The 115,343-nt window shown below is 35.4% G+C and carries 106 protein-coding genes and 1 other RNA gene (2 of these 107 cut by a window edge); 50 read left to right on the top strand and 57 right to left on the bottom strand.

Going from position 1 to position 115,343, the window contains the following annotated elements:
- The 5 genes from pnp to DU508_RS02215 all read left to right on the top strand — a co-directional run.
- Nucleotides 1-504: the 3' end of a polyribonucleotide nucleotidyltransferase gene (pnp, locus tag DU508_RS02235; protein ID WP_115401219.1), read on the top strand. 1,632 nt of this gene lie to the left of the window's left edge; 504 of the gene's 2,136 nt are visible here — the last part of the coding sequence; its start codon lies beyond the left edge, outside the window; it ends in the stop codon at nucleotides 502-504.
- 273 nt (nucleotides 505-777) lie between these two features.
- Entirely contained in the window at nucleotides 778-1,449 is a 672-nt protein-coding gene (gene rpe / locus DU508_RS02230) for a ribulose-phosphate 3-epimerase (RefSeq protein ID WP_115401218.1), read from the top strand.
- Nucleotides 1,450-1,507: 58 nt separating this feature from the next.
- Nucleotides 1,508-3,934 (top strand): TonB-dependent receptor, encoded by a 2,427-nt coding sequence (locus tag DU508_RS02225; protein ID WP_115401217.1) that lies wholly within the window; start codon nucleotides 1,508-1,510, stop codon nucleotides 3,932-3,934.
- 264 nt (nucleotides 3,935-4,198) lie between these two features.
- Nucleotides 4,199-5,272 carry a 3-phosphoserine/phosphohydroxythreonine transaminase gene (serC, locus tag DU508_RS02220; RefSeq protein ID WP_115401216.1) on the top strand — a complete coding sequence of 358 codons (1,074 nt, stop codon included), beginning with the start codon at nucleotides 4,199-4,201 and terminating at the stop codon, nucleotides 5,270-5,272.
- Nucleotides 5,273-5,344: 72 nt separating this feature from the next.
- Nucleotides 5,345-6,295, top strand: a complete 951-nt coding sequence (locus DU508_RS02215) for a D-2-hydroxyacid dehydrogenase (RefSeq protein ID WP_199562630.1) — start codon at nucleotides 5,345-5,347, stop codon at nucleotides 6,293-6,295.
- A gap of 47 nt (nucleotides 6,296-6,342) precedes the next feature.
- On the opposite strand, the gene DU508_RS23965 is transcribed toward DU508_RS02215, so the two are convergent.
- From DU508_RS23965 to DU508_RS02205, 3 genes are all read right to left on the bottom strand, one after another.
- Nucleotides 6,343-6,489: a hypothetical protein gene (locus DU508_RS23965; RefSeq protein ID WP_199562629.1), complete on the bottom strand. Its 147-nt coding sequence runs from the start codon at nucleotides 6,487-6,489 to the stop codon at nucleotides 6,343-6,345.
- Nucleotides 6,470-6,991: a hypothetical protein gene (locus tag DU508_RS02210; protein ID WP_115401215.1), complete on the bottom strand. Its 522-nt coding sequence runs from the start codon at nucleotides 6,989-6,991 to the stop codon at nucleotides 6,470-6,472. Before DU508_RS02210 ends, DU508_RS23965 begins: the two co-directional genes overlap by 20 nt.
- Nucleotides 6,992-7,673: 682 nt before the next feature.
- The gene (locus tag DU508_RS02205) at nucleotides 7,674-8,453 is read right to left on the bottom strand and encodes an SAM hydrolase/SAM-dependent halogenase family protein (RefSeq protein WP_115401214.1); all 780 of its coding nucleotides are present in this window, start codon (nucleotides 8,451-8,453) and stop codon (nucleotides 7,674-7,676) included.
- A 103-nt stretch (nucleotides 8,454-8,556) separates the two neighbouring features.
- Between DU508_RS02205 and DU508_RS02200 the strand changes: the two genes are divergently transcribed.
- The 5 genes from DU508_RS02200 (at nucleotide 8,557) to DU508_RS02180 (ending at nucleotide 12,517) form a co-directional block, all read left to right on the top strand.
- Nucleotides 8,557-9,516 (top strand): PhoH family protein, encoded by a 960-nt coding sequence (locus DU508_RS02200; RefSeq protein WP_115401213.1) that lies wholly within the window; start codon nucleotides 8,557-8,559, stop codon nucleotides 9,514-9,516.
- Nucleotides 9,517-9,560: 44 nt separating this feature from the next.
- A complete protein-coding gene (locus DU508_RS02195; protein ID WP_115401212.1) occupies nucleotides 9,561-9,833 on the top strand; it encodes a hypothetical protein in 273 nt (90 codons plus the stop codon).
- A gap of 342 nt (nucleotides 9,834-10,175) precedes the next feature.
- Nucleotides 10,176-11,120, top strand: a complete 945-nt coding sequence (locus DU508_RS02190) for a phosphoribosylaminoimidazolesuccinocarboxamide synthase (protein ID WP_115401211.1) — start codon at nucleotides 10,176-10,178, stop codon at nucleotides 11,118-11,120.
- A gap of 45 nt (nucleotides 11,121-11,165) precedes the next feature.
- Complete coding sequence (locus DU508_RS02185) at nucleotides 11,166-11,543, top strand: STAS domain-containing protein (protein WP_115401210.1); 378 nt, start codon at nucleotides 11,166-11,168, stop codon at nucleotides 11,541-11,543.
- A gap of 68 nt (nucleotides 11,544-11,611) precedes the next feature.
- Complete coding sequence (locus tag DU508_RS02180) at nucleotides 11,612-12,517, top strand: ribonuclease Z (RefSeq protein WP_115401209.1); 906 nt, start codon at nucleotides 11,612-11,614, stop codon at nucleotides 12,515-12,517.
- A 208-nt stretch (nucleotides 12,518-12,725) separates the two neighbouring features.
- Here the strand turns inward: DU508_RS02180 and DU508_RS02175 are convergent, their stop codons facing one another.
- The 3 genes from DU508_RS02175 to DU508_RS02165 form a co-directional block, all read right to left on the bottom strand.
- Nucleotides 12,726-13,679 carry an MlaD family protein gene (locus DU508_RS02175; protein WP_115401208.1) on the bottom strand — a complete coding sequence of 318 codons (954 nt, stop codon included), beginning with the start codon at nucleotides 13,677-13,679 and terminating at the stop codon, nucleotides 12,726-12,728.
- A 177-nt stretch (nucleotides 13,680-13,856) separates the two neighbouring features.
- Complete coding sequence (locus DU508_RS02170) at nucleotides 13,857-14,633, bottom strand: N-acetylmuramoyl-L-alanine amidase family protein (protein WP_115401207.1); 777 nt, start codon at nucleotides 14,631-14,633, stop codon at nucleotides 13,857-13,859.
- A gap of 14 nt (nucleotides 14,634-14,647) precedes the next feature.
- Nucleotides 14,648-15,511 carry an N-acetylmuramoyl-L-alanine amidase family protein gene (locus DU508_RS02165; protein WP_115401788.1) on the bottom strand — a complete coding sequence of 288 codons (864 nt, stop codon included), beginning with the start codon at nucleotides 15,509-15,511 and terminating at the stop codon, nucleotides 14,648-14,650.
- 74 nt (nucleotides 15,512-15,585) lie between these two features.
- Between DU508_RS02165 and DU508_RS02160 the strand changes: the two genes are divergently transcribed.
- The 5 genes from DU508_RS02160 to trxA all read left to right on the top strand — a co-directional run bounded on the left by DU508_RS02160 (nucleotide 15,586) and on the right by trxA (nucleotide 21,984).
- Nucleotides 15,586-18,243 (top strand): putative LPS assembly protein LptD, encoded by a 2,658-nt coding sequence (locus tag DU508_RS02160; protein WP_115401206.1) that lies wholly within the window; start codon nucleotides 15,586-15,588, stop codon nucleotides 18,241-18,243.
- 2 nt (nucleotides 18,244-18,245) lie between these two features.
- Nucleotides 18,246-19,499, top strand: coding sequence for a competence/damage-inducible protein A (locus tag DU508_RS02155; protein WP_115401205.1), 1,254 nt, complete (start codon nucleotides 18,246-18,248; stop codon nucleotides 19,497-19,499).
- Between the two features lie 47 nt (nucleotides 19,500-19,546).
- Nucleotides 19,547-20,881 carry a dihydrolipoamide acetyltransferase family protein gene (locus DU508_RS02150; protein WP_115401204.1) on the top strand — a complete coding sequence of 445 codons (1,335 nt, stop codon included), beginning with the start codon at nucleotides 19,547-19,549 and terminating at the stop codon, nucleotides 20,879-20,881.
- 77 nt (nucleotides 20,882-20,958) lie between these two features.
- Nucleotides 20,959-21,585 carry a hypothetical protein gene (locus DU508_RS02145; protein ID WP_115401203.1) on the top strand — a complete coding sequence of 209 codons (627 nt, stop codon included), beginning with the start codon at nucleotides 20,959-20,961 and terminating at the stop codon, nucleotides 21,583-21,585.
- 102 nt (nucleotides 21,586-21,687) lie between these two features.
- Nucleotides 21,688-21,984 carry a thioredoxin gene (trxA, locus tag DU508_RS02140; protein WP_115401202.1) on the top strand — a complete coding sequence of 99 codons (297 nt, stop codon included), beginning with the start codon at nucleotides 21,688-21,690 and terminating at the stop codon, nucleotides 21,982-21,984.
- Here trxA and pdeM read toward each other — a convergent pair whose 3' ends face one another.
- The 4 genes from pdeM to DU508_RS02120 form a co-directional block, all read right to left on the bottom strand.
- Nucleotides 21,985-22,623, bottom strand: coding sequence for a ligase-associated DNA damage response endonuclease PdeM (pdeM, locus tag DU508_RS02135; RefSeq protein ID WP_115401201.1), 639 nt, complete (start codon nucleotides 22,621-22,623; stop codon nucleotides 21,985-21,987). It abuts the gene before it with no gap.
- Between the two features lie 75 nt (nucleotides 22,624-22,698).
- Entirely contained in the window at nucleotides 22,699-25,176 is a 2,478-nt protein-coding gene (locus tag DU508_RS02130) for a ligase-associated DNA damage response DEXH box helicase (protein WP_115401200.1), read from the bottom strand.
- Between the two features lie 74 nt (nucleotides 25,177-25,250).
- Nucleotides 25,251-26,840 (bottom strand): ATP-dependent DNA ligase, encoded by a 1,590-nt coding sequence (locus tag DU508_RS02125; protein WP_115401199.1) that lies wholly within the window; start codon nucleotides 26,838-26,840, stop codon nucleotides 25,251-25,253.
- 3 nt (nucleotides 26,841-26,843) lie between these two features.
- Nucleotides 26,844-27,872 carry a ligase-associated DNA damage response exonuclease gene (locus tag DU508_RS02120; RefSeq protein ID WP_115401198.1) on the bottom strand — a complete coding sequence of 343 codons (1,029 nt, stop codon included), beginning with the start codon at nucleotides 27,870-27,872 and terminating at the stop codon, nucleotides 26,844-26,846.
- Nucleotides 27,873-28,028: 156 nt separating this feature from the next.
- Here DU508_RS02120 and DU508_RS02115 point away from each other — a divergent pair, with 156 nt between their 5' ends.
- Both DU508_RS02115 and DU508_RS02110 read left to right on the top strand, forming a co-directional pair.
- Entirely contained in the window at nucleotides 28,029-28,640 is a 612-nt protein-coding gene (locus DU508_RS02115; protein ID WP_115401197.1) for a SatD family protein, read from the top strand.
- Complete coding sequence (locus tag DU508_RS02110; protein ID WP_115401196.1) at nucleotides 28,640-29,350, top strand: DUF3307 domain-containing protein; 711 nt, start codon at nucleotides 28,640-28,642, stop codon at nucleotides 29,348-29,350. The genes DU508_RS02115 and DU508_RS02110 overlap by 1 nt, the downstream gene beginning before the upstream one ends.
- A gap of 31 nt (nucleotides 29,351-29,381) precedes the next feature.
- Here the strand turns inward: DU508_RS02110 and DU508_RS02105 are convergent, their stop codons facing one another.
- From DU508_RS02105 to DU508_RS02075, 7 genes are all read right to left on the bottom strand, one after another.
- Nucleotides 29,382-31,550, bottom strand: a complete 2,169-nt coding sequence (locus tag DU508_RS02105; RefSeq protein ID WP_115401195.1) for a S9 family peptidase — start codon at nucleotides 31,548-31,550, stop codon at nucleotides 29,382-29,384.
- A 94-nt stretch (nucleotides 31,551-31,644) separates the two neighbouring features.
- Nucleotides 31,645-32,325, bottom strand: coding sequence for a hypothetical protein (locus tag DU508_RS02100; protein ID WP_115401194.1), 681 nt, complete (start codon nucleotides 32,323-32,325; stop codon nucleotides 31,645-31,647).
- Between the two features lie 22 nt (nucleotides 32,326-32,347).
- Nucleotides 32,348-33,124: an enoyl-CoA hydratase/isomerase family protein gene (locus DU508_RS02095; protein ID WP_115401193.1), complete on the bottom strand. Its 777-nt coding sequence runs from the start codon at nucleotides 33,122-33,124 to the stop codon at nucleotides 32,348-32,350.
- Nucleotides 33,125-33,212: 88 nt separating this feature from the next.
- The gene (locus DU508_RS02090; protein ID WP_115401192.1) at nucleotides 33,213-35,300 is read right to left on the bottom strand and encodes a ComEC/Rec2 family competence protein; all 2,088 of its coding nucleotides are present in this window, start codon (nucleotides 35,298-35,300) and stop codon (nucleotides 33,213-33,215) included.
- Between the two features lies 1 nt (nucleotide 35,301).
- Complete coding sequence (locus DU508_RS02085) at nucleotides 35,302-37,332, bottom strand: helix-hairpin-helix domain-containing protein (RefSeq protein ID WP_115401191.1); 2,031 nt, start codon at nucleotides 37,330-37,332, stop codon at nucleotides 35,302-35,304.
- Complete coding sequence (locus DU508_RS02080) at nucleotides 37,322-38,122, bottom strand: PorV/PorQ family protein (RefSeq protein ID WP_115401190.1); 801 nt, start codon at nucleotides 38,120-38,122, stop codon at nucleotides 37,322-37,324. The genes DU508_RS02085 and DU508_RS02080 overlap by 11 nt, the downstream gene beginning before the upstream one ends.
- Before the next feature lie 203 nt (nucleotides 38,123-38,325).
- Entirely contained in the window at nucleotides 38,326-38,661 is a 336-nt protein-coding gene (locus DU508_RS02075) for a MerR family transcriptional regulator (protein WP_115401189.1), read from the bottom strand.
- Between the two features lie 115 nt (nucleotides 38,662-38,776).
- On the opposite strand from DU508_RS02075, the gene alaS reads away from it, so the two are divergent.
- A complete protein-coding gene (alaS, locus tag DU508_RS02070) occupies nucleotides 38,777-41,392 on the top strand; it encodes an alanine--tRNA ligase (protein WP_115401188.1) in 2,616 nt (871 codons plus the stop codon).
- A 258-nt stretch (nucleotides 41,393-41,650) separates the two neighbouring features.
- On the opposite strand, the gene DU508_RS02065 is transcribed toward alaS, so the two are convergent.
- Nucleotides 41,651-42,154 carry a hypothetical protein gene (locus DU508_RS02065; protein ID WP_115401187.1) on the bottom strand — a complete coding sequence of 168 codons (504 nt, stop codon included), beginning with the start codon at nucleotides 42,152-42,154 and terminating at the stop codon, nucleotides 41,651-41,653.
- 124 nt (nucleotides 42,155-42,278) lie between these two features.
- On the bottom strand, nucleotides 42,279-42,878 hold the full coding sequence (locus DU508_RS02060; protein ID WP_115401186.1) for a hypothetical protein: 600 nt from the start codon (nucleotides 42,876-42,878) through the stop codon (nucleotides 42,279-42,281).
- 167 nt (nucleotides 42,879-43,045) lie between these two features.
- Between DU508_RS02060 and DU508_RS02055 the strand changes: the two genes are divergently transcribed.
- The 5 genes from DU508_RS02055 (at nucleotide 43,046) to DU508_RS02035 (ending at nucleotide 48,657) form a co-directional block, all read left to right on the top strand.
- On the top strand, nucleotides 43,046-44,233 hold the full coding sequence (locus tag DU508_RS02055; protein ID WP_115401185.1) for an ATP-binding protein: 1,188 nt from the start codon (nucleotides 43,046-43,048) through the stop codon (nucleotides 44,231-44,233).
- Nucleotides 44,234-44,361: 128 nt separating this feature from the next.
- Nucleotides 44,362-45,831 carry an Asp-tRNA(Asn)/Glu-tRNA(Gln) amidotransferase subunit GatB gene (gatB, locus tag DU508_RS02050; RefSeq protein WP_115401184.1) on the top strand — a complete coding sequence of 490 codons (1,470 nt, stop codon included), beginning with the start codon at nucleotides 44,362-44,364 and terminating at the stop codon, nucleotides 45,829-45,831.
- On the top strand, nucleotides 45,828-46,940 hold the full coding sequence (locus DU508_RS02045; protein ID WP_115401183.1) for a TlpA disulfide reductase family protein: 1,113 nt from the start codon (nucleotides 45,828-45,830) through the stop codon (nucleotides 46,938-46,940). The genes gatB and DU508_RS02045 overlap by 4 nt, the downstream gene beginning before the upstream one ends.
- A gap of 103 nt (nucleotides 46,941-47,043) precedes the next feature.
- Entirely contained in the window at nucleotides 47,044-47,733 is a 690-nt protein-coding gene (locus tag DU508_RS02040) for a response regulator transcription factor (protein ID WP_056870373.1), read from the top strand.
- 201 nt (nucleotides 47,734-47,934) lie between these two features.
- The gene (locus tag DU508_RS02035) at nucleotides 47,935-48,657 is read left to right on the top strand and encodes an RluA family pseudouridine synthase (RefSeq protein ID WP_115401182.1); all 723 of its coding nucleotides are present in this window, start codon (nucleotides 47,935-47,937) and stop codon (nucleotides 48,655-48,657) included.
- 159 nt (nucleotides 48,658-48,816) lie between these two features.
- Here DU508_RS02035 and DU508_RS02030 read toward each other — a convergent pair whose 3' ends face one another.
- The 12 genes from DU508_RS02030 to DU508_RS01975 form a co-directional block, all read right to left on the bottom strand.
- The gene (locus tag DU508_RS02030) at nucleotides 48,817-50,220 is read right to left on the bottom strand and encodes a sigma-54-dependent transcriptional regulator (protein ID WP_115401181.1); all 1,404 of its coding nucleotides are present in this window, start codon (nucleotides 50,218-50,220) and stop codon (nucleotides 48,817-48,819) included.
- Nucleotides 50,221-50,430: 210 nt separating this feature from the next.
- An RNA gene (gene rnpB / locus DU508_RS02025) (RNase P RNA component class A) lies at nucleotides 50,431-50,808 on the bottom strand.
- A 57-nt stretch (nucleotides 50,809-50,865) separates the two neighbouring features.
- Nucleotides 50,866-51,288: a c-type cytochrome gene (locus tag DU508_RS02020; RefSeq protein WP_115401180.1), complete on the bottom strand. Its 423-nt coding sequence runs from the start codon at nucleotides 51,286-51,288 to the stop codon at nucleotides 50,866-50,868.
- 879 nt (nucleotides 51,289-52,167) lie between these two features.
- Nucleotides 52,168-52,818: an SCO family protein gene (locus tag DU508_RS02015; RefSeq protein WP_115401179.1), complete on the bottom strand. Its 651-nt coding sequence runs from the start codon at nucleotides 52,816-52,818 to the stop codon at nucleotides 52,168-52,170.
- Between the two features lie 199 nt (nucleotides 52,819-53,017).
- Entirely contained in the window at nucleotides 53,018-53,473 is a 456-nt protein-coding gene (locus DU508_RS02010; protein ID WP_115401178.1) for a hypothetical protein, read from the bottom strand.
- Nucleotides 53,474-53,483: 10 nt separating this feature from the next.
- Nucleotides 53,484-54,461: a transporter gene (locus tag DU508_RS02005; protein ID WP_115401177.1), complete on the bottom strand. Its 978-nt coding sequence runs from the start codon at nucleotides 54,459-54,461 to the stop codon at nucleotides 53,484-53,486.
- Complete coding sequence (locus DU508_RS02000) at nucleotides 54,424-55,461, bottom strand: cytochrome-c peroxidase (RefSeq protein WP_233509379.1); 1,038 nt, start codon at nucleotides 55,459-55,461, stop codon at nucleotides 54,424-54,426. The genes DU508_RS02005 and DU508_RS02000 overlap by 38 nt, the downstream gene beginning before the upstream one ends.
- Nucleotide 55,462: 1 nt before the next feature.
- The gene (locus tag DU508_RS01995) at nucleotides 55,463-56,233 is read right to left on the bottom strand and encodes an MbnP family protein (protein ID WP_115401787.1); all 771 of its coding nucleotides are present in this window, start codon (nucleotides 56,231-56,233) and stop codon (nucleotides 55,463-55,465) included.
- 242 nt (nucleotides 56,234-56,475) lie between these two features.
- On the bottom strand, nucleotides 56,476-56,760 hold the full coding sequence (locus DU508_RS01990; RefSeq protein WP_147273579.1) for a hypothetical protein: 285 nt from the start codon (nucleotides 56,758-56,760) through the stop codon (nucleotides 56,476-56,478).
- Between the two features lie 159 nt (nucleotides 56,761-56,919).
- On the bottom strand, nucleotides 56,920-57,288 hold the full coding sequence (locus DU508_RS01985; RefSeq protein ID WP_115401174.1) for a type II toxin-antitoxin system VapC family toxin: 369 nt from the start codon (nucleotides 57,286-57,288) through the stop codon (nucleotides 56,920-56,922).
- On the bottom strand, nucleotides 57,289-57,498 hold the full coding sequence (locus tag DU508_RS23700; protein ID WP_147273578.1) for a hypothetical protein: 210 nt from the start codon (nucleotides 57,496-57,498) through the stop codon (nucleotides 57,289-57,291).
- A gap of 363 nt (nucleotides 57,499-57,861) precedes the next feature.
- Nucleotides 57,862-59,598: a phospho-sugar mutase gene (locus DU508_RS01975; protein ID WP_115401172.1), complete on the bottom strand. Its 1,737-nt coding sequence runs from the start codon at nucleotides 59,596-59,598 to the stop codon at nucleotides 57,862-57,864.
- A gap of 257 nt (nucleotides 59,599-59,855) precedes the next feature.
- On the opposite strand from DU508_RS01975, the gene DU508_RS01970 reads away from it, so the two are divergent.
- The 3 genes from DU508_RS01970 (at nucleotide 59,856) to lysA (ending at nucleotide 63,141) form a co-directional block, all read left to right on the top strand.
- Entirely contained in the window at nucleotides 59,856-61,169 is a 1,314-nt protein-coding gene (locus tag DU508_RS01970; RefSeq protein WP_115401171.1) for an aspartate kinase, read from the top strand.
- A 19-nt stretch (nucleotides 61,170-61,188) separates the two neighbouring features.
- Nucleotides 61,189-61,395 carry a 2-oxoisovalerate dehydrogenase gene (locus DU508_RS01965; protein WP_115401170.1) on the top strand — a complete coding sequence of 69 codons (207 nt, stop codon included), beginning with the start codon at nucleotides 61,189-61,191 and terminating at the stop codon, nucleotides 61,393-61,395.
- Between the two features lie 573 nt (nucleotides 61,396-61,968).
- Nucleotides 61,969-63,141 carry a diaminopimelate decarboxylase gene (lysA, locus tag DU508_RS01955; protein ID WP_115401169.1) on the top strand — a complete coding sequence of 391 codons (1,173 nt, stop codon included), beginning with the start codon at nucleotides 61,969-61,971 and terminating at the stop codon, nucleotides 63,139-63,141.
- Between the two features lie 77 nt (nucleotides 63,142-63,218).
- On the opposite strand, the gene DU508_RS01950 is transcribed toward lysA, so the two are convergent.
- The 5 genes from DU508_RS01950 to DU508_RS01930 form a co-directional block, all read right to left on the bottom strand.
- The gene (locus DU508_RS01950) at nucleotides 63,219-63,437 is read right to left on the bottom strand and encodes a hypothetical protein (protein ID WP_115401168.1); all 219 of its coding nucleotides are present in this window, start codon (nucleotides 63,435-63,437) and stop codon (nucleotides 63,219-63,221) included.
- Between the two features lie 49 nt (nucleotides 63,438-63,486).
- Nucleotides 63,487-64,290 carry a hypothetical protein gene (locus DU508_RS01945; RefSeq protein WP_115401167.1) on the bottom strand — a complete coding sequence of 268 codons (804 nt, stop codon included), beginning with the start codon at nucleotides 64,288-64,290 and terminating at the stop codon, nucleotides 63,487-63,489.
- A 78-nt stretch (nucleotides 64,291-64,368) separates the two neighbouring features.
- The gene (locus DU508_RS01940) at nucleotides 64,369-64,746 is read right to left on the bottom strand and encodes an SRPBCC domain-containing protein (protein ID WP_115401166.1); all 378 of its coding nucleotides are present in this window, start codon (nucleotides 64,744-64,746) and stop codon (nucleotides 64,369-64,371) included.
- A 341-nt stretch (nucleotides 64,747-65,087) separates the two neighbouring features.
- Entirely contained in the window at nucleotides 65,088-65,474 is a 387-nt protein-coding gene (locus DU508_RS01935; RefSeq protein WP_115401165.1) for a GxxExxY protein, read from the bottom strand.
- Nucleotides 65,475-65,602: 128 nt separating this feature from the next.
- Entirely contained in the window at nucleotides 65,603-66,793 is a 1,191-nt protein-coding gene (locus tag DU508_RS01930; RefSeq protein ID WP_115401164.1) for an acyl-CoA dehydrogenase family protein, read from the bottom strand.
- Between the two features lie 113 nt (nucleotides 66,794-66,906).
- Between DU508_RS01930 and folB the strand changes: the two genes are divergently transcribed.
- Both folB and DU508_RS01920 read left to right on the top strand, forming a co-directional pair.
- Complete coding sequence (gene folB, locus DU508_RS01925; protein ID WP_115401163.1) at nucleotides 66,907-67,275, top strand: dihydroneopterin aldolase; 369 nt, start codon at nucleotides 66,907-66,909, stop codon at nucleotides 67,273-67,275.
- Between the two features lie 3 nt (nucleotides 67,276-67,278).
- The gene (locus DU508_RS01920) at nucleotides 67,279-68,694 is read left to right on the top strand and encodes an FAD-binding oxidoreductase (RefSeq protein ID WP_115401162.1); all 1,416 of its coding nucleotides are present in this window, start codon (nucleotides 67,279-67,281) and stop codon (nucleotides 68,692-68,694) included.
- A 119-nt stretch (nucleotides 68,695-68,813) separates the two neighbouring features.
- On the opposite strand, the gene DU508_RS01915 is transcribed toward DU508_RS01920, so the two are convergent.
- Nucleotides 68,814-69,302 (bottom strand): acyl-CoA thioesterase, encoded by a 489-nt coding sequence (locus DU508_RS01915; RefSeq protein ID WP_115401161.1) that lies wholly within the window; start codon nucleotides 69,300-69,302, stop codon nucleotides 68,814-68,816.
- Nucleotides 69,303-69,378: 76 nt separating this feature from the next.
- Between DU508_RS01915 and DU508_RS01910 the strand changes: the two genes are divergently transcribed.
- Nucleotides 69,379-69,813 (top strand): Hsp20/alpha crystallin family protein, encoded by a 435-nt coding sequence (locus DU508_RS01910; RefSeq protein WP_115401160.1) that lies wholly within the window; start codon nucleotides 69,379-69,381, stop codon nucleotides 69,811-69,813.
- 199 nt (nucleotides 69,814-70,012) lie between these two features.
- On the top strand, nucleotides 70,013-71,329 hold the full coding sequence (locus DU508_RS01905; protein ID WP_115401159.1) for a nicotinamide mononucleotide adenylyltransferase: 1,317 nt from the start codon (nucleotides 70,013-70,015) through the stop codon (nucleotides 71,327-71,329).
- 98 nt (nucleotides 71,330-71,427) lie between these two features.
- Here DU508_RS01905 and DU508_RS01900 read toward each other — a convergent pair whose 3' ends face one another.
- The gene (locus DU508_RS01900; RefSeq protein ID WP_115401158.1) at nucleotides 71,428-72,450 is read right to left on the bottom strand and encodes a S66 peptidase family protein; all 1,023 of its coding nucleotides are present in this window, start codon (nucleotides 72,448-72,450) and stop codon (nucleotides 71,428-71,430) included.
- A 273-nt stretch (nucleotides 72,451-72,723) separates the two neighbouring features.
- On the opposite strand from DU508_RS01900, the gene DU508_RS01895 reads away from it, so the two are divergent.
- Together DU508_RS01895 and DU508_RS01890 are read left to right on the top strand one after the other, a co-directional pair.
- Nucleotides 72,724-73,191 carry a TlpA disulfide reductase family protein gene (locus tag DU508_RS01895; protein WP_115401157.1) on the top strand — a complete coding sequence of 156 codons (468 nt, stop codon included), beginning with the start codon at nucleotides 72,724-72,726 and terminating at the stop codon, nucleotides 73,189-73,191.
- Between the two features lie 7 nt (nucleotides 73,192-73,198).
- Nucleotides 73,199-73,804 (top strand): thioredoxin family protein, encoded by a 606-nt coding sequence (locus DU508_RS01890; RefSeq protein ID WP_115401786.1) that lies wholly within the window; start codon nucleotides 73,199-73,201, stop codon nucleotides 73,802-73,804.
- Nucleotides 73,805-73,936: 132 nt separating this feature from the next.
- On the opposite strand, the gene DU508_RS01885 is transcribed toward DU508_RS01890, so the two are convergent.
- Nucleotides 73,937-74,785: an SDR family NAD(P)-dependent oxidoreductase gene (locus tag DU508_RS01885; RefSeq protein ID WP_115401785.1), complete on the bottom strand. Its 849-nt coding sequence runs from the start codon at nucleotides 74,783-74,785 to the stop codon at nucleotides 73,937-73,939.
- Between the two features lie 83 nt (nucleotides 74,786-74,868).
- On the bottom strand, nucleotides 74,869-75,780 hold the full coding sequence (locus DU508_RS01880) for a helix-turn-helix domain-containing protein (RefSeq protein WP_115401156.1): 912 nt from the start codon (nucleotides 75,778-75,780) through the stop codon (nucleotides 74,869-74,871).
- 126 nt (nucleotides 75,781-75,906) lie between these two features.
- Here DU508_RS01880 and DU508_RS01875 point away from each other — a divergent pair, with 126 nt between their 5' ends.
- The 4 genes from DU508_RS01875 to fabF are packed head-to-tail and all read left to right on the top strand — an operon-like array spanning nucleotide 75,907 to nucleotide 78,837.
- Nucleotides 75,907-76,545, top strand: coding sequence for a TetR/AcrR family transcriptional regulator (locus DU508_RS01875; RefSeq protein WP_233509378.1), 639 nt, complete (start codon nucleotides 75,907-75,909; stop codon nucleotides 76,543-76,545).
- Nucleotides 76,546-76,595: 50 nt separating this feature from the next.
- Nucleotides 76,596-77,348, top strand: coding sequence for an SDR family oxidoreductase (locus tag DU508_RS01870; RefSeq protein WP_115401154.1), 753 nt, complete (start codon nucleotides 76,596-76,598; stop codon nucleotides 77,346-77,348).
- A 13-nt stretch (nucleotides 77,349-77,361) separates the two neighbouring features.
- Entirely contained in the window at nucleotides 77,362-77,571 is a 210-nt protein-coding gene (locus tag DU508_RS01865; protein ID WP_115401784.1) for a DUF2798 domain-containing protein, read from the top strand.
- 15 nt (nucleotides 77,572-77,586) lie between these two features.
- Nucleotides 77,587-78,837, top strand: coding sequence for a beta-ketoacyl-ACP synthase II (gene fabF, locus DU508_RS01860; protein ID WP_115401153.1), 1,251 nt, complete (start codon nucleotides 77,587-77,589; stop codon nucleotides 78,835-78,837).
- Between the two features lie 12 nt (nucleotides 78,838-78,849).
- Here the strand turns inward: fabF and DU508_RS01855 are convergent, their stop codons facing one another.
- The gene (locus DU508_RS01855) at nucleotides 78,850-79,497 is read right to left on the bottom strand and encodes a YceH family protein (protein ID WP_115401152.1); all 648 of its coding nucleotides are present in this window, start codon (nucleotides 79,495-79,497) and stop codon (nucleotides 78,850-78,852) included.
- A 173-nt stretch (nucleotides 79,498-79,670) separates the two neighbouring features.
- On the opposite strand from DU508_RS01855, the gene DU508_RS01850 reads away from it, so the two are divergent.
- Entirely contained in the window at nucleotides 79,671-80,717 is a 1,047-nt protein-coding gene (locus DU508_RS01850) for an NAD(P)-dependent alcohol dehydrogenase (RefSeq protein WP_115401151.1), read from the top strand.
- Between the two features lie 167 nt (nucleotides 80,718-80,884).
- Here DU508_RS01850 and DU508_RS01845 read toward each other — a convergent pair whose 3' ends face one another.
- From DU508_RS01845 to DU508_RS01830, 4 genes are all read right to left on the bottom strand, one after another.
- A complete protein-coding gene (locus tag DU508_RS01845) occupies nucleotides 80,885-82,498 on the bottom strand; it encodes a S8 family peptidase (protein ID WP_115401150.1) in 1,614 nt (537 codons plus the stop codon).
- 164 nt (nucleotides 82,499-82,662) lie between these two features.
- On the bottom strand, nucleotides 82,663-83,259 hold the full coding sequence (locus DU508_RS01840) for a DUF4142 domain-containing protein (RefSeq protein ID WP_158542114.1): 597 nt from the start codon (nucleotides 83,257-83,259) through the stop codon (nucleotides 82,663-82,665).
- A gap of 64 nt (nucleotides 83,260-83,323) precedes the next feature.
- Nucleotides 83,324-83,767, bottom strand: coding sequence for a GNAT family N-acetyltransferase (locus DU508_RS01835; RefSeq protein WP_115401148.1), 444 nt, complete (start codon nucleotides 83,765-83,767; stop codon nucleotides 83,324-83,326).
- Between the two features lie 386 nt (nucleotides 83,768-84,153).
- Nucleotides 84,154-84,645: a YajQ family cyclic di-GMP-binding protein gene (locus DU508_RS01830; RefSeq protein WP_115401147.1), complete on the bottom strand. Its 492-nt coding sequence runs from the start codon at nucleotides 84,643-84,645 to the stop codon at nucleotides 84,154-84,156.
- Nucleotides 84,646-84,721: 76 nt separating this feature from the next.
- Here DU508_RS01830 and DU508_RS01825 point away from each other — a divergent pair, with 76 nt between their 5' ends.
- From DU508_RS01825 to DU508_RS01815, 3 genes are all read left to right on the top strand, one after another.
- Nucleotides 84,722-85,366 (top strand): hypothetical protein, encoded by a 645-nt coding sequence (locus DU508_RS01825; protein ID WP_115401146.1) that lies wholly within the window; start codon nucleotides 84,722-84,724, stop codon nucleotides 85,364-85,366.
- A 98-nt stretch (nucleotides 85,367-85,464) separates the two neighbouring features.
- Nucleotides 85,465-87,525 (top strand): polyphosphate kinase 1, encoded by a 2,061-nt coding sequence (gene ppk1 / locus DU508_RS01820; RefSeq protein ID WP_115401145.1) that lies wholly within the window; start codon nucleotides 85,465-85,467, stop codon nucleotides 87,523-87,525.
- Nucleotides 87,525-88,406, top strand: a complete 882-nt coding sequence (locus DU508_RS01815) for a Ppx/GppA phosphatase family protein (protein ID WP_115401144.1) — start codon at nucleotides 87,525-87,527, stop codon at nucleotides 88,404-88,406. The genes ppk1 and DU508_RS01815 overlap by 1 nt, the downstream gene beginning before the upstream one ends.
- On the opposite strand, the gene DU508_RS01810 is transcribed toward DU508_RS01815, so the two are convergent.
- The 5 genes from DU508_RS01810 to DU508_RS01790 form a co-directional block, all read right to left on the bottom strand.
- Complete coding sequence (locus DU508_RS01810; RefSeq protein ID WP_115401143.1) at nucleotides 88,403-88,768, bottom strand: DUF5655 domain-containing protein; 366 nt, start codon at nucleotides 88,766-88,768, stop codon at nucleotides 88,403-88,405. The genes DU508_RS01815 and DU508_RS01810 overlap by 4 nt on opposite strands.
- Nucleotides 88,769-88,773: 5 nt before the next feature.
- On the bottom strand, nucleotides 88,774-89,499 hold the full coding sequence (gene pgl, locus DU508_RS01805; RefSeq protein ID WP_115401142.1) for a 6-phosphogluconolactonase: 726 nt from the start codon (nucleotides 89,497-89,499) through the stop codon (nucleotides 88,774-88,776).
- 108 nt (nucleotides 89,500-89,607) lie between these two features.
- Nucleotides 89,608-91,122 carry a glucose-6-phosphate dehydrogenase gene (gene zwf / locus DU508_RS01800; protein ID WP_115401141.1) on the bottom strand — a complete coding sequence of 505 codons (1,515 nt, stop codon included), beginning with the start codon at nucleotides 91,120-91,122 and terminating at the stop codon, nucleotides 89,608-89,610.
- Nucleotides 91,123-91,154: 32 nt separating this feature from the next.
- Nucleotides 91,155-92,570 (bottom strand): NADP-dependent phosphogluconate dehydrogenase, encoded by a 1,416-nt coding sequence (gndA, locus tag DU508_RS01795; RefSeq protein WP_115401140.1) that lies wholly within the window; start codon nucleotides 92,568-92,570, stop codon nucleotides 91,155-91,157.
- Nucleotides 92,571-92,783: 213 nt separating this feature from the next.
- Nucleotides 92,784-93,542 (bottom strand): ROK family protein, encoded by a 759-nt coding sequence (locus DU508_RS01790; protein WP_115401139.1) that lies wholly within the window; start codon nucleotides 93,540-93,542, stop codon nucleotides 92,784-92,786.
- A gap of 161 nt (nucleotides 93,543-93,703) precedes the next feature.
- On the opposite strand from DU508_RS01790, the gene DU508_RS01785 reads away from it, so the two are divergent.
- A complete protein-coding gene (locus DU508_RS01785; protein WP_115401138.1) occupies nucleotides 93,704-94,927 on the top strand; it encodes a sterol desaturase family protein in 1,224 nt (407 codons plus the stop codon).
- A 484-nt stretch (nucleotides 94,928-95,411) separates the two neighbouring features.
- Complete coding sequence (locus DU508_RS24030) at nucleotides 95,412-96,428, top strand: TonB-dependent receptor plug domain-containing protein (RefSeq protein WP_233509377.1); 1,017 nt, start codon at nucleotides 95,412-95,414, stop codon at nucleotides 96,426-96,428.
- Nucleotides 96,429-96,604: 176 nt separating this feature from the next.
- On the opposite strand, the gene DU508_RS24025 is transcribed toward DU508_RS24030, so the two are convergent.
- The gene (locus DU508_RS24025; protein WP_233509376.1) at nucleotides 96,605-96,805 is read right to left on the bottom strand and encodes a hypothetical protein; all 201 of its coding nucleotides are present in this window, start codon (nucleotides 96,803-96,805) and stop codon (nucleotides 96,605-96,607) included.
- A gap of 73 nt (nucleotides 96,806-96,878) precedes the next feature.
- Between DU508_RS24025 and DU508_RS24020 the strand changes: the two genes are divergently transcribed.
- The 7 genes from DU508_RS24020 (at nucleotide 96,879) to DU508_RS01750 (ending at nucleotide 106,042) form a co-directional block, all read left to right on the top strand.
- Nucleotides 96,879-98,762 carry a SusC/RagA family TonB-linked outer membrane protein gene (locus DU508_RS24020; protein WP_233509375.1) on the top strand — a complete coding sequence of 628 codons (1,884 nt, stop codon included), beginning with the start codon at nucleotides 96,879-96,881 and terminating at the stop codon, nucleotides 98,760-98,762.
- An 11-nt stretch (nucleotides 98,763-98,773) separates the two neighbouring features.
- Complete coding sequence (locus DU508_RS01775) at nucleotides 98,774-100,348, top strand: SusD/RagB family nutrient-binding outer membrane lipoprotein (protein ID WP_115401137.1); 1,575 nt, start codon at nucleotides 98,774-98,776, stop codon at nucleotides 100,346-100,348.
- A 37-nt stretch (nucleotides 100,349-100,385) separates the two neighbouring features.
- A complete protein-coding gene (locus tag DU508_RS01770) occupies nucleotides 100,386-101,954 on the top strand; it encodes a DUF5689 domain-containing protein (protein WP_115401783.1) in 1,569 nt (522 codons plus the stop codon).
- Between the two features lie 80 nt (nucleotides 101,955-102,034).
- Nucleotides 102,035-103,447 (top strand): calcineurin-like phosphoesterase C-terminal domain-containing protein, encoded by a 1,413-nt coding sequence (locus DU508_RS01765; protein WP_115401136.1) that lies wholly within the window; start codon nucleotides 102,035-102,037, stop codon nucleotides 103,445-103,447.
- Between the two features lie 3 nt (nucleotides 103,448-103,450).
- On the top strand, nucleotides 103,451-104,350 hold the full coding sequence (locus DU508_RS01760) for a glycerophosphodiester phosphodiesterase family protein (protein WP_115401135.1): 900 nt from the start codon (nucleotides 103,451-103,453) through the stop codon (nucleotides 104,348-104,350).
- A 19-nt stretch (nucleotides 104,351-104,369) separates the two neighbouring features.
- Complete coding sequence (locus DU508_RS01755) at nucleotides 104,370-105,272, top strand: glycerophosphodiester phosphodiesterase family protein (RefSeq protein WP_115401134.1); 903 nt, start codon at nucleotides 104,370-104,372, stop codon at nucleotides 105,270-105,272.
- 80 nt (nucleotides 105,273-105,352) lie between these two features.
- Nucleotides 105,353-106,042, top strand: a complete 690-nt coding sequence (locus DU508_RS01750; protein ID WP_115401133.1) for a GDSL-type esterase/lipase family protein — start codon at nucleotides 105,353-105,355, stop codon at nucleotides 106,040-106,042.
- Between the two features lie 146 nt (nucleotides 106,043-106,188).
- Here the strand turns inward: DU508_RS01750 and bioD are convergent, their stop codons facing one another.
- The 4 genes from bioD to DU508_RS01730 all read right to left on the bottom strand — a co-directional run bounded on the left by bioD (nucleotide 106,189) and on the right by DU508_RS01730 (nucleotide 109,304).
- Nucleotides 106,189-106,797, bottom strand: a complete 609-nt coding sequence (gene bioD, locus DU508_RS01745) for a dethiobiotin synthase (protein ID WP_115401132.1) — start codon at nucleotides 106,795-106,797, stop codon at nucleotides 106,189-106,191.
- A complete protein-coding gene (locus DU508_RS01740) occupies nucleotides 106,790-107,920 on the bottom strand; it encodes an aminotransferase class I/II-fold pyridoxal phosphate-dependent enzyme (protein ID WP_115401131.1) in 1,131 nt (376 codons plus the stop codon). The genes bioD and DU508_RS01740 overlap by 8 nt, the downstream gene beginning before the upstream one ends.
- Before the next feature lie 78 nt (nucleotides 107,921-107,998).
- Nucleotides 107,999-108,451, bottom strand: coding sequence for a hypothetical protein (locus DU508_RS01735; protein ID WP_115401130.1), 453 nt, complete (start codon nucleotides 108,449-108,451; stop codon nucleotides 107,999-108,001).
- Between the two features lie 76 nt (nucleotides 108,452-108,527).
- A complete protein-coding gene (locus DU508_RS01730; RefSeq protein WP_115401129.1) occupies nucleotides 108,528-109,304 on the bottom strand; it encodes an XRE family transcriptional regulator in 777 nt (258 codons plus the stop codon).
- Between the two features lie 133 nt (nucleotides 109,305-109,437).
- Here DU508_RS01730 and DU508_RS01725 point away from each other — a divergent pair, with 133 nt between their 5' ends.
- Nucleotides 109,438-109,788, top strand: coding sequence for a GIY-YIG nuclease family protein (locus DU508_RS01725; RefSeq protein WP_115401128.1), 351 nt, complete (start codon nucleotides 109,438-109,440; stop codon nucleotides 109,786-109,788).
- A 1,979-nt stretch (nucleotides 109,789-111,767) separates the two neighbouring features.
- On the opposite strand, the gene DU508_RS01715 is transcribed toward DU508_RS01725, so the two are convergent.
- Together DU508_RS01715 and DU508_RS01710 are read right to left on the bottom strand one after the other, a co-directional pair.
- Entirely contained in the window at nucleotides 111,768-114,941 is a 3,174-nt protein-coding gene (locus DU508_RS01715) for a peptidase MA family metallohydrolase (RefSeq protein WP_115401126.1), read from the bottom strand.
- Between the two features lie 163 nt (nucleotides 114,942-115,104).
- Nucleotides 115,105-115,343 carry the final stretch of a transglycosylase domain-containing protein gene (locus DU508_RS01710; protein ID WP_115401125.1) on the bottom strand. Its footprint extends 2,215 nt past the window's final position, so only the last 239 of its 2,454 coding nucleotides appear in the window; its start codon lies beyond the right edge, outside the window; its stop codon occupies nucleotides 115,105-115,107.

The following is a 115,343-nucleotide window of genomic DNA, read 5'->3' as shown; positions in this document are numbered from 1 at the left end:
ATCAGCCAGCCGAATGAAGATTACAAACCACATGCTCCACGTATTGTTTCTTTAACCATTGAGAAAGAATTCATTGGTGCAATTATCGGGCCTGGAGGTAAAATTATTCAAGAAATGCAACGCGAAACTGGCGCATCAATCTCTATCGAAGAAGTTGACGGCAAAGGTATCGTAGAAATTTTCGCTGATAATAAAGCTTCTATTGATGCTGCGCTTACCCGCATTCGCAATATAGTTGCCAAACCAGAAATTGGTGAGGTTTACCAGGGTAAGGTAAAATCAATTATGCCGTTTGGTGCATTTGTTGAGATTATGCCAGGTAAAGATGGTTTATTACATATTTCAGAAATTTCATGGCAACGTTTAGAAACCATGGATGGGGTATTGAAAGAAGGTGATAAAATCGAGGTTAAATTATTAGATATCGATAAACAAGGTAAAATGAAGCTTTCCCGTAAAGTTTTGTTGCCAAGACCAGAAAAACCAGCGGCGCCACAAGCGTAGTTAAAATCCGAGGTCGGAATTCCGGAGTCGGGAGATATTGTAAACCCTTTCAGTTTAACTGGAAGGGTTTTTTGTTTTAAATGTTTGAGCAATATAAAGTTCGGTCTTTCGGATCAAAATCTTTCGGTCATCTTTAAAATGATTTTGTAACTTGCATTGTTACTAATATTATATAACCAAATCGTTATTGCGAGGCACGAAGCAATCTCCTTTGTTCATTGCTAATGCATTTAGATTGCTTCATACTCCGCAATAACGAAAACATAATAAAAAATGAAATATATCATTGCCCCATCCATACTTTCTGCCGATTTTGGCAATTTACAACGCGATATCGAAATGATTAATCAAAGTGAGGCCGATTGGTTTCATGTTGATGTGATGGATGGTGTTTTTGTTCCGAATATTTCTTTTGGTTTTCCTGTATTGGCGGCGGTTAAAAGAAGTGCCACAAAACCTTTAGATGTTCATTTGATGATTGTAGAACCTGATAAATACATTCAGGAGTTTGCTAAAGGCGGAGCTGATAGAATTACAGTGCATTACGAAGCTTGTACACATTTACACAGAACCATCCAATTAATTAAAGCATCGGGCTGCAAAGCTGGTGTTGCTTTAAACCCACATACTCCTGTTAATTTATTGCAGGATGTAATTGCTGATTTGGATTTGGTACTGATTATGTCGGTTAATCCAGGTTTCGGAGGGCAGCAGTTTATTCACAATACCTATAAGAAAATCCAGGATTTAAAAGTCTTGATCCGGGGCGTAAATGAAGACTTGATTATTGAGGTTGACGGCGGCGTGGGCTTACAAAATATTGCTACATTAGCATCAGCTGGCGCCAATGCTTTTGTGGCTGGAAATGCAATTTTTGCATCCGGTAATCCGGCAGAAACCATTTCTAAAATGAAAAGCCTGACAACAGGCAGAATTAATATTTAACTGCTTTATTGCTATATTGTTTCAAGACAAAATTGCTTAACAGTCCCGATACTAAAAAATGCTCAAATTTCGGCTAATCGTTTTCTTTTTAGTTATTGGTTGCAGCCTTGCTGTAGCGCAACCTTTAGTTAGGATTTCGGGGATAGTTTACAATGAAGAAAAATTACCCTTATCTCATGTTACCGTTATTGTTTTAGGTCAGTTAGAATCTACCATTACTGATGAGTTTGGTGTTTATACCATTTATTCAAAATCACGAACTTTCAGCATTAAGTATTCACTGCTTGGCTATCAGCCACAAACGTTAAAATTTAATGAACGTTCGGGGGCAAGGATAATGCAACATGTAACTTTAGCGGCGAATATTAATGAGCTGGAACAAGTTAACATTACCAACAAACAAAATCAGCTCAGTAACACCACAACCATTAATATAGCTGATATCGCTTCAATGCCCTTAGTTTCGGGAAATTTTGAAACCATGCTTAAAACTTTGCCAGGTGTTTCAACAAATAACGAATTGAGTGCTCAATACAGTGTTAGGGGAGGTAATTTCGACGAAAATCTAATTTACATCAATGATGTAGAAATTAACAGACCTGTACTAATACGTAATGGACAACAGGAGGGACTGAGTTTTATCAATGCAGAATTAGTAACAAAGGCAAAGTTTTCCGCTGGTGGCTTTGAGGCAAAATATGGAGATAAACTTTCTTCCGTGTTGGATATAAGCTATGATAAACCAGACAGCAGTCAAACGATTTTAAGTACCAGTCTTTTAAATACTTCTTTAACCACGAAAAGAAATTTTAAGAAAAGTTTTTTACTTGCGGGGCTGCGATATAAAAATAACTCAAGCGTATTGATTAAACAGGATGAAAAGGGAAGTTATAATCCGAATTTTGCTGATGCACAAGTTATGTATCAATATAACCTGTCTCCTAAATTCAGTATCAGTTTTTTAGGGAATTTTAATTTGGGGCAATTTAAATTGGTGCCTACCAATAGAGAAACCCAATTTGGTACTTTAAGTACAACCTTGCGCTTAAATGTTGATTATACAGGACAAGAGATTGATGATTACCAAACTCTGGGAACCGCAATAACAGCAACGTATTCTCCCAAACCAAATCAGGTGATAAAATTCATCAACAGCTATTTTAATACAATAGAAAGAGAGCGTTTTGATATAAATGGAAGTTATGTTTTCGACGAAATTGACAATGCTTTTTCAGGAGAGAACTTTGGGGTAATAAGTAAAAACCGGGGAATTGGAAGTTATTATAACTACGCTCGCAATAATTTAAACACTCAGGTTTTTGCCTCTGAAATTAAAGTAGACCAAAATTTCGATAGCCATGTTTTTTCCTGGGGATTAAAATTTGATAAATATAGATATGATGACCGGTTAAGTGAATATAATTATACCGATTCTGCAGGTTTCATTTTACCAAATAACTCAAGAAACATTGTTTTACAAAATGTAATTAATGTAGAGAATAATATAGATATTAACAATTACAGTGCTTATATTCAAGATAGTTATTCACTTTCTGATTATGCCGAACTACAATTGGGTGCCCGTGCTACGTACAGTTCATTAAGCAAACAACTGCTCATTAGCCCCAGGATGTTGATTGCTTACAGACCGAATTCAAATAATAAAATTTTAAGATTTACAGCTGGTGTTTACAAACAACCACCATCATACAGAACAATTCGTGATTTTTCCGGCATATTAAATATTAACCAAAAAGCACAAAGTTCCTATAATGCTTCGGTAGGTTATGATTATGCTTTTGATGCTTTTGGAACACGCTTGAAGTTTACTTCTGAAGCTTATTTCAAATACTCTGATCGATTAATCCCTTATAAAATAGATAACCTGAGAATTAAATATTTGGCAAACGAAATTTCCAGAGGTTATGCTTATGGTGCCGATTTCAGTATCGGTGGTGAATTTGTTAAAGATCTGGTTTCGTATTTCCGGATGTCGGTCATGCGTGCCAATGAAGATATTATCGGCGATAGTTATATACAAAACGGGATAATCATTTATCCAGGTTATTTAAAACGTCCAACCGATCAACGTTTAAATTTTTCAATCTTTTTTCAGGATAAATTATTGAATAGTCCAACTTATAAAGTACACTTAAATGCATTGTATGGCTCTCGCTTACCAATTGGCCCTTCGCAAACACCAAGATATCTGGATAAGTTTTATATTCCATCTTATAAACGTGTAGATATCGGTTTCTCAAAAGATTTCTTGGATGATGCAGCCCTACACAAGCCTAAGTTTTTAGATAAAAATTTTAATTCAGTAATTCTGTTTTTTGAGGTTTTTAATATGTTAAATATCAATAATACGGTTTCTTACCTTTGGCTGAAAGATGTTGATAATGTACAATATGCGATTCCGAATTATTTAACAGGCAGACAGTTTAATTTAAAGCTGATTGTAAAATTGAAGAATAAGCCTTGATAACCTACGATTTCAATCGCGGATTATATAGCATGGTTCAGGGTAAAATGAACGGCATTTGGCCCATGATTCAATCATTGAGATTTTTTTAAAACAACTAAAAAATCCTCAATTTCAGATTAATCGTTTTAATTGCAAAAACCGCAATAAAATGATTAAAATTCAATGAATTTTTAACAAAATTTAATTTTTTATGATACGATTTTATAGGCATAACTGCTTTAAAAATTTTACATTTACGCCCATAAAACATTATATAATAAGATGAAGCATAATTTTGGCGCAGGCCCTTGTATTTTACCTCAGGAAGTGTTTAAACAAGCTGCACAGGCAGTTTTAGATTTTAACGATGGATTATCGATTTTAGAAATTTCACACAGAACAACCGAATTTGAAGCAGTTGTTGCTGAAGCCGAAAAATTGGTAAAAGAGTTACTAAATGTGCCATCGGGTTATTCCGTTTTATTTCTACAAGGTGGGGCAAGTTTACAGTTTGCAATGGTTCCCATGAATTTATTAGGCGATGGACAAACTGCAAGTTATTTAGATTCTGGTGTTTGGGCATCAAAAGCTTTAAAGGAAGCAAAATTTATCGGTAATGTGAATGTTGTTGCATCATCAAAAGATTCGAATTACACTTTTATTCCAAAAGATTTCGAGATTCCTGCCGATAGTGCTTATTTCCATTATACATCTAACAACACCATTTACGGAACAGAACTTTTCGAAGTTCCAAAAACTGATGTTCCTGTTGTTTGCGATATGTCATCTGATATCATGAGCCGGGTAATTGATGTTGCTCAGTTTGACTTGATTTATGCTGGCGCTCAAAAAAATATTGGACCTGCAGGGTTAACCGTTGTTATTGTTAAAGATGAGATTCTGGGCAAAACCGATCGCAAAATCCCATCAATGCTAAATTATCAATCGCATATTGATAATGGTTCAATGTACAATACTCCGCCTGTTTTCTCAATATACGTTGCATTATTAAATCTTCGCTGGTTAAAATCAAAAGGTGGGGTAGCGCAAATTGAAAGTGAGAACAAACAAAAAGCTGAGGCACTTTACAGAGAGATTGACCGTAATCCATTGTTTAAAGGTACTTGTGCAGTTGAAGATCGTTCGAGAATGAATGTTTGTTTTGTAATGGAAAATCCTGAATTGGAAAAACCATTCCTTAAATATGCAGAGGAGCAAGGCATTGTGGGCATTAAAGGACACAGAAGTGTAGGTGGTTTCCGCGCATCGATGTATAATGCTTTACCAATTACAAGTGTTCATGCACTTGTTGATGCCATGCAACTGTTTGAAGAAAAACAAGCAAAAGCAAAATAATTTAAATTTTAACAGATTGATTTGCACCTTAAGTTGATGCATTCAGTTCACTCAGTTAAATCATAAATAAACATGATTAAGATATTAGCAAACGATGGAATAGATCCTATCGGAAAAGAATTATTAGAAAAAGCGGGGTTTCAGGTTGATACTGAAACTATTCCTCAAGATCAGTTAGCTGAAGCTTTAAAAAACTATGATGCCATTACTGTTCGTAGTGCAACAAAAGTTAGAAAAGAATTAATTGATGCCGTTCCAAATATTAAATTGATTGGCAGAGGCGGTGTTGGCATGGATAATATTGACGTAGAATATGCCAGGAGCCAGGGCGTTGCCGTTGTAAATACGCCGGCTGCTTCATCACTATCCGTTGCAGAATTGGTGTTTTCTCATTTATTTACCGGCATCAGATTTTTGCAGGATGCCAATCGTAAAATGCCGGTTGAAGGCTCAACGCAGTTTAATAACCTTAAAAAAGCTTATGCAAAGGGGACCGAATTAAGTGGGAAAACAATAGGGATTATTGGTTTCGGACGTATCGGTCGTGCTACTGCTAAGGTAGCTTTAGGTTTAGGAATGAATGTTTTGGCTTATGACCTATCTCCTCTTGAAACTGAAATAACTTTAACATTTCAGGGTGGATTATCAGTAAACGTTCCAATTAAAACCGTTTCACTTGATGAGGTTATCGCAGGAAGTGATTTTATTTCGTTGCATACTCCATTTGCCGATAAACCCATTTTAGGTACTGAAGAATTTGCTAAAATGAAAAATGGAGTGGGTATTGTAAATTGTTCTCGTGGAGGAACTATTAATGAAACAGCTTTAATTGAAGCCTTAAATTCTGGTAAAGTTGCTTTTGCTGGTTTAGATGTTTTTGCAAATGAACCAACGCCTTTAGCAGAGATTTTAACACATCCTAAAATTTCTTTAACACCTCATATTGGTGCATCAACCAATGAAGCACAAGAACGTATCGGTACAGAGTTAGCGACTTTGATTATTGAGCATTTTAAGAAATAATTATTTTAGAGTTACTAATTTTTAAAGTTAGTAACTCTTTTTCTTTTTCAATCCAAAGCATTTGTTAGTACCCAATAACGATACCCCAATATCGCTTTTTGAAATGCTGTCAATTTATTAGGGTCTTTTTTATATAAACTTGGCAATACAATCTTATTAATCTTTACTAAAACCTTAAATAATTCTTTTTTCATAATTCTTTAATTTCTTACTGAAAAAGTAAAATCCACCTCCCATCACTAAAATTAAAAAAACAATAATATAGGTCGACAAACTCTTATTTTTATCTTTTTTATCAATCTGTTCTCTAAGTTCAGTATTTTGATCCTGCAACTTTTTAATTGTTCGCATGTAATTTTCAATTCTCTCCTGAGAATGATCAGCAACAGCTACTTTTTGTTGATTTTGCAAGTCTTTATAATCCATTAAAATCTTCAATTCTTTAAAAATATTGTTATCGGTTAAAACCACCTGCCGAAGAATTTCATTTGAATTTTTAATATCACGTTTAGTTTGCCAGCCAAATATTCCAGTACGCTGGTTTAAGCTTTCATCATATTGGCCAAATTTTGCACTTCGTTCTGCCAGTAAGGAATTTACCTTAACCCGTTGAGCAGCATAAGCAGTTGTATCTTGTTGAGCAAAAGCCTGAAAATTAAATAGGATAATGGAGAGCAGATAATAATATTTCTTCATGCGATATAAACGTGAAAAGTGTGAAAGTTGTTTTGAAACTGTTCATTCGTTCATTTGTCATTGGTTCATCAGTTTAACAGCGTAACTAAATGCTTTGCGATTAAGATAAATTATGGTGTTGCCATAGTTTCTTTCATTCCTCATTATGCACTTTGTCCAATGAAACCAATGAACTAATGAATTAAGTTGTTTTGAAACTGTTCATTCGTTCATTTGCCATTGGTTCATTAGTTTAACAGCATAACTAAATGCTTTGCGATTAAGATAAATTATGGTGTTGCCATAGTTTCTTTCAATCCTCATTATGCACTTTGTCCAATGAAACCAATGAACTAATGAATTAAGTTGTTTTGAAACTGTTCATTCGTTCATTTGCCATTGGTTCATTAGTTTAACAGCATAACTAAATGCTTTGCGATTAAGATAAATTATGGTGTTGCCATAGTTTCTTTCAATCCTCATTATGCACTTTGTCCAATGAAACCAATGAACTAATGAATTAAGTTGTTTTGAAACTGTTCATTCGTTCATTTGTCATTGGTTCATCAGTTTAACAGCGTAACTAAATGCTTTGCGATTAAAACCAAATTATGGTGTTGCTGTAAGTTTCTTTCATTCCTAATTATGCACTTTGTCCAATGAAACCAATGAACTAGTGAAACCAATGAACTATTCAGCTCCCTTAAGGATGAAACTCAACTCTCACGATATCTCCTAAATGAAGACCTAATAATCCACTGGCTTTACCTTTATTAATCGCAATTTCCAAATGATTACTAATTCCGAATAAGCAAAGTTTTTCGCCCTCCTGAACTTCATTATAGTGCCAGCTTAATTGAGTGATGGTTTCGCTTTTTCTAAAATATAAAGTGAAGTCACGGTTTTTCTGAATTTTGGTAAAAAGATCTTTTGTGATATTGGTAATTACATTGCAGAAAGTATCAATATACACTACACTTCCCCGAATGATATCTCGCTCAATTACAGGATGTAAAAGCATCTTTTGTTCAATCTCTGCTACAGGTAAACCAATATCCTTTAAACGGCCGCCCTTTGCCAAATGAGTAGCAGCTTTAACAAAAATATCTACCAACGGAAAGTGGAGATATTTTAAATCCTGCATAATATTCAATTCAACAACATCTTCGGGAAGATCATCAAAAAGTAAAGAAAAAATACCGTTATCTGCGCCAACAAAATAATGGTCGCGGTGTTTTACAGCAATGTATTTTGTATTTTCACTATAAACGGAATCAATACCAATTAAGTGAACGGTGTTTTTTGGAAAATAGGGATAAGCGTTTTTTAAAACAAATGCCGCATAAGAAATATTGAATGATGGAACTTCATGGGTAATATCAACTAAATTAACATTAGGCATAAGACTCAACAGACTACCTTTAAGAGCGCTCTGGTAAAAATCTTTTGAACCTAAATCTGTTGTTAAAGTAATTATCCCCATTAAAAATTCATTATTATTGCTTATTCTTGTGTACAGGCATAAGCGCCTACAAATATTCAAATTTTAATTAATATACCCCGATAACTTTTTAAAATACTACAGTTTGAACGAATTAAAATTAACTCTAGATACCGTAAATCCTGCTCACTTTTGGGGGGCGAATAACGAGAATTACGAAATGATTAAAGGTGCTTTCGCTAAACTGAAACTAGTAGCGAGAGGAAGTGATGTTAAGGTTCTCGGTGATGAACAGGAACTTAAGGCATTCGAAAATAAATTTAATCAACTCATTGCTCATCTTGAAAAATATAGCTCACTAACCAATAATGATGTTGAATCTATTTTGGGTGAAAAAGCTAGTGGTGTAGCAAAGAAAGATATTGAACAACCTACCGGCGGAGGCGGGGAGGTAATTGTTTTTGGTACAAATGGACTTTTGGTTAAAGCCAGAACTGCAAATCAACGCAAAATGGTAAGCAGCATTGCAAAAAACGATATTCTCTTTGCAATTGGCCCTGCCGGAACAGGAAAAACTTATACTGCAGTAGCTTTGGCAGTACGTGCATTAAAAAATAAAGAAATTAAACGCATCATTTTAACCCGTCCTGCTGTTGAGGCAGGAGAGAATCTTGGTTTCTTGCCTGGCGATTTAAAGGAAAAAATCGATCCGTATTTGCGTCCGCTTTACGATGCTTTGGATGATATGATTCCGGCAGAGAAGTTAAAATTTTATATCGAAAATCGGACTATTGAAATTGCTCCACTGGCTTTTATGCGTGGTCGTACCTTAGATAATTGCTTTGTAATTTTAGATGAAGCCCAAAATGCAACCGATATGCAGTTAAAAATGTTTTTAACACGTATGGGGCCAACGGCTAAATTCATTGTTACAGGTGATGTTACGCAGGTCGATTTGCCTAAAAAACAAATGTCGGGCTTGTTTAATGGTTTAAGAATTTTGGAAGACATTAAGGGAATTGATATCATTTATTTAAGCGGGGAAGATGTTGTGCGCCATAAACTGGTTAAAGACATCCTGAAAGCTTACGGAGATATTCAGTAAAGTCGGAGGTCTCGGGTCAGAGTCGGAAGATATAAAGATAAATTATGATAAATATTTCTCTTGATGATGGTTTAAAGCTTTCTTTTGAAAAATTGCCTCATACCATACGGTTAATTGTTTCAAAAAATGATGAAGAATGGGTTTGCCGCAAAGAAAAGCTCAAAAAGCTATTTTCTTTTCTGGAGCTTGATCAGGAACCTCTATTTAAGGGAAGACTTCAATTATTTAAATCTGATGGTAAAATTAAAATTAAAAATGAGTTTATCAGTACTATCTCAACGGAGACCTTTCAACAAGCCTTAAATAAATTGAAATAATTAAACCTAGTAGTTCTTTAAGTAGCGTTCCTTAGCCTAACATCAGGATGAATTATTTATAAAGATGAATTAGTGTTTTTATGGCTTTGTAGTTACTTCATGGTCAGTTCCTTAATAACAAAAAGACCTTGAAATAAATGGCGAAGCGCTTTTGAATGCCAATAAAAACTAAAAATAATTGAAATTCGGCGTGACGACCGCCCTGGCCCAAAGCATAAATTATGCGCCATTTATGGAGTTTAATTTTCAAACTCAGCTTACAAGGTTTTTTATTAAGACATTTTATCTTCCAACTTCCCGACTTCCCAACTTCCCAACTTTTTTACTTATTTTTATGCCCTCATGAAAGCACTAAAAGAAACTCATTTTAATTTTCCAAATCAAAGCAATTTCTATAAAGGTAAAGTACGTGATGTATATACAATTGCCGATAAATTGATGGTAATGGTGGTATCAGACCGCATTTCGGCATTTGATGTTGTTTTACCCGAAGCCATTCCTTTTAAAGGTCAGGTGTTAAATCAAATTGCTGCCAAATTTTTATCTGCTACGCAGGATATCGTTCCAAACTGGGTTTTAGATGTTCCCGATCCGATGGTTACCATAGGCCGAATTTGCGAACCATTTAAGGTTGAAATGGTAATAAGAGGTTATTTAGCGGGACACGCCTGGCGTGAATACAGTGCCGGCAAACGTTCAGTTTGTGGGGTTTCCTTACCAGATGGATTAAAAGAAAATGATAAATTACCTCAACCCATCATCACACCAACAACAAAAGCATCTGTTGGGCATGATGAGGATATTTCCAAAGAAGATATTTTAGCTAAAGGAATCGTTTCTATAACCGATTATGAGCAGTTAGAAAAATACACATACGCATTATACCAAAGAGGAACTGAAATCGCCGCTAAAAGTGGATTAATTCTGGTTGATACAAAATATGAATTTGGTTCGGCCGATGGCGTAATTTATTTAATTGATGAAATTCATACGCCAGATTCATCACGCTATTTCTATGCCGATGGATATGAAGAACGCCAAAACAATAACGAACCTCAAAAACAACTTTCTAAAGAATTTGTAAGAAAATGGCTAATTGAAAATGGATTTCAGGGCAAAGACGGGCAGGTTGTTCCTGAAATGACACCTGAAATAGTAAATTCAATTTCAGAACGCTACATAGAACTTTATGAACAGATTGTGGGTGATAAGTTTATTAAAGCCGATGTCGACGCGATTTCAAATCGTATCGAAAGTAATGTTCAAAAGGCATTGGAAACGCTTTAGAATTCGAAAGAATTTTATACATTAGTGAAATAAAGATTAGAAGAGATGAAATTTTCAGTAGATAAACACGACAAATATGTAACCTTAAAGTTAAAAGAACCTAAGTTTACAAACGATAATGCACCTGGTTTAAAATCTGAATTATATTTACTTAATGCAGAGGGTTTTAAAAATATCATTGTTGATTTAAGCCATGTAAAAGAATGTAATGATGCACAGGATTTAAGCTGTCTTTTAGTTGGAGACAGGCTTTGCAAAGCCGCAGGTGGTTTATTTATTGTAACCGGAATTAATGATGAAATCGCTCCAATCATTGAATTATCAAACATATTTCAATCTGTAACGTTTGTTAATACATTAGAGGAAGCGACTGATTTCATTTTTATGGATGAGTTAGAAAAAGAATTTAGAGGCGATAAATAATCTACATTTTATAAATCTTTAAGCCTCGTAGTTTCTAAAACCTACGAGGCTTTTTATATACTACCATTATGAAATTTGAAGTTACAATTTTAGGATGTAGTTCGGCAACTCCTGTTTTTAACAGGAATCCATCTGCACAGCTTTTAAATTGCAACGAAAAATATTATTTAATTGATTGTGGTGAGGGAACTCAGCAACAGCTTACCAAATACAATTTAAAAGCCGCGCGTATAGATTATATTTTTATTAGCCATTTACATGGCGATCATTATTTTGGCCTGATTGGTTTACTTTCCAGTTTGCATTTAAATGGACGAACCAAGCCAATGCAAATTTTTGGACCAACACCCTTGCTTGAAATTTTAGAGATTCAGTTTAAATATTCGGATACGGTTTTAAGATATCCAATTGAATTTTTCCCGATTGAGGCAAACGAATCTCAACAGATATTTGAGAATAGTGATTTAATCATAAAAACTATTGTGTTGAACCACCGAATTCCAACTACTGGTTTTATTTTTCAACAGAAACAAAGACAGAGGAAACTAATAAAGGACAAAACTGAAGAAATTCCGATGGCTTATTATTCAGCTTTGAAAAAAGGTATTGATGTGGAGCTGCCGAACGGTGACATTTTAAGAAGCGAAGAATATACTACACCAGCAGATCCACCAAGATGTTATGCATATTGCTCTGATACATTATATGACGAAAGCTATTTTCCGGTAATAAAAGGTTGTGATACACTTTATCATGAAGCAACCTTTATGCACGATCTTTTAGATAGAGCCATAGAAACTCATCATACAACTGCATTACAAGCAGGAGAGGTGGCCAAAATCAATGGAGTAAAGAAATTGTTAATCGGACATTTTTCATCCCGTTATAAAACACTCCAGATGCTTTTAGAAGAAACTCAGTCTGTTTTTGAAAATACTGAATTAGCAGTTGAGGGAAGGACCTTCCACTTGTAACTTAATGCCTAAGATGGAAAGTTGCTGAAAATCATTCAGTAAGTTCTAAATAGGTTGGCTATGGGCAGTTTTAAGAGTTGACAACTTTAATAGCCATACGAAAAGAAAGTTGTCAGCTCTGGAAAAAGAGTATCATCTTAAGATAAATCATTAAATCAAAAAAGCCTTACAGTATACACTGCAAGGCTTTCAACTTTATAAAAATTGATTACTTATCTTTATTGCCACCGCCTCCAAATACCGAGAAGTGAACGTAACGTTTAGGATTTGCTTTTAAATCTATTATTAAGTCATCAAGATTTTTTGATGCATTATTTAGGTTTTGGTACATTTTATCATCATTTAACAATAAGCCTAAACTTCCTTTTCCATTTTTAATGCCAGAAATTAAGCCTTGTAAATCGGCAATGGCATTGTTTGCATTATCAACAGTTTCTTTAAAATTAGCAGCAGCGAACTTATCTGTAACGGTGTTAATATTGGTTAAGATATCGCTGATTTTTTTGTTGTTATTATTAAGGTTAGCCGTAATGCCTTCTACATTTCTAAATATGGCTTCGATACGAGCGCTTTCAGAACCTACTAATCCATCCACTTTTTTAGAAGTATTTTCCAATGAAGCCAATGTACCGGCAATACTATTGAAGCTTCTGTCAACATTCTTTTGAAAATTAGGATTTAAAATCGAATTCACACTGCTTAAAATTGAATCCATTTTACCAATAATCAGTTCAGCTTTCTTTTGAACAGGTTGAACTTGTTCCATTAAGCCTTTTTCTACGTTGGCATTTAATGTAAATCCATCTTCAGCCATTTTTTTTGAATTTCCTAATGACATTACAATTGCCTTGCTACCTAATAAATCCGTGCCTTCTAAACGGGCAATACTATTTTCAGGAATATCGTATTTGCTATTAATGCTCAGGGTTGCCAAAATAGTTCCACCAGGTTCAAGCTGTAGTTTTGCAACGCGACCAATCTGGTAACCATTAATTAAAACTGGTTTTGAAACGGTTAAGCCATCAACTCTGGTGTACCTTGCAAATAAGGTTGTTTCACTTGAAAAAATGGAATTTCCCTTTAAAAAATTATATCCAATAATTAATAAAGCAATAGCAAATGCAGCTAAAATACCTACTTTGGTTTCGTTCTTAATCTTCATGAGTGTTTTTTATTTAACGGCTACAAGTGCTAAAATTAGTAATTAATACTTGCCCGAGCGTAATTCTTTCTTGTTAGATGTAAAATATGTAAATGTTATTACATAATGCTTACATGTATCTTTTTGTTTGGTATTTGATTTATTTTTTTGTTGAACGACTAACATTTATAATGCCAGTTATTCAATCTCTATATTTTTTTTGTAAGTTTTAATGGCAGCTAAAATAGAAGCTGCTATTTCATTTTGGCCGTTTTCAGAGTTGATATATTTTTCTTCTTCCTTGTTTGATATGAAACCCACTTCTGTTAAAACAGCAGGCATTCCGCATCGCTGTAAAACCAAAACACCTTGTTCTTTAACCCCTCTGCTTAATCTGTTATCTCTACTGATGTAGCTGTTTTGTATTAATTTGGCAAATTTAATGCTTTTATCCCGAAAGGTGTTTTTTAGTAATGATAAAAGAATAAAAGTACTGGGGTTGGCAGGATCGTAACCATCATATTTACTTTTATAATTCTTCTCTAATTTAATATCGGCATTTTCACGTATTGCAGCATCCTGCTCTTTCAATCGATGTGAACCTGCTACCAGTGTTTCGGCACCTTTAATATGCTTGTTGCCTGGTGGCATGGAATTGCAGTGAATCGAGATAAAAATATCGGCATTTGCATCATTTGCTATTTCGGCTCTCCGATATAAATCCACATCCACATCTTTGGTTCGGGTATAAATAATTTTAACATCTGGTAATTCCTGTTTCAATTTGGCGCCGAGCTTTAATGAAACCTTCAGTGCAATATCTTTTTCTGTTGAGAAACTACCTGATGCGCCAGGTTTTTTGCCTCCATGTCCGGGATCAATCACTATGGTTTTAATTTTATATCCCTGTGCAAATAACGAATTTGAGATAATTGGAGAAAGAAAAAATAGTAATGCAAGAAGTTTAATCTTCATTTTTTAGGGATGTATTAGAATGATGTCTCTGCTATGCGTTTATAATTTTTTATTGCTTTTATAATACCGTTAACAATTTCGTTCTGGCCTTCAGATGAGTTCATGTAATCTTCCTCTTCAGGATTACTAACGAAGCCAATTTCAGTTAAAACTGCAGGCATAGATGCTCTTGCTAAAACCGCTAAACTTTTTTCCTGTACTCCACGATTAATTCTACCGGCGTTTATATATTCCTGTTGTAGAAGTGAGGCAAACTTTAAACTTCTTTCTCTGTTGGTTTGTTTCATTAAAGAAAGCATAATGTCGTTTTCAGGTGTGTTAGCAATAAATCCCTCATAATTTTTTTGATAATTATCTTCCAGAAACATAGATGCATTCTCTCGTTTAATTACCTCATCCTGCTCGCCTAAACGTCCTGTACCAGATACAAATGTTTCTGTTCCCCTAGTAGAAGTGCTTTTTGAAACCACCGAGCGGTAAACAGGTACGCTTTTACCTTTAACTTTTTTGTAATAATCAACCACTTTAGTTACCCTTACAGGCATATCATTTAAGTGAATTGATATAAATAAATCTGCTTTTGCATTATTTGCAATATTAATCCGCTCGTATAAAGGAATAAAAACGTCGGTTTGTCTGGTATAAATAACTCTAATATCCTTAATGCTGTCCTGAAGTGCCTTCCCTAAGTTCAGCGCTGTTTTTAGTGCAACATCTTTTTCTTTTGAATAAAGGCCATGAGTTGCCCCATCCTTGCCGCCGTGACCCGCATCAATTACAATTGTTTTAATTTTATAATCTTGTGCAAAGGCTTGATTATCAATTGTATTGGTTAGTGCAAAACAAATAATAAGTGTTAAAATGGTTTTAAGATACATCAATGGTATATTTTTCACTAATTTTGAACGTTTTTGATTAAACATTTGTGCAAAAATAACATTCAAATACGAATTTGAAACTTCTTAAGAGCTCTATTTTACTAATTTCTGTCATTTTATTAACACATGGTGTTGGTAAAGCTAACGCATTTTCTTCTTTTTCATTGCAACAAATTATTCAGCAAGACACTTCTAAAAGGGATACATCCAAAAAAGAAACCAAAAACAATAGTGGTTTGGAGGAAAAAGTGGAGTATAGAGCCGATTCTGTTAAGTTTAATAAAAGCAAAAGCATTGTTTACATGTATGGTAATGCAAGGGTAAATTATGGTGATTTTGAACTCGATGCTGATTACATCAGATATGATTCAGAAAAGAAAGAAATCTTTGCCAGCGGTAGAATAGATCCTAAAACGAATAAATACATTGGGAAACCAATATTCAAATCTGGCGCTGAAGGATCTGCTATAGCCGACTCACTTTACTATAATTCTGAAACCACCCGGGCAAAAGTATTTGGTGTTTTCTCTGAACAGGAAGGTGGTTTCTTTTCTGGTGGACAGAGTAAAAAACAAATAGATGATGAGCTGCACATTAAAAATGTAATGTACAGTACCTGTAATTTGCCCCATCCACATTTTGGCTTAATGATTTCAAAAGGGGTTGTTACCGAAAAGCAAATTATCACCGGCCCTGTTTATATGATTATTGAAGATGTTCCAACGCCTTTGGGATTACCATTTGCGTTTTTTCCTAAGCCCAATAAACGAACATCCGGTATAATTCTGCCGACTCCGGGGGAAGATATAACAAGGGGATTCTTTTTACAAAATGGTGGTTACTATCTCGGTTTAAACGATTATTGGGATGCAAAAATACTCGGGAGTATTTATACCAATGGTTCTTATGAAACAAACGTCCTTACCAACTATATTAAAAGATATAAATATAGTGGTAACATTGGGTTAAGTTATAATAGCGTCAAAAATGGTTTAGAAGGTACAGAAGCTTTCAAAAACCCTAATAAGGATTTTAGTATCAGGTGGTCGCACTCACAAAATGCAAATGCTCACCCTGGTTCTACATTTAGCGCCAGCGTAAACATTACTTCAAGTAGCTATTATACTAATAGTCCTGCAAACCTTAATTATGATTTAAGTGCGATTGCTAATAATACCACTAATAGTAGTATCAGTTATTCCAAAACGTTTTCTAATAACATGAACTACTCGTTATCCATGACGAGTAATCAAACGCTAAGAACCCGTGATGTATCAATCCGGCTGCCAGATGCGACGTTCAACGTGCCTACTTTTAGTCCTTTCGATTCAAAAAATCGTTTAGGAGAGCAAAAGTGGTATCAGAAAATTACTGTCGGTTATGCGCTTCAGGGAACAAATGCAATTGATACTAAAGATAGTTTGTTATTTCAAAATGATGGTTTAAAACGCTTAAGATCAGGCTTTAGTCACTCTATTCCGATCAATATGTCATTTACTGCGCTAAAGTATCTGAATTTTTCAATGGGTGGAAGTTATAATGAAGTATGGAATTTTCAACATATCCAAAAGCGGTTCACTACTTTTGATGATGGAACTTATACAGAAAGAATTGATACCTTAAGTGGTTTCAAAAGAGCGGGGAGTTATAACCTATCCACCAGTCTTTCTACCAAGATTTATGGAAAGAAAGAATTTAAGAATTTGGGAAATATTAAGGCATTACGACATGTGATGACTCCAAATGCGTCTTTTAACTATTCTCCAGACTTTACAAGAGCGGGAAGCGGTCCTTTTCTGGCAGCAATAGATCAAAATGGAAATAAAGTACTAGATACTTACGGACAACCCTTAACATATTCTGTTTTTCAGGGAATGGCTTACCAGGGATCGTTTTCTGGAAGAGCCGCTTCAATAGGTTTCGGAGTGGACAATACTGTTGAACTAAAAGTTAAATCAAGTAAAGACACAACCGGAACAGGTGAACGTAAAATTCCGATTATTCAAGGATTAAGTATTACGGGTTCTTATAATTTCTTAGCGCCTAGAAATAAACTTTCTACGCTTAGTTTTAATGGACGTTCTCAGTTTACAGATAAATTGGGGATAAATTACAACGGAACATTTGACCCCTATGATTTAGATGAAACCGTTGACCCGGTTACCGGACAGAAGACATTTACAAGAAGTAACACATTTACCTGGCGTAGAGGAGGTAGATTTCCAAGGTTAACTTCAATTGGTTTCTCTTTTGATTACAGTTTAAACCCTGATGCATTAAAACGGAAAAATGATGCAAATGATAAACTCAGCGAAACCGCTAAGGAAAGAGGTTTATCACCTTTACAATCAGAACAATTAGCCGCAATAAGCCGAGATCCGAATGCTTTTGTTGATTTTAATATTCCCTGGAATTTTTCATTCTCCTATAGCTTTCAATACAGTAATGATTTTGGTATGAGTACCACAAGTAATACATTGAATTTTAATGGTGATTTGAATCTAACACCAAAATGGAAGGTGACTTTTAATTCAGGTTATGATTTTCAGAATAATGGCTTAACACCGATGAACATAGGTATTTACCGCGATTTACATTGCTGGGATATGAGCATTAACTGGGTACCCTATGGTGCATACAAAAGTTATTCTTTGACATTAAAAGTGAAGGCATCAATCCTTCAGGATTTAAAATTGAGCAAAAGACAAGGTTTCTATAATACATACCAATAAATATGTTAGCTGAAATTATAACCATTGGTGATGAGATTCTCATCGGTCAGATTGTTGACACCAATTCAGCCTGGATAGCTAAACAGTTAAATTTAATAGGTGTTTCTGTTAAGCAAATCACATCAATTTCTGATGATGAACAACATATTTTATCAGCTTTGGCTGACGCGGAAAAACGCGCCGATATCATTTTAATTACCGGCGGATTAGGTCCGACGAAGGATGATGTTACCAAAAAAACTCTGGCTAAATATTTTAATATGGGCTTTCGCAGTGATGCTGGCGCATTGGAAATGGTACGTCAGATTTTTGAAAAATATAAGCGCCCATTGCTTGATGTTAACATTCAACAGGCCGATGTTCCCGATGGTTGTGAAGTTATTGTAAATAAAAATGGAACAGCGCCTTGCATGTGGTTTGAGCAAAATGATAAGATTATTGTTTCAATGCCTGGTGTTCCTCATGAAATGATGTATTTAATGGATGATGAAATTCTTCCCAGAATTAAACTTAGATTCAAACTTCCGGCTATCATTCATAAAACCATTCTCACTGTAAATATTGGAGAATCTTTTTTAGCTAAAGAGATTGAAGAAATTGAGAATAGTTTACCAGGACATATCAAACTTGCTTATTTACCCAAATTGGGTCAGGTCCGTTTACGTTTATCTGCCAGTGGCAAAGAAGAAACTCTTTTAAAAGCCGAAGTGGAAGCATACGCTCAACAAATTATTGCAAAAGTTAAGAAGTTTGTTGTTGTCGATGAGGATATTCCTTTAGAGAAAGCGATTTTGAATATCATGGAAGATAATCAATTGACGTTATCGACTGCCGAAAGCTGTACCGGAGGTTATATTGCACACTTGATTACGCAGCACCCTGGTTGTTCTTCGGTTTACTTTGGCGGGGCAGTTACTTATGCTTGTGAGCTAAAGGAATCCATTTTGGGTGTTAAGAAAGATACTTTAGCTGCTTTCGGTGCAGTTAGCGAGCAAACGGTAACTGAAATGGCAGAAGGTGCTGTAAGACATTTTAAAACGGATTACGCCATTGCGGTAAGTGGAGTTGCCGGGCCCGATGGCGGAACAGAAGAGAAGCCGGTGGGAATGGTTTGGATTGCAATTTCTTCAAAGCACAAAACCATAGCTAAAGTGTTTAATTTCAGTAATAAACGCATTCAAAACATCCAAAGAGCAGCAACATCAGCTTTGACTATGTTGTTAAATATACTTAAGGAAGACCTAGACAACGAATAAAAACTGTATTTTTGTCGGGTTACCAATATAAAATACTGTAATTTAATATGGCTCAATACGAACTATTGTTACCAAAAATGGGTGAAAGTGTTGCAGAAGCAACAGTGATTAAATGGGTAAAACAAGTTGGCGATTCTATTGATTTAGATGATACTATTCTGGAAATAGCAACTGATAAAGTTGATTCTGAAGTGCCATCACCTGTTTCCGGTAAATTGGTTAAACAATTATTTAAGGAAGATGAAGTTGCTCAGGTTGGTGATATCATTGCAATTATCGAAACAGAAGGTGGTCATGATGTAAAACCAGAAGAACCTGCTGCTGCTCCGATTGTGGAAGAAAAAGCTGAGGCCATTCCTGGCATTGATCAATTGGCTGTTGAAAAAACAGTGACTCAAAATGATTTTGCCACTTCAGATCGCTTTTATTCTCCACTGGTTAAAAGTATTGCTGCACAAGAGAATATTACTTTAGCTGAATTAGATTCAATTAAAGGTTCTGGTGCTGATGGTCGCTTAAATAAAGATGACTTATTAAATTATATCGCCAGTAAAAATGGAGGTCAGCCAGTTGAAACTTCTCAAGCACAAGCTGCAAAAACAACAATAGAAACAGCATCTGCTGCTCCACAAACTCCAGCTATAAATAAAACATCAACAACCAGTGTAAGTGGTAATGATGAAATTATAGAAATGGACAGGATGCGTAAGTTGATTGCCGATCATATGGTGATGAGCAAAACGACTTCGCCCCATGTAACTTCTTTTGTTGAAGCCGATGTAACCAATATGGTTTTATGGCGCAATAAAGTGAAAAACAGCTTCGAAAAGCGGGAGAATGAGAAAATAACTTTTACTCCGATTTTTGTTGAGGCGGTAGCAAAAGCAATTAAAGATTTTCCAATGATCAATGTATCTGTTAACGGAACTCAAATCATTAAGAAAAGAGACATCAATATTGGTATGGCTGCAGCTTTACCAAGTGGAAACTTAATTGTTCCTGTGATCAGAAATGCTGATCAGCTTAATCTTGTCGGTTTAACAAAATCAGTTAATGATTTAGCAACCAGAGCAAGAAACGCTAAATTAAAACCAGATGAAACTCAGGGCGGTACTTTCACGCTAACCAATGTGGGTTCGTTTGGAAATGTAATGGGCACACCAATTATTAACCAACCTCAGGTAGCCATTTTAGCTGTTGGTGCGATTAAAAAGAAACCAGCCGTTTTAGAAACCGAATATGGTGATGTAATTGCGATTCGCCACATGATGTTCCTTTCTTTGTCTTACGACCATAGAGTAGTTGATGGTTCATTAGGAGGGATGTTCGTTCGCAGAGTAGCTGATTATTTGGAAGCGTGGGACTTGAATAGAGAAATCTAATTAGTTTGCAATTACCAGTTAGTTTTCAGTTAGATGAAATGCCAGCCACTTCTTAGTTTAACAATGAAAAAATAGAGATGTTAGATTCAGTTTTACAATCGATAGTTACTGATAATGTATTACATGCCAAATGGTTAAATACATTGTCTTATATGGAAAATGCAGGTGCAAAGAAGATTTCGGCATCAGAACATAAAGAAAATGTAAATCTCATTATTCTTAAACATGCTGCTGAAGAACATCGTCATGCTTATTATTTAAAAAAGCAAATTGCAAAGGTTGGAGAAGATTTATGTAAAACTTATACCAATACAGAATTACTTTCTCCTAACCAAACAAAATACTATTTACATGCTTTGGATATCGCTGTTTGCCGTTATTTAAAAGCAAAGTTTAATCTATCAGGATATGAGCTGAAATTTGCTGCTTATCTATTTGTAACTTATGCCATCGAAGTTCGTGCAGATGAACTTTACCCGGTTTATCAATCAGTATTGGATGAGGCTAAAAGCAAGGTAAATGTAAAATCGATTATTTTGGAAGAAGAAGGCCATCTTGAAGAAATGATCAATCAACTGGTTGCTTTTTCTGATGATTGGGAAAACCACGCTGCTGAAGTAATTAAAATTGAGCAGGCTTTGTTTGATAGCTGGGTAGGAGCATTAAATGCAGAGTTGCTGACTGATAAAGAGATTAAATCGTAAATGATTAACGTTATATTAAAGAAGTCAAGTTTTTAAAAGCTTGACTTCTTTCGTTTAAAACCAAAACCATCAGGTATTTGTTTGTAAATAAAAATTAAAATCATGGCTAAGTTTTCAGAATTAATAAATGGCAATAAACCTGTATTGGTTGATTTTTTTGCAGAGTGGTGCGGCCCCTGTAAAATGATGAAACCAATTTTAGCACAATTGAAAGCTCAGGTTGGTGATTCTGTTTCAATTATTAAAGTTGATATTGATAAGAATCAGGCTGCTGCTGCCGCTTACAGTGTTCAAAGTGTACCAACGCTTATGTTATTTAAAAATGGCAAACAAATCTGGCGTCAGAGCGGGGTTTTGCAAGCATCCCAACTGAAGCAAATCATAGATTCACATGCCTGATTATACTTGTACAACATTTTTTGGAGTGATGGCAAAAATTCTTTCTGAATTTTTCGGATAGATATTATACAAACCCGTAAATGCGCTGAAAGCGGGTAAAACGGCATAATCATTACCAAAGTAAAAGCAGGGAAATTTTAAACGTTGTTTTGCTTTGCCAACAATAGTAACACCTGGATGGATGTGCCCGCTAATGGGATATAACTCTTCTTCAGTGCACTGAGGTGCATCGTGAATAAAGCAAAATGGACCCAGACAGAAACTTGGTTCATGGATTTCAATGCTCATTTTGTTATAATCTGCTTTGGATAATCTGTCGTGATTTCCCTTAACAAGTATAAAATTCAATTCCTGATAACGCTTTCTCCACTCATAAAATTCATCAATATCTGTATTTAAACCATGATGAAACATATCTCCATTAACCAATAACATTTTTGGATTGTACTTATCAATAAGCAAGCTTAAACGTTGTAAGTCATTTTGTGCTATGGTTGATGGCACCTGAACACCAGCTTTACGAAAATGAGCTGATTTACCAATGTGTAAATCACTAATGGCTAAAAGTTGGTGCTGAGGTAAGTATAAAGCCCTTTCTTTATCTAAAATCAATTCTTCTCCGTGGCTTGTAATCGTCATGTAGTTTTCTTGTCATTCTGAACTTGCTAAACGACTTTCCAGGCATTTTAACAAGCTCCACTTTACTTATTGAGGTTACTTAATTTTCTCCGATTCGGCTTTCATTCTTGCAATTCGTTGTTCCAATTCTTCTGAACTCATGTTTTCCCTCAAACTATCTACTTTAATCGGGAAAGAGAATGGTGTAAAACTCTTCGGATTGGTAATAATAATTGTGCCGTTTTGAATTCTTTCTAAAGCGGCTGCTAATCTGGGTTCTTCCAATTGCTGATAAAATACCTCATCGTAAGCTTGCCGCAAAAGTAAATTATGTTTATCGTAATCGCTAAAAACATTAAAAAATAAACCTGCAGATGACTGGAGATGTTTATTTGCCACATACTTTCCAGGGTAACCTTGAAAAACCAGTCCTGAAATGCAGGCAATATCACGGAATTTACGTCGGGCCATTTCTGTTGAGTTAATACTTAAAGTAATGTCTTCTGTAAGGTTTTTTGGAGAGAAAATTTCATAAGCAATTGATTCATCCATAGGGATTTCAGTTTCACTCAATAACTCAAAGCCATAATCGTTCATGGCAATGGAAAAACTAATGGGCAGAAGTTTACTTAAACGATAGGCTACGAGCGCTGCTAAAACTTCATGAACCAAGCGCCCTTCAAAAGGATAAGCGAAAAGATGAAATCCTTCTTTATTATTGATGAGCTCAATCAATAACTCATCATTTCGTGGTACATGTGAGCGTTTCTCTTGCAATAGAAATAAAGGGTAAACAGCATCTAGTTCTTCATCCTGATGAGTTTTATTAAGGGCTTCATTATATTTTTTACGGAGAACCGAACCCAAATTTGAAGATAGTGGCAACCTACCACCATTCCAGCTGGGAGAAATTGCATTTTTCTGTTTGCTTACACGAACCACCACGGTCATATCCTTTACCTGTATAAACTCCAATACTCTGCCAGCCAATCTGAAATTATCGCCGGCTTTCAGGCGGGTGACAAAAAATTCTTCAATCATGCCAATGTAACCGCCAGAAATGAACTTAACTTTCAGCATGGCATCACTCACAATCGTTCCGATATGTAACCGATGGCGCATGGCCAACTGCCTGCTTTTCACTTTCCAAAGGCCATCTTCATCTTTAGTAACCTTTTTAAATTCGTTATAAGCACTTAAACTATCGCCGCCTGATGTGATGAACTGCATTACCCAACTCCATTCTTCTGGTAAAATCAGCTTAAATGCATGGGTGTTTTTAATTTCTTCATAAATGACCTTATCATCAAAACCATCGCCAATGGCCAGCGTAACCAAATATTGAATCAGTGTATCGAAAATCATAATAAAAGGTTCTCTGCTTTCAATATTGTTGGTTTTCGCTGCTTCTTTAATGGCGGCAGCTTCTACTAATTCCAAAGCATGAGTTGGCAGGAAGTATATTTTAGAAATCTCGTGGGGAGAATGCCCTGAACGGCCTGCACGCTGTAAAAATCGTGCAACTCCTTTTGGCGACCCCACTTGAACAACAGTATCAACAGGTTTAAAATCGACACCTAAATCCAAAGATGAAGTAGCGATCACTGCTTTTAACTGACCTGTGTGCAATGCATCTTCAATCCAGTTGCGTAATTCAAAATCTATAGAACCATGGTGGATTGCAATTCTTCCGGCCAATTCAGGTTCTATGTTTAGCAAATGCTGATACCACATTTCTGATTGACCGCGTGTGTTGATGAAAATCAATGTGGTTTTGCTTTTTTCAATAATTGGTAAAAGTTTATAAGCCAGTTTTAAACCCAAATGGCCTGCCCATGGCAATGTTTCAATATCATCAGGCAAAATGGATTTGATGAGTATTTTCTTTTCTAAATCAGCTTTTACGATAATTCTTTTGGTTTCCGGGTTTGGCGCTAAAACATCCAGTGCCTCCTCTATATTGCCGATGGTTGCAGAAATTCCCCAAACCCTCAAGAACTGGTTTTTCTCCAGTTTTTGTAAGCCTTTGATTCTTGAAATGGCAAGTTCCACTAATACGCCACGTTTGCTGCCTAACAATTCATGCCATTCATCAGCAACGATGCATTTAAGGTTTCTGAATAATGTTGATGAACCTTTTTGTGCTAAAAGAAGATGCAGACTTTCAGGCGTAATCAATAGTATTTCAGGCATGGATTTTTTCTGCTGAACTTTTTCTGCCTGAGAAGTATCGCCATTGCGAACACCAACGTGCCAATCTAATTCCAGTTCCAGCAATGTTTCCCGCATGGCTCTTGCAATGTCTTTAGCTAAGGAGCGGAGTGGAGTAATCCAGATTAACTGAAGGCGGTCTTTTGCTTTTTTACCATTCGCTTCTGATGAATTTAAAGCTTCTATCGCAACAGCAAGAAATAAAGAAAATGTTTTCCCGAAGCCCGTAGGAGCGTTAACCAGACCACTATAACCATTTAAATAGTATTGCCAGGCATCTTCCTGAAACTTAAACGGCTTACGACCATTGGCTTTAAGCCACTGCTTAATTTTTTTATAGCCTTTGGTTTTTGTTTGATCCATATTTTAATGAGAGAACTAATTTAATCTTTTTATTTAGGTGATGATCATCATTGCAAACAAGCTTAAGAAATACTTTATAACGTTGATTTCAACAATTGCCTTAAATCTTCTAAAGTATTGATTTCATCGGCTTTTTTATCCTTACGCCAACGAAGTATTCGGGGAAAACGTAAGGCTAAACCAGCTTTATGTCTTTTGCTTTGGGCAATTCCTTCAAAAGCGATTTCGAAAACAAGTTCAGGTTTTACAGTACGTACCGGTCCGAATTTTTCGATTGCATTTCTGGTAACAAATGAGTTTACTTCTTTAATTTCTTTATCAGTTAAACCCGAATAGGCTTTTGCGATGGTAACCAGATTTTCGCCATCGCGAACAGCGAAAGTGTAGTCGGTAAAGAAATTTGCTCTGCGGCCACTACCTTTCTGGGCATAAATCATCACGGCATCAACCGTATATGGATTGATTTTCCATTTCCACCAATCGCCACGTTTTCTGCCACTGTGGTAAGGTGAACTTAACTTTTTAAGCATAATCCCCTCGCTGTTAATAGAACGTGAGGTTAACCTTAGCTCTGCCAGTTCTTCCCATGATTTACAGTTTATCACTGGCGACAAAATCACTGGGCTTTCATTTAATCCACCAATTAATTGCACTAATATTTTTCTTCGCTCACTTAAGGGCTGCTCCCGGAAATCATTTGTTTCATATTCTAAAATATCATAAACGAAAAAGCCAATTGGTGCATCTTCAAGTTGTTTCTTATTTATCGTTTTACGATTTAAACGTTGTTGTAATGTGCTGAATGATAAAACCTGTTTATTCTGAACCGCTAAAATTTCTCCATCTAAAACCACACCATCTGGTAAAATGTCAATCAAAAAATGTAGCTCCGGAAATTGTTCTGTTACTAATTCTTCTCCCCGCGACCAGATAAATAATTCGCCGTTTCGTTTTACAATTTGCCCACGGATGCCATCCCACTTCCATTCTGCCTGCCACTCTGAAATACTTCCTAATGTTTCAGGTTCATTTTCCAATGCATAAGCCAGGCAAAAGGGGTAAGGCCAGGAGTTATCGGTATTAACGTGGATTCCATTAATTAATTCGTTAAAAGTGATTTCGTAGGGATTCCATTTACCCATAATGCTGTGCATAATCTGGGCACTATCTAAGCTGCTTTGTTTTGCCAGTGCATTTACCAGCATTTTGTTGGAAACCCCGATTCTGAAATTACCAGAAATTAACTTGTTAAATATGAAGCGTTCATTTGTTTCCAAAGTATTCCAGGCGTTTAAAATGAACTCTTTTTTGGTTTCATCGTCTTTTCCTTCCAGTTCATGTAAATTTTCAATCCATTTATGGAGTTGGAAATCAGAAGTATTTTCGGCAGGCGGCAGGAGTAAGGCAATGGTTTCACTTAAATCGCCAACATTTGAATAACTTTCAGAAAACAGCCATTCTGGTGTTTGAGTGATTTCAATTGCCCAATATTTTAATAAAGCAGATTTAATTGGCCGTTTCGGTTTTTTGCCTGTAAATAATGCAATCACCCAAACTTTGTCTTTGTCATCGGCATAATTGAAATAATTAACCAAAGCAGCGATTTTATCGTTGGTTTTATTGCTGAGTTCGAGTTGCTGGATGAGTTGTGCGAAACGTTTCATAGCTTATTTCGTTTCATTTTGTTCAGCCAAATCAACTTTATTCTCTTCATCATCTTCTTGTCCGAATTTAGTTGTCACTTCAGCAGATTCGATGCCATTATCGTTTAAAAATCTACTGAAAGCAGCCGTAAAACCGTGCGTAACATAAACTTTCTCTGCACCGGTTGCAGTAATAGCGTCCATTAAACCAGTCCAATCGGCATGATCACTCAAGGCAAAACCCGCATCAGCACTTTGCCAGCGGCGATGTGCCCGAACTTGCATCCAACCGGAGCAAATTCCGGTTACCGGATGACTCAGGTTTTTAATCCAGCGACTATCTCTCATAACCGGAGGAACAATCACAATTCCCTTTTGTAATTCATCTTTAGTAATTTCGGGCGTAATTCTAATGGTTTCAGGTAAATTTACGCCTGCATTTATGATTACCTCATTCAGGTTTGCAATGCTATTATGAACATAAATAGGAATATTACCGGTTAGGTTTTTAATTAAGCGTTGTGCTTTGCCTAAGCTATAAGCAATGAGTATGCTTGTTTTCTGTTGAGTGATGTTATCACTTACCCAACTTTTAATTTTATCGAAAACGATATCTTGTTTTTGCCATTTGTAAACAGGTAGACCAAAAGTGCTTTCAGAAACAAATGAATGGCATTTTACAGGTTCAAAAGCAGTGCTGATCCCGTCATCTTCTATTTTATAATCGCCTGAAACGACACAAATTTCTCCTTTATATTCTAAACGTACCTGAGCTGAACCGATGATATGGCCTGCGGGGAAAAAAGAAATATTCACACCATTTCTGACAATGCTTTCTCCATAATCAAGGGTTTCTACATTTAAATCTTCGCTAATGCGTCGTTTAATAATTGGTTTTGTTAGCGTATGACAGAGATAATATTTATTGCCAAAACGTACGTGATCGCTGTGGCCATGTGTGGTTACGGCATAATTTACAGGCCACCAGGGGTCTATATAGAAATCGCCCTGCTTACAATAAATGCCTTTTTTAGTGAATTCGATTAATGCCATGCCTAATAAACAATAAAGCTGATTATAAGTTTTAATGTCATATCGGCTAATTACCCGATAAATTGAAATATCGGGTAATTACCCGATAAATTGAAATATCGGCTAATTAGCCGATATTAGTTTTGAAATTCAATTAATTTATTCGATATTGGTATTATGATTTGCATTATAACAGGTGATATTGTAGGCTCAAGGAAAATAAAAGATAGCTGGCTATTGAGCTTGAAAACTGCTTTAAAGTTAGCCGCCGGGCAAAATAACAAATGGGAAATATATCGTGGAGATAGCTTTCAGCTGGAGGTAGAACCAGAAAATGCGATTAAAACCGCTGCTTATTTGAAAGCCTGTATCAGAATAAACAAACCTGCGGATGTAAGAATGGGCATTGGAATCGGAGAAGTAAAACACAAACGAAAAAAGCTTTCAGAATCAAGTGGAGATGCATTTGTAAACTCCGGGATCGCCTTTGATAGTTTAAAGCAAGCTAAGGTTAATCTGGCTATTAAAACTGATTTCCCAGATTTTGATGAAGAAATTAATGTACTAATTAAGCTATCTTTAATTACAATGGATAGCTGGGGAATTGTTGCGGCTGAAATGATAAAACTGGCGCTTGAAAATGAAAATTTACTTCAAAGTGAGTTGGCTGCTATTTCTGGTAGAACGCAATCATCTGTAAGTGAAGCTTTAAAGAGGGCCCATTATTCAGAACTTATGGAAATGGATAAGCTTTATCGTAAAAAATTGAACCAAATACTTTCTAAATAATGGACATCTATTTAGTTAAAATCATCCTTGCTCATTTGATCGGAGATTTTTTTCTTCAACCTAATTCCTGGGTTAAGGATAAAGAAAGAAAAAAACTTAAATCGGGAAAATTATACTTGCATGTTCTGGTGCATATTACATTGATATTTGTGATATTTCTGAGTTTCAAAGCCTGGAAAGTCGCATTGTGTATTGGTGTACTTCATTTCGTGATTGATGCCTTAAAAACGCTGTTTCAAACTAAAAAGAATGCCAGAACATTGTTTTTTATTGATCAGGTTTTACATTTAAGCTCCATTGTACTGATATGGCATATTTTCTACAGGGGTTATCTTGATATTAGCTACTTTAATGAAGTAAAAACCTGGATCTTAATTTCTGGGGCTTTGTTTTTAACCATGCCAACATCGATAATAATGAAGGTAATTATTGCCAAATGGCTACCGGAGAACGATAGTGAAAGTCCTCAATCGTTACAAAATGCGGGCAAATATATTGGGATTTTAGAACGTGTTTTGATTTTTGTTTTTATCCTAACCAATCACTTTGAAGCTGTCGGATTTTTACTTGCAGCAAAATCCATCTTCCGTTTTGGCGATTTAAAAGAGGCACATGATTTGAAATTAACTGAGTATGTATTGATTGGTACTTTACTGAGTTTTGGGATTGCAATCATCATCAGCATGCTTACACAAACATTTATTGCATAAAAAAAGCAGCCCGAAAGCTGCTTTTAATTTTTTATCTGGCTCCCGGAGGACAATTTTCTTTTAAAAACTTAGTAAAGGTTAGTGATAAATGCTCGTCGGTTCCTTCGCCTTCAGAAATGCTATGTGTACGATTAGGATAACTCATCAATTGAAATACTTTTTTGTTTTTAATCAATTCATCAATTAACATTTCAGCATTTTGATAATGAACGTTATCATCGCCGGTACCATGAATGTAAAGCAGATTACCTTTTAAATTTTTGGCATAAGTAATAGGAGAGCCCTTTACATAAGCCTCTTTACTTGGAAAAGGAGTGCCCATATAGCGTTCCTGATAGATATTATCATAAGTTAACTGATTGCCAACAGCTGCAATTGCGATACCTGTTTTATAAATATCCGGGTATTGGAACATCAGGTTTAAGGTTGAAGAACCTCCGCCACTCCAGCCCCAAACAGCAATACGATCTTTATCCATAAAAGGATAGGTTGCCAATAACTTTTTAGTTGCCATAGCCTGATCCCTGATATTGATTATACCAATGTTTTTATAGATACTTTTACGCCATGCTGCTCCTTTCGGAACCGGGGCACCGCGGTTATCCATCGAAATATAAATATAACCATCATTCGCCATATCTCCACCATATAATCCATTGCTGCCTGCGCCATAAGTATCAGCAGCTGTTTGTGATGCAGGCTCGCCATATACAAAAAATACAACAGGATATTTTTTATCTGGATTGAAATGATCAGGTTTTTTCATCCACCCATCCAATTCAATCCCATCTTCTGTCGTTACTTTAAAAAATTCTACTTTATTTTTTGGTGCTTCTTGCTTGGCTAATTGTGTAGTGATGCTTCCATCCATAGTGAGAGGACTTCCAGTTGTAAAGTTCATCCATTCGGCAACTGGTTTTACAACAGAACTATTGTAGATATGGCGGGCAAAAGCAGCATTAGGAGAAATATCATAACTGTGTGTGCCTGGCAGGATTGATGGTGTTACCATTTCGAGTTTACCTTTACCATCCAACCTGGTTTTATAAAGATAACGTTGTGTGGCATTGGTTGGTGATGCAATGAAATATACATAATTGTTTTTCTCATCAATAAGTTTTACAGAGATAACATCGTAGTTTCCTTTAGTAATTAAAGTTGTTTTTTTACCATCTTTACTAATTCTGTATAAATGATCCCAACCATCTTTATCTGATAAAATTGTAAATTCCTTATTGTCGTTCAACCATTTCCATTCATCCTGAGCATCAATCCAGGCCTTTGCTTTTTCTGTATAAATAGCCTTGGCAGAACCGCTGGCTGCATCACAAATGAAAACAATACTTTCATTTTGCTCACGGTTAAGTTGCTGTAAAATCACTTCATTGCTATTTGGAACCCACTGCATACGAGGAATGTAATGTTGAATATTATCTCCGGGAACATTTAACCAATTGGTTTTGGCAGTAGCAATATCAACTATACCAACTTTACATGCAGATGGATTTTCTCCTACTTTTGGATACTCAACCGGAATAGTGTAAGGATAAATAGAATCGGTATTGTTTATCATTAAGAAATTTTTAATTTTCGTAGCATCGATTTGCCAATAAGCAATTGATTTTCCATCTGGACTCCATCTAAAACCGTCTCTACAGTCAAATTCTTCTTCATAAACCCAATCGAAAGTACCATTAATCATCCGGTCGGTTCCATTTGTTGTTAAAGCTTTGGCGCCAGTTCCATCTATATTTTCAACATATAAATTATGCTTACTCACATAAGCAACTTTACTTCCATCGGGCGATAATTTTGCAAACATTAAAGATGATGCAGGTTTATCTTTCCCAATTTGGGTTATTTTATTTGAAGTTAAATCTGCCAGCCAATAATCTCCACGGGTATCATAGCGCCAAACTTTTTTACTGTTTGTAAAAATCAATGCTTTAGTGCCGTCTGACGATAATTGAAAACTTCGAACTGCAATTGGCGAATCTTTTCCGGCAGGAGTGAGGAGTGCTCTGGAAATAATGGTTTTTCTGTCACTTTTAGGGAGTGTGATGTTTACAACTTCTCCACTGGCAATTTGATAATAAGAATTACCGTCTTTTGCCCAGTTTATACCTTGAGCTTTTGCTTCAATTAATGCACAAATTGAAATGCAGGTAATTGATAATTTGAATAATAAGTTTTTTATCATAAATAATCAGACATAAAAAAAGCTTTTTAACTTTCGGGCTAATTTAAAAAAAAGCCGGCAGTTAAAAAGCCGTTTATTTTAAGATATTGGTTAATTATTCACCACCTTGCATTTTTGCAAGATCTTCCATGGTAACCACTTCATAACCAGCCGGAACATCTTTAGAAATTACACCAACTTTACCCTCTGCAATTGATTTTAATGTTGTAGTAGTTTCAATTCCTCTTTGAACCATTGTATATTTTACTGGAAATGCGCCTAAACCCGGAAAATAGTTTTGAGCACCAACGTTTGGTAATTCGATGTCTTTAGTAGCCCAAAGTTCATGCGAAGCGCCTTTATCATCCTTAAATGTATATTTTTCAGCGCTGAAACCACCAACAGTTTGTTTCTCACCGGTAGCTTTAAAATCAGAAAATTTTGGCATTTCACCCATTGCTTTCTCCACGTCTTCTTTTGATTGTTTTACAGCAAATTGTTTTTGTGCAATAGGCACATCAATTAAAAGCAAACCAGTTCTGGCATTATTATCAGAAACAATACCAATTAAAGCCGGACCTTGTTCAATTTCAATTTTAGTTAAACCATTATTGAATTTAACCTTCATTTCTGCTGGCGGTTCTTGTCCAGCCATGGCAGATTTCTGCTCATCGGTTAATTTATATTGCAAGCCGTAAGTAATTGTACCTTCGGTTATTTTCTTTTGCGCATGAGCGATTACAGCTGTACCTACTAATATAAAGGCTACAACACTTGTTTTAATTGATTTGAACATGTTTTTATTTCAGTTTAGTAATTTACCAGTTAATTTTTTCTTTATTTAAAAAGGAAGCGATACCTTTTTTAAAATCTTCGCTCTCCCGAACACGAGCATTAATTTGTATTGCTGTTTCTAAAGTTTTCTCAAGTAAGGGCTTTGTAGTTTGATTTATCAGCTGTTTTGTGATCATTAACGAATTGCCCGAACTCTCTTTACACAAACTTAGTGCAAATTCTCTAACCTTTAGATGAATTTCTGAAGAATTTGTTACAAAATTTATCAAATTATATTTCAATGCTTGTTCTGCATGAAAAATTTTTCCAGTGAGTAAAATCTCCTTAGCGATGGTTTCATTTACCTTTTGCATTAAAAAGCAGGAAACAATTGCAGGAACAAATCCAATTTTAACTTCAGTATAGCCAAAATTACTTTCAGGAGTTGCGAAAACAATATCACAAATAGTTGCTAACCCGCAACCGCCGGCAATTGCATGGCCCTCAACTTGTGCAATAACCACTTTAGGTAAATAATAAATGGTGGTAAAGAGTTTCTTTAGATTATTGGAATCTGCAACGTTTTCCTCAAAGGTATTATATTGTAACTGTTGAAGGTATTCTAAATCTGCGCCTGCACTAAAAGTACCACCATTAGCATTTAAAACAACTACTTTGGCTAAGTCATCCTCTTCTGCCTGTATAAAAGCATTGGTTAATGCTTTGACCAGATCTGGGTTTAAAGCATTCCGCTTCTCCGGTCGATTAATGGTTATGGTGGCAATTCTATCTTCCACACTATACAAAACCAGGTTTTTCATCGATATATAACTTGTTTTTTAAAAGTGATGAAGCTATCACGAGCATATCACTGCCGTTTATAAGCAGTATGCTCATGATGGTTCCATATTATTGGGTTAGGTAAACCAAATATGCAGGATTTTTCTTTAAAACATGATGTTCTACTTTAATATTTTCAGCAAAGGTTTTGAACATTTCAATTTTATAATCTTTGTTTGTAGCATCGATAATGATTGATTTATACTCCACTTCCTTTGGAAGATTTTCCAGTGTAAATCTGGTGTTCCCGGTTATCCAGATTCCGGAGAATTTGCCGATAATATTTAATCTTTTACGATTTAAAGCTTCATCAACCAGTAAGATTTTGAATTTATCAAAAATGATTTGATGATCTTTCTTAATAAACGGATGGAGAATAGTATCCTGTTTTAAAGTGATGAAATTAATTTTACTGATCTGATACTGCTCCAGGGCTGGTTTAATAAAGAATAGATAATTTTTATCATCAGCACTTAAATCGGTAAGTAAAACTGTTTGGTTACCGTTAACAAACGCCGCTGCATAATTTTTTCTTAGCGTAAAAAAGATAATTTTCTTTTGATGAACAGCTGTATAACTATCGTAAATAATCAGCATTTGGTAGATGATATAAATAGACAGCGACAACAATAAAGCCCATTTCTTATATTTTGAAAATGAATAAACCAATAATCCTAAAGCAAAACTCAACAAAATTAATTCTGGTAAGTTTATCCAGATGGATGAAAAAGTAGAGTAGGGTAAATCGGCAATCCATTTCAGAGCGTTGTTTGTAAATGTAATAATCCATTCAAATATTGGCGAAAGTTTATCTAAAAAAGGAATGAGCACAGCTATTCCTAAAATCATAATGATAATTAATGGGATGGAAATAAACAGATTGCCCAGCAAAAAGTAAACCGGGAATTGATGAAAATAATAAATGCAAAGCGGAAAAGTGATAAGCTGCGCAGCTAATGAAAGTGCGGTTAATTCCCACACTTTGTTAAGCCATTTGTTTTTAACGTAAATCCAATTGTAAATTTTAGGCTGGAGGTAAATTAACCCAAATACTGAGATATATGATAATTGGAAACCAACATCCCAAATTAGAAATGGATTGTAAATTAATTGACAAAAAGCCGCGAATGACAATGTATTATAACCGTTTTTGTTTTTAGCAAAAGTTTTAGCAGTAATGAAAATGGTTATCATAATGGCAGACCGAACGACAGACGGCGATAAACCTGTAATTAAAGCATAAACCCAGATCAGGCTGCAAATCAAAATGAATTTGAAAATTCGTAAAGTTTTTTTCTTGTCGAGAAACATCAGTAAAAAGTCCAGAACAAAGAAGATAATCGCAACATGGCTACCTGAAACTGAAAGTGCATGTATGGTTCCGGTTTTGGAGTAAGCAGCCAATGTTTCCTTACTCAAGTCTGCCCGATAGCCTAAAATCAATGTTGACGCTACAGCAAAAGCCTCATCATTTTTAATAAGTTTACGATACTTGTCAATTTGCTTTTCTCTTAGATTTATAGCAAATTTTATAATTGGATTTCCAATGTTCTTATTCGTTTTCAATAAATGGGTCTGATCAATAAATGTTTGTTCATACATATTATGAATCGCCAGCCAACCTTTAAAATCAAATTCTGCAGGATTGTACGGCGGTTCAACTTCAAAATGATGAGCTGGGATAATCAATTCATCTCCATATCTTAATTTTATTGGATTTACATTGTTTAGTTTTAATGCCAAAAGTAACTGGCCACTAAGTCTGATTTGCTTGTTATTTTGATAACCCGAAACAATTCTCGCCTTAAAACGAAGAATATCATTGATTTTTTCAGGTTCCCCGTTAATCCAGATTTTTAAATAAGTATTATTATTTCTGGCAAAATAACTGGCTTTGAGTTTTTCGTTGTTCAGTAAGCAAAGCACGCCACCAAAAGCAAAGAAAAACAGTAAAATCAGTATGCCAGTTAAACCTTTAAACCGATAGCCGTTTAGCTTTTTGTAATAGACATTGATAAACAAAATAGCCAGAAGAAGAATTCCCGCTATCATTTCAGTAATCAGAATAAATTTTTCCCGAGGCAGAAAATAAAAGATTCCAATTCCAGAAATAAATGGAGCTAATATCCTCACAAAAATATATTCTCCCTTAAACATACTAAAACTGGTATCTTAACTGAACTTTCACTTCCGATTTCTTATTTCCTTGAATTTCATCAAGATATGTTCCTATGGTTTCCACATCCTTATAAATGAACATGGCATATCTTGTCCAGATATTCAGTTTCTTAGCCAGATTATATTTCAGATTTAAATACGTTCTGAAACCTTTTCCGCTATACATTCCGAAAGCAAAGCTGTAAAGAACGTCATCTTCATAAGCATAAATCCTACTGTTATAACTCGGTGTATTGAAGTAGGCAATTCTTAAATTTCCGGTAATTTTAGAAAATTTGGGAGCGTAATTTATATCTTGATAAATTAAACAACCAAATTCGCTATTGGCTTCTCCTTTTTTATATTGTGAAACCTCTATCCGGTTTTGAAAACTCCATTTTTTATTTAATTGCCAACTTATTTCCGTGCGGTAACTTTCTTTTTTTACATCATCTAAAAAGTTAACCAGAACATTTAAATCTGTGTTTTGCTGTTTGTTTTCTGTTTTAAATCTGGTTAAAATTTTAAAGGTTTTTGTAGGGGTATAAACCACCTGACTTAAAATTTCATAACCTTTTGATGGTGCATCAACTCTATACTTTAACCATGGAAATTGAAAATAATCACCATAAAAGGAAAATGACCAGCGTTTATTTGGAATAATATTTAATCCTGCATAAAGCCCTTTTTCATTTACAGCCTCACTTGCTTCAGCTAAGCCCTGATTAAAAAAGTTGTGAAAATCTTTAGCATAATCTCTATAAGTTATTGCAGCTGAAACTGTTGGTGATAAACTAACCAAAGCCCCATTTACATAAGCTAAACCACTATTTAAGCTTTTGCTAACCTCGCCAAAAAAATAAATGTTTTTATAAGTGTAATTGTAAAAAAGGCCGAGGTTAGTTAATGAATTTCCGGTAAAACTGAACTGATCATAAACTGCGGCCTGTGTAATAAAACTGTTTCCATATTTACTTTGATGGGCAATTGCTCCAATTCCCAACTCATTTTTAGTGTACTGAACAACAGCGCCAAAAACCTGTTGACTTAATACATTTCTGTTTTTAATTTCTGATGGTGTTCTGTGTAAACCTGTTTGATTAATTGTTGCCTGAACTAAATCTCCTTCAAAATTTATACTCTGGCTAGCATCCAGGTTTCTTAAAGATATGAATGGTGTGATATCAATGTTTTGATATAAGTTTATGGTTGCTGATGCACCTCTAAGGAATGAATACTCATTTGCTGATGTATATGGGCGCAAACCTAAATCTTTTTTGGCTACACTGGTTACATCCGGCCCTTTACCAAAAGAAAAGCCCGACCAAAGCGTTAACCCCTGTCCAAATTGTAAATTATAATCACCTACCACTAATTTCTTTATCTTTCCCAATTTATAAAGAGCAGCGTTGCCAGAAACAAAATCGAAAGGTTTATCTATGAATTTTTCACCAGCATCTTTATCTACGGTAATTGCAGCCGAAACTATTGATCCATAATGATATCTATAACGGGCTTGAAATCTTTCGGGTGTACCCAAATATCTGTTTCCTGGTAAATCGGTATAACCCTTCTGCTTTTGTAAAGTCTGGGCGAAACGCATCACTACATCATTTTCCCCTAAGCTGAATATATTTTTTAAAGTGAGTTTTTCATATTCAGTGATTGCATTTAACGTAATAAATGGCAAAAGATTTTGAACGGTTTTAATATCAAAACCATTAATGCTCTGCAACTCTAACACATCAACCAGGTTTCCATTTTCTTTGACGTAATCAAAGAAATTGCTGATTTGTAATGGCGATAAGAAAACCAATGTTTTTAATTCTTGAGGAGAGGTTTTATTTAAATTAATCGGATGTTTTTTTAACCTGGTCAAAACATCAATCAATTCAGTCATGTCATATTCATCAGGAAGATTTTCGGCAACACTTTCCAAAATGTCCTGAATGTGGATCTCTTGTTCAGTAATTTGAGCATTTGCGATGAAACCCAGCATCACGAAAAGCAAGGTCATTATTTTAAAACGCATAGCCAATTGCAATTTGAGGTGCATAACCAAGACTAGCATCATAAGTAGTTGCCATATCTAACAACAACTTTTTGTAATTTAAGCCAAAACCTGCATACTGCTTAAAAGGTTTGGCACTCAAACCACCTCTCAGGCTAAATGAATCAACTATTTTGTAATCAATGCCTAAACTAACATCTATATATTGATTCAATATTTTACTGACTGAACTGGCAATCAATATCTTATCTGATGCGAAATAGCTTGCCCCAATATTAAATGATGTTGGAATTTCTATCAAAGCTTCGGTACTGCTAAATTTTTGTTTAGAAGGATTACTAACAAAAGCTCCAAAAATAAATTGATTTTCAAAGCAATAAATCACACCAATGTCAACAGAAAACCCCGTTGAAGTACCATAGTTGGTAATTCTCAATTGATGATAATTTACATTGATTGCGGTAGACAGTTTATCGCCAAACTTTTTTGCATAAGCGAAGCCAACTTTGCTTTCGTTGTATTCAACAAATCCATACCGCTGAAAGCTTGTTCCTAAAAAGTTGTTTTTGAAAGGAATAACAGCAACAAAAGCTTGTGTGCTAATTTCATCACTAAAAAGATGTTTGATGTAGCTTAATGAAATGACGGGTTTTTCGATGCCCGTAATTCCAGATGGATTTGCCTGCAAAGTCCAGACATCGGGTACGGCAGTGCCGTTGTTGCCAATCGCTGTTAGGCGTGCCCCTAAATTGTTTTGGGCAGATAAATAAAAAGGAGTAAGGAAGACTAACAATGCATACCATATTCTCATAAAAGGGCGTTAAACCAGTTAAAAAAAATAGGGTGATTGTTGTTTGGTTATTCTAATGTAGAAAAATTAAATCAGAATTGGGAATTAGGGAATTATTTTTTTTTAGAAATAAATGTTAGCTACATCATCATGCCAGAAATGAACTCAGGGTAACGACTACTTGTGCTTACGGTATGAGAAGTTTTATAAATGATGCTTGGTTACTACAACTCCTGCGCTAAATTTACCAAAAAGCCTTTTAGTTTTTCCAAAGAATCAATGATCTTTTGATTTTCTTTAACATCAGATTTATTGTTTTTTAAATACTCCTTGGCACCTTTTAAAGTAAAGCCCTTTTCATCCACCAAATTGAAAATAATCTTTAAATTTTCGATATCTTCCGGAGTAAAAAGTCGATTGCCCTTCTTGTTTTTTTTAGGTTGAAGAATATCGAATTCTTTTTCATAAAAACGTATTTGTGATGCATTTACTTTAAACATTTCGGTCACTTCGCCCATAGTATAATACATTTTATTGATGTCTCTTTCTTTATAAGGCATAATTGGTGCTTGATTATGAGTGTTTTATATCGATTAATTAAAGTATTCAAATGTAGCTCGATTTTTCCTTAATAACGTAATAAAATTTTAATTTTGTTCCTCCAATAATATAACGATGACCGCACAAGAAATAAGACAGGCATTCCTAAATTTTTTTAAAGAGAAACAACATCATATTGTTCCATCTGCACCAATTGTGGTAAAAAATGATCCTACATTAATGTTTACTAACGCCGGGATGAATCAATTTAAAGATTTGTTTTTAGGAGAAGCGGTTATTAAATATCCACGGGTTGCCGATACCCAACGTTGTTTACGCGTATCAGGAAAACACAACGATTTGGAAGAAGTAGGCATTGATACCTATCATCATACCATGTTTGAAATGCTGGGTAACTGGAGTTTCGGAGATTATTTTAAGAAAGATGCCATTGCCTGGAGCTGGGAGTTATTGACTGAAGTTTATAAAATTCCAAAGGAAAAATTATATGTAACGTATTTCGAAGGTGATGAGAAAGAAGGTTTAGAAAAAGATCAGGAAGCTTATGATCTTTGGAAACAATACATTGATGAAAGCCACATTTTACCAGGGAATAAAAAAGACAATTTCTGGGAGATGGGTGATACAGGTCCGTGTGGTCCTTGTTCCGAAATCCATGTGGATTGTCGTACTGATGAAGAAAAAGCTCTGGTTGATGGCGCTACTTTGGTTAATGCAGATCATCCACAGGTAATCGAAATCTGGAACAATGTATTTATGCAGTTTAACCGTTTAAAAGATGGTTCATTGCAAAGTTTACCTGCTAAACATGTTGATACAGGAATGGGGTTTGAACGTTTGGTTCGTGTTTTACAAGATAAAACTTCTAATTACGATACAGATGTTTTTCAACCGATAATTCAGTTCATTGCAGAGAAATCTGGAATTAAATACGGTGCTGAAGAGAAAACTGATGTTGCAATGCGCGTTATGGCTGATCATATTCGGGCTATTTCATTCGTTATTGCCGATGGTCAGTTGCCTTCAAACAACAAGGCTGGTTATGTTATTCGCAGAATTTTACGCCGTGCAGTGCGTTATGCTTATACTTTCTTAAATTTCAAAGAACCATTTCTAAATCAATTGGTCCCTTTATTGGCTGAACAATTTAAAGGTGTTTTTGATGAATTGATCTCTCAACAGGATTTTGTTCAGAAAGTGGTTCTGGAAGAAGAGGTTTCTTTTTTGAGAACGCTATCTACAGGTATTCAACGTTTTGAAAAGTACCAGGCAATAAATAATCTGGTTGAAGGGAATTTCGCATTCGAATTATCAGATACTTTTGGTTTCCCAATTGATTTAACTGAATTAATGGCGAGAGAAAAAGGCTGGAGTGTTGATTTAGCTGGGTATGAACAAGCCCTTAAAAAACAGAAAGATGATAGCCGTGCGGCCACAGCAATTGATACAGGAGACTGGGTTATTGTGAATGCTGATGATCAAAGTGAATTTGTTGGTTATGACGATTTAGAAATTGAAACTGAAATTTTAAAATATCGTAAAGTAAAGGCGAAGGGGAAAGAACAATATCAGATTGTTTTGCGCCAAACTCCTTTTTATGCAGAAAGTGGTGGACAAGTAGGTGACACCGGACGATTAGAAGATCATAGTCGCCAATTTTGGGTTGATATTACTGATACTAAAAAGGAAAATGGATTAACGGTTCACTTCACTGATATTTTACCTGATAATTTAGAAGGTAAATTCTGGGCAGTTGTTGATGAGGACAAACGTATTTTAACTGAAGATAATCACTCCGCCACTCATTTATTACATGCTGCACTTAAGCAGGTTTTAGGTCAGCATGTGAATCAAAAAGGTTCTTTGGTAAATGCTGATTATTTGCGTTTCGATTTTTCTCATTTTGCTAAAGTAACTGATGAAGAACTTGCTCAGATCGAAGTGATCGTTAATCAGAAAATCAGGCAGAATATTAAGTTAAAAGAACAGAGGAATGTTCCATATCAAGATGCGATAGAAAGTGGCGTTACTGCTTTATTTGGTGAGAAATATGGCGATTTTGTTCGAATGATAACTTTCGATGATCATTTTTCTAAAGAACTTTGCGGAGGTACACATGTAAAAGCCACCGGGCAAATTGGTTCATTTAAAATTGTTTCTGAAAGTGCGGTTGCTGCAGGTGTTCGCCGTATTGAAGCAATTACCGCAGATAAAGCTGAACAATATTTCTTAGATCAGAGAAAAGAGTTGGCTCATTTAAAAACGTTGTTAAACGGAACTAAAGATTTATCAGCATCTGTTCAGGCGTTGCTTGAAGAAAACGCTAAGCTGAAAAAAGAAATTGAAAAATCCACTTTAGAACGTGTAAATAACTTAAAGCACGAAATTGTGCACCATGTTAGAGGAATTAACGGAATTAACTTAATAGCAAGACATATAGATTTGCCAAGTGCAGATGCAGTTAAAAATTTAGCTTTTTCACTAAAAGACATGATTGATAACCTGTTCCTGGTTTTCACAACAGAAATTGATGGTAAACCTGGAATCACGGTCATGTTATCTGATCATTTGGTTAAGAAAGGCATGAATGCATCGAACATCGTTCGTGAGTTAGGAAAGGAAATTCAAGGCGGTGGAGGTGGACAACCTTTCTATGCAACTGCAGGTGGTAAAAATCCTGCTGGTTTAAAAACTGTTTTAGAAAAAGCTGAGGGATTTGTAACTCAATAAGTTACCCATTTAAACCCGATTGCAGTGGAAATACTTTTAAAAAGTGCATTACCCCTGAATACCCTGTAATAAAGTAACAGATGAAACAGATCTTTCATTCCTCAGAAAGACAGGAGTTTTTTAAAAGATTGGAACAAAAAGCGGGACTAAATTAACCGAAGAACTACTGCAATTGCTTTTCAAAAAATTATAAAAACTTTAAAATAAACTCAGTGTGAAGAACGCATAAAAAAAGAGGCTTTAAAGCCTCTTTTTGTTTTAATGTCGACCGTGTTTTTCCCTGTGTCCTCTGGAGAATAAACTTGAATTTACTCGTCTATCATGTTGTCTGTAATCAACACGTTGTGGTCGGTAATTATTTCTGGGCGAATTGTATTTAATCCTGTTTCCACCTCCGTACGATGAGTGAACAACGTTTACATGATTTGCATATTTAACGCTATGAACGTTGTAACTGCGGTAAGGACTATTTCCGTATACCACAACTTTTCTGCCCCTGTTTAAATCATATCCTCTGTATCTTGATGGTAAATATCTTGATTTAACCCATCTATTTCCACTTAGATAAACAAATTGTCTTTGCGGAACATAATAATAGGAATGTACCTCTGGAAGATAATAGTAGTTAACATTTTGATAACCGACAGGAACCCAGGCTGGTTGTGGTCCGATATTTACATTGATGCTTACCTGGGCGTTAGATTGATTAGATGTTAAAGCCGCAATACCTACAATCGCAGCAACAATAAATAACTTTTTCATAGTAATCCATTTAATTTGTGTGTAGTATTACAAATTCAAACGGTGTGCCAAAATTTCTATTGTAACAGAGATATAAAAAAGGAGTTTCTTTTAGAAACTCCTCACATTACAACTAAAATACGAACTATCTTCTACTATTGATTCTTTGGCCTACATTTCTTTCAGGACGGTTATCATTACCTTTACCAGTATTTATACGGCCGTTGTTTTGTACAGGTTTAACGGGTTGATTTATCCTTACGAAAGTTTTTTGATTGCGGCTGGGGCGACTGCCATTTATCACAACCGTTTTATTACCATTATAATTGGGATGACCTTTTACTATATTGTATTTAGTATCGCGGCTATCTCTTATTATAGTTTGACGCCCTCCATAGTTTTTATACTTACTGTATTTAGCAACATAAACATTGTTCCTCAAATACGGTTTTGGTTCATTTATAACAACTTTATAAGCGCTGTATAAATCGAAGTTACGATATTGAACAGGTAAACTGTTTGCACTAATCCAATGTCCTGCGTTTGAATAAATATATTGACCAGATGGAACATAATAGTAGGCGTTAATATCAGGAAGATAATAATAATCTACATGATCATATCCGGCCGGACCCCACAAAGGCTGTGAACCAATATTTATATTTAAGCTAACCTGTGCTTTGGCATTGTTGATGCTGAATAATGAAACCATCAGAACTGCAGCAAATAATACTAACTTTTTCATAATGTTTTTAATTTAAAGGTTTCTTTTGTGTGTTAATTACTGAGATAGACATAGCCATTAGATGGTAGTTTAATTACGGCAATTCGTTTTAACATTCTTTAACTATAATTTTCAATTACTCAATATATTGAGTAATTTTACTCAATATATTGAGTAATTTGTTAAATATGTTTGAACTTCCTGAACTACAAAGAATTATAAAGGTTTTGAATGAACCAAAAAGATTTATTCAGGTACTTGTTGGTCCGAGGCAAGTAGGTAAAACTACGTTAATAAACCAATTGGTACAAAAAATTACCATGCCTTATTTATTTGAATCTGCCGATGCAGTGGTAGCATCAGATCAAACATGGATTGAAAAAATATGGAATAATATACGACAATCTATAAAAAATAATAATTCAGATGATTATCTTTTGGTTATAGATGAAATTCAGAAAATTGATAATTGGAGCGAAATTGTAAAGCGCCTTTGGGATGAAGATATACGGAACGGTACAAATATAAAAGTAATTTTATTGGGCTCATCCCGATTGCTTATTCAGCAAGGTTTAACGGAATCACTGGCGGGACGTTTTGAATTAACCTATTTGGGGCATTGGAGCTTCGTAGAAATGGAAAAAGCATTTGGTTTTAGTGCAGACGAATATGTTTGGTTTGGTGGTTATCCGGGTTCAGCTGGTCTGATTGATGATGAAGAGCGCTGGAAAAATTACGTTTCAAATGCATTAATTGAAACCAGTATTTCCAAAGATATATTAATGCTCACACGAGTAGATAAACCAGCTTTAATGAAGAGACTATTCGAGTTGGGTTGCCTGTATTCGGGACAAATTCTTTCATTTACAAAAATTTTAGGACAACTTTCTGATGCAGGAAATACAACAACATTATCTCATTACTTGCAATTATTAGATACAGCCGGATTACTCGGGGGTATTGAAAAATTTGCTGCAGATGTAATTAGAAAACGTTCATCGAGCCCTAAATTCCAAGTGCATAACAATGCTTTGGTCAGTGCTCAAAGAAATGAATTTTTTGAAGAAATAAAGAAGCAGCCAGCAGAATGGGGACGAATGGTAGAATCATCAATCGGGGCACATCTGCTAAATTCTTCTCTCGCAGAGGGGTATAAAGTGTTTTACTGGCGCCATAGAAATGACGAAGTAGATTTCATTTTGGAAAAACGGGGTAAAATTATAGGGCTCGAAGTTAAAAGTACCGGTCTGGTAACAGGTACTTCAGGAATGAATGCATTTAGTAAAATGTATAAACCTGATAAGATTATGATGATTGGCGCAGGAGGCTTACCGTGGCAGGAATTTTTAAAAATTTCTCCATCAAGCCTTTTTTAACGAAAGATTAAATAATAACTATATTTGCGCTAGTAATATTTAATCACTGATGAAAAGATAAAATCTGATTTATTTAGGATGATGTTCATCAGCAGTTAATAAAATTTAATATACATACAGAGCTTTAAATGCCTTTACAAGAAACAAGCCCAAAAACCGCTTACGAACTCGTTTCAGGACTGGAAATACATGTTCAGTTAAATACAAATACCAAGATATTTTCGGCTGATAGTGCATCTTTTGGAGCTTTGCCCAATCAAAATATTTCTACCGTTTCGTTGGCTTTGCCTGGTGCGCTGCCTAAATTAAATAAAGAAGTTGTAGCCAAAGCAGTTCGTATTGGTTTGGCCTTGAATTGTACCATTAATCAAATCAATCATTTCGACAGGAAAAATTATTTTTACGCTGATTTACCTAAAGGATATCAAATCACACAAGATAACCAGCCCATTTGTGTAAACGGTTTTTTAGAAGTGGAGCTGGCAGATGGCTCAACGAAAAAAATAGGAATTAATCGCATTCATCTGGAAGAGGACGCGGGTAAAAGCATTCATGATCAGGATGATAACTATTCGTTGGTTGATTTGAACCGTGCCGGCGTGCCATTAATCGAAATTGTGACCGAGCCAGATATCCGTACTTCGGAAGAGGCTTCTGCTTTGTTGAGCGAGATTAGAAAATTGGTTCGCCACTTAAATGTGAGCGATGGGAATATGGAAGAGGGGAGTTTGCGTTGCGATGCAAACATTTCTATCCGTGAAAAGGGAACAACAGAATTTGGAACACGTTGCGAAGTGAAAAACCTGAATTCTATGCGTAATGTACGCAGAGCGATGGATTTTGAATTTGGCCGTCAGGTTGAGGTAATTTCTAATGGAGGAAAAATTATTCAAAGCACATTGAATTTCGATGCGGATAAAGGTACAACTTCGCCAATGCGTACCAAAGAAGAAGCAAATGATTATCGCTATTTTTCTGATCCTGATTTACAACCCATTTATATTTCTGATGACTGGTTGGCTGAAATTAAATCAGCTATGCCAGCTTTACCGAATGAAATTTCAAAACAAATGATTGCTGAATTCGGTATAACCAAAGCCGATGCAACATTATTTGCAGATGATTTAGACCTATTGAATTATTTCCATCAGGCTTTACCAAATGTGAACACAAAAAAAACATTAATTAACTGGTTAATTGGACCAATCAGGGCTGTTTTAAGTGAAAAAGGAATTACTATCGCCGATTATAATGTTAAACCAGAGCAGTTGGCTGTTGCCATAAATCTGGTTGATGATAAAAAATTAACCCAACAAATTGCCATACAACAGTTGTTGCCTGCTGTAGAACAAAAGGAAAATGCAAATGTTGCTGATTTGGCACAGTCGTTAAATCTTCTCATTTCTGAAAACAGCGATGAACTTGGTGGCTTTATTGATGAAGTGTTAAGTAAATATCCTCAACAGGTTGAGGCATATAAAAAAGGAAAAAAAGGCGTGTTAGGCTTGTTTGTTGGCGATGTAATGAAATTGGCAAAGGGTAAAGCTGATGCTAAAAAATTAAATGAATTGATACTTGAAAAACTAAATAAACAATGAAATTGAAAAACTTAAGCTTAATCATATTAATTGCAATTGCTTTTACGGCTTGTAAACAAAAAGATAGTTTTACGATTGATGGAACTTTTCAAAATACGGGCGAGGAGAAAAAAGTGTTCTTATACGGGATGCAAAGTAGCCAGATGGTAGCCATTGATTCCACTAATCTGTCAGAAAAGGGCGAGTTCAAATTTATTCGTAAAACGCCATCTGTAGATTTCTTTAGGGTTTCTATTGGTAATCATGAATTTATGCTGATTGCTAAAAATGGTGATGAAATTAAATTAGAGGCCGATTTAGCTGATAAAACAATGGCTTACAAAATTTCAGGCGCTAATGAAGTAGAGAAATTATCGGAGTTAAATACCATCAGAAACAATTTTGCTAAACAGGCAGAAAAATTACAAACAGAGTTTGAAGCAAAAGTTTCTGCACAACCACAAAACAGAGCACAGATTTTAGAGGAAATGAGGCCACAATATCAGTCTTATATCAATCAGTTAAATTCGCAGATCATTAAATTCGCTAAGGACAATAAAGGAACTTTAGCTAGTTTTTATGCTATGAATACTTTAAGTCCGCAGGAGTTTGAAGCAGAATTGGTAAAATTTGCTGATGAAGTTAAGGACGAAATTAAAGGTAACGCCACAGTTGACACATTTGTTAAGCAAATGGCTTTATTAAAAGCCGTTCAGGTTGGGCAATTGGCACCTGAATTCACGATCAATAATGTAGATGGAAAGGCTATAAGTTTATCTGATTATAAAGGAAAATATGTTCTGCTTGATTTTTGGGCATCCTGGTGTCAGCCTTGTCGTCAGGAAAATCCAAATGTTGTTAAGGCATACAATAAATTCAAAAATAAAAATTTCGATATCTTAGGCATTTCTTTAGATACGGATAAAGCTGCTTGGTTAGGCGCAATTAAAGCTGATGGTTTAACCTGGGCTCATGCTTCTGAATTGAAAGATTTTAATGGGGAAACTATAAAAAAATATCAGGTTCAAGCGATTCCAACTTCATTTATTATTGATCCTGCAGGAAAAATCGCTGCAAAAAACCTACGGGGAGAAGAACTGGATGCATTTCTAGCTAAAACGTTACGTTAAAAGAAACTCAATGTTAAACTAATTTAAGTCGTTAACAATTTCTTAACTTAGGCTTAACTAAAAATTACATCACAGACAGTACTTTCGTAACAAATATTTAACTATGAATAACGCAGGTCAGAAAATATTAATTGTTGATGATGAACCAGATATTCTGGAATTAATTGAATATAACCTAAAAAAAGAGGGTTATCAGGTTTTTACTGCCTCAAATGGACAAGAGGGAATTACTGTTGCCAAAAAGGTTCATCCTGATTTGATTATTCTGGATATCATGATGCCAAAAATGGATGGAATTGAGGCTTGTCGCTTAATGCGGGCAATTCCTGAATTCAAAAACACATTCATGGTTTTTTTAACTGCCAGGAGTGAAGAGTACTCTGAAATTGCTGGATTTAATGTTGGCGCTGATGATTATATCGCAAAGCCAATTAAGCCAAGAGCCTTAGTAAGCCGGATCAATGCCATTTTAAGAAGAAATTCTGGTACAGAAGAGGTTTCTGAAAATAAACTGGAAATTGGTGATTTAGTTATCGACCGTGAAGCCTATTTGGTTTTTCAAGGTGGAAACAAGGTGGTTTTAGCCAAAAAAGAATTTGAGTTATTATATCTTCTGGCATCAAAACCTGGTAAAGTTTATACCCGTGAATCAATTCTGAAAAATATATGGGAAGATTCAGTTGTGGTAACCAATAGAACCATTGATGTTCACATTCGTAAACTACGGGAAAAATTAGGCGAAACTTATGTATCAACTGTAAAAGGTGTTGGTTATAAGTTTGAACTTTCTTAGGTATTACTAATAAAGATATTAGGCCGCAGATCAGCTGATTCTACAGCAACTCTGCGGCTTTTTTTATGCATTTTATCCAACTCGTCATGCTGAAATGAATTTCAGCATCTTTCTGCAATTGAAACCTGAAATATATTCGTGGTAACGACCGCCTTAAAAAAATAAAATCGTATTTTTGCAGCACATTAAGAACACCACAATTTGAAGTATCCAAATTTTAAAGACCTGATCCTTTTCGAAGACAATGATTTTATTGTAATCAATAAGCCACCATTCTTGGCTTCACTTGATGAAAGAGGAGCTGCAGGAGAAACAAATGTTTTACGTTTAGCAAAACAATATAGCGATGATGCTCAGGTTTGTCACCGTTTGGATAAGGAAACCTCAGGGGCTTTAATTATTGCTAAAAATCCAGATGCTTATCGCCATGCCTCCATGCAGTTTGAGCGTAGAAAAGTGAACAAAACCTATCATGCAGTTGTAGATGGTCATGTAATTTTCGATAAATTGTTGGTTGATTTGCCTATTTTAAATGACGGGAATAAAAACGTAACCATTGATAGGGCAGAAGGTAAAAGAGCTGAAACCATCTTTGATTCTTTAAAATATTACAAGCATTATACTTTGGTTGAATGCAAACCAATTACAGGCAGAATGCACCAAATCCGCATTCATTTAGCAACGCAAAGGGCTGCAATTGTTGGTGATGATATGTATAAGGGGAAACCTGTTTTCCTTTCCTCAATTAAACGTGGTTATAAATTAACCAAAGGAGAAGAAGAGCAACCCATTATGAAACGTTTCGCATTACATGCAAGGCATTTGGTTTTCAAAGGATTAAATGATCAGGATATTGTAATTGATGCCCCATACCCTAAAGATTTTGCTACGTTGATTAAACTTTTAGATAAGTTTGATGCTTAACTCCTAAATTTCCTGGAAGAGACTTTGGCTAGCTTACATGCATATTAACACGGATTATCTAACGAATAATTATCAAACCCGGGTTAAAATAAAAAGTTGGAATGTTTCAAGATAAATCTTTAACATTCCAACTTTATATTCTGCAATTTTAATAATAGATTATTCAGCTCTTTTCAATCCAAATTTTTCTATTTTGCTGTATAAATGACTTCTTTGAATATCAATTTCATCAGCTGTTTTTGATACATTCCAATTGTTTTTTTCCAGCTTGAATTTGATAAATTCTTTCTCCGCATGGTCTTTATAATCCTGAAAATTGTTAAAGCTATCAAAAGAAGAAGCTAAACCAACACCAGCATTACCTGCAATCTGATTACTTGAAGCCGCACCGATATTAGTTCCACCACCAGGATTAGCAAAAGCACGCACATCATTTTCAGTAATTACTTTATCACTTAATATGATTAAACGTTCAATCATGTTATGCAGTTCACGAACATTCCCGGTCCACGGCAAAGCTTGCAATGCGGCCATTGCACCCTCGTTAATTTTTTTTACAGGCATGCCATAATCACTGCAAATACTTTCTAAAAAGTTCTGTGCAATAACGGGGATATCATCTGTACGCTCGGTTAAATGCGGTACATGGATATTAATTACGTTTAACCGGTGGTACAAATCCATACGGAAATTACCATCTTCTATTTCTTTGAGCAGATCTTTATTGGTTGCGGCTAAAACACGAACGTTAACATCGATCTCTTTTTCGCCACCTACGCGAGATATTTTATGTTCCTGTAAAGCACGTAAAACTTTTGCTTGTGCCGAAAGGCTCATATCTCCAATTTCATCTAAAAACAAAGTTCCGCCATTGGCCAGTTCGAATTTACCAATGCGTTGCTTTACCGCCGAAGTAAATGAACCTTTCTCGTGGCCAAATAATTCACTTTCAATTAATTCTGATGGAATTGCCGCACAGTTAACTTCAATCAGCGGACTATCTGCACGGTTTGATTTTTCATGTAACCAACGAGCTACCAATTCTTTTCCACTACCATTTGCACCTGTAATTAGCACGCGAGCTTCGGTAGGTGCAACGCGTTCAATGGTTTCTTTAATTTTAGAAATGCTTTCCGATTCGCCTAAAATTTCGCGGGTTTTACTGGCTTTTCGTTTTAAAACCTTGGTTTCGGTAACTAAATTTCCACGATCTAAACCATTACGAACTGTAATTAATAAACGGTTTAAATCAGGTGGTTTTGAAATGAAATCAAAAGCTCCTTTTTTACTTGCTTCAATTGCGGTTTCAACTGTTCCATGCCCGGAAATCATGATGAATGGTAAATCTGGTTTGATTAGTTGTGCCTGTTCAAGCACTTCCATGCCATCCATTTTATTCATCTTGATATCACAGAGAACAAGATCGAAGTTCCCTTTTTTTATCAATTCTAATCCATCAATACCATTATCGGTATCTTCAACGTCATAATTCTCGTACTCCAGAATTTCGCGTAAGGTGCTCCTTATTGCTCGCTCATCATCAATTATTAATAGTTTAGCCATTCGGGATCTTGTTATTCTTTATATGAAATGCGAATATATTATTTTTTAATTAATGTATAGTTTTTTATACAATGAATACGCTATAAACGGTAAAAGAAGTAAAAGGTTTTAATTGGTTATAAACAGAGGAAAAAACTTTTATTTAGTTTTTAAAAGAGGTTTATCTTCTTCCTATTTAACTAAACATATCTAAGTTTTCTGAAAAAAAATAAAAAATGCAGGTCTGTAAGCCGGGTTCTGTTTCCTGATTATTCAGAATTTCTATCATTTATCCAGGATAAACGTTGCCGTTTACCTCTAACGACCTACCCACTAACATCGGACGGGCAGCCCTACATACGTTAGCCTATTTGGTCTTTCAACTCCCGGGGTTTACAATCAATAGCAGTCGCCTGATATTGTCGTGCGCTCTTACCGCACGTTTTCACCCTTACTCCGATAAATCGAAGCGGTATATTTTCTGTTGCACTGATCCGTAATTCAGGTTTTCAATCCTGAATCCCTTTCTGTTAGAAAGCGAGATGCCCTGCGTTGCCCGGACTTTCCTCTCTCCCGATAAATCGGGACAGCGATAGAACAACCTGCATTTTGCGCAAAGATGGCTTTTTTTAACCACAAAGCTGTAAAGAAGTTAAGGAAATTGAATTATTTACAATTTTGCAATTGGGTAGAAACTTGAGTGTAAGGAACAAAGCCCTGATTATTTCCAAATGAATTGGTAATATAAACCATGACCTGAGCCACGTCAATATCTGCCAGTTCGGGGAATCCTGGCATCTTTTCTTTGTATTCTTTACCATGGATAATTAATTGCTCATCAATTCCGTTTTTAATAATACAGGCAAGACGGGTTTTGTTGTTCTTCAGAAATACTGAATCTGTCAATGGAGGAGCAAGCTGGCCTAATCCTTCGCCATTTTGGCCATGGCAATTTTGACATTTAGCTTTGTAGATGTCTTTCCCATTTGACATATAATTCTGTAAATCAATAGTTTCCTGGCTTTGACAAGAGATAATTATAGCGATAATTGACAACAGAAAAATAGAATTGATGATGTGTTTGCGCATTGATGTTTTGTTATAATTTGCCACGACACACGGAAAAATAAAACTTCAATTCCGCGTAAATCCGTGTTTCCGTGGCAAATGTTCTGTTTATATTCGTTTGTCATGTTTGCCACGAAAGCACTGAGCACACGGAAAAATAAAACTTCAATTCCATGTAAATTTGTGTTTCAGTGGCAAATGTTCTGTTTATATTCGTTTGTCATGTTTGCTACGGAAGCACTGAGCACTCGGAAAAATAAGACTTCAATTCAGTGTAAATCCGTGTTTCCGTGGCTAAATGTTCTATTTATATTTGTTTTATCATGTTTACTACGGAAGCACCGAGCACACGGAAAAATAAAATTTCAATCCCGCGTAAATCTGTGTTTCCGTGGCAAATGTTCTGTTTATATTCGTTTGTCATGTTTGCCACGGAAGCACTGAACACTCAGAAAAATAAAACTTCAATTCCGCGTAAATCTGTGTTTCCGTGGCAAATGTTCTGTTTATATTCGTTTGTCATGATCGGCCACGGAAACACCGAACACACAGAATAAGACTCCAATTCCGTGTAAATCTGTGTTTCAGTGGCTAAATGTCATGTTTATATTCGTTTTGTTATGTTTGCCACGGAAGCACTGAGCACTCGGAAAAATAAAACTTCAATTCCGTGTAAATCCGTGTTTCCGTGGCAAATGTTCTGTTTATATTCGTTTGTCATGATCGGCCACGGAAACACCGAACACACAGAATAAGACTCCAATTCCGTGTAAATCTGTGTTTCAGTGGCTAAATGTTCTATTTATATTCGTTTTTATCATGTTTGCCACGGAAGCACTGAACACTCTGGAAAATAAGACTTCAATTCCGTGTAAATCTGTGTTTCAGTGGCTAAATGTTCTATTTTTTATATTCAGCTAATAAAACTGGAATATCTTTTTTCAATTGTTCTACCTGATCCTCTTTCGTACCATCGTAGGCGCCACGAATACGTCTGTCTTTATCAATTAAAACCAAATAGCCTTGATGAATGTAGCCATCTTTTGCCGTGCTGTCTTCGCCAACCGCAACCAGATAGTTTTTCTCGGCTAAAGTGTAGATGCTGTCTTTACTACCGTAAAGAAATTGCCATTTAGCATCATCAACTCCTAGTTTTTGCGCATATTTTTTTAGTACAGATGGCTTATCGTATTTAAAATCGATGGTATGCGATACAAACATTACATCAGGATTAGCTTTAAAATCATTATAAACCGTCATCAGGTTGCGATGCATGGTTGGGCAAATGGTACTGCAAGACGTGAAAAAGAAATCAGCTACGTAAACTTTTCCGTCTGTTGCTTTATTTGTGGTAACCACGCTATCCTGATTTAAAAAAGACCAGTTTGGAATGGTTTGATAAACCGTATCAATCCTTTCAACTCCTGCTGCATCTTTAACGGTTTCAGCATGGCGTTCGCCATAAAACGGAAGTTTCTTTTCCTGTTGGCAAGATGAAAGTATAGTGATTGATAGCACACAGATTGCTATTGAGAAAATAATTTTATTCATGATTTTATTTTAAAGTGTAAATATACAACTCTGCTTTGCAGAAGGGAATTAATTATTCAATTTTGAGGAATCATAAAACATTGCGCTAACCTCCATTTCTAATTGAATGGCTTTAATCGCCAAACTGTTAAACTCCTTTCTTCAAGGAAGGGGAAGGTAGAAATTTACTAGACCACAACCGTTAACAGGGAGAGGTTTTTCAATGCTGATGATGCTGCATTTTCATCTTTTCATCAGGAACAATCTTATAAACTTTCAAAACTGAATCTGATTCTCTCGTAACCTTGATATAACTATCCTCAACATCTCTTATTCTGATCATTTCTGATTTATGGTATTCCAAATTTTCCTGTTCATTCTTCCCCTTAAAATCGTTTTTGAATAAATGCATCCAATCCATCATCTTTTCATCTGCAGCATTTAACCGACCGACTAAATCTGCAATTTTTACTGAATCGTTAATTGCTTTTATTGTATCCGATTTCAATACCGAATCTAATTTGATTCTATTTCTGATCACTTTTTCTCCATCCATCATTAATTTATCATGGATATTCAGAATCTCATTGCGTACTGCTTTGGAGTCAGCTTCTGTTGTGCATGCATTAAGGAGCAGTATAATGGCAAAAAATGCCAATGTTATTATTTGTTTCATATCTATTAATTTAAAAATGATAGGTAATTCCGATATAAACTTTTCCTGCACTCATTGGATGATCCGTTTCGGCTTCCCAGATATTTTTTTGAATTCCTGTATTTAGCGCAATGTTTTTATAAAAGATATCTGCACCAATTCCACCCATTAAATTATTCATTACATGTTCTCCGGTTTTTATGCCTTTGTATTGCTCTCCACCAGAATATTCATAAAAAAACTGGGCAGATGGCATAACCTGAATCTCTTTTCCAATTCTCTGCATGTAAAAAACATTAAGGAAACTGGTGGTGCTATTTGCAATTCCCTCATCGCGGTTATTTGTGCCATTAACTTTATAGGATGTATTTAAACTGGCGCCAAATTTGCCCATGCCAACCATATAGTTCAGATAGACAAATCCATCAGTGCTTCCGGTTCCAGCTTGCATCAACGATGAATAACGAATACCTTCATTGTTTTTGAAATCATTTTTTCCTGTCGGGAGCTTAATTCCAACCCCCGCAATTAACTGTTGTTTAAAATTATCGTTCTGCTTTTGAATGAGATGATAGCCTGCATAAAGATTTGCATCTCCAATGCCAGAAATGGAAGAAGTGTAACCATTATATCTTTCACTATTAGAAACATAGGGAAGAATGGCATTGATTTCCAATTTACTATTGATGAAATATTTTCCCCTGATTTCCAGAGAACGGTATAATTCATAATCCTCTGGATTTCCTGCATGGCTCGTAATTGGCGAATGCTGATTTCGGGAAGGAATGAAGAAATTTCCTCCATTAGGAAATAATGAATGCGATTGCCCATCATAACCGTTGAATGAACGATAACGATACAAGAGGCTAATGTTATTGCGATTAAAATACGGCGTAATTCCCATAAAACAACCGCAAATATCGCAGGCAAAAGCCTGTCCACTCATAAAAATGAAAAGCAGAACCAACATTTTACGATTCGCTATATAATGTATTTTTGATAAACTCATTGTCAGTTAATGTTTTTAAAAATGCTTTGATTTGTTCTTTTTCTGATGAATTTAATGGAATGCCACTTTTTAATAGAGGATCTAAATTTGGTGATGGCTTAATCCCAGAATTGTAGTGCTCCAACACTTCATCCAAGCTGTAAAAGCGTCCGTCATGCATGTACGGACCTGTATATTCTATGTTGCGAAGCGTCGGGATACGAAAAGTTCCAAAATCCGTGGCCAAACCCGTGATGTGTGAACGACCTTCATCCGCGCTCACTAAATCCAAACCGTTATTGCGATACGAAAAATCCGTGAATAATGGCTCGGCATGGCATGAAGAACATTTTTCCTTGAAAAGATGATAACCAGCCAGTTCTAATGAATTGAAAGAAGCACCATTTTCTTTACGCATTACCAGATCATATTTAGAATTTCCTGAAACCAGCACAGCCATGAATTGTGTGATTGATTTCAAAATCCTTTGCGAATTGATTTCAACTGAACCGAAAGCTTTGTTGAACATCTGTGGATAGGGCGATGTGTTTTTAAGCAAATTGATAATAGTTTCTACATCTGTTCCCATTTCACAGGCATCGGTAATTGCATTTAGAGGAGATGTTTCGATGTTTTTTACACCGCCATCCCAAAAGAAAGCCTTTTGCCAGGCCAGGTTAAAAAGGGGAGGTGCATTACGCTTTCCCTGACAATTATTTACACCATGGCTAACTTTATGATCCAGGTTTGCAAAAGCCGCAAATTGTTGATGACAGCTACCACAGGAAACACTTTTATCTGCTGATAAACGGGCATCATAAAACAATTTTTTACCTAGGGCAAAACCAGCATTCGTTATCTTATTATCTTCAAAATGATACGCTGGAGCAGTAAAATTCGATGGGACTGAAAAAGTGATTTGCTTTTCCGGTGCTATTATTTCATCTTCATTTTTGCTGCAGGCATACATCAACACAATGCTTAGAAAAAGCATTGCGATGACTATGATTTTATTCGTCATTTTAATTATGAATATGATCTAAACGAAACAAGCCTTTAGCATAATTATCGGCTACAATCACTGAGTTTGCACCTCCCATTGTAAAATTTAACGTAGAAAAACTAATGTCTGTTTTCCCGGTAAATAAGGCCGCAGCATTTACGATGAAATGCATATTGGGTTTTCCGTCAGTTCTGATTCTTAATGGATTTGCCGCATTAATCTCTGTAGAAAAGTTTCTGATTGTATTGTTCGGATCGACTACACCTCCAATATGAAAGGTTAGTGCATTATTTGCAGCTGTAGATTGTGGCGACGTTCCTTCTAACTTAACAAAGATATAACCGCTATTCCATGTCCAAAACATGCCATTGACCGGATCTAAAGCACCAGTTTGTGCACCTGCAAAATTTCGGGCATAATCTACACCGATGGTATATTCGATTTTGGTATAATCTCCTGTTGGAACATTATTTAACGTGATGATTTTTGATGTATTTTTTGATTCGTCAATTAAAAAATAGCTTTCTGGAAGGAGGTAAGTTGTTCCATCAGCTTTAGTTAATTTGATATTACTCACATAGTATTTAAAAATGCTGATTTTGAAATCTTCGCCTTTGGCATTTTTGTATGTGGCATTGTTAAGTACTAATGGAACACCATTTACCTGGTGTTCAAATTCAATTGTAAAGCTGGATTTTGCATCTGCTGTAATTTCATCATCGCTTTTTTTGCATGATGTAAAAAGTATAATAGGGCATAAAAATGCCAGGAAGTATTGTGATAATTTCATTTTATGAAATTGAGTTAAGTAAAAAGGATTTATTGTCATTCTGAATGCAATGAAGATCTGCGTAGCAAGCATAAACTCAATTAAAAACATCAATATTGATGAACAATTTCTGGCATTTAAGCAGGAATTAACATTGCACTGAATAGCAGATTAATAATTCGTAAAATGGGATTCTTCGCTGCGCTCAGAATGACAAACAGTCAAAAACTTGCAACAGCAAAGCCATAATGTAAAAAAATTGCTTAAACCGTTTTCGGTGGATGAAAAATAGATACAGAAAGGTCTTTTACAGGCTTTTCGATATAGCCGCTTTCTGATTTTATGATGAAATAAGGAATCTGATGATTAATTGCAATGACCTGAAATCTTGGTTCAGCTTCGGCAACTCTTTTTAAGTTTTCCTGAACCTGCTTGTTCTTGCCATCCAGATCTTTCAGTTTTTTCGCTAAAAAACATTGTCCATCGCAATGCAATTCAGGGTGTTCTTTATTAATACAGAATACACTTGTTATGTATTCTTTGTTCATTTTGTAACTGGAATATACCACTAATTGCATGACTCCGTTCGAAACGGAGCAAATAATTAAAATGTATATCAGGATTTTTTTGAACATAATATTGTGCTGCAAAAGTATTAAAGAAATTGATTGCAGCAAAGGAAAAATGAGAAAGCTATTATAAAAGAGCTAAATCAAATTAACATCATTTAAAAATTTAAAATCTTTTAGATTTAGTGTATATAATTCTATGTTGTGAACCATCGCAGTTGATGCAATAAGAGCATCTGGCAAATTAAGATTATGTGATAGCGAGAACTGCTCGATTAACTTTACGGCTCTAGTCGAAATTGTTGAAGAAATTGGTAAAACAATCAACTTATCAATATCTTTTCTGATTAAATCTAACTCTTTTCTATTTCTTGCTCCATATAGTAACTCCGCACAAGAAACATCTGAAATGGCAATATTGTCTTGACCGATTTTTATAAAAACGTCAATAACTGTTTCATTGCCCTTATAAATTTCAATGAAGATATTTGTATCGCATAAAACCATCTATTTTCTCCAGGCTTTGTCTCTTAATTCATCTGCATTAATCTCATAATCACTCCAGATGCCTTTGGATAAAGAAAATTCTTTTGACTTAGTCGTTTTTTTTGACACAGTTGTTTTTAATTCAACATCAATATCCCATGATTTTAGGAAGAATAATAAAGCATCTATTTTGCTTTGCTCTATATCGTCTTTTAAAATTATTTCAGTCATATTATTGATTACAATAGTGTAAATATAAGATATATAAAGTTTATTTAGGCACAAATTCCCAAAGATGAATTCAAAGTATTTATTAAAATAAGGCTTATTTTTTTTATCAAAAAATATCATTTTAAAAAATGATAGAGGTATAGCGCATAAAACTAGTAAATTCAGGCTTGGAGAAATATTCATGTTGCACGAACCGCGTATGGAGATTTATAGATTCCAGAGATAATAATAGTAAAGATATTGAAAAGCATTTTCTTGAATAATCATACAAATTTCAAATCACATAAAAACAAAAACACAGATGAAATTATCATCTGTGTTTTCAAATTATTAATCTGCGAATCTGCGGCTAAACCGCTAAAACTAAGCCTGCAAATCAGCCATCACGGCTTTGATTTTATTGCCCAACTCTTCGTTTACCTTTGCGAAATCCTTTCTATCGGCCAATGGTGCATTCACGCTGCAATAGAATTTAATTTTAGGTTCAGTTCCGCTCGGACGAGCAGAAACAATACTTCCATCTTCAGTAATAAATTGTAAAACATCAGAAGTTGGATAATCAAGCTTTGTTACTTTACCGGTAACTAAATCAGTTTCCTGACTTAGTTCGTAATCTTTAAGTACTGAAACTTTAGAACCACCCAACGTTGCAGGCGGATTTTCTCTAAACTTAACCATCATGGCTTTAATTTCTTCGGCACCAGTTTTACCTTTTTTAGTCAACGAAACCAGGTCTTCTTTATACAAGCCATATTCAACATACATATCAAGCAAGGCATTATATAAACTATCGCCTTTATCTTTGTAATAGGCGGTCATTTCGGCAATAAAAGCAGCGGAAACCACAGCATCCTTATCACGAACTAAATCGCCTATTAAGTACCCGTAACTTTCTTCTCCACCTCCAATAAAATATTTTTTACCTTCTAATTCAGTCATTAACTGACCGATGTATTTAAATCCAGTTAAAGTATTATAGTAGGTTACATCTTTCTTTTTAGCAATTTCTTCGATTAAATTAGAAGTTACTATTGTTTTCACAATGAACTGGTTTCCATCTAACTTACCGCTTTCCTGCCAGGCTGTTAAAAGGTAATTGATCAATAAACTTCCTGTTTGATTTCCATTTAATAAAACCCATTCATCATTATTATCCTTTACCGCAATCCCAACACGGTCAGCATCGGGGTCGGTTGCTAAAACTAAATCAGCATCAATTTCCTTCGCTTTGTTCATTGCCAAGGTTAGCGCTTCTTTTTCTTCCGGATTTGGATAAACAACAGTTGGGAAATTTCCATCTGGCTTGCTTTGTTCTTCCACAACAGTTACATTGGTAAAACCAAATTGTTCAAGCGCTTTTGGAACTAAAGTAATTCCGGTTCCGTGAATAGGAGAGTAAACAATTTTTAAATCATGTTGTCTCTTAATGGCATCAGGAGAAATCGAAAGCGCGGTAATTCCATCTAAATAAAGTTTATCAACTTCTTCGCCGATTAATTCAATATTTGCTTCAATTCTATCAAATTTGACTTCATCTATACTTTTGATTTTATTTACTTCATCGATAACCAGTTTATCATCAGGAGAAGTAAACTGACCGCCATCAGCACCATAAGCTTTATAACCATTGTATTCTTTTGGATTATGTGATGCTGTTAACATTACACCACTTTTGCAGCCAAAGTGACGAACTGCAAATGAAAGTTCGGGCGTTGGCCTTAAAGCCGAAAAGAAATAAACATGAATGCCATTTGCCGAGAAAACATCAGCTGTAATTTTTGCAAAATAATCAGAATTATTACGGCTATCGTGAGCGATGGCCACACTAATTTTTTCTCCCTGATATTTGTTGTTTAAGTAATTTGCTAAACCTTGAGTTGCTGTTCCGATGGTATATTTGTTAATGCGATTCGAACCCGCACCCATAATTCCACGTAAACCACCTGTTCCAAATTCTAAGCTCCTATAAAAAGCATCGGTTAATTCTGTAGTTGCATTTTGATCTACAAGGGCTTGTATTTCTGCCTTAGTCTTTTCGTCGTAATTTCCACTTAACCACTGATTAATTGTGGTTTGGGTTGATTGGTCAATTAATTGCATTGAGATGTGTTTTTAGTTTAATATCTGGTGTTGAACAAAATTTTCTCTCTTGAAGTTTGGTTGAAATTAAAATATTTTACATGTTTCCAAATTTTATTTTGTTGAGGATGTTGCTTTTAAACTCCTTTTGCTTAATTTCACGCCCCGATACAATAATAAAGAAAATTACATATTCCAGTATAAAATGAAACCATTATAATTTTTTTCTTTTTGAAAAATTATAATAGCTTCATTGTGAATAAAACATAAGAAGGTAAATGAAAATATTAAAATTTGGGGGTACTTCTGTAGGTAGTCCTGAGCGCATGACGAAGTTGTTGGATATCATTAATCCAAATGAAGAGCAGATTGTGGTTTTATCAGCAGTGTCTGGTACCACAAATAGTTTAGTAGAAATTGCAAATTATCTTTTAGCCGGCGATAAGAAGAAGGGAAGCGAATGTGTTGAAAATCTGTATCAAAAATATAAAACTTTCGTTATTGAATTATTGCCAGCGACAGAATTTCAGGAGCAGGGAAATGAAGTGATTGATTATCATTTTAACTTTTTAGCAGGTCTGGCTAATGATATTTTCACTTCCATTGAAGAGAAAGTTGTTCTGGCGCAGGGAGAATTATTGTCTACTACATTATATCATATCTATTTAAAATCTATTGGTATACCTTCGGTATTATTGCCTGCTTTGGATTTTATGAAAACGGATGAAGATAACGAGCCTGATATTCCTTTCACAACTAAACATTTAACGCCATTATTAGCGCAGTACAAAGACAATAAATTATTCATCACACAAGGATATATTTGCCGCAACAGTTTTGGAGAGGTAGATAATTTACGCCGAGGCGGAAGTGACTATACAGCATCTTTACTAGGTGCTGCAATTCTTGCCGAAGAAGTTCAAATTTGGACTGATATTGATGGGATGCATAATAACGATCCTCGTATTGTTAAGGGAACTAAACCAATTGCACAATTATCTTTCGATGAGGCGGCTGAGTTAGCTTACTTCGGAGCGAAAATTTTGCATCCGCAATCTGTTTTTCCAGCACAAAAATATAAGATCCCGGTGCGTTTATTAAATACGATGGAGCCATCTGCTGCTGGCACCTTAATTACACATAACAGCGAAAAAGGTAAAATTAAATCTATCGCAGCAAAGGATGGCATTACAGCAATTCGCATTCAATCCAGCCGAATGTTGCTGGCCTACGGTTTCTTGCGTCGTGTTTTCGAAGTATTCGAACGCTACAAAACGCCAATCGATATGATTACCACCTCTGAGGTTGCGGTTTCTTTAACCATTGATGAAATTGGAAATCTTCCAAAAATAATCGAGGAATTAGAAAGTTTCGGAACGGTAGAAGTAGACACCGACCATAGTATAGTTTGTGTTGTGGGCGATTTTGGTTCCGAGAAACATGGCTTTGCAAGCAGAGTTTTAGAAGGTTTAAAGCACATTCCAATTCGCATGATTTCTTATGGTGGAAGTAATTATAATGTTTCGTTATTGATATTAAGCGAATATAAAACCGAAGCCTTAAGGAGCCTGCACAATAGATTATTCGAATAAATTAGTTTATATTAGCATTATGAATGAGGTATTTTTTTTAGTAGAAGAAAGTTTAGAGGGAGGCTATGTTGCCAAGGCTTTAGGAGAATCTATTTTTACTGAAGCAGATAATATGGATGACTTAAAAAAAAATATTAAAGAGGCAGTTCTTTGTCATTTTGATGAAGATAAAATGCCTAAAATTATTCGCATTCATTCTGTTAAAGAAGAACTTTTAACTGTATAACTTTTTTAATGAAAGTGCCTCGTGATTTATCAGCTAAAGATTTAATTAAAATTTTAAGGAAATTTGGATATGAAATTACCAGGTAAAAAGGAAGTCATATTCGGTTATCAGTTACTGTTGGAGAAATAACGCATCACGTTACCATTCCAAATCATAATCCTTTAAAATTAGGCACATTATTATCAAAAGTTAGTGATGTAAGTGAGTTTTTGAAAATCTCCAAGGTCGATATTTTAAAATAGATTATTCGAATAATAAATAAAAGGCGCCAATTATTACCAACAATCCAAGCAGGCAGTGAAAAGCCAAAAAGCTTGATGGTAATAATTCATTTTTATACTTTCTGTAAGAGTTAAATAATCCTGCAGATATGATAAGAACGATGAAAATGGCGGCGATTATATTCATTTTTTAAGAAATAAAAGGAACAAAACAATTAGGAGAAGGACAATAAAGAATCGAATTTTTCCATTGTATTGTTTTTGGGTAATTCTTCCGTGCTTTAAATCAAGGTAGTTACCCCAATAAATCAGCCCAAAAAATAAAATTAAAATTATAATAAGGAATTTGAACATGTTTGCCGATAAAGATATATCAAAGTTTGACAATATAGAAACACCTTTTTACTATTATGATACGGAGTTATTGCAAAAAACTTTGAGCATTTGTGCTGAAGCTGCTGCTCCTTATCAATTCCACATTCACTATGCTTTGAAAGCAAATTTCAATGCAGTATTACTTGAACAAATCAAGAATATTGGTTTTGGTGCTGATTGTGTAAGCGCCGGAGAGGTTAGAAGAGCTGTTGAAGTTGGTTTCGACAATAAAAAAATCGTTTTCGCTGGTGTTGGTAAATCTGACAAAGAAATAAATGAAGCTTTGGATTTGGATATTTTTTGCTTTAATGTAGAATCTATTCAAGAATTGGAGGTTTTAAATGAGCTTGCAGCGAAGAAAGGGAAAACTGCACAAGTGGCTATCCGTATCAATCCAAACGTTGATGCACATACGCATCATAATATTACAACTGGTTTAGATGAAAATAAATTTGGCATCAATTCATGGGATTTGTCCGAATGTGCTGAAACATTAAAAGCATCATCAAATCTTAAATTTATTGGAATTCACTTTCATATTGGTTCTCAAATAACCAACCTCGATGTTTACAAAAATCTTTGTGTTCGTGTAAATGAGTTCTGTGCCTGGTTTGAAGACAAAGGTTTTATTGTTGAAGTTTTAAACGTTGGTGGTGGTTTAGGTATTGACTATCATCATCCTGATAATCAAATCCCTGACTTTAAATCATATTTCAAAATTTTTAAGGATTTTCTGGAAATAAAACCGAATCAGGAAGTGCATTTTGAGTTAGGCAGAGCATTGGTCGGACAATCAGCATCGTTAATTACCAAAGCATTATACATCAAAAACGGCAAGAAGAAAAACTTCGTGGTTTTAGATGCTGGTATGACAGAATTGATGCGTCCGGCTTTATACCAGGCTTATCATAAAATTGAGAATCTTAGCAGGAAGTTGGAAGTTAGAAGTTTGGAGTCGGAAGTGATTAAGTACGACATTGTTGGACCAATTTGCGAAAGCACTGATTGTTTTGGAAAGGAAGTTGAACAACCAGAATCATTTAGAGGAGATATTTTTGCCATTCGTAGTGCTGGTGCATACGGAGAAGTGATGGCTTCAAAATATAATTTAAGAGATGCCATAAGGTCGGTTTATAGTTCGGAGATATAAAAATATTCGTTATTGCGGGGCACGAAGCAATCTTATTAGCAAGACAGATTGCTTCGTGCCCCGCAATAACGTTTTGGTTAACTATTCTTCTTCTTCGATGCCACAAAAATAAATACGCCGGCAACCAAAATTATCCCTCCAACATACGGTGACCAGTTAACCGATTTTTCTTTATCTGCTGAAATTTGAATCGGACCAGCATCAACCACTTTTTCTTTTTTAGTATAGGAAAAGCCAGTCCAAACCAGCATTATAATTCCAATAACGATTAATACAAGGCCTACTGATTTGTTCATGATGTTTTTTATTTATGGAACATCTGGTGCTATGGGTTTGTTTTAAGTTTTAAAAAGAATAACCTACCGTAATCTTACCTGAATTATTCATTAAATTGGTGCCGCTGCCGAGCACTCCGTAAGCATTCCTGATTTTAAGAAAAAACGAGAAATCAGAAGCTATCCCACTAATTTTTTCAGTTGTGTAGTTCACGTTACGTTGTAAGCCGATGGTACTTCCTAAAAATAAACGAAAGCCATATTGCCTATCTGTATTTCTTCGGCCATGCCAGATGATCTCAGTAGAACCACCAGTAGTAAACAATGTCGTTTTATTTGAGCTGACTGATAAAGGGTCAGCCTGATCTCTTAAGCCTTTTCTGAACGATGCATAACTTCCGCCTTCATATACAAATGCATTTTCCCAATTTAATATTCTGAATTCGGTATTACCAGATCTTTCCGCAAATCCGATAGATGTTCTTAATCCTAAACCATGAAATCCTTTTTCGTAAAACTCCTCTCTTATTTTACGCTGAGAATTTTCATAACCGCTTGATGTACCTCCAAAATAAGCAAAACCTCCGTAGGAAAAGTTAATATTGTTTATTATTTGAGAACGATTATAATTAACGAAACCCATGGCCATATCGCCGGTTTCATAGGGGAGAGTATTATTTGCAAAGCTCCCGCTGATGTAATTTTTAGCTTTTACACTATCAGACATCATAGGTTTTGGCAGGTATGACACGTGATTAGACGTAGCCGCAGGCGTGTAAAAGACAGGTAAATTATTAACAACGCCACTGCATGATGTAAGCAAGGCAATGGCAAGTAACATTAATAACTGATAGTTGTTCCTGATAATGAGCATAAGTTAATTTAAATAGAGGAAAATTTAGTTCATAATTCTAAAGTATAAAGTATTTTCTGATAAAAAAACTCAAATATTTTATTCGTCAAAAAAATCCACTAAGCCACCAATAAAATATTCTTCAATTCCTTCAGTGAAATCTTTGTAATCTTCATCAGGAATATTGGTTTGTTTAAATTCTAACGATGTTCCTTTCTTATCTTCATGAAGCTTTATAGTCACAATTGATGGTTCAGCATCTTCTCCAAAATACCACTGTTGAACAATCTTTTTATTGGTTTCAAACTCGATGTTTTTACCCACAATGTCACCATCAAAAAATGAAAATTCAGTATCTGGTTTTTCTTCAAATTCTACTTCGGCGCCAGTCCAGAGTTTAATACTAATGTCTTTTGTTAACGCTAAATAAACCTCTTCAGGTGTTGCAGGTATGTAAGTATATTTTTTATAGTCCATTCTGGATCAAGATTTTTAGGATTTTAGGATGCCCAGGATTATAGTTCAAATAAAACATGGGTATTTTAAGATTTTCAAAGATTATAATTCAGGAAAGCAAATTTAATTAAAGTTTTTTGTTAAAAATGGAAGAACACTAAAAGTATGTTTCGCTAATCTGATTTGTTAATCCTCAAATCTTATTTTATTTTTTGAAATCTTATCGTGTAAATCATGTTAATCCTATTATCCTGCTCTATATCTTTTTTAATTCGTTTCTTTTAATAACTTAATCCTGTTTATCCTTAAATCCTGTTTAATCCTGCTTTATATTTTTTTTGGCTACTTCATCTTGCTAATCCTTAAATCTTGTTAATCCTCATTCCTGGATTATAAACTTTTTTAAATTGAAGACTTGTAGCACCAAAATTGATCAATAATCCGATATTGAAGTTATAAGCAACAACGTAATTTTTGGCCTGTGCTAAATGATGATTTTCTAAGTTAACACATGCTTTAAGCTCCACGGTTAGTATATCTTCAATAACAAAATCTGCACGTCTTTTGCCAACGATTAAGCCATCATAAAAAATTTCTTGCTCAACCTCTCTCTTAAAACTTATACCAGCTTTTTTTAATTCAATTGCTAAGCAACGTTGATAAATAACTTCTTGAAAACCATTTCCCAGTACGTTATGCACTTTCATAGCACAACCGTTTATTTTATAAGTTAAATTTTCAATATCCATTTTATTTAAATTAATGGAAAGAAATCTTAAACAACAGGGAAAGAATTATCAATTTACAAATTTATTCTTTTAAATATCTGATTTTGCAACTCATCACGTTAACCCTTAAATCATGTTAATCCTGATCCTTACTTGAACGCATTTAATCCGGTTACATCCATCCCGGTAATTAATAAATGTATATCATGCGTTCCTTCATAAGTCACTACAGATTCTAAATTCATCATGTGACGCATAATAGAGTATTCTCCTGTAATTCCCATACCACCAAGCATTTGACGAGCATTTCTCGCAATATCCAAAGCAATTTCCACACTATTTCTTTTTGCCATTGATATCTGTTCAGCAGTTGCCCGGTTTTCACTTTTAAGCATACCTAAACGCCAAACCAACAGTTGTCCTTTAGTGATTTCGGTTACCATTTCGGCTAATTTCTTTTGTTGCAATTGAAATCCACCGATTGGTTTTCCAAACTGAATTCTTTCTTTTGAATATCGTAAAGCTGTATCGTAACAATCCATCGCAGCACCTAAAGCACCCCATGCGATACCGTAACGAGCCTGATTGAGGCAACCTAACGGACCTTTTAATCCGCTAATCTCCGGAAATACATTTTCTTTAGGAATTTGTACGTGATCAAAAACCAATTCTCCTGTTGCTGATGCTCTTAAGCTCCATTTGTTGTGCGTTTCTGGCGTAGTAAATCCTTCCATGCCGCGTTCAACAACCATTCCTCTTATTTTACCAGTTTCATCTTTGGCCCAAACCACAGCAATATCAGCAAAAGGTGCATTGCTAATCCACATTTTTGCACCGTTTAATATATAATGTGAACCTGCATCTTTTATATTGGTTACCATCCCACCAGGGTTAGAACCGTGGTCGGGTTCTGTTAAACCAAAACAGCCCATTATTTCTCCACTTGCTAGTTTTGGCAAATATTTCATTCGTTGTTCTTCGCTTCCATAAGCATAAATCGGATACATAACTAATGAACCCTGAACTGAAGCCGTGGAACGAATTCCCGAATCGCCACGTTCAATCTCCTGCATTAAAATTCCATAAGCAGTATAATCTAAGCCAGCACCTCCGTATTCAACAGGAATTGTTGGTCCAAAAGCACCAATATCAGCCAAACCTTTTATTAAATGTTTGGGAAACTCTGCTTTTTGAGCATAATCCTCTATAATAGGACTAACTTCTTTTTTAACCCATTCTCTTGCCGTTGCCCGAATTAATTTATGCTCATCTGTTAATAATTCATCCAATAAATAATAATCGGGGGCTTCGTATAAATCAGTTTTTGTTGATTTGCTCATGTAATATTTTCTTATCTGGTTAAGAAATTGCGTTCATTTCAAAGGTAACAATTTACGGCAATGGGCATTATATTCGTGAATAAAAATTTAATTTTGTCAGATACGAAACATACATGAGTCAATTTAAACAAACCGTTGCTTTAAAAGATGTAAAGTGCTTTGCCAGGCATGGTTATTACCCTGAAGAACAACTTATTGGAAATCAATTCGTTATTGATTTGGAAACAGAATTTATACCCTGGGGATTTGATGATGAACTTGCTCAAACCGTAAATTATGAGGATCTGAATACAATTATCCAAGACGAAATGAAGAACACCCAAAAACTTTTGGAAACTGTGCTAAACAATATTATTTCAAGAGTTATTAAACTTTATCCTTTTGTTGAAACCGTTAAAGTAAGTGTGAAGAAACTAAATCCACCAATGCCAGGGCAGGTAGGGCATTCACTAGTTAGATTGTCTTATCAATCATCTAAATAGGAAATGAATTTTACACGGATAAATGCTGAGATTTTAGCTGAGATTAAAGTAGCCATAGGTAAAGAAAAAGTATTCACGGATATTGAGAGTTTGGAAAACTATAGTCACGATGAAACAGAGGACTTACATTACCAACCAGAAGTTGTAGTTAAACCAACCACTCCGGAAGAAATCTCCGAAATACTTAAAATCTGCAACAAATATCACGTATCCGTAACACCTCGTGGCGGAGGAACCGGATTGAGTGGTGCTGCCTTACCCATACATGGCGGGGTTTCGCTATCAATGGAGAAATTCAAATCAATAATTGATATTGATACAGATAATCTGCAGGCTACTGTAGAACCAGGTGTAATTACTGAAGAATTTATCAACGCTGTTGCAGAAAAAGGGTTGCTTTATCCTGTTGATCCAAGCAGCAAAGGTTCTTGCTTTATTGGTGGAAATGTTGCTCATGGTTCTGGCGGACCCAGAGTTGTCAAATATGGAACTATTCGCGAATATATATTAAATCTTGAGGTGGTTTTGCCCGGCGGCGATATCATCTGGACAGGCGCGAATACACTTAAATATGCGTCAGGATATAATTTAACACAATTAATGATTGGTTCGGAAGGAACCTTGGGCGTGATTACCAAAATTGTGACCAAGCTTTTGCCAAAGCCAACACAATCTGTATTAATGTTGGCTTCCTTCAGCACCAACGAAGATGCTTGTACCGCAGTTTCTGAAATTTTCAGGGCTGGGGTTACGCCATCAGCTCTTGAATTTATGGAACGGAAAGGAGTGGAGTGGGTAATTAAATTCGATGATATCAAATTCGATTTAAAAGATAATATTGCCGCTTTATTATTGATTGAATTTGATGGAGATGATTTGGACGATATCTTTAAAAATTGTGAAAAAACCAATGTTGTTTTAGAAGAACATAATTGCAAGGATGTTTTGTTTGCCGATACGGCCGCTCAAAAAGAAGAACTTTGGAGAATGCGAAGAACGATGGGCGAATCAGTAAAATCAAATTCGGTATATAAAGAGGAGGATACAGTCGTTCCGCGTGCAGCTTTGCCGAAATTGATCAATGGAATCAAAGAAATCGGGTCTAAATATGGTTTTGAGAGCATTTGTTATGGGCATGCAGGAGATGGAAATCTTCATGTGAATATTATTAAAGCTGGAATGAGCGATGAGGATTGGAATGGTAAACTTAAGTTTGGCATTACAGAAATTTTTGAACTTACCACAGCTTTGGGCGGAACCATATCTGGAGAACACGGAATCGGCCTGGTACAAAAAGAATTCATGCCGATTAAATATTCAGAAATTCATTTAAATTTAATGCGTGGCATTAAAAAGGTTTTTGATCCGAAAGGCATATTAAATCCTGGAAAAATAATGCCTGATACTTTATACCCCTAAGCTATAAAAACAATCTCCATAAATTTGGAAATACAATCAAGAAGAAATGTATGTTTTAAATTGGCGTTTTTAAATTCTTTCAATGTAAACATTAGAAAAGTAATTTTCCCTTGAGCGGGCTAAGAGGTTAACTGCTCAAAGCCCAACATCCTCTGTTTTTCGGCCTCAGGAATCACTGTAGGTCTGTTTGTTGTATAGTCAATCGCTATACAAACCGTTTTTCCTTTGCTACAGATCACTTCTTCTGATCCTTTTATCTTAACTATTTGATAGTCGAGGTCGAAACTGGTGTTCCCAATTCTTGATGTTTTAACGTGGACAGCTATTTTATCATTCGTAACGATTGGTAGAATATAGTCCAATTCCGCATGAGCGATTACTATCCCTGTTTTTTTCCAATCCCATTTTACGATCTCTTCCCAATATTTAGTTCTGGCAATTTCTAGGTAAGTAAAGTAAACCGAATTGTTTACATGGCCCATCATATCAAAATCTACAAACCGAAGGTGAATATTCGTTTTATAGTTAAATTCATCAGAAAATCGTTGAATTTCTGTCAATTTGTCTTTTGATTTGGAAATATTTTGCCAAAATGTCTTAAAAATCATAAATATTTGGTTTGGTATATAAGTTGAATAAGGTGTAGTATCAATTTAAAATTAAAAAAAATAAAGAATAAGAGATATGACACTAGTAAAATTTAACAACAGAACCCGTAACACAGCTCCTTACTTTAACAATGTTTTCGATTCATTGTTTAGCGATGCGATAACTAAAAATAAAATGGTTGATAAATCTCCAAATGTGAACATCAGCGAAAATGAAACTGCCTATGTTATTGATATCGCAGCTCCAGGCTTAAAGAAAGAAGATTTTCAAATCAATTTGAAAAAAGATACGCTTTCTGTTTGGGCAGAAGTAAAAGCTGTTGAAACAGAGATTGCAAAGGATTATACCCGTAAAGAGTTTGATTACAGTTCATTTGCGAGGTCATTCAATTTACCAGATAGTGCTGATGGAGATAAAATTACTGCCGAATATAAAGATGGTATTTTAACCATTAACATCAGCAAGAAAGATGATGCTAAATTACAACACAAAGAAATTGTAGTATCATAATTAAGATATTCTCGAGAGAGGGTTTTTCATAATAGTTTAAGTTTAGGTTTTATAAGGTTAGCGTTGGATGACGCTAACCTTATTTTGTTATATGATATTGCTTCATTTGTTGTTAGTTTATTACTATTAGCATAGTGAACAAATGAACCAATTACTAATTACCAATTGAACTAATGAACCATTTTCGTACTTTTGCGGCATGGAAAGAGAAATTCTGGATACTAAACGTAAAGCACTTAAAATAAACCTTGACCCAAGAATTTACGGCACTTTTGCCGAAATTGGAGCCGGGCAAGAAGTTTCACGAAACTTTTTTAATGCTGGTGCAGCATCTGGAACTGTTGCTAAAACGATGTCTGCCTATGATATGACCTTTAGTGATGCCATTTACGGAGCAGAAACAAATGGACGATATGTAAGTCAGACCAGACTTTTACAAATGCTCGACCATGAGTTTGGCCTGCTTAATGAACGTTTATCAGGCGAAAAATATGAAAGCAGAACATTCTTTGCCTTTGCCGACACCGTTACAACCTTAAATTATAAACGTACCAATGAACCACACGGATGGGTTGGGATTCGTTTTCAAAATGAACCCGGAGGCTTACCAAATGAAATATTTTTTCACGTTCGCTTGCTTGATACCGATGTGAATATGCAACAGCGTGTGCTGGGCATTATAGGCGTGAATTTACTTTATGCCGCATTTTATCATTATCAGGATCCGAAGTTGATGGTTGAATCGTTAGCAGATAATTTAACCATTGGTTCAGTGGAAATCGATTTAATCTCTGTTAAAGGCCCTGCTTTTCCCGGTGTGGATAATATCTTACTTAATCTGTATATGATTATGAAAGATTTTTCTGCAGCAGCTATTTTTGATGCAGACGCGCACCCCCGACAAGCTAAAGATTTATTATACAAGAAAGATATCATGATTTTAAGAACCAAGTATGGGCAAAAATCATTGCCGAACTTTAATTTGTTTAATAAAGCGACAGAACAGTTTAAACGTACAAACCAGGTGCATGATGAAAACCTTGCGGTAATGATTGAAGTATTGTTAACCAATGTTTTAACTGATGCGCAGGAAACGCCTGACGATATTGACCTGGAAGCTGTGGCAAAACGTACACAAGAAATGTGTGATACAGGAAACATCGTTATCGTTTCAAACTTTACACGTCATAATCGCCTGGCGAAATATTTGGCCCGTTGTAAACCTAAAAGTGTTGGCCTGGCCACCAACATTAACAACTTAAAATTTGTGTTTAATTCAACTAACTTTAGTGGCGAAAATTATTCTGGTCAGTTGTTAAGTTACGTGAATGATATGTTTAATACGAATGTACGGCTTTTTGCTTATCCATTTTTAGATAAAAAGACGAATCAGGTCATTACAACGGAAAATATGCCTGTAACGCCAGAGGCAAAACCTCTTTTTGATTTCTTGTTAATCAATGGATATATTACAGATATTCGTGATTACAGCGATGATGAGGTAAAAACTGTTTAGATTTTTTAGGGGATTGATTTTAAGAAACAATTTTTTCGTTAACCACATCTCAATCATTTTTTGATCGTAGCTAAACAAAAGCATCTTTGGTTTTGAAATTATAGACTTCTTAATATAGAACCCGAACCGCTTACATTCAAATTGTGGCTTATACCACACTTTAATGCAAAGTTATTTCGTTGATGGCCCACCGGGAAATCAAAGGCAACAGGATAGTTGTACTCTTTCACTTTTTCCAAAACGATATCGTAAATGGTTTTGCCAAACTCCTCGCCAACATCATCTGGTTTAACTTTAAATCCTCCAACAATTAAACCTTTTAAATGCTTAAGCTTGTTGCTGCGCTTTAGGTTCCAAAGCATTCTATCTATACTATAAAGATATTCTCCGGTATCTTCTATAAATAAAATTTTGTCCTTTGTAGCCAAATCCGAATGGCTTCCGGCTAATGTTTCGATAATACTTAAGTTTCCGCCAACTAATACACCATCTACTTTTCCTATTCTGTTGTTAATGTTTACCGGAGCGGTATAGGCAATTTGCTCGCCAATTAATGCATTTTTAATAGATAAAATCGTTTCAATTTGAATAGGCTCGGCCTTGGTCCAATCATCAGGAAAGCTGTTACACATTTTGGAATGAATGGATGCAATTTCATAATTTCTGGCTAAATGGCAATGTAAAACAGTAATATCACTAAAACCGATTATCCATTTAGGATTTCTTCTAAACATGGTAAAATCCAGTTTATCAATTATTCTGACAAGACCATAACCTCCGCGTGCGCACATAATCGCTTTGATATTCGGATCATCCAGCATTTGTTGAAAATCAGTTAGTCTTTCTTCATCCGTTCCACCATAAGTAAAATCACGTTTCCCAATAGTTTCGCCAACCTTTACGCCAAAACCCCAGCTTTGCATTTGCACAACCGAGGGTTGAATTTGTTCCATGGTAATATAACCCGCCGGACTTGTTATTCCAATTATATCGCCCTGGTTTAAATATGGAGGAATTTTAAACGCTGAACTTTCGTTTTCTATTATATTTGCAAAAGTTTTAAAAGTGGGAAGTACTGTTGCGGCAGCAATAAATGAAGAAAGGAAATGTTTTCTGTTCATCTAGATTTTAGAATATGATCATTAGCAAAAAGCTAATATAAGATTTAAAATTCTGGCACAAAAGAAAAGGGATTTATATCCATAAATCCCTTTTTTTAAACCAAACAAATTAATCTGTAAAAGATTAGTATAATGTGAATTATATAGATAACCTCGAATGAAATAAATTGTTTTGAGATTTTGGAAAAAAAAATATGAGCCATGCTTAACCACTACTTCGTGCCAAATTCAGAATTCCTCAAACTAAACCACCCTAATTTTCGTTATCATTTTATGCGTATATTTTTTATAATCTGCTTATCTTTAATTACTTATTCAGCTGTTGCACAAGTGAAAATACTTACGCTTGATGATTTGGATAAACGTATCGCTAATGGAAAAGATACTACTTATGTGATTAATTTTTGGGCTACTTGGTGCGCTCCCTGTGTTGCTGAATTGCCCAATTTTGAGAAATTACGTGCAGAGAATTTGAAGAAGCCTGTAAAAGTGCTTCTCGTGAGTTTGGATTTTAAATCAAAACTGCAAAAGGAAGTAATTCCATTTGTACAAAAGAATAACATTAAAGCTGAGGTTTTTCTTTTGAACGAACCAGATCAACAGCAATACATTGAACGAATAGATGGTAAATGGTCAGGCGCCATACCCGCCACCTTATTCGTAAATAAAAAAGTCAGGCGGTTTTATGAAAAGGAATTTACTGAGATAGAATTGAAAAATACTTTGTTAAACTTAAAATAAGATGATCATGAAAAATTTGTTTCTAATTGGTTTTTTGTTGCTTTCAAGTGTTGCGATTGCACAAACAGAAGGATATAAAGTTGGCGATGTGGTTAAAGATTTTTCGCTGAAAAACATTGATAATAAAACAGTTTCGCTTGCAGATTATAAAGATGCCAAGGGATATATTGTTGTTTTTACCTGCAATACCTGCCCGGTTGCAAAGGCTTATCAGGATAGGATTTCAACATTAAATGCAAATTATGCTGGTAAAGGCTATCCGGTTTTAGCAATTAATCCTAACGATGCAGGAGCGGTGCCTGATGAAAGCTTTGAAAAAATGCAAGCCTTGGCTAAGGAAAAGAATTTTGGTTTCCCTTATTTATTAGATCCAGATCATGTGGTTACTAAACAGTTTGGTGCTTTGAAAACACCTCATGTTTTCATCCTGAACAAAACTGATAAAGGTAATGTTGTAGAATACATCGGTGCAATTGATAGCGATCCGGAAGGAGAAAATGCCAGCAAGGTAAATTATGTTCAAAATGCAATCAATGATTTGTCAGCAGGAAAGAAACCTGAAGTTGCATCAACAAAAGCAGTTGGTTGTAGCATAAAATGGAAAAAGGGATAGTAATATCCCTTTTCTTTTTATCATTCTGAATGTAGTTTGGATCTTCTCATGTGTACCGACATGAATTATTTCGGTGTCAAAGATGTTTTTTCACACTTTGAGATTCTTCAATAAGTTCAGCATGAAAATGAGTTACGCAACTTCATCGAAATTAGTTGCAGTAGCTAAAGCTTTCCAATCTTCCATATCCTTCTGCACGTCAGCAATTTTTAAGTTAGCTAAGTGGTAAGCATCAGGACCTAAAAATAAATGCAAAGGTGCATTTTCAGCATCAGCAGCGGCGATAATTACGTCGGCGCCTTTTGCCGGATTACCTGGTTGGTTATTGTTAATATCGTTTTGATGTGCAGATTGTGCATCACGTACTTCTTGGTAAGCGCCAATTGGCATGTTTGGTACAGCTAATGAAGCTGGTGTAAGAAACTCCGTTCTGAAATAACCCGGCTCAACCACTGTTGCCTTAATACCGAAAGATTTTACTTCTGCCGCAAGCGATTCAGTAAAACCTGAAACTGCAAATTTAGTTGCACAATAAATTCCGAAACCCGGAAAGTTTCCGTAAAAACCACCAATAGATGAAATATTAAAAATATGACCTGATTGTTGTTTTCTCATTTGTGGCAATACTTTTCTAATTACATTAAGCGAGCCAAATACATTTACATCAAAATTTTCACGCGATTCTCTGTCGCTCAGTTCTTCCAAAGCACCTATCATACCATAACCGGCATTGTTTACCACTACATCAATTTGCCCGAATTTAGCTATTGTTTTTGCAACCGCTTCTCCAACGCTTTCATCGTTGATTAAATCAACGGCTAAAGGCAAAAAGTTTTCATGTTCACCAACTGCTTTTGATAGGTCGTTCAGGTTTCTTGATGTGGCAACAACACTGTTTCCGTTGCTTAATAATTTTTTAACTAATGTAAGTCCGAGACCTTTAGAGGCACCCGTAACAAACCATACTTTTTTATTTTCCATGATTTTATCCTTTTTATTTAAGGCAAAATTACATGGAGAATGACCATTGGCTATTACGCCATTCAAACCGATGATTGCAAAATTCAAACAATTCGATAGGAGGTAGGTGTTTGATTGGTGAGTTTCTTGAAAAAGTTGTTGAAATGAGCCGGTTCTTCAAAGCCTAAGCAATAACCGATTTCTGAGATATTCCAGTCCGTATGTTTTAGCAAGGCTTTAGCTTCACTCAATAATCGTTCGGTAATGTAATGAGTGGTTGTTTTACCTGTGGTTTCTTTAATTGCCCGGTTTAAGTGATTTACATGAACCGAAAGTTGGGATGCATAATCTTTAGCCGAGCGCATTGTAAACCTTTGCGCTGGATTTTCTATTGGAAATTGACGTTCCAGCAATTCTGTAAAAACAGATGTAATTCTTGTATTGGCATCAGTATGTTTAAATAACGTTTCTGAAGGTTGCATTTTAAGTGCAAAGTGTGCAATTTCTGTTATGTAATTACGTAATAAATCGTATTTGTAAATATAATCGGTGTTAATTTCTTCAAACATTTTCAAAAAAATGCGTTCTGTCAGTTTATCCTGATGCTCATCTAAAATGTAAGCAGGCTTTCCACCTACAGCAAATGTAGGTAAATCGCCAATGTTTCCCCTGATTTTTTCATTAAAAAAAGCCTCTGTAAAAATGCAGAAAAATCCGGTTACATCTTTCATGTCGCCACTTGCAAGTTCCCAGGTATAAGGAACAAGCGGATTAAAAAACATTAATGCTGTTCCATTTATTTCGATGCTTTTATCCGCATAATGGTAAACGTTATGACCACGAATAAGTGATATCTTATAAAAATCCCTGCGGTTATAGCTCATTGAGAGTGTATGATCGCTAAGGCAATCTTCAAGGCGAAAAACATTAAAATGGCCAACATTATTTTGCAGGTTATCGGGCAAGAAACTAAATTTCTTCTGATAAAAATCTTCTATACTTTCTGTTGTGCTCATTAATCAAAGTTACAAAATTCAAACTAATATCTCTATAAAACATAATCATTTCATTATGCTTGAAAATCCTTTAAAAATATAAGAGATCTTATCATCTCAAAAAGGAGATTCTCATGATAAATAGATTTGGATTTAATATACCAATCGGTATATATTTGTGCCGTAATTCAAAACAACATGACCAAGGCAGAGAAAACCAGAAATTTCATTGTAGAGAAAACCGCACCGATTTTTAATATGAAGGGCTATGCAGGCACATCTTTAAATGACATTACAGCTGCCACTGGTTTAACAAAAGGCAGTATTTATGGCAACTTTGCCAATAAAGATGAGGTTGCATTAGCAGCATTTGATTATAATTTGAATAATAATGTTTCCAGGATAGAGGCTGCAATGAGTGCCCAAGCTACAGCTAAAGGAAAACTTCTGGTTTATGTAAGTATTTATCAAAATTTCATTGTCGGAACAATTTCTAAAGGCGGTTGCCCGATTTTGAACACCGCTACTGATGCTGATGATACTCATCCGGCATTACGGGAAAAAGCTTTGAAAGCTGTTTTGTCCTGGAAAAAAAGAATAATAAAATTGGTAGAGGAGGGGATTGCCAACAAGGAAATCAAAGCAGATTCAAATCCTGAGCAGATCGCGCTAACAGTTATTGCAATGATTGAAGGCGGCATTATGATTTCACGCTTAACGAATAAACTTGCTCACTGGGATTTAATTATGGATTCATTAAAAAAATATATCAACAGCCTCGGCTAAAAAATTTTAAACTAAAATATACCGATTGGTATAAAATAAAAATCACAAATATGAAAACTTCACAAAACACAGTATTAATTATCGGTGGAACAGCTGGTATTGGTTTAGAAATTGTTAAAAAACTAACCGCATTGAATAACCATGTTATTGTTACGGGTAGAAATAAAGACCGTTTGGATATTGCTGTAGCAGAACTAAAAAACGTTACTGCAATTCCTTTTGATGTAAGCAAAGCAAATGAGGTTGAAAATCTTGTTGAGCGTATCGGCAAGAATTTTCCGCATTTAAATGTGGTTATCAATAATGCCGGGAGAGCTTTGCTTTACAATTTGAATGATGAGACTCAGGATGCATTTGCCAATGCCGAAGAGGAAATGCTGACCAATTATTTATCAATTGTTAGAATGAATCAAAAATTATTACCCATTTTAAAACAACAGCCTGAGTCTGCAATTGTAAATGTTTCATCAATTGTGGCTTACGTACCTGGCATTAATTTACCAGGTTATGCTGCAAGTAAAGCTGCTTTACATTCTTACACAACCGCTTTAAGATTAAGCCTGGAAAATACTTCTGTTAAGGTTTTTGAATTGATGCCACCATTGGTTGATACCGAATTCTCTAAAGAAATTGGTGGTCATAACGGAATCAAACCATCGGTTGTTGCCAATGAACTTGTTGCTGCGTTAGCAAAGGATGAGTTCGAAATCAGAGTTGGAGATACAGCTAAAATTTACGAGTTGTTTCGACATTCGCCAGCTGATGCATTAAGTGTTATGAATGCGGATAGATCAACTAAATAATTTAATAGCAGGAATGAAGAAGAAAATAATATTTGCCTTTATTATGGCAATTTTCACAACAGGAATCGTGACCTTTGCGGCGATAAGTGTAAATATGGGTTTTGGAGCAAGTTTTATGAAAGTTTGGCTAAAATCATGGGGCATTTCTTATGTAGTAGCCATTCCTGCTATATTAATAATTGCACCAAAAGTACAGGCTTTAGTTGATGATCTGTTCTCATAGAAAATAAAATAATAAATGAAACGAGTAGTAGTTACAGGTTTAGGCGCAATAACACCTCTTGGTAATACTGTAGAAAGCTTTTGGCAAAATATTTTAGCAGGCAAAAGCGGTGTAGGTCTGATTACCAAGTTCAATACCGAAAAATACAAAACCAAATTCGCAAGTGAAGTAAAAGATTTTAATGCTGAAGAATTTCTGGATAAAAAAGAACTTAAAAAGTTTGATTTATTTACACAGTATGCAATTGCATCAAGTGACCAGGCAATTAAAGATGCCGGATTGGATTTTACCGCGATGGATAATGACCAACTTGCGGAAGTTGGTGTGATATGGGCAACGGGAAATGGTGGAATTTCTACCTTCGAGCAGCAACTTGCAGAGTTTCATGCAGGTGATGGAACGCCAAGGTTTAGTCCGTTTTTTATCCCAAAAATGATTGTGGATATTGCCGCTGGTGTAATTTCAATCCGCCATAAATTACGTGGACCTAATTACTGTACGGTTTCGGCTTGTGCATCATCTAACACCGCGATTATAAATGCTTTCGATACCATCAGATTAGGAAAAGCAACTGTAATGATTGCAGGTGGATCTGAAGCTGCAATAACTGAAGCATCGGTTGGAGGTTTTAATGCCGCTCAGGCTTTATCTAAAAGAAATGATGATCCACAAAGTGCATCAAGACCTTTTGATGCCGACAGAGATGGCTTTGTGATGGGAGAGGGTGCGGGCGCATTGATTCTTGAAGATTTAGAGCACGCCTTAAATCGTGGTGCTCATATTTATGCTGAAATTGTTGGTGGTGGTATGGCTGCTGATGCCTATCATTTAACAGGAACACCTCCTGATGGAATTGGTGCTTTTTTAGGCATGACAAAAGCACTAAAAGATGCCGGGATTTCTGCTGACAAAATCGATTATATTAATGCACATGCTACTTCAACAGGTTTAGGTGATTTGAGTGAACTGCATGCCATCAAAACTGTTTTTAACGATTTGCCCGTTATTATTGGCGCTACAAAATCCATTACAGGTCATTTGTTAGGTGCTGCCGGAGCAGTGGAAAGTTTAATCAGTATTCTGGCCATCAGAGATAGTATTATTCCGCCAACAATAAATACTAAAAACCTGGATGAAAATATCCCCGAAGGATTAAATATTGTTTTAAATGAAGCGGTTAAAAAAGAAATCAACTATGTGTTAAACAATACTTTTGGTTTTGGCGGACATACGGCAAGTACAATTTTTAAGAAGTATAAGGCTTAATTGCCTTATACTTTATTTATCCATTAAAAGATTTACCAACTCTTTTAATTCTTCTACTTCTTGCTCAAGTTTTGTAATGCGATTTTCCCATTCAGAATTATCTGCAATTTGAACAGTCTGGGTTTCATTTTCTGTTGCGTTCTCTTCAGCTTGTTCACCTAACAAATGAACAAATCTGGCTTCTTTTTGCCCCGCCTTTTTAGGTAGTTGCTTTACAAATGCAGGTTCCTCATCCGAAAGTTTTTGGAGTTGTTCTAAAACTTCTTCAATATGATCAAATTCATATAACCTTCCTGAATTACTATTGATTTCACCAGGAGTTAATGGCCCGCGTAAAAGTAAAAGACAAATAATGGAAAGCGCTGATGGAACCAGTGGATAAACAATTCCGAGATTGTGTTTATACTTGGTTGCCCTGCTCGAACCACCAGTTGCAGTGGAAATCAAGCCTTTTATCTTCAATGAATTTAAAGTTAAAGTAACGGTTTCTTCATCATAATTTACTACCGGATTTCTGGAACTTTTTTGATTACAAGCCGCAGTTAAACTATTTAAAGTCATTGGGTAATAATCAGGGGTAGTTCTGCTTTTTTCAATTAACGAACCTAAAACGCGTTGTTCTTCTGCTGATAAATCGGGGAGTGGTTTTACATTTTCCATCTTATAAAAATAGAAATTGACTTCACATTTCGAAAATTATTTGTGATTAATCTAAGTTCCAAAGACTCAATAAAAAGATTATGGGACCCTGAATGTCACAATACAGTGAAATGAATTCAACATGACGAACGTTTATTGCGAATCTGATAGCTTTGTCTTTAAATTTAATAAATATGATAACCGCAAAAGGATATGCTGTTCACAGCCAAACAGATCAATTAGCTCCATGGAGTTTCGAGAGAAGAAACGTTGGACCAAAAGATGTTTTGATTGAAATTTTATTTAGTGGAATTTGCCATTCTGATATTCACCAGGTAAGAAGTGAATGGGGGCCAGCGCGTTACCCAATGGTTCCCGGGCATGAAATTGTTGGTAGAATTGCTGAGGTAGGAGCAGCTGTTACTAAATTTAAAGTTGGTGATTTAGCCGGCATTGGCTGTATGGTAGATAGCTGTAAAGAATGCCCAACTTGTAAAGGCGGTCAACAGCAATTTTGCGAGAAAGCCGAAACCGTTTGGACATACAATAGTGTAGAACGTGATAAAGTTACACCGACTTATGGTGGCTACTCAAACAAAATTGTTTGTACCGAAGAGTTTGTGGTTCATATTTCTGATAAGTTACCTTTAGCTGGCGTGGCACCTTTGCTATGTGCAGGTATTACCACTTATTCGCCAATAAAAAGATGGGGAATTAAAAAAGGGCACAAAGTTGCCATTTTAGGTTTAGGTGGGTTAGGTCATATGGCAGTTAAGTTTGCTGTGGCTTTTGGTGCAGAAGTAACGGTTTTAAGTACCTCACCATCAAAGGAAGCAGATGCTAAGAAATTAGGAGCGCACAATTTTGTGGTTACTAAAGATCCGGAACAGCTTGTAAAGTATGCTAAACATTTTGACTTTATCATTGATTCAGTTTCTGCTCCACATGATTATGAAATGTATTTCAAATTATTGAATGTTAATGGTGTTCATATTTGCGTGGGTTTACCTCCAGAGCCGTTAAAGTTTCCAGGCTCTGCATTAATGCATGGAAATAGAGTACTTACTGCTTCTAGTATTGGAGGTATTGAAGAAACTCAGGAAATGCTTGATTTCTGCGCCGCTCATGACATTGTTTCGGAGATAGAGGTAATCAATATCAATTACGTAAATGAAGCCTATGAAAGAGTATTAAACAGCGATGTTAAATATCGTTTTGTTATTGATATGGATACGATTTAGTGTTCTGCAATTCTCAGCACGTCGTCATACTTAATGCTGCATCTTAATAGTGAATTAGCTTGAAATGGATTAGTATGATGACTGTTGTTGTAAAAATGACCAGTCACAAAACAAAAATGGCGAACCAAAATTAGTTCGCCATTTTTGTTTTTGATATATTCTGCAATTTATTTTGCAGTAGTTTTACCGCCATAAGCAGCAGCTAATTTTAACGCTTCATAAGCATTAACAATACCACCGCTGATACATAAGTCAGAAAAAGGAACTGAAACTGTTTCGGCATTTTCGTCTTCTCCTTTTTTATATGAAACGTTGTGGTTAACCTTGGTTACTGACTTCACAATGATCTCTTTTACTTGTGCTGCAGTTAATTTAGGATAATAAGAACGGATTAAACCTGCTAAGCCGGCAACAACTGGCGAAGCCATACTCGTTCCGTTTAAATTTTTGTATTTAGAACCAGGAACTGTAGAGTAAATTTGAACACCTGGTGCAAAAACATCTACCTGTGTTTTGCCAAAGTTAGAGAAACTGGCTTTTAGTGTCTCATCATTCTTTGGCCCAGAGGCACCAACTGTAATCCACGATGCAATGGTTTTTTCATCTAAGTCTTTGTGATTAGGAAAATTGTTCTCTACATCTATATCTTTGTTTTCATTACCTGCTGCCTGAACAATTAAAACATCTTTTGATGCTGCGTATTTCATCGCTTCGTTAACAACTGCTTTATCCCAGCTATATGCTTTACCGAAACTCATGTTAATTACTTTTGCACCATTATTTACCGCATAACGAATAGCGTTTGCTACGTCTTTGTCGCGTTCATCGCCATTTGGCGTACAACGAACACCCATAATTGCTACATTATCGGCAACGCCCATAATGCCTAAATTATTTGTTCTGTCTGCCGCAATAATACCAGCAACATGAGAACCGTGCATTGCATCAGGGCCAGCTACGTCATTATTTCCGTAGAATTTTTCTTTAGAATCATCAGGATTATCTCCAACGATGGCACGAGGATCATAATCAATATTCAAATTATATTCAGCCTGGCGGGTGTAGTATTCTAAACCTTCAACAATTTGATCTTCATAAAAGTCTTTAAAACTAGCATTAGCGAGCTGATTAATCAAAATGTTTTGAATGCGTCCTTCAACTTCAGATGATGGTTTGAAGTTTTTGATGTCTTCAAGGGTTGGGTTTTCTTTACCAATTTTCTTTACCACACCATCTAATGCATTTTTAAAGCCACTTATACCTGCAAGTCCTTGTTTAGCTTCGGCTAATTGTGTCTCTAAATCTGCTCGTTGAGCTTTAAATTCTTCCCAATCTTTCTTGTCTTTTTCGGCAACATTTGCATCAGTAGTGTTTGTAAAACGAGCCTGATTTTTACGAACTAAACGGGTTAACTCCAAAGTTTCATAGTTGATGGACTCTTTTGGCCCACCAATGAAATTCCAACCATGAATATCATCTGCATATCCATTTTTATCATCATCCTTTCCGTTTCCCGCAATTTCTTTTGTATTTACCCACATGATCCGTTTAAGATCTTCATGTGTTGCCTCAACACCGCCATCATTAACCGCAACAATTACTTTGGTAGATTTCTTACCTTTTAAAAGTTCTTTGTATGCTTTTTCTGTACTAATTCCGAATATAGAATCCGTTTTAAGATCAAGATTTTGCCAGTTTGCTTTTTGTGCATTTGCTAAAAAAGGAACTACACTTAAGAATGCAGCACTTAACAGCGCTCTAAAAATTCTACTCTTATTCATTTATTTATTTTTGTATTAAACGGCGAAAGTTAATTTTAATTTTTCCATTTCTTATAAAATGTATTAAAAATAATGCTTTTCACACATTTATAAATCATAAAAAATCCCAAATAGATTAAATTTGGGATTTAAATCGTTCTGATAAATTATATTTATATATTGGGTTATTTTAAAGTTAAAGCAATTTTCTTAGCCATTTCATCGTGTTGTTGAATAACGGCCAGGGTTTTGGTTGCCCAGGTTTTAAGCTGAGTATCGCGGTTTTGTGCTCCTTCTTTAAATAGGGCCACTGTTTTTTCATGATCGGCAACCATCATGCCCATGTAATGCTTATCAAATATTAAACCTGTGGTTTTTTTCATTTCATCCAGATGAATCTGATCTTCAGCTGGTAAAGCATCAGGAGTAATTATCTTTTTCTTTACTGCCAATTCTTTTAATTCTACATTGGCTTTAGTATGATCTTCCAGCATCTTTGCAGCGAAATCTTTTACTTCCTGGCTTTTAGCATTCTTCTGTGCTATTTTCGCTGCTTCAACTTCCATAATACCACCAACAGCTGCTTTTCTGAGAAAGGTTGCACCAGCCTCATCCAAACCTGATTCAGTGCTTTCGGCCCCTGTAACGTGGTTGCCATTAACCATGGTGGTATCTCCTGAAACGCTATCTTTAGTTGTTGATGATTTTTTATCTGCTATTTGGCAAGCGTCAAAAGTAATGAGTAGTGCAATTGCAGTAGATAATAAAAAGATCTTTTTCATTTTTTCCAATATTTTGTTGTGTATTGAAAACACCAGAGGCAGGAAAAGGTTTTTGAATTTAATCTCAGGCAAGATCCTGATATACATCAGGAACAACAATTCCCATATGTGTTTCTGGATTTTGAAGCGATGTAAAACCAAATTGCTCATACAAACCATGTGCATCTGAAGTGGCCAGTTGATAACGGCGCAATCCTTGTAAATCAGGATGGAAAATCATGAATGACATCAGTTTTTTTGATAATCCCTGGCCACGGTAAGGAGCTTCAATGTAAACATCGCAAAGCCATGCAAAAGTTGCCCGGTCAGTTACCCAGCGAGCAAAGCCTACTTGCAAATCATCTTTATATATACCAAAGCACAAAGAATGTTCTATGGAGCGTTGAACGGTTTCAAAAGGAATGTTTTTAGCCCAATAAGATTCCAAACTTAAATAACGGTGGATAGAATCTAACTTGAGCAATTCCTTTTTATCAGAAAAAATAAATCCGTTTTCGCTTATCTGCATTTGAATAATGTTTAAGTGTTGAACTGGTTAACTGTTTAATCGTAATAATGGTTAACTGTTTAGTTGTTTAAATTGATTAACTGTTTAATCGTAATAATGGTTAACTGTTTAATTGTTTAAATCGGTTAACTGTTTAATCGTAATAATGGTTAACTGTTTAGTTGTTTAAATCGGTTAACTGTTTAATCGTAATAATGGTTAAATGATTTGAATGTTGTTTACTGGTAAACTGTTTAGTTGCAATGTGCAGTTAATTAACCAGTTAACAAATTTGAACAATTAACCAATTTGAACAGTTATACAATTTATACAATTAACCAATTTAAACAGTTAATCAATTTAAACAGTTAACCAATTTGACCAATTAACCAATTTAAACAACCACCCTAATTACGCATATTAATATATTGCAATGGCTGGCCAAAATCTTCAGCACGGCAAACGGAAATTACTGCCTGAAGATCATCTATTTTTTTTGCAGTAACGCGAACCTGATCATCCATGATTGCAGGTTGCACCTTTAAACCACTTGCTTTTATTTTGGCGACAACTTTTTTGGCAGCTTCTTTATCCAGCCCTTCCTTAATGGAAATCTCTTTACGGATCATATTTCCAGATGCAATGGTCTCCTTGCCAAAATCCAAACTTTTCGGGTCCAAATTTTGTTTCATCATTCTGGATATAATAGAACCCTCAATAGCCTTTAAACGCATATCATCTTCGGTAACAATGGTTACAATATTTGTTTTTTTATCTAAATCTATGGTGCTTTTCGAGCCATTAAAGTCAAATCTGTTAAGAATTTCCTTTTTGGCATTATTAATCGCATTATCAAGTGTTTGCGCATCAACTTTACTTACAATATCAAAAGAAGGCATGGTTTTAGCTTTAAATTAAAAAATTAAGTAGATTTAAGAACAATTAAATCGATCTCACAAAAAAACGAAAAATAATATGAAAACCACTAAAGCAAAGTCTCAAAAAAAAGCAACCAAAAAAGAAGCTAAAAAACAATTAGAGCAATCTATTACTGCTCAGTTTTTAGATGTAATTAAAAGTTTAGGCCATGATGCATCAGAGATTAGTACCGAAGTGGCGAAAGCAAGTAAGCGTGTAGCTAAAAAACTGACTAAGAAATTCACGGTCATAAAATCGGATGTTGGTCATAAAATTGATGATTTATTGAATACTTCAAAAGCAAAAACCAAAGAAGCCGGGAAACCAGTAGTAAAAGCAGTCAGTAAGGCTGAAAAATCTGCAGAAAAAGTAGTTAAAAAAGCAGTTTCAAAAGCTAAGCCTGTTGTTCAAAGTGTTAAAGTAGCAACAATAGCTTCTGAAGAAAAAGCCGAAAAAGTGCTGTCAAAGCCATTATCTACCGCAAAAAAGGTTGTGAGTAAAGTAACAGACCAAGCAAAACCTAAAGTAACAGCAGTTAATAAAAAGACGACTGCACCGGCAACAACCCAGGCAGCTGTAAAAAAAGATATAGACAAAACAGTTGATCAGGCTAAATCTACACCTGTAAAAACCACCAAACCAACAAGTGCCGTTAAAGCAAATACAGCAAAAAGAGCGCCTAAAGGGCCTGTAAAGAAATGATTTGTTAACGTTAACAATTAGATTTATTAACATTGATTTAACAAATTAATGTGCAGTTTTGAGCATTCCTGTATAGGTGGGATTTTTTATTTTTTTTAATGAGCAAGAAGAAGATACCGTTTTTAAACCGTGAAATAAGTTGGTTATATTTTAATGACCGGGTATTGCAGGAAGCAGCAGATGAAACTGTACCACTTATCGAACGGATCAAATTTCTATCTATCTTTTCCTCAAATTTAGAAGAGTTTTATCGGGTGCGCGTGGCCACAATGTCAAGGCTTACCAATTTGAATGATAAGGCGAAAGCGCTTTTAGGTTTCAATCCTAAAAAGATTCTTAATGAAATCAAGAACATTGTTGTAAAGCAAGAACGGAAATTTGACCAACTGTTCCAGGCTACGCTAATAAATGAACTTGCACAAAACAGAATTTTCATTTTAAATGATACTCAATTAAACGTAAGCAGGGGCGAGTTTGTAAAAAATCATTTCAGAGATAAAATTTTATCCAACCTGGTTCCAATTATGCTGGATATGGATAAACCATTTCCAGAGCTTAAAGATAGATTTCTATATTTTTTTGTAAAACTATCAAAAAAAGACACGAGGTTAAGAGAGAAATATGCATTAATTGAAATGCCACCGAGCTTACCCAGATTTTTGGTGCTGCCCGAAACCAATGATTTGAAATTTATTATTCTTGCTGAAGATATCATCCGTTATTGCCTTGATGATATTTTTTATGTTTTCACTTACGATAACCTAGAGGCTTATTCCATTCAGCTTACCCGTGATGCTGAACTGGATATTGATAAAAACATTAATGATAAGTTTATTGAAGACTTAAAAAATAGTTTGGAAAAACGTAAGAAAGGCAAGCCAATGCGTTTACTTTACGATTCTGCAATGCCTTTAAATATGTTAACTGTTTTAGTTAACAAGCTTAAATTAGAAGCCGAGAGTTTAATTCCAGGCAATCGCTATCATAAATTTGGCGATTTCATTGCTTTCCCTAATGTAGGAAAGAAAGAGTTGGAGTATACACCGAATGTACCTTTAAAAGTGCGTGATTTGCATAGAACTCAAAGTGTTTTTAATAAAATTGCTCATAGAGATTACCTCGTCAATCTCCCTTATCAATCATACGATTACATTATTTTATTTTTACGTGAAGCGGCGATTGATCCAAAAGTAACAGAGATTCAAATTACACTTTACCGCCTGGCTGAAAATTCAAAAGTAATTAATGCTTTAATTAATGCGGCTAAAAATGGTAAGGCGGTTTCTGTAGTATTAGAACTAAAAGCGCGTTTTGATGAGCAAGCCAATATCTTTTGGACAACCCGTTTAATGGAAGAAGGTGTTAAAGTAAACTATGGCTTAACCGATTATAAAGTTCACTCTAAAATTTGCCTCGTAAAGCGCATGGAAAAAGATAAAGCGGTTTATTATGCAAATTTAGCCACAGGTAACTTTAACGAAAAAACAGCTGGCTTATATTGTGATCATAGCATTTTCACGGCCAAAAAAGAGATCACCAACGATTTGGTAAAACTTTTTGACGCGCTTGGAAAAAGGACCGTAACAAAAGGTTTTAAGCATTTAATTGTTTCTCCGCTGGAGAGTCGTTCAAAACTGATTAATTTCATTAACAGGGAAATTAGAAATGCCAGGGCAGGTAAGCTGGCTTATATCATGCTGAAAGTTAACAGCCTTGCTGATGAAGGAATCATCTCAAAACTTTACGATGCCAGTAATGCCGGTGTTAAAATTCAGCTCATTGTAAGAGGAATTTGTTGTCTGGTTCCAGGTGTTAAAGGCTTCAGTGAAAATATCACTGCAATTAGTATTATCGATAAATTTCTGGAACACGCCCGTGTTTATATTTTCAGCAATAATGGCAAAAACGATATGTACCTTTCATCAGCAGATTTAATGAGCAGAAACTTTGAACATCGGGTAGAAGTAGGGTTCCCTGTATTAGACCCGGATGTTAAGCAGGAAATTCAGGATATTATTGATTTGCAACTCCAGGATAACACAAAATCCAGACAAATTAATTCACTAAATAATAACAAATACCATAAAAACAGATTAAGTAAAAAAATCAGAGCGCAAGTGGATATTTATAACTATTTAAAAACCAAGCACCAATCATAATGTTAAGATACGCAGCTATAGATGTCGGTTCGAACGCAGTGAGGTTACTTATTGCAGATATTAGCAGGCAAGACGGAAAGTATAAATACAAAAAAAACACTTTAATCCGTGTGCCTTTACGTTTGGGAGATGACGCCTTTCTGGATCAATATATATCGGATAAGAAAGCTGGAGATTTGATAAAAACAATGGTTTCTTTTAAAAACCTAATGGATGTTTACCATGTTTCTGAATATTTAGCGTGTGCTACATCAGCGATGCGTGAGGCCAGAAATGGCCAGGATATTGTAAAACTGATTAAGCAGGAAACTGATTTAACCCTTGAAATTATTGAAGGGCAACGGGAAGCCAATATTATTTATGCCAACCATATTGAAGAAGACTTAGACGAAAACAAAACTTACCTGTACATTGATGTTGGTGGTGGCAGTACAGAATTATCGGTATTTGTGAAAGGTGTACCTGAAGCATCTAGATCTTTTAATATTGGAACCATCAGGATGCTGGATAATCAGGACAAAGAGGAAACCTGGGAAGAAATGAAAGAATGGGTTAAAGATAATACCAAAGCAAATAAACATTTAGCAGCAATTGGTACAGGAGGAAATATTAATAAGCTGTTCAGGATGAGTGATGAAAAGGATGGTGCACCAATGTCTTTACAAAAATTAAATTCTCTTTATAATAAACTGATCAGTTATTCATTAAAAGAGCGTATAAATATTTTGGGTTTAAATCCAGATCGTGCAGATGTGATTATTCCCGCCAGTGAAATCTACCTAACTTTAATGAAATGGGCCGGAATCAAGCAAATTTATGTACCTAAAGTAGGCATGGCCGATGGTATTATAAAGTTATTGATTGAAGAGAAATTAGCTTAAGCAGTATCATTTCCATTGAAGGCTAATTTCATAAAATACTTAACCTCTTCGTTCAAGTCTTCTTTTAAGTAAATTCTTAAATGATGATTGAATTGATTTGTACCAGGAACATTGGCAATTTTATTAAAGCACAAATTATCATCAAATGATTTGTTAAAAGGAAAAACCACATGAACAAAATTTTTACCCAATTGTGTGATGTAGGCAAAACGCCGTGTGGATGCTATCGCAATCATTGATTTTGTTGGATGAAGACTTACATGTCCAAAAGTATTCAGTTCATCTATAAAAAAACGGAATAACCCCAGGGTGTATTCCGTTTTTCCATTTAAAAAGTCTGATAGTTGTTTATCGCCAGACATATATTTTAATCTTCTAACAATTTAGTGGCGGCCTCATCAGTAAAGAAAGTTAATTTTCCATCAATAGGATTAATCAATTGTGAAGGATACTGGTCCACATCTTTCTGTTCATCACCAATAACATGTTTTATAGCCTCGGCTTTATTCTCGCCAAAAACAAGGAAAGCAATGTTTTCTGCCTTGTTTATGAGTGGAGCTGTAAAACTAATTCGATAAGTATTTAACTTCTCTACAAAAACGGAAGCTACGTTTACTTCTTCATCTTTTACTAAACTGGTATGAGGAAATATTGATGCTGTATGTGCATCATCACCCATGCCTAACAGAATTAAATCGAATACAATGTCTTCACCTTTAAAGTGCCTATCTATTGATTTTTTGTATTCTATGGCTGCTTTTTCAGGAGCAAGGTTAGTATTCACATAAAAGATATGATCATCTTTTATGTTTAATGGATCAAGCAAAGTTCTCTTCGCCATTAAGCCATTGTAATTCTCATCATCAGCCGGAACATTACGCTCATCACCAAAAAAGAAGTAAACCTTTTCCCAATCAATTCGATGCTCACACTCTTTAGCCAGAAACTGGTAAAGCGCTTTAGGTGAACTTCCGCCGGTAAGCACGAAGTTAAAACGATCATTCTCTTCTATAGAAAATTCTGCTATCTTGATGATATAATCAGCGAGGTCTTCCGTAAGTTCTTCAAGCGTTTTGTAAATCAGTAAATTCATTTTTTATCTTTTATCATCATTGCGAGGTACGAAGCAATCTTAATGCTGTAAATTTTGAACAGCAAACCTGTTAAATCGCTTCCTACCCTGCAATGACAGGATGAAGGTTTAATCTTTATTCTTCAACGGCAAATTAAACCAGTGAAAACCATCTCTGGCAATAAGTGCTTCTGCTTCTTCCGGCCCCCAGCTATCTGCAGGGTAGTTAGGGAAGTTAATTGATTTTTTACTTTCCCAGGTATTTAAAATTGGCATTACCAATTCCCAGGCAGCTTCAACCTGGTCTCCACGCATAAATAAAGTTTGATCACCCATCATTGCATCAAGAAGTAATGTTTCATAAGCCTCCGGTGAATCGCTATCGTATGTTCCTTTATAATCAAAAACCATATCAACAGGGTTTAAAACCATATCTAAACCTGGTCTTTTTGCCTGAACCTGCATGCGAATGCTCATTTCCGGTTGAATGCTGATTACCAGACGATTTTGCTGCCAGTTTTCAGTTACTCCTGAAGAGAAAATCTGATGAGGCACATCTCTAAATTGAATAGTGATTAGTGAGGAAGTTTGATTTAAACGTTTTCCGGTTCTTAAATAGAATGGAATACCTTGCCATCTCCAGTTATCAATATGAAATTTAACCGCAGCAAATGTTTCTGTATTGGAATGCGGATCTACGCCTTTTTCCTGGCGGTAGCCTGGTACTTCTTTTCCTTCTACCCAACCTTTGCTGTACTGACCGCGAACTGTGTTAAAGCGAATTTCATCAGCCGAAAAAGCACGTACGGCTCTTAAAACCTCTACTTTACGGTTTCTGATTTCATCAGCATCGAAATTAATAGGGGCTTCCATGCCAATTAAACATAATAATTGTAAGAGGTGATTTTGAATCATATCACGCAATGCCCCGGCACCTTCATAATAACCACCGCGATCGGCAACACCCAATTGCTCCGTTACCGAAATTTGAACGTGATCAATATATGATCTGTTCCACAAAGGTTCAAATAAAGCATTTGCAAAACGAAAAGCCATCATATTCTGAACAGTTTCCTTACCCAAATAATGATCTATACGATAAATCTGCTTTTCTGTGAAAATAGTACTCAGTAAAGCATTTAACTCTTTTGCCGATTCTAAATCATGACCAAATGGTTTTTCAATTACAATACGGCTATTATCTTCATTTTGAGTGAGTTTGTATTTCTGTAAACACTCTGCAATTACAGGGAAGAAATTTGGTGCAACCGCTAAGTAGAATATAACTTGTGTATCGGCACCATATTCGTTTTGATATTTCTCTACTGATGCTTTTAAATTTTCGAAGGTTTTCGGATGTGCAAAATCTGTCGGACAATAATGGATGGTGTTTCCAAATGCATCCCATTTATCTTTTTTTACTTTTCCAGTCCGTGAGAATTCATTAACAGCCTCTTCCAAAGCACCCTTATAACTTTCATCTGTAAATTCAGTTCTGCCAGTGCCAATGATGGCGAATTTCTCAGGCATGTAACCCTCAATAAATAAATTGTACAGCGCAGGTGCCAGTTTTCTTTTGTTTAAATCACCTGTACCACCAAATATTACAAATATTGTCGGGTTTAATGCGGTTTTGATTTTCATTTTATGTCGGGATTCTTAATTCTATTTATTACTTACGATAATTTGTTCCAGTCTGCATGGAAAACACCGTCCTTGTCAATACGCTCGAAAGTGTGCGCGCCAAAAAAATCTCTCTGAGCCTGAATAAGGTTTGATGGCATTCTGGCTGTAGTAATGGTATCAAAATAAGTTAGGGTAGAGGCAAAGGCCGGGATGCCAATTCCTGCATTGATACAAGCTGAAATGGTTTTACGGGTTCCACTTAAAGTAGTTTTAATAATTTGTTGAATACCAGCATCTCCAAACAAGTGCTCTAAAGAGTTATTCTTATCATAGGCCTGGTAAATGTCTTCTAAAAACTTAGCTCTGATGATACATCCTCCACGCCAAATCTTCGCTATTTCCTGTAATTGAAGATCGTATTGATATTCTTTAGAAGCCTGTACAAGAAGGTGCATGCCCTGAGCATAAGCGCTAATCATAGAGAAGTAAAAAGCATTTTCCAAATCATCAATGGAAACATCAATCTGATTTTCTTTCTTACCAAAAGCTTCTTCTAAAGAAACTCTAAGTTTCTTAAATTTAGATAAATCACGATTAGAAACGGCTTCATTAATGGTAGGTATAGGAAGTTGAAGTTCCATAGAAACTTCTGAAGTCCATTTTCCGGTTCCTTTTGAGCGGGCCTCATCTTTAATCTGATCTAAAAGATCATTTTGGGTCTCGGTGTCTTTAAAAACAAATATTTCAGCAGTAATCTCTAACAGAAAAGATTGAAGCCTGCCTTCATTCCATTTTTTGAATACCTTATATATATCATCGTTTGAATAGCCTAAGCCATTTTTAAGTACACCATAAACTTCTGCAATAAGCTCCATTATAGCATATTCTATACCATTATGTACCATTTTCACGAAGTGACCAGATGCACCCGGGCCTATATAAGTTACACATGGATCGCTGCTAACTTTAGCAGCAACAGCATCAAAAACTTCTTTTACAACATTGTATGCTTGTTTATCGCCACCTGGCATCATACTCGGACCAAAGCGAGCTCCTTCTTCTCCGCCTGAAATACCCATTCCAAAGAAATGTAAACCTTCTTTTTCCAGTTCATCCACACGGCGGTTAGTATCAGTAAAATGAGAGTTTCCGCTATCAATAATAATGTCTCCTTTACTTAACAAAGGTTTTAATTCAGCGATAACATTATCTACAATCGGGCCAGCCGGGACCAATAGAATTAACGTTCGGGGAGTTTGCAAACTGCTGATAAAGTTCTCAATGTTAGCAAAACCCTTAAGATGATGTTCTTTGCCTTCTTCTTCGAGTTTGGTTATCATTTTATGATCTTTATCATAACCTGTAACTGAAAAGCCTTTATCAGCCATGTTCAATAATAGATTGCGGCCCATTGTACCTAAACCTATCATTCCCAATTTATATTGTTTCGAATCGCTATTTGCCATTTTTTGTTTTTTTGATTGCGTTCAAAATTAGGATTTACAAATTAATATTATAGATTATGTTGTTAAAAGATTGTAATAAATTCTACATCGTATTGTTTAAAATGATTTGTTGATTTTATTACTGAGCTATGCGTAAAAAACACCTGCAATGCCCCATGTTGGTTTTTACCCCGCCGAACCCAACAATTCAACTCCTCAAAATTAAGCAGTTTCTTAAACTTTCGGTTTAACAGTGAAGATGTTGTATTTATCTGCAAGTTTCCAAAGCTTTGCTCCGCCCTTAATTCCATCTCTATTGGTTACTAATTTGATGTTATCATCCAGTTTCAGATCTATTTGTTTTGAATTACCACCTCCTATATATAAATAGTCATAGTTAAACACCGTTTTATAAATTTCAATAACCTTTTTTAAGCGTTTGTTCCAACGCTCCTTCCCAATTTTTTCAAAGGCTCTATTACCAATATAATCATCGTAATCTTCTTCTTTATTAATAGGGAAATGAGCGAGTTCCAAATGAGGAAGAAGTTCTCCATCGAATAGAAGTGCTGTGCCAAAACCCGTGCCAACAGTAAACACAATTTCAAATCCCTTTCCCTCTGCAACTCCCAAGCCTTGTTGGTCGGCATCGTTTACCAACCTTACCGGTTTGTTCAAAACATCTGCAACACGTTGAGCTAAATCTACATCTGTCCATTTGTTTTTAGCCAGATTTGGTGCTGTTTTAACGATTCCATTTTTAACATATCCGGGAAAGCCGATGGAAACCCTGTCAAAAGTATCTGGTATTGGTTTAATTAACTCTTCAATACCAGTAACTATATCTTTTGGAGTAGCACCTTCTGGCGTTTTACTCTTTAAATATTCTGATAACATATTTCCGTCTTCATCCAGTAAGACAGTTTTAATACTCGTTCCACCAATATCAATGGATAGGATATTTAAATGATCGCCTTTTTTTTGTGCTGCCATATTTTTGCTTTTATATAAACTGATTATGCAAATTAATAGAAACAAAAAACATTAAACGAATAGAATAGAAACTAATTTGAAATAGTAAACTATTAAATCTACGTAATTAGTAGAATATTTTTAAGTTTGTAGCGTTTATCAAAAAACAGACCCTGACCATTATGACTGTAAACTACCTAGCTTTTGCCATTCCTGCTTTTTTCATTTTTGTTTTCATTGAGTATAAGATTGCTCAGCAAAGGAAAAAAGATAAGGTATTTAAATACGAAAGTTCCGTTGCAAATTTCAGTGTGGGTATTGCAGAACGATTGTTAAATCTTTTTATTGCGGCCAGTTTTTATCAGGTTTATCAATGGGTTTATGATCATTATGCATTATTTAATATCCCAAACAAATGGTATGTGTGGATATTGTTATTGCTGACAACAGATTTTGTTTGGTATTGGTATCATCGCTTAGGACATGAGATTAATTTTTTATGGGCAGCTCATATAGTACACCACCAAAGCGAAGAGTTTAATTTATCTGCCGCAGCAAGAATTACTACCATACAGGCTATTTTTAGAAATGTATTTTGGTGTGCTTTACCTTTGGTCGGTTTTCATCCAAACATGATCATAACCATATTGCTGGCACATGGTGCCTATTCATTTTTTACCCATACGCAATTAGTGGGTAAGCTGGGGTGGTTAGAGCATGTATTCATTACTCCGTCTTTACACGGTGTTCATCATGCATCGGATGAAAAGTACCTCGATAAAAATTATGGAGATGTTTTTGTTTTTTGGGATAAGCTTTTCGGTACCTTTCAAAAAGAAGAAGAACCACCAAAGTATGGATTAACCCACCCGCTTAAAAGTTACAGCTTCTTATGGCAGCACTTTCATTATTACCTTGAAATAGGAGAGGCTTATAAAAGAGCAAATGGCTTTAAAGCTAAATGGAATGCACTGTTCGGAAGTCCTGCATTAATGGATCAAAATATCAGACCGATCTTAGAAAAAAGATATTTTCAAAATAAGGAGAATAAAAATTCGGGCTTGAGGTTCAAATCTTATTTAAACTTTCAGCTGGTTCTTGTGGTGGCCATGTTAACGGCGGCAACCATGTTTTATAACGCTATTTCAACATTGGATAGATGGGCAATCCTTATTTTTATCATCATTAGTTTAATCAATATTGGTGCGCTACTGGAACAACGCAAGTGGATTTATTATCTGGAATGTTTTAGATTGATACTTGTGTTTGCCTATTTCTTCTACACCTTTGAAATATTTGAATGGGTTGTATTTCCCATAGTACTCCTTATTATTTTAGAGAGAACCTTTTCTTTAAGTAAAATTTACATTAGATACGTATTTAGCTATCACAAAACTAAGCAGTAGTGTTTCTTTATGTTTCGCTTATTCGCAAACAAAAATGTTACATAGAATATTTAATTTCATTTAAAAAACTTAAATTACATTTCACTTAACTTAAATAAGTTTTAATGTATTGGATTTGTTACGTTTAGGTTTTTTTAATCTTCAAATCTTAAATTTTAATTGAAATCTTTCTTAAAAAAGCTTTAAAGCTATTTTTAGTTTCTTCCACTATAGTTTTCCGGGTAATTATTTTGAGTTAAAATTAACTTTATACAAGAAATTGAATTGTTAAATGTTAAATATTTTTTCTGAATTTAATATTTTGTTTTTAGTTTCGATTCGTTTTACTAGATTTAATTATCGAAACCATTAAAAATGGTAAAACGAACAATTCGTAATTTTATGAGCGTTCCTTTCGTTTTTTTAACAGTGGCTTAACACTTCCTTAATCTTAGGGGGCTTACTTTGCCGCTAATCCGAATACGAAACAAAACGAAAATTACTAATGAATAAACCTATAACCGGATATAATATGAACAAACTTTTTACTCGAACAGTTTCCATGTTTCGGCATGGATTAAATGCAGGGCCTGCAACTCCTAAGCATTCCCAGCAAAATGAAAAGAAATCGTTTCTAAACACAGCGAGTCGCCCTTCTTCATTTTACATCAGAATTTTTCTTTTAGGTGTTTTATTATCTTACTCTTTATCTTCATTTTCACAAGGTAACGTGTTGATTAAGGGTAGAGTTCTTGACGATAGTGATGGAAGCCCGTTGATTGGTGCCACTGTAAGTACATCTGACAAGAAGGTTCTTGGACAAACAGGAAACAACGGTGAATTTGGTTTTACCGTTCCGCAGGGAACAGAACTAAATTTCAATATGATAGGTTATACTACCATAAAGAAAACTTATGCCACAACACAATTAAATGTAGTGATCAGGCTAGTGCCTTCGTCCAGTCAGTTGAATGAGGTTGTAGTAACTGCTTTAGGTATTAAACGGGAAGCAAGGGCTTTAGGTTATGCTACCACAACTGTACAGGGAGAACAACTAACAGATGCAGTTTCAGGCAACTGGATTGATGCTTTGTCTGGTAAGGTAGCAGGTTTAAACATGGTAAGGTCAAACAGTGGTCCAACCGGTTCAAATAAAATTATTTTACGTGGTGAAAGCAATTTAACAGGAGAAAATGAAGCTTTAATTGTGGTTGATGGAGTGATTATAAACTCTGGAAGCGGAAGACGTACTGCTGTTGCTGGTGAGTCGGTTTATGGTACAGGAAGCGATAATATGCCTGCAGATTATGGTAGTAGCGTAAACGATATTAACCCTGAAGATATAGAAAGTGTTAGTGTTTTAAAAGGACCTGGCGCGGCTGCACTTTACGGCCAGCGTGGTGCGAACGGAGCAATTATTATTACAACTAAATCGGGAAGCTCTAAACGTAAGGGATTAGGAATCAGTGTAAATTCGAATGCCTCTATTGAGAGTGTAAACCGCTGGCCGGATTTACAATAAGAATACGGACAAGGTTTAGATGGTGCGCCGTATTATTCTTTCCTGGCCGGGCCAGATGGTGCAAGCACAAGTGGTACAAGTTCTGCATACGGACCTAAATTTGATCCTGATCTTAAATTTTATCAATATGATCCGATCACTCAGGCACAGGGCAAAGAAAGAACACCTTGGGTTCCTTACACTAATGGCGTAAATAATTTCTTTAAAACCGGACAAACATTTACCAATTCTGTTAGTATTGATGGAGGTACAGACAGAACTACAGCACGTTTTTCAGTTACCAATGTAGAAAATAAGTGGATTACTCCTAATACCGGATATGGACGTAATTCGGTAGCGCTTTCAGTTAATTCTAAAATTAATGATAAGCTAACCATTTCATCAAAAGTAAATTATACTAATAAATTCAGTGATAATTTACCTGGTGCAGGTTATGGTAATCAATCATTAATGTATTGGTACATTTTCTGGCAGCCAAATGCTGATCCGGAATGGTTAAGAAATTATTGGAAAAATGGCCAGGAAGGAAGAGTGATTCAATATCCTTTCAGCTCTTTCCCTGAAAATCCTTATGCTATATCTTACGAGTTTTTAAATAAATCGAATCGTAATGGCGTAACTGGTAATATACAGGCAACCTACAATTTTACTAAAGAATTAAGCTTACAACTTAGAACTGCTCTTGATTTTAGTTATGAGCAACGTGAGCAGGACAGACCTTATGATGCCGGAACGAAATTACCGAAAGGATCTTTTCGTACCCAAAACATCTATTCACAGGAAGCATCAAGTGATTTCTTGTTAAGATATAATAAAAAAGTAGTAAAAGATTTGGAGCTTACCGCTACTGCAGGAGGTAGCATGGTGCAAAACAGATATAATAGAGATGAGATTCGTGCCGATTCATTAATCTATCCTCAAATTTATTCTTTCTCTAATGCAGCCGGAACATTGGTAAGTCTTCCCTACAAATCTAAATTTAATGTGAATAGTTTTTATGGAGTATTTTCTGCTGCATACAAAGACTACTTATATTTAGATTTAACCGGCAGAAGTGACTGGACCAGTGTATTGGCCACGCCACTTAGAACAGATAATGTGAGTTTCTTCTATCCATCAGCCAGCTTAAGTTTCATCGCATCTGATTTGTTTAAACTACCAACAGTTATAAACCTGGCCAAGCTAAGGGCTTCATATTCTCAAGTGGGAAGTGGTGGTACTACATCATACTTAACCGCATATACATATCCGGTTGCAAGTGGTGGTTTATTTCCTGGAGGAGCATTACAAAATCCTTCTGTGCTGACCAATTCAAATTTAAGGCCTTTGAGAACAACTGCTTATGAAGTTGGGGCAGATATCAGATTATTTAAAAGCAGATTGAATTTTGACCTGGCTTTATATGCAGGTAATACAAAAGATCAGATTCTGTATAGAATTGTAGATCGTGCTGTTGGATATAATCAAATCGTTATCAATGCAGGCCAGGTAAACAACCGAGGTATAGAGCTTGCCGTAAATGGTACTCCTGTTCAAACTAAGGATGGATTTAAATGGTCGGCAAATTTCACTTTCGCAGCCAATAAAAACAAAATCATTGATCTTGACGGAGATACCTCTGTAGTTTTAAGAAATGGTCCTGTAGCTGGTGGTCAAATCGTAGCAAAAGTTGGTGGCAGCATGGGCGATATGTACGGAAGAGGTTTTGTACGCTCTCCTGACGGACAAATTGTGTACGATGAAACAACTGGCGTTGCGAAAATTACTGATGATGTTGTTTTTCTTGGAAATACAATACCTAGATATAAATTAAGTTTAGGTAGTGAATTTAGCTATAGAAGATTCAGATTAAATGTATTGTTCGATGCTCAGGTTGGTGGTGTTGCTCACTCATTGATGAATTATAAATTAGTTGAACAAGGTAAAACAGCAAACACCTTACCTGGTAGATATAATGGTATTATTGGTGATGGGGTAATTCAAAATCCTGATGGAACTTATCGCAAAAATGATGTGATTGCTTTTAATGTTGATAATTATTACAGGGCACAAATGGGTGCTGATAATGCAGAAGGAAGTACATTTAGTACAAATTTTGTTAAATTTAGAGAGGCACGTTTAGATTATACATTGTCTCCAAAACTATTAAAACAAATAGGTTTACAACGTGCAACAATCGGGGCTTATGGCCGTAACTTATATATCTGGTCACCGTGGCCAATGTTCGATCCTGAATTTGGTACGCTGGCAGGAACTGACATTGTACAGGGATTTGAAACTGGACAGTTTCCTTCTACCAGAACTTTTGGATTAAATTTAGTAATCGGAATTTAACACTACTAAACATGAAAAAGATTAAAAATAAAATTATTCTGACCATAATGACAACCATTGTGGTAATGTCTTCCTGCAAAAAGGATTTCACACAAATAAATACAGACCCTAACAATTCACCTTCAGCAACTCCTGCCCAGCTTTTGGCACCGGCGTTAAGCAGTACGGTAACAGTTAACATGATTCGTAACCGGAATTTTAATAATGAATTAATGCAGGTTACAGTTAACATGAGTGATGCTGATTATCAGGTATTCAGATATGATTTTAACCGTACCATTTCCGATTATTTATGGAATAACTGGTATGTTCAGTTAACGAATTATAAAGATATTTATGCCAAAGCTTCTGAAGCTGTAACCTTTAATGAATCTTATCAGGGAATATCATTAATTTGTCAGACATGGATATATTCCATGTTGACAGATACTTATGGCGATATTCCTTATTTCGATTCAAATAAAGCCAAAGAATTTATTCTTGAACCTGCTTTTGATAAACAAAAAGATATTTATCTGGATTTATTTCAAAAGTTAGAAGAGGCCAACACTTTATTGACTAAAAATACCGCAATTATTTCTTCAAGCGATCCGGTTTTTAGTGGTAATGTTTCCAGATGGCGTAAATTTGGCAACTCATTGTATTTAAGATTATTATTGAGATTATCTGGTAAAGCTGAAGTTTCTGCAGATGTTATTGCAAAAATCAAGGAAATAGTTGATACAAGAGCCTCTGCTTATCCTAAATTTACTAGTAACGACGATTCTGCGATCCTGCGTTGGACAGGTACCGGTGCATACACTTCTCCATATGTAAACAACGTAAGAACACAGGATTTTACTGCGCCAGCAATTGGTGAATTCTTTATGAGAAACTTAACGGATTGGAACAGTCCTTTCCTTGATCTGAATACCTATGGAAAAAATGGAATAAACAGATGGGGAATTGCACAGGCTTCTGCTGCTAATGGTGGTGGCTTTTTTGGCACACCAAGCGGTTATTTACCAGGTACCGGTGTCAAAAAAGGATCTTATTTTTATTCAAGTACCTCCACTACAAGTATGCAAAGTGATCCTTTAACCGGGATGATCATGAATTATGCAGAGCTGAATTTCATTTTAGCAGAAGCTGCCATTAAAGGTTATATATCAGGAAATGCAGAAACCTATTATAAAACAGGCGTGTTAGCTACTATTACAACGTGGCTGCCATTGTATCCAAACCCTACGGCAACCACCGGTACTACAACTCCTGCAACCATAAATGATCCGATCTTTAATTCTTATTTAACCAATGCTGATATTGCGTGGGTTCCTTCAAATGATTTTGATACAAAAATGGAACAGATCCACGTACAGAAATATTATGCTTTATTTTTGGAGGATTTACAGCAATGGGTAGAATACCGCCGTACAGGGCACCCTGTTTTACCTAAAGGCCCTGGCTTAAGAAATGGTGGAATGATGCCTGCAAGATTAACTTATCCGGTATATGTTCAATCAGCAAATCCTACTAACTATAAAAATGCAGTAGCTAATCAGGGGCCAGATGAAAAAAACACTCAGGTTTGGTGGCAAAAACCATAAATCTGATAAAAGTTATAAAAAGATAAAATCATTAAAAATGAAAAAATATATAATTTACGGTTTATTGTTATTAACAGTCTTAATAAACAGTTGCCAAAAAACTAAGTATCCTGGCGGGGTAATTAGTCCGTACATTCCTATTTACGACCTTAAAAATTTATATAAAGGTTCTGATCTAACCCTTACTGCAGAATTAATGTATGGTTCCAACGCAATTAGTGGTGTGGTTATTTCCGATCATTCGGGAGGTAATTTACCAGCTGGTTTGTTAATTATACAAGATAAAAAACGTCTATCATTGGTTAGGGGTATTTCAATTCCAATCGGTGCTGATGCCACCAAGTATGTGCCTGGTGATTCAGTGGCTGTTACCATTAGTGGTGGCGTACTGACAAGAGCAAACGGACTTTTACAAGTTACAGGAATAGCACCAACAGCTGTTACTAAATTGGGTTCAGGTAAAACGATTACTCCGAATCGGGTGGGAAGTAATTTAGTATTAGCCAGACCTCAGGATTATGAAAGTTCGTTAGTGGCCATTGTAAAAGGCGGTTTCGATCCGATTCCCCAACCTACAGATACTTATTCGGGCGATAAATTATTAAATGATGGCTTTGATAATATTATCTTGCACACTGAGGCTACCGCCACATTTGCCAACAATACCGGACTACCTTTTAGCGCAAACTACTATGGTATAGTTATTCCAAAAATAGGTTCAGATGGAAAGCTTGTTGCTCAACACCGCATCAGAACGCTTGATGATGTTGTCGTATTAAGTTCTACTGTTGAAATTCCTTCAGCAATTATTTCAGGGTTAATAGCCGATCCTATGGGTACAGACGCTAACAATGAATATATACAGTTTATTGCGACCAGAGATATTAATTTCGCTGTTACTCCTTTTTCTGTTGTTACCACAAATAATGCCGGAGCGTCAACTCCAACGGGATTTCCTACACGAGGTTGGGCAACAGGCGATGTGAGAACATATAAATTCAATTTAACATCTGGTACGGTTTCAAAAGGTGAATTCTTCTATGTAGGAGGAGCCAATAAATTAATTAACAGTACGGGTTCTACAAGCATTGCTTCAGCTAAGTGGATAAGATCCTTCAACTATTCTACCACTGATGGGGATGGTTTTGGAACTAAAACAACCAATTTATTAGCCAATAGTGGTAATGCTTATGGCGTGGCTTTATTTGAGGGTACTGCGGTTGATGTAAACACCAGGCCAATTGACTGTGTATTTATTTCAAGTGGCGGTAGTTTGTTTTCAGCGGGGCCACCTGCAGTAGGGTATAGAATTGCGAATAACGATTTTTATGACGCAATTAATCCTATTACGTTAGCTGCTCAACCTTTTTACAGACAAGGTACAAATACACTATTCTTTCCTTATCATCCTAATACTGTTGCAGATCAGGGATATTACTATAAGTTTGGCGGTATTTACAGTGTAACTTTAGGTAAATGGGTTAAAGTAAGGTCGGCAACTCATTTCCAGTTAACCAAAACATCTCAGTTAAACGAAATTGAAGGTGTTTTCCCTGCACCGTCAGCTGATAATCCAGATGGCGTTCCAGCTACAGCACTTAAATAAAAAATAGTCACAAAATTTAACTAAGGAAGCTCAAAAGGCTTCCTTAGTTTCTTAATCAATCTCCACATCCTTATTTAAAAATGAACAGAAGATCATTCATCCAAAAAACAGGATTATTAACTACCACTTTATTCGTTAGCTTAAAATCTTATTCAGCATTTTCATTTTTAGATGTTGATAATAAAATCAATGGACGGGTAACCAGTAAAGGAAAAGGAATAGCGAATGTTATTGTTTCTGATGGTTTCAGTGTGGTACAAACAGATAAAAATGGCAATTATTCCATTGAAGTAAATCCATTGGCTAAATTTATCTGGATTAGTACGCCGTCTGGTTACGAATTTACTACAGACAGTTATCTCGCAAAATATTACGAGCAAGCAGATGCCAAAACAGTGCTAAATTTTGAGTTAAAGGCAATGAAGCAAAATGATGATCGCCATAATTTCATTATATGGGCCGATCCTCAGGTAAAAAACAAAAAGGATGTAGAGAAAATGATGACAACCTCTGTTCCTGATACCAAAAAAGTTATTAGAACTATGGGCAATATTCCCGTTCACGGAATAACCGTTGGCGATATTGTTTGGGATAATCATGAACTTTTCGCCGATTATAATAAAGCTGTAAAGGAAATGGGTATTCCATTCTTCCAATGCCTGGGTAACCATGATATGGATTATGGAAAGGGAGGCGATGAAACATCGGATAAAACATTTCAGGAACATTACGGCCCAACGTATTACTCATTTAATCGCGGAAAAGCACATTATGTGGTAATGGATGATGTTCGTTACCTTGGAGAAGAAAGAAAATATGATGGATTTATTACCCAGGCGCAATTAGACTGGCTTGCAAAAGATTTAAAATTTGTTGCAAAAGATGCTTTGGTAATTATCAATCTTCATATTCCTGTTCATAATTCAGTAAAGAACAATAGTGATCTGTATGCCATCCTACAGGGATTTTCAAATGTGCACATCATGTCCGGACATACGCATTATACACGTAATGTGATTACGAATGGAATTTTTGAGCATAATCATGGCGCAGTTTGTGGAGCCTGGTGGACTGGTCCTGTTTGTGAGGATGGAACTCCAAGAGGTTATGGTGTTTATGAGGTAGATGATACCAATTTAAAATGGTATTATCAACCAACGGGCTTAAGCAGAAAAGAGCAGGTTCATATTTATGTTGATGAATTAACCAATCAAAAAAGATTAATTGCCAATGTATGGAATTGGGATCCGATGTGGAAAGTTGAGTATTTCCTGGATGGCAAAGCAATGGGCGAAATGGAAAACCAGAAAGGATACGATCCTCAAACCGTTACTTTATATAAAGGTCCAACCTTACCTGCCGGAAGAACTTTCCCTGAGCCACATTCAACGGAACATTTATTTGTGGCACACTTTGAACCATCGGTAAAAAATGTCAAAGTGGTCGCTACCGATAGATTTGGAGAAAAGTTTGAGGTTGAATTTAAGGGATAAGTAATGAAAGTTCTTGCTGTGGTTTCTGGTTTATTTGTATTGGCAACCGTGTCTTCAAATAGCTTTACAACTGTAAAAAGTTTACCGGAATATCCTGTATTTAGCAGTGAAGCGCATCGCGGTGGGAGAGGGCTAATGCCAGAAAATACCATTCCGGCAATGTTGTTTACCTTAAAAAATTATAGTGTAACTACTTTAGAGATGGATACCCATATCACTAAAGATAATGAAGTGGTTGTTACGCATGATGATTATTTAAGCGAAGCGTTTACATCTTTTCCAGAAGGATCTCAAATTCCAAAATCGGAAGCTAAAAAGTATGTGGTTTACAGCATGAACTATGATAAACTGAAACAGTTTATTGTTGGATCAAAAGCCTATCCGGCATTCCCAAGGCAAAAGAAAGTTAAAAGTTACATTCCCCGTCTTGGTGATTTAATTGATTCTGTTCAACATGAAATAAAAGTTAATCATTTAAAACAGTGTTTCTTTGATATTGAGATTAAATCAACAGAAAAAGGCGACGATATTTTGCATCCCAAGCCTGAAAAATTCGTTGATTTGGTTTTGGCCGTGGTTAAAAAAAAAGGAATATTAAATTATACCATCATTCAATCTTTTGATAAAAGAGTGCTACAAATTATCCATAAAAAATACCCTGAAATCAAACTTTCATATCTAGCAAATAATGATAAAAGCTATGAGGAACATCTGGCAGATTTGGGTTTTAAGCCCTTCATCATCGGGTCTTCTTACAAAGGTTTTAATCCGGATATTATAGAAAAGGCACATGCAGATGGAGTTAAGGTTTTAACAGCCACTGTAAACACCAAAGAAGAAATAGAGAAATTAAAAAAGCTAAAAATTGATGGGATCATGTCTGATTATCCTGATCTATTTTAAGACTATTAACTCAGAAATTATGAAATTTAAAACACCGATCATTACATTTTGTACAACGTTGTTGTTTACTTCAGCGGCTATTGCTCAACAATCAAAATTTCCTGCTTTTAGTGCCGAAGCACATAGAGGCGGCAGAGGGCTTTATCCTGAAAACACAATTTCTGCCATGCTGAATACCATGAAAATCGATGGTATTACAACTTTAGAAATGGATACTCACATTACTAAAGATGGAAAAGTGGTGGTAACACATGACGATTATTTAAGTCCTGCATTTATGCTTGCTCCGGATGGAAAGGAAATTCCAAAAACTGACGCGAAAAAATATCCAATTTTTGCAATGAATTATGACGAGCTCCGTGCATTCGATCTTGGAACTAAATATTACGATCTGTTTCCTCAACAACAAAAAACCAAACAATATATCCCGCTACTGGCCGATTTAATTGATTCGGTTCAACATGATATTAAAGTAAATAAACGTAAACAGTTTTTTTATAACATCGAAACAAAATGCAGCGAAAAAGGTGATGGTGTTACCAATCCCCAACCAGAAGAATTTGTTAAACTGTTAATGGATGTCATCGAGAAAAAGAAGATTACGCCTTACGTTGTCATTCAGTCTTTTGATAAGAGAACAATACAAATCATCAATAAAAAATTCCCAAAAGTTAAAACTTCTTTTTTGGTTGCCAATAAAAAAACATACGAAGAAAATATTGCCGATTTGGGCTTCAAGCCATTTATTTTAAGCCCGGAATGGAAAATGGTTGATGAAGAAATGGTTAAAAAAGCGCATGCTGATGGTGTTAAAATAATCCCATGGACACCAAACGCTTTAGAAGACATTAAGAAACTGAAAGCTTTAAAGGTTGACGGGATCATTTCTGATTATCCGGATATTTTAGTTCAGGCTAAATAGTAACACTTTATTTACCTGATTTACCTCGTAAAGAGAGAGACAAAATTTAATATTACCAAATCATTTAATTCCTTAAAAAAATGAAGAAAAATACATATAAAAACATCCTGATTATAGGTTTATTTCTATTGTTTCAGCATTATACCAAGGCTCAAACGGTACAGTGGGATAGTACTTATCGCCCGGCAAAGTATGTTGAACTGGTTAATAAATTCAAAGCCGATCCTAAATCGAAAAAGGATATCGTTTTTTTAGGAAACAGCATTACGGCTGGAACGGATTGGGCTAAACTGCTTAACCTTTCTCAAGCAAAAAACAGAGGTATTTCAGGAGACATTACTTTTGGAGTATTGGAACGTTTACAGGATGTGATTGATGGAAAACCATCAAAAGTATTTATCTTAATTGGAATTAATGATATTTCACGTAATATTCCAGACAGCATCATTCTTAGAAATTATAAAATGATGATATCAAGAATTAGAAAAGGCTCAAAGAAAACCCAGATTTATTTTAATACGCTTTTGCCCGTAAATAGTGCTTTTGAGAAATTTAAAAACCACTATGGAAAGGATGAACACATTCTTTGGTTAAATGATGAGATCAGAAAATTCGCTGTAAAAAATGTCACTGTAGTTGATTTATATCCAAACTTTACCGATCAGGATAAGCATTTAAGGGCAGAACTTACTAAAGATGGGTTACACTTAATACCAGAAGGTTATCAAGTTTGGGCTGATTTTTTAAAGAAAACCGGTTATTTAAATTAATTTCTTATTTACATACTAACATTGAATTCAAGTCAATGTTTTTCAATTACCATTAAGGATTAAGAAAATTAATCAGAGACTTAATTCTTAATGGTATATTTCTATATCGCCTGCTCTCTTGAAGCACAGTATATTTCAATACATCTCTAAATTAAAATGTGATCAGCAGCTTTAATAATTTCTTGTTTATCAACATTTATTAAACCAGGAACATATCCTAGTTTTTTTATCTTGGCATACTGCTGAATATATCTTTCAGTTTCACGGTTTTCATCGCCATTAAAAATAATACCTTTTATTTTTATGCCGTATTGGTTGAGCAAGTTGATTGATAACAGGGTATGGTTGATGCTCCCTAAATAATTTTGAGAAATTAAGATGACTTCGACCTCTAATTTTTTGATCAAATCAACAATTAAATCCCTCTCATTCAGTGGCACCATCAGCCCTCCGGCGCCTTCAATAATTAAATCGTTTTCAGTATCCGGAATAAGAATATCATTCAAATTAATTTCAATACCATCCAATCTTGCTGATAAATGTGGGGATAATGGTTGAGTTAATTGATAACTTTCTTGATGAATAATGGTTTTTGAATTGCTAATTAAGTCAGAAACTGTCATGCTATCGCTTTTTTCCAAATCTCCTGATTGAATTGGTTTCCAGTAATCGGCTTTCAATTTTTCGGTTAAAATTGCACTGATCAATGTTTTACCAATTCCAGTCCCTATTCCAGTTATAAAATATTTAGCCATTAATTTTAATTTCCTTTAGATTGTAAACCAATGATTTAATTTCTTCGTCAGTATTATACGTATGAAGGCAAATCCTTAGTCTTTCCTTGCCAACAGCAACTGTAGGACTTAATATTGCCCTCACATCAAAACCTTTATTCTGCAGAGTAATTGCCGCATTTTTGGTGTTTTCATTATTTGAGAATACCACGCCTTGAATAGTACTTTCGCTATCCAAAACATTAATATTACACTCAGAAACTTGTTTTTTAAATAAGGTAATTTTTTGATGAATCAGTTTTTGATCCATTTGTGGTAAAAGCTCATAAGCTGATTTTATGGATACAATATTATGAATAGGAGCAGCAGTGGTGTAAATAAATGATCTCGCAAAATTAATGAGGTAATGCCTTAAATTTTTACTGCCCAAAATAATAGCGCCATGACTACCTAGCGCTTTTCCAAATGTTACTATTCTTGCAAATACTCTATCTTCCAATTGATATTGATTAACCAACCCCTTACCCTGGTAGCCAAAAACACCTGTTGCATGGGCCTCATCAACAATTAAATTAGCCCGATATTTTTCGCAAAGTGAAGAAATTTCTTTCAAAGGAGACAAATCGCCATCCATGGAATAAACACTTTCCACAATAACGAAAATATTCCCCTTTGCAATTTTCAATTTGTTTTCCAGATCACTTAAATCATTATGAGCGAATTTGTATCGGGTAGCATAACTTAACCGGCATCCATCAATTATACTGGCGTGAATAAGCTCATCTGTGATTATGGTGTCACCCCGTTGCGGAATACTGGATAGTAAGCCAAGATTAGCATCGTAGCCAGAGTTAAATATCAGACCAGCTTCTGCATGGTGGAAGTTAGCGATGTATTCTTCAGTTTCTTCAGTAAATACTGTATTTCCACTCAGCAAACGCGAGCCACCAGATCCATTTTGATAAAAAGATAGTTGTTTTAAATTTTGATCTATGAGCTGCTTTAATTCATTCGATCTGGCAAAACCCAGATAATCATTAGAGGAGAAATCAAAAACTGGAAAGTGGGTAGAAAGGTTTCTTATCGATAGATTATCTTTTCGCTGCTGAAGTTTGTCATTAAGAAAATGCTCAATGTTGCTCATTGGTCAAAAATAAAGAAAGCGCTCCTAATAAAGGAACGCTTTCAAAAATATCGAATATTATTTAACCTTAAGTTTAATTTAGCCTTGTGCTGGTGGAGTTGACACGGCAGGGGCTTTGTCTTTTCTACCACCACGATCCCATCCTTTTCTCATTTTTCCTGCCTTTTCTTTGGCTTCAGCACGAAAAGCTTCCATTTTGGTCTTTTGCTCGGCAGTCAAAATCCCGTCAATCTTAGTTTTCTGCTCATCCATTGCTGCTTTACGCTCTTTCATTTTGCCTTTAATATCGCCTTTGTCAGCAGATCTCCAGGTATCTATTTTTTTTGCGTTCTCTAATTCAATGGCGTAAATTTTAGTTTTTTGATCGGCCGTTAAGCTTAATTGCTTTTCCAACCTTGCCGTTGCCTTTTCTGCCCTTTGTTCAGCAGTCATTTTTGGCATTGACTTTCTCATTCTTTTAGTAGTGTCTTGAGCAAATGCAGCACTTAAACCCATTACTGCAATCGCTATTGTTAAAATCGCTTTTTTCATGTCTATTTTTTTATGTGTTTGTTCTAATAGATAGGAGAAAAGCTAAACAGTTTAATCGCACATACGTTAAAAAGTGTTAATTTTTATTTAACTGCGAAATTGATTTCTGCATTTGCGCCATCATTTGTGTCAATGTTTCCATTGTTGGATCTGGTGCGGGTTCAGGCAGTGATGTAGATATATATGCTTTAGCTCTCCAAATTTCTAAAATATCATCAGCTGCAATAGTATAAGGATCATAAACTTTATTGTCTGAAATCAATTTCAAATCTTTATTTTCTTTAAAGCGATTTCCAGCTCTTTTGTAAACCACTCCTTCATTTTTGCTGATTATTATATAGGTTTCGCCTGTTTTTACCTCATTCCAGTTATCCAAATACTCACCTATAATTACGCTGCCCGGCTGAACTGGCAACATACTGTCACCCATAATCTCAAAAGCACGAAAAGTACCCTGCCTCAAGGCGGGAAGTGGAAGCTGAAATTTTGGAAGTTCGCTAATATATTGAGGATCGGAGAAACCATTCAGATACCCAGCACTTGCTTTAACCGGAACCAATTCAATATTTTCTCTGTCATTCTGATCTACAGAAATACTGAGCACTCTTAAATTAGAACCAGAGCTTTTTGGTTTGGGCTTCCAGCTATCTGTTATCTTTTCATTAATGAATTCATCAATGGTTAAATCGAAATATTCTGCTATTTTTTTTAGTAAATCATATTTTGGTTCAGCACGGTCTTCTTCATAAGCTCCGATAAGTGATCTCTTAATTTCCATAATATCAGCGAAATTCTGCTGTGTATGGCCTTTTTTCTTCCTGAGGTACTTTAAATTATTTGAAATATTCGACATAAAAATAAATTTTAAAATAAATTTGGAATTACTAAAATAGTTAGTAATTTTATGCTCATAAAGTTAGTAATATTATTTTGATTTGCAAGAGGGTATACTAAATAGTTTAGTTTTAATTTTTAATTCGTTTATTATGAAAAAGTTTGTTTACATCGTTACCGACAGAAATCGCACCAGCATGCACATAGGTATGAGTTCTGATTTAATTAAAACATTGGATTTTTATAAGCAGATGCCAAACTTATTTTTTGATAATGGAAAGCAGCTAACACGCTTAGTTTACTTTGAAGAGTTTAAAACTGAACCTCAGGCTCTGGCAAGATTTAAGGTTATCAGTCGTTTTACGCGTATGCAGAAAGAAAGACTGGTTAGATCTTGTAATCCGGATTGGATTGATTTGACTATTGGCTTAGACTTTGAAAATATTCTTTTACATAGAAATATGACGAATCAGGTAAAACTTGCTTTTACCAGTTTATCTTAAAAAATCAACATTGTCATTTGTGAATGGAAGGGATGAGTTGTGAGCAGGAGTGAAGCGATTTTTCTATACCGCTACTGGGGTTATGACATCAAAAAAGATCGCTTTGTCGTTCTTTATTTCAATGGCGTTTTGGAGATTGAACCACCTAAGATATTTAAGAACATCTTAGCTATCTGCCTTATATTTTTTTTATATGTATGGCAAAAACAGATTGTGAGGTAGAAAAAAACAATCATAATGATCAGACTGACGAAGTTCTCCAAGCCACAATTCAACCAAACTTCGTAAGTCAACATCGGCTACAATTTGCAAAAGTTTCAAGGGCCAATGGATCAGCAAAACTTCAATAGTTTGAAGCGCTCGTCATTGCGAACTGAAGCGGGACCTTGTGAAGTGGTGTGAAGCAATCTTTCTAGTATCGAAGATTATAGCAGCTAAAAGATTGCTTTGTCATTCTTTCTTTCAATGGTGTTTTGGTGATTGAACAACCTAAGATATTTAAGAACACCTTAGCTATCTGCTTTGTATTTTTTTTATATGTATGGCAAAGGCGGATTGTGAGGTAGTAAAAGACAATTAATGATGAGACTGACGAAGTTCTCCAAGCGCCACAATTCAACCAAACTTCGTAAGTCAACATCGGCTACAATTTGCAAAGTTTCAAGGGCCAATGGATCAGCAAACTTCAATAGTTTGAAACGCTCGTCATTGCGAACTGAAGCAGGACCTTGTGAAGTGGTGTGAAGCAATCTTTCTAGTATCGAAGATTATAGCAGCTAAATAGATCGCTTTGTCGTTCTTTATTTCAATGGCGTTTTAGGGATTGAACCACCTAAGATATTTAAGAACACCTTATATCTGCTTTGTATTTTTTTTTATATGTATGGCAAAAACAGATTGTGAGGTAGTAAAAAACAATTAATGATCAGACTGAGGAAGTTCTCCAAGCCACAATTCAACCAAACTTCGTAAGTCAACATCGGCTACAATTTGCAAAGTTTCAAGGGCCAATGGCTCAGCATAAATCAATAGTTTGGACGCTCGTCATTGGGAACTGAAGCGGGACCTTGTGAAGTGGTGTGAAGCAATCTTTCTAGTATCGAAGATTATAGCAGCTAAAAAGATCGCTTTGTCGTTCTTTCTTTCAATGGCGTTTTGGGGATTGAACCACCTAAGATATTTAAGAACACCTTAGCTATCTGCCTTATATTTTTTTTATATGTATGGCAAAAACAGATTGTGAGGTAGAAAAAAACAATCATAATGATCAGACTGACGAAGTTCTCCAAGCCACAATTCAACCAAACTTCGTAAGTCAACATCAGCTACAATTTGCAAAGTTTCAAGGGCCAATAGATCAGCAAAACTTCAATAGTTTGAATCGCTCGTCATTGCGAACTGAAGCAGGACCTTGTGAAGTGGTGTGAAGCAATCTTTCCAATGATGCAACTAAGAGCACTATAGCAAAATAGATAGCTTCGTCGTTCCTCCTTGCAATGACGAAAGTTCATTCTATCTTTATTAAAATGTTACTTATCTCATTTTTAGTTCTTCATAAGCACACATTACCATATTGATAACCACATTAAATAAACAACAAACTGCCTTTGATTAACCAAAGGCAATGACGGTTATTGATATGGTGGATCATTTGATTTCCTTCTGGTGAACACAAAAGAGGGCTTATGCTTAAAAACACACAATTAAAATCGTCCCATCGGGACGTATGCCAGGTAACTAAAGAGTTAACCAAATTGTTTCGTTCCATAGGAACGTTTGGTGGGTTTTCAAACACCCTCTAAACCGTGTGCCAAAGACAAGTCTCTTTAAGAATTGTTGTTAGCTTTTTTAAATGTGTACTTGCTCATTTCGTTGGTTTTCTTCTGAGCAATAAGCGAATGGAAACGCTTTTGCTCAGAAGAATTATTAAAAGCTCATTAACAAAATAAGCCTTTAATCTGCTTGTGTTTTATAATCCTTTACCATCCCGGAGCAAAGGTCAATCCGAAAACTCCACCTTTAACATCTTTACGTTGAAATGGAATAGCATAATAAGGCTCCAATACAAAGTATCCAAATATGTTTACTCTTAAAGAAACCCCAACGCTCATAGCAGGTACTCTCTCATTTGTCGATTGATAAGTAACTTGTCTTCCCTGGCTATCAAGAACCGGTTGTCCATTCGCATCGCGAACAACTTCTGTAGTATAAGTTGGTTCACTTTTAAACTTCACTTTTGTGTCATTCGTCCAGGCTAAACCAGCATCAAAAAATAAATTCAAATCGCTAAATAAGAATTTTGATGGAATTGCAGTTAGCTTCTTCGGCCCGGTAAAAGGTAACCTCAGTTCGAAATTAAAAACGGCTATTTTACTTCCGGTTAGCTGATTAATATCAAATGATTCTGATGATTGTGATGAAGTCGTTCTGTAAATCGAATTAGATTCATAGCCTCTGATCAGGTACGGATAGCCCACATACATTGGATATAATCGGTCGGCATCTTTTCCAATTCTAAATGTATTGTAAGATCTTGCTGCAATTGTTACTGGCTTTGCTCTCCAATATTTTCTTAAATCGACAGTAGCCCCGGCAAAATTGTATGTTCCAAAATATTTTTCACCACTAACTCTGTATCTAAAACCATCTAATGGACCAGTTAGGCCGAATATAGAGTTATCGCCAACAAAGCCCGCGTTTAACTGATAAAGGGTAAATGAATTGAAAGGAACTCCATAATCCAGTGTCGCCTGATCATTGGTGATCCTTTTTCTATCTGATCCAATGTAGTAACCAGCTGTATTATAATAGTTGCTGTAACGATCAATTCGATAACTATAATGCGAAAATGCACCTCCAACTTCAAACCGGTGAATCTTACTGAAAGGGTAGGCCCCAAAAAGTTGAACCTGATCCTCAAAAGTTCTAATGATATCTGTTCTTTCACTTAGGGCATCTATTGTTGTATTATTATCAGCAGGAAGCTTTTCATAACCATAAGAGCTAAAGCCTGAAACATAAGGGATATGAGAAATTGCTGCCCCCCAGTTAATTCTGCTTTTCTGGTTAATATAGCCCACCAAACCACCAGCATCATAAATTTCACCATTAACAGAAATATTAGCTATTATTTGATTGGTGCCTAAAATATCGCTGAACATTCCAACAATACCACCAGAAACACCGGTACCAAACCGACTAGTAGATACACCAACACCGCTATTGGCTAAATAATCTAACCTGAATTTTGGTTTGTAAGGAACAGTCTTCATCGAATCGGCAATAATTTTTTCAAACCGATCAAAGTTATTAAGGTTGGAATTAATAATGTTTACGCCATGGTTTTCCATCGGTGGTAAGATGGCCGCATCAAAATTCTCTTCCTGATTGCCTACTCTTTTAGCTTTAAAACTACTTAATTGGGCATTGTAAAGTGTATAGCGTTGATAACGATAATAACTATACACAATATCGTCAGTGGCTGAAACAGAAATTGCAGGAGAAAACTCTGTAATGCCACTAATACCTGTAAAATAATCAGTTAACTGATCAACGGTGTTATCTTCAAAATTGTACTTGTATAAATTTCGAAAACCATCTCTATTGGATAGAAAATAAATGTTTTGGCTATTCGCAGAAAATTGAGCGTTTAAGTTATTGGCACCTGGAAAAACATCCAGATTGCTTACCGTTTTGCTTGCAATATCATAAACGGCCAGGTTAATCGGATATACGGCATTGATGCTGTTTGCCTGAATGGCAGCTCTATCTGATGAGAAAACTATTTTTTTCCCATCTGGAGAATAACTTGGTGCATAGTCTGAATACACATCATTAGTGATTTGGGTAATTTCCTTAGTGTCCAGATTGTATGAAAAAATGTCACTCTGACCCTCAACCATTCCTGAAAATGCAATGTCTTTTCCATTTGGTGACCATGTTAAATTTCCAAATTGCTGCACCTGATCCATAGGTGTTCGAGAGACCGTACTGCCGTTTGCCACGTTAATAATCATCATTTGATTTCTGCCCCGACTAAAAATACTGAAAGCAAATTGTTTACTATCCGGTGACCATGCACCTGCAGATTCTATAAAGTTAAAATCGTCGATGTGCCCGTTTGAAATCTGACTACTTAGTTTCCTTATAATTCTTCCTGTTTTTGCATCTGCTAAAAAGAGGTCAATTCCAAAAAGGTCTTTTTCCGACATGAAAGCTACATATTTTCCATCTGGACTAAGGGCAGGGGCAACGTTCATATTCCCTGCATTCTTATTATCTATAATCTTGGTTCCGGTAATCCTGATTTGTGAACTATCTGCTTTTAACATGGGTTTATAATGCGCATCAATCGAATTTTTCCATAAACCAGATAACGTTTTGTCGTCATAGCCGAAGGTATATCTTATCGCATTTTCATAACCATATTTGGCTGTATTTTTAAATAACGGAACTATAGTGGTATCTCCATATTGTGAACCGATATAAGTCCAAAATGCTTGTCCGTATCGATATGGAAAGTATTTATTGGAATTAGTAAGATCTTTTAGCGAAGGAATATCTCTGTTAAGCATGGCATCACGCATCCACATAGAAGTAAATGCATCTTTTTTACCGATGGATAAGTATTCAGCCATTCCCTCAACCATCCATAACGGTGTTTGACCTATGTTTTCAAGACTAATGGAATCTTTTTCCAATAAAATGTGATATTGAAATGCATGTACCAATTCATGTCCTAAAACATGACGGGTTTGACTGTTCAACTCCATAACGGGCATAATTACCCTGTTTTTTAATGCTTCAGTTACACCGCCTGTTCCAATTCCAATTTCTCCCTGAAGTGCCGTTGTTTGTTGAAAATCTGGATGGTTATTATATAGAATAATTGGATTCTTAGTTAAAAAAGTATCTCTAAACACTTCCTGGTGCATTTTATACCAGGTTTCCGCATCCTGAGAGAACCGTTTAAGCATATTATCATTTTTTAGATAATAATAAATTTCAAAATGCGGTGTTTGCAAAACTTTAAAATCAAGTTTTTTATACCTGACTTTGTTTTGCCCGAAATATTGAGCCTGCGCAGAAAAAGAAATAATAAGCAAAAGCAATATAGTAAGGTATTGCCTGGTAAGTGTAGCGCCTATTTTCATATATGTGTGGTTAGTAATTGTTTTCAATAATTTGCAAATTAAAATGTACAGGATTTTGAAAAATAAAAATAGCAATACTTTAAAACACTATTTAAAATTTAACACTTTTTAGAGGAATTAAATCGGGAATACGTAGTAAACACGATTATTTCAGTGTCTTAATTTAATTGCCATTATTTTCATTCTTTTTCCTTTCACGTTCTTCTTGTCTTTGTTTTCTCCTCAACTCACGCTCTTCTTTTTTTGTTAAAGGCACAGTAGGAGTTTGTTGATTTTGAATCGGTTCTGGTTTCTTTTCTTCTTTTTTAACTTCTTGTTCGGTTGGAGTTACTGGTTGTGCTATTTCAGGAATCTCAGGAATTTCAAAATCCATTGAATCTACAATTACACTATCGGTAGAAG

It is taken from the genome of Pedobacter chinensis (genome assembly GCF_003339865.1).
Classification (GTDB): Bacteria; Bacteroidota; Bacteroidia; order Sphingobacteriales; family Sphingobacteriaceae; genus Pedobacter; species Pedobacter chinensis.
Note: the sequence above shows the minus strand (reverse complement) of the source record. Positions and strands in the feature narration are given on the sequence as shown.

Excerpts from the sequence above, each read along its gene's own strand:
- rpe (WP_115401218.1), top strand. The coding sequence starts at position 778 with ATGAAATATATCATTGCCCCATCCATACTTTCTGCCGATTTTGGCAAT.
- DU508_RS02225 (WP_115401217.1), top strand. The coding sequence starts at position 1,508 with ATGCTCAAATTTCGGCTAATCGTTTTCTTTTTAGTTATTGGTTGCAGC.
- serC (WP_115401216.1), top strand. The coding sequence starts at position 4,199 with ATGAAGCATAATTTTGGCGCAGGCCCTTGTATTTTACCTCAGGAAGTG.
- DU508_RS02215 (WP_199562630.1), top strand. The coding sequence starts at position 5,345 with ATGATTAAGATATTAGCAAACGATGGAATAGATCCTATCGGAAAAGAA.
- DU508_RS23965 (WP_199562629.1), bottom strand. The coding sequence starts at position 6,489 with ATGAAAAAAGAATTATTTAAGGTTTTAGTAAAGATTAATAAGATTGTA.
- DU508_RS02210 (WP_115401215.1), bottom strand. The coding sequence starts at position 6,991 with ATGAAGAAATATTATTATCTGCTCTCCATTATCCTATTTAATTTTCAG.
- DU508_RS02205 (WP_115401214.1), bottom strand. The coding sequence starts at position 8,453 with ATGGGGATAATTACTTTAACAACAGATTTAGGTTCAAAAGATTTTTAC.
- DU508_RS02195 (WP_115401212.1), top strand. The coding sequence starts at position 9,561 with ATGATAAATATTTCTCTTGATGATGGTTTAAAGCTTTCTTTTGAAAAA.
- DU508_RS02190 (WP_115401211.1), top strand. The coding sequence starts at position 10,176 with ATGAAAGCACTAAAAGAAACTCATTTTAATTTTCCAAATCAAAGCAAT.
- DU508_RS02185 (WP_115401210.1), top strand. The coding sequence starts at position 11,166 with ATGAAATTTTCAGTAGATAAACACGACAAATATGTAACCTTAAAGTTA.
- DU508_RS02180 (WP_115401209.1), top strand. The coding sequence starts at position 11,612 with ATGAAATTTGAAGTTACAATTTTAGGATGTAGTTCGGCAACTCCTGTT.
- DU508_RS02175 (WP_115401208.1), bottom strand. The coding sequence starts at position 13,679 with ATGAAGATTAAGAACGAAACCAAAGTAGGTATTTTAGCTGCATTTGCT.
- DU508_RS02170 (WP_115401207.1), bottom strand. The coding sequence starts at position 14,633 with ATGAAGATTAAACTTCTTGCATTACTATTTTTTCTTTCTCCAATTATC.
- DU508_RS02165 (WP_115401788.1), bottom strand. The coding sequence starts at position 15,511 with ATGTATCTTAAAACCATTTTAACACTTATTATTTGTTTTGCACTAACC.
- DU508_RS02155 (WP_115401205.1), top strand. The coding sequence starts at position 18,246 with ATGTTAGCTGAAATTATAACCATTGGTGATGAGATTCTCATCGGTCAG.
- DU508_RS02150 (WP_115401204.1), top strand. The coding sequence starts at position 19,547 with ATGGCTCAATACGAACTATTGTTACCAAAAATGGGTGAAAGTGTTGCA.
- DU508_RS02145 (WP_115401203.1), top strand. The coding sequence starts at position 20,959 with ATGTTAGATTCAGTTTTACAATCGATAGTTACTGATAATGTATTACAT.
- trxA (WP_115401202.1), top strand. The coding sequence starts at position 21,688 with ATGGCTAAGTTTTCAGAATTAATAAATGGCAATAAACCTGTATTGGTT.
- pdeM (WP_115401201.1), bottom strand. The coding sequence starts at position 22,623 with ATGACGATTACAAGCCACGGAGAAGAATTGATTTTAGATAAAGAAAGG.
- DU508_RS02130 (WP_115401200.1), bottom strand. The coding sequence starts at position 25,176 with ATGGATCAAACAAAAACCAAAGGCTATAAAAAAATTAAGCAGTGGCTT.
- DU508_RS02125 (WP_115401199.1), bottom strand. The coding sequence starts at position 26,840 with ATGAAACGTTTCGCACAACTCATCCAGCAACTCGAACTCAGCAATAAA.
- DU508_RS02120 (WP_115401198.1), bottom strand. The coding sequence starts at position 27,872 with ATGGCATTAATCGAATTCACTAAAAAAGGCATTTATTGTAAGCAGGGC.
- DU508_RS02115 (WP_115401197.1), top strand. The coding sequence starts at position 28,029 with ATGATTTGCATTATAACAGGTGATATTGTAGGCTCAAGGAAAATAAAA.
- DU508_RS02110 (WP_115401196.1), top strand. The coding sequence starts at position 28,640 with ATGGACATCTATTTAGTTAAAATCATCCTTGCTCATTTGATCGGAGAT.
- DU508_RS02105 (WP_115401195.1), bottom strand. The coding sequence starts at position 31,550 with ATGATAAAAAACTTATTATTCAAATTATCAATTACCTGCATTTCAATT.
- DU508_RS02100 (WP_115401194.1), bottom strand. The coding sequence starts at position 32,325 with ATGTTCAAATCAATTAAAACAAGTGTTGTAGCCTTTATATTAGTAGGT.
- DU508_RS02095 (WP_115401193.1), bottom strand. The coding sequence starts at position 33,124 with ATGAAAAACCTGGTTTTGTATAGTGTGGAAGATAGAATTGCCACCATA.
- DU508_RS02090 (WP_115401192.1), bottom strand. The coding sequence starts at position 35,300 with ATGTTTAAGGGAGAATATATTTTTGTGAGGATATTAGCTCCATTTATT.
- DU508_RS02085 (WP_115401191.1), bottom strand. The coding sequence starts at position 37,332 with ATGCGTTTTAAAATAATGACCTTGCTTTTCGTGATGCTGGGTTTCATC.
- DU508_RS02080 (WP_115401190.1), bottom strand. The coding sequence starts at position 38,122 with ATGAGAATATGGTATGCATTGTTAGTCTTCCTTACTCCTTTTTATTTA.
- DU508_RS02075 (WP_115401189.1), bottom strand. The coding sequence starts at position 38,661 with ATGCCTTATAAAGAAAGAGACATCAATAAAATGTATTATACTATGGGC.
- alaS (WP_115401188.1), top strand. The coding sequence starts at position 38,777 with ATGACCGCACAAGAAATAAGACAGGCATTCCTAAATTTTTTTAAAGAG.
- DU508_RS02065 (WP_115401187.1), bottom strand. The coding sequence starts at position 42,154 with ATGAAAAAGTTATTTATTGTTGCTGCGATTGTAGGTATTGCGGCTTTA.
- DU508_RS02060 (WP_115401186.1), bottom strand. The coding sequence starts at position 42,878 with ATGAAAAAGTTAGTATTATTTGCTGCAGTTCTGATGGTTTCATTATTC.
- DU508_RS02055 (WP_115401185.1), top strand. The coding sequence starts at position 43,046 with ATGTTTGAACTTCCTGAACTACAAAGAATTATAAAGGTTTTGAATGAA.
- gatB (WP_115401184.1), top strand. The coding sequence starts at position 44,362 with ATGCCTTTACAAGAAACAAGCCCAAAAACCGCTTACGAACTCGTTTCA.
- DU508_RS02045 (WP_115401183.1), top strand. The coding sequence starts at position 45,828 with ATGAAATTGAAAAACTTAAGCTTAATCATATTAATTGCAATTGCTTTT.
- DU508_RS02040 (WP_056870373.1), top strand. The coding sequence starts at position 47,044 with ATGAATAACGCAGGTCAGAAAATATTAATTGTTGATGATGAACCAGAT.
- DU508_RS02030 (WP_115401181.1), bottom strand. The coding sequence starts at position 50,220 with ATGGCTAAACTATTAATAATTGATGATGAGCGAGCAATAAGGAGCACC.
- DU508_RS02020 (WP_115401180.1), bottom strand. The coding sequence starts at position 51,288 with ATGCGCAAACACATCATCAATTCTATTTTTCTGTTGTCAATTATCGCT.
- DU508_RS02015 (WP_115401179.1), bottom strand. The coding sequence starts at position 52,818 with ATGAATAAAATTATTTTCTCAATAGCAATCTGTGTGCTATCAATCACT.
- DU508_RS02010 (WP_115401178.1), bottom strand. The coding sequence starts at position 53,473 with ATGAAACAAATAATAACATTGGCATTTTTTGCCATTATACTGCTCCTT.
- DU508_RS02005 (WP_115401177.1), bottom strand. The coding sequence starts at position 54,461 with ATGAGTTTATCAAAAATACATTATATAGCGAATCGTAAAATGTTGGTT.
- DU508_RS02000 (WP_233509379.1), bottom strand. The coding sequence starts at position 55,461 with ATGACGAATAAAATCATAGTCATCGCAATGCTTTTTCTAAGCATTGTG.
- DU508_RS01995 (WP_115401787.1), bottom strand. The coding sequence starts at position 56,233 with ATGAAATTATCACAATACTTCCTGGCATTTTTATGCCCTATTATACTT.
- DU508_RS01990 (WP_147273579.1), bottom strand. The coding sequence starts at position 56,760 with ATGAACAAAGAATACATAACAAGTGTATTCTGTATTAATAAAGAACAC.
- DU508_RS01985 (WP_115401174.1), bottom strand. The coding sequence starts at position 57,288 with ATGGTTTTATGCGATACAAATATCTTCATTGAAATTTATAAGGGCAAT.
- DU508_RS23700 (WP_147273578.1), bottom strand. The coding sequence starts at position 57,498 with ATGACTGAAATAATTTTAAAAGACGATATAGAGCAAAGCAAAATAGAT.
- DU508_RS01975 (WP_115401172.1), bottom strand. The coding sequence starts at position 59,598 with ATGCAATTAATTGACCAATCAACCCAAACCACAATTAATCAGTGGTTA.
- DU508_RS01970 (WP_115401171.1), top strand. The coding sequence starts at position 59,856 with ATGAAAATATTAAAATTTGGGGGTACTTCTGTAGGTAGTCCTGAGCGC.
- DU508_RS01965 (WP_115401170.1), top strand. The coding sequence starts at position 61,189 with ATGAATGAGGTATTTTTTTTAGTAGAAGAAAGTTTAGAGGGAGGCTAT.
- lysA (WP_115401169.1), top strand. The coding sequence starts at position 61,969 with ATGTTTGCCGATAAAGATATATCAAAGTTTGACAATATAGAAACACCT.
- DU508_RS01950 (WP_115401168.1), bottom strand. The coding sequence starts at position 63,437 with ATGAACAAATCAGTAGGCCTTGTATTAATCGTTATTGGAATTATAATG.
- DU508_RS01945 (WP_115401167.1), bottom strand. The coding sequence starts at position 64,290 with ATGCTCATTATCAGGAACAACTATCAGTTATTAATGTTACTTGCCATT.
- DU508_RS01940 (WP_115401166.1), bottom strand. The coding sequence starts at position 64,746 with ATGGACTATAAAAAATATACTTACATACCTGCAACACCTGAAGAGGTT.
- DU508_RS01935 (WP_115401165.1), bottom strand. The coding sequence starts at position 65,474 with ATGGATATTGAAAATTTAACTTATAAAATAAACGGTTGTGCTATGAAA.
- DU508_RS01930 (WP_115401164.1), bottom strand. The coding sequence starts at position 66,793 with ATGAGCAAATCAACAAAAACTGATTTATACGAAGCCCCCGATTATTAT.
- folB (WP_115401163.1), top strand. The coding sequence starts at position 66,907 with ATGAGTCAATTTAAACAAACCGTTGCTTTAAAAGATGTAAAGTGCTTT.
- DU508_RS01920 (WP_115401162.1), top strand. The coding sequence starts at position 67,279 with ATGAATTTTACACGGATAAATGCTGAGATTTTAGCTGAGATTAAAGTA.
- DU508_RS01915 (WP_115401161.1), bottom strand. The coding sequence starts at position 69,302 with ATGATTTTTAAGACATTTTGGCAAAATATTTCCAAATCAAAAGACAAA.
- DU508_RS01910 (WP_115401160.1), top strand. The coding sequence starts at position 69,379 with ATGACACTAGTAAAATTTAACAACAGAACCCGTAACACAGCTCCTTAC.
- DU508_RS01905 (WP_115401159.1), top strand. The coding sequence starts at position 70,013 with ATGGAAAGAGAAATTCTGGATACTAAACGTAAAGCACTTAAAATAAAC.
- DU508_RS01900 (WP_115401158.1), bottom strand. The coding sequence starts at position 72,450 with ATGAACAGAAAACATTTCCTTTCTTCATTTATTGCTGCCGCAACAGTA.
- DU508_RS01895 (WP_115401157.1), top strand. The coding sequence starts at position 72,724 with ATGCGTATATTTTTTATAATCTGCTTATCTTTAATTACTTATTCAGCT.
- DU508_RS01890 (WP_115401786.1), top strand. The coding sequence starts at position 73,199 with ATGAAAAATTTGTTTCTAATTGGTTTTTTGTTGCTTTCAAGTGTTGCG.
- DU508_RS01885 (WP_115401785.1), bottom strand. The coding sequence starts at position 74,785 with ATGGAAAATAAAAAAGTATGGTTTGTTACGGGTGCCTCTAAAGGTCTC.
- DU508_RS01880 (WP_115401156.1), bottom strand. The coding sequence starts at position 75,780 with ATGAGCACAACAGAAAGTATAGAAGATTTTTATCAGAAGAAATTTAGT.
- DU508_RS01870 (WP_115401154.1), top strand. The coding sequence starts at position 76,596 with ATGAAAACTTCACAAAACACAGTATTAATTATCGGTGGAACAGCTGGT.
- DU508_RS01865 (WP_115401784.1), top strand. The coding sequence starts at position 77,362 with ATGAAGAAGAAAATAATATTTGCCTTTATTATGGCAATTTTCACAACA.
- fabF (WP_115401153.1), top strand. The coding sequence starts at position 77,587 with ATGAAACGAGTAGTAGTTACAGGTTTAGGCGCAATAACACCTCTTGGT.
- DU508_RS01855 (WP_115401152.1), bottom strand. The coding sequence starts at position 79,497 with ATGGAAAATGTAAAACCACTCCCCGATTTATCAGCAGAAGAACAACGC.
- DU508_RS01850 (WP_115401151.1), top strand. The coding sequence starts at position 79,671 with ATGATAACCGCAAAAGGATATGCTGTTCACAGCCAAACAGATCAATTA.
- DU508_RS01845 (WP_115401150.1), bottom strand. The coding sequence starts at position 82,498 with ATGAATAAGAGTAGAATTTTTAGAGCGCTGTTAAGTGCTGCATTCTTA.
- DU508_RS01840 (WP_158542114.1), bottom strand. The coding sequence starts at position 83,259 with ATGAAAAAGATCTTTTTATTATCTACTGCAATTGCACTACTCATTACT.
- DU508_RS01835 (WP_115401148.1), bottom strand. The coding sequence starts at position 83,767 with ATGCAGATAAGCGAAAACGGATTTATTTTTTCTGATAAAAAGGAATTG.
- DU508_RS01830 (WP_115401147.1), bottom strand. The coding sequence starts at position 84,645 with ATGCCTTCTTTTGATATTGTAAGTAAAGTTGATGCGCAAACACTTGAT.
- DU508_RS01825 (WP_115401146.1), top strand. The coding sequence starts at position 84,722 with ATGAAAACCACTAAAGCAAAGTCTCAAAAAAAAGCAACCAAAAAAGAA.
- ppk1 (WP_115401145.1), top strand. The coding sequence starts at position 85,465 with ATGAGCAAGAAGAAGATACCGTTTTTAAACCGTGAAATAAGTTGGTTA.
- DU508_RS01815 (WP_115401144.1), top strand. The coding sequence starts at position 87,525 with ATGTTAAGATACGCAGCTATAGATGTCGGTTCGAACGCAGTGAGGTTA.
- DU508_RS01810 (WP_115401143.1), bottom strand. The coding sequence starts at position 88,768 with ATGTCTGGCGATAAACAACTATCAGACTTTTTAAATGGAAAAACGGAA.
- pgl (WP_115401142.1), bottom strand. The coding sequence starts at position 89,499 with ATGAATTTACTGATTTACAAAACGCTTGAAGAACTTACGGAAGACCTC.
- zwf (WP_115401141.1), bottom strand. The coding sequence starts at position 91,122 with ATGAAAATCAAAACCGCATTAAACCCGACAATATTTGTAATATTTGGT.
- gndA (WP_115401140.1), bottom strand. The coding sequence starts at position 92,570 with ATGGCAAATAGCGATTCGAAACAATATAAATTGGGAATGATAGGTTTA.
- DU508_RS01790 (WP_115401139.1), bottom strand. The coding sequence starts at position 93,542 with ATGGCAGCACAAAAAAAAGGCGATCATTTAAATATCCTATCCATTGAT.
- DU508_RS01785 (WP_115401138.1), top strand. The coding sequence starts at position 93,704 with ATGACTGTAAACTACCTAGCTTTTGCCATTCCTGCTTTTTTCATTTTT.
- DU508_RS24030 (WP_233509377.1), top strand. The coding sequence starts at position 95,412 with ATGAATAAACCTATAACCGGATATAATATGAACAAACTTTTTACTCGA.
- DU508_RS24025 (WP_233509376.1), bottom strand. The coding sequence starts at position 96,805 with ATGGTTAGCTTATCATTAATTTTAGAATTAACTGAAAGCGCTACCGAA.
- DU508_RS24020 (WP_233509375.1), top strand. The coding sequence starts at position 96,879 with ATGTATTGGTACATTTTCTGGCAGCCAAATGCTGATCCGGAATGGTTA.
- DU508_RS01775 (WP_115401137.1), top strand. The coding sequence starts at position 98,774 with ATGAAAAAGATTAAAAATAAAATTATTCTGACCATAATGACAACCATT.
- DU508_RS01770 (WP_115401783.1), top strand. The coding sequence starts at position 100,386 with ATGAAAAAATATATAATTTACGGTTTATTGTTATTAACAGTCTTAATA.
- DU508_RS01765 (WP_115401136.1), top strand. The coding sequence starts at position 102,035 with ATGAACAGAAGATCATTCATCCAAAAAACAGGATTATTAACTACCACT.
- DU508_RS01760 (WP_115401135.1), top strand. The coding sequence starts at position 103,451 with ATGAAAGTTCTTGCTGTGGTTTCTGGTTTATTTGTATTGGCAACCGTG.
- DU508_RS01755 (WP_115401134.1), top strand. The coding sequence starts at position 104,370 with ATGAAATTTAAAACACCGATCATTACATTTTGTACAACGTTGTTGTTT.
- DU508_RS01750 (WP_115401133.1), top strand. The coding sequence starts at position 105,353 with ATGAAGAAAAATACATATAAAAACATCCTGATTATAGGTTTATTTCTA.
- bioD (WP_115401132.1), bottom strand. The coding sequence starts at position 106,797 with ATGGCTAAATATTTTATAACTGGAATAGGGACTGGAATTGGTAAAACA.
- DU508_RS01740 (WP_115401131.1), bottom strand. The coding sequence starts at position 107,920 with ATGAGCAACATTGAGCATTTTCTTAATGACAAACTTCAGCAGCGAAAA.
- DU508_RS01735 (WP_115401130.1), bottom strand. The coding sequence starts at position 108,451 with ATGAAAAAAGCGATTTTAACAATAGCGATTGCAGTAATGGGTTTAAGT.
- DU508_RS01730 (WP_115401129.1), bottom strand. The coding sequence starts at position 109,304 with ATGTCGAATATTTCAAATAATTTAAAGTACCTCAGGAAGAAAAAAGGC.
- DU508_RS01725 (WP_115401128.1), top strand. The coding sequence starts at position 109,438 with ATGAAAAAGTTTGTTTACATCGTTACCGACAGAAATCGCACCAGCATG.
- DU508_RS01715 (WP_115401126.1), bottom strand. The coding sequence starts at position 114,941 with ATGAAAATAGGCGCTACACTTACCAGGCAATACCTTACTATATTGCTT.